Here is a 90,173-nt window from a genome sequence, read left to right as displayed (position 1 = left end):
TTGGTGAGTGGTGTTGTGACGTGTGCTGTTCCGATCTGGGCGGAGAGCCTGTCGGCTCTTCAGTTGGCCTGACGGCCAACCGGGCCTGACGGCCCGTAAGGTGACGCGTCGTCATGCCTGGCGGCATGACTGTGTGTTGGCTGGGTTGGCCCTGACGGGCCAACAGGAAAGGAGCGGGGCCTGGCGGCCCCGCTGTCCGCATGCCTCGGGTGTCATGCCTGGCGGCATGACCGTGGGGTGCCGGGTTGGGCCCGGGTTCCCTGCCCTACCGGGCAGGGTTCAAAGGCTGTACGGCTCGACGCCTACGGCGCCGTGATGTCGTAAGGGTTTTTTAGACAGTTATCCGGTTGCTCTCCCCCTCCGGTGGACCAAGGGCAGATGCGTTTGGCCCTGGCGGGCCAACTGAGCGAGGCCCGCGGTACATGCCTGCCGGCATGTCCGGTTCCTGTAGTCCCCCGCTGTCGCGGGGGCACGTCTTCGCCGGTTTTGGAGTGCGTTGTCAGACCCGGCCTGTATGTTCCGGAAGTTGTTGGCCCGTCTGGAATGAGCCCCGAATACCACTGGTGGGGCGTGGAGGGGTGGTGAGCTGTGCCTGTCAATCAACATGTTGCTGCCCGGAGGATCATTACTGCTGCTCTGCGTGCCGGTGCGGCGTGGATCAATCGGGTTGAGGAGCCTCGTGCGTGGCGGGAGCTGTCGCGTATGCACGGGGTGCTCTTGTCGAGTCTGCCTGTGGGGGCGGGGCCTTCGACTCCTGCCGAGATGATCGACTTGCTGCCTGTGCGCTTGCGGGAGTGGGTGCCTTTGGCGTGGGACGAACTGCCGTCTGTCATGGGTGATTTGATTGTCCTGACGGACAATGGTGAGCTGACCGAGGAGGCCTTCGAGGCCGGGATGAACTATCTGGAGGCCCTTTACGGGGACGACGGATATTTCGATCTCGGTGGGGCGTGGCTTCCTGCCTGGGTTCGCCAGACGGCTGAGCAGACGGAGCGGGCGGCCTTTCGGCATATCCGTTCCGAGGGGCAGGCCGGCTATGTGTCGGCGCGGACCATGCTGACGGAGGTGCCGTACGGCACGGAGCGGGCGTTGGTCGAGGAGTACGCGCGGCGTGGCGCGGCACGGATGGACGTGTACCGGCCTGTTCCCTCAGACCGAATGTGGGTGGGGGCATCGTCGTGGTTATGGCCGTGTCCGCAGTGCCGGTATCCGATGGTGCTGCGGGGTGGGCAGTTGCGGTGTGAGTATCCGCCGCATCAGAGCCGGTTCGGTCTTGTACCGGGCAGTGGCAAGCGGGGTGGGGCGCCCGTACTGACCGGTGGGCGAGGCCGGTTGACGGCTGCGGAGCCGGCGGAGGGCGTGTTGTGCCTGGACTGGGGGGTGTGGCGGTACATCACCTGTCCCGGGCTGAGTGAGGTGGGGCTGATGCAGTGGTTGGAGAAGCAGGAGGGGGTGCGAGTCGAGCGGTGGGAGAACCTGGACGAGTGGGATGTCGGCGTCTACCTGGCAGATGGGCATCGCTGGCGGGTGGACGTCAAGGACCACCAGGACGCGCAGACGATCATCGACCGGCCGCCTGCCGGGGAGACGGTGGTCGTGCCCAACTACCGGCGCAGCCAGATCAATCAGCTACAGGCTGGGCTCGATGCGCTGCGGACTACTGACGGGCAGCGCTACAGCGTGTTCACGGTCAGCCGTTTCAAGGCTGCCGTGACCCGGCGGTTGAAGGGGATGGGCGTATGACGTCTCCGAAGAACGCGAAGTATTCCGTCAGTGTGCCGCTGGCTCTGCGGGCGGCGATTCTGCTGGCCGCGCGGGTGTTCCCCAACCGCGTGGTGGAAGAGCGGGCTGCGTGGCGGCGTGTGGTGGATCTCGCTGATGCGCACTTCCTGGCCACGGGGCAGATGCATCTGTGGGATGGCTGGTCTGCTCTGGCTCTGGGCGATCAGGTGCGGATCACTCGGATGCTGCGGCAGCGGCCGGCTGTTCTTGCCCACCATTCGGTGTTTGTCGCGGAGACGGCAGCGGTTCTGGACAGCGGTGAGGCGGTCGAGTTCGCCCCGGCCGATGGGCAGGAGCAGGTGCTGATCCTGCCCATCGGCGATGAAGAAGCTCTCATCGATGCCTTGCTGGACGAGCTTGAGAACAACGCGGCCAAGGGACAGTTGCTGCCCAAGCCTGCGCCGCCCGGCTCCTACGTCAGCGACCTGCGGATCAAGGACCCGCTGAGTCCCTCCGGTCGGGTGGTGGACGTCTTCTACGACCTCGGCTACCAAGGGGCCCCTGCTCCCAGCGTGGTGCAGGAGCTGGGCGATGCCCCGGTCGTGGACGAGGTGGTGATCCCCTTCGCCGACCTCGACGAGATCGCGGGGCGGCTCGATGGGCTTCGCGGGCAGGATTACCGACGCAAGGCGGTCGCGGACATCAGACGGCACGCCCGCGACCGCGACGGCACGGATGTGGGTGAGCATTTGCGGGTCCAAGCCGGGCCTCTGCGGGTCTTTCACGCCCCCACCGGCATGGGTAAAAACGTGTTGAGCGAGCTCGTCGCGCTGTGGTGCGCCAAGCGGGGCCGGGTGATCTCGCTGGTCGTTCCACAGAGCGCTCAGGTCCTGGCCACGGTGTACCGGCTGCGGCGGGATCTGGCCGACTTGAAGGTCTCCGCGCAGGTGACGCCCGTCGTCTCCCCCGCCTCCATGCAGGAGCTGGCCGAGCAGACGGCCAGCAACCCGCAGGACGATGCGGACTTCAGGAGCTGGGTGTACCGGGAGATGTCCTACAGCTGCCCCCTGACCGGGCACGCCACCGCCTCCTCCGAAGCAGTGGACGCGTGGACACCGGGCCAGGAGCCGTGCGACCAGCTCAAGCCCAACGGGCCGAAAGCCGACAAGACCCTGGCTTGCCCGTGGCGCGGCGGCTGCGGGAAATTTCGCCACCACCGGGCTGCGGCGTCGGCGGACATCCTCGTCACCAACCATGCGAACTTCCTCACCGGGCACATCCACGCGCCGGTCGCGGGCCGTCCTGCACCGGGACGGCGGATGACCACCGAGCAGCTGCTTTTGCACCGCAGTCATCTGGTCATCATCGACGAAGCCGATGCGCTGCAGGCGCAGGCTTTCGATCAGGCGGCCCGCCAGGTGCTGCTGGCCCAGGACGGTGCGGAGCGCACCCCGGTACGCGAGCTCGACAGCCAGTTCCGGCGGCACTGCCACCGGCTGCCGATGAGCCTTGAGCAGTACCTGCGGCCGCTGATCAATCACTTGGTGTGGCTGGCCGAGTCCTACGTGTCGCACCTGGTCGGCGGGGTCATCCATCCCGACCGGGAGCGGCGCAGCATGGTGGTGCCGCGCCGCTGGGACGGGATGTTCGCCTCCCGGATCTTTGGGCTGGAGGCTGGAGAGCGGCCCACGGAGCAGCAGATGAAGGCGGTCGACCAGCTCTACAAGCGGGAGGGGCCGCTGGAGTTCGCCGATGAGGTCGAGGGGCTGGCCGAGCTGAGGGAGCTGTTGTCCTCGGTCACGGATTTGGCCGGCGGGTCGGACCAGCTCACCCACGCCACCTTGAAGCGCATCGGGGAAGCATTTTCGGCGATCACCGGAGATACGGACGACAAGCGGCTGTCGTCGCTGGCGCTGCTGGCGGCCCGGCGCGCGTACCTGGAGGAGATGCGCAGCATCTTGCACCGCATCGTCGGCGTCGCTGCACCGTTGCAGGGGGCGGGCATCTCCGCCGGCAATGGCCTAGTGGACGCGCTGGCCTCGCACGTGCCCTGGCGGGCTGCCCCCTACGGTCCTTTGGGGCGTGCTCTGTTCGCGTTCTCCGAGACGTTCGATCCCGCCGACCGGCATCTGACAGCGCTGCGGCTGAAGTCCTATGTCGGGGATCCGCACGCTCACCTGGCTTACCTGGGCGAGGTGACCGCGCTCGCCCATACCGGCACCCGGCGAGCGGTGATCGGGATGTCCGCCACGGCGTTCATGCCGTATGCGCCGCGTCATCACCTCCTGCCGGAGCCTGCCTGGTACGTGCCGGACGATGTTAATGGAAGCCTCACCGTCGAACTGCAGGCTGGCCAGGACAATGGTGCGGGCATTGTGGTGTCCGGCACCGACGGCGTGAACCGGGAGCGTGCTTATACGGCCATGGGGCGCAGCGTCGGCCAGGACCTTCCCGCGCAGCTCGACGCGGTGGCCGCCGTCCCTGCCACCGCGCATCGTGCGTATGCGCTGCTCGCGCCCACTGCTTACGACGCCGGTCCCGCGCTCGCCCGCGGCATGATCGAGGCGGGGGTCGCGGCATCGGAGATCTGTGTGGCGGTGCGGCCGCAGGAGATGGCTGCGCTGGAGCGGATGCCGCCCGGCTGGGTGCCGATCCCCAGCAACCGGCTCGAGCAGTTCCCTCACGCCATGGGGCACGGCCGGTGCCGGTACTTGATCGCTCCCATGGCACGGGTCGAGCGTGGTCTGAACATTGTTGACCGTGCCGGGCGGTCCCTGCTGCATGTGGCTTGCCTGGTCAATCGGCCTATTCCGGTGATGGAAGACCCTCCGGTGCTGCTGTCCCTGGTCAACTCTCTGGCCTATCGACGGCGGCGGCCCGGTCCGGAGCCCGCGGCCGAGCTGGAGCGGCTGCGGATCGCGGCGGGCCAGATTTTCGATGACATCCGCAGCGGGCAGGGTTACTTCAAGTCGCTGGGCAGGGACGTCAAACTCGCCGTGGTCGCGGAGATCCTGACCCGGCTGATCCAGTTGGGCGGGCGCACCCGGCGCGGCGGGGATCACGGGCGGCTGCGGCTGCTGGATGCCGCCTTCACCCATACCGCCGCTGACTCCACGCTGCCCGCCCTGCTTGATCAGTTGCGCGGGAAATGGCAGGCCGAGGACCACATGCCGCTGGTCGACGCCGTTTACCGCACCACCATGGCCGATGCCCTGCTGGGGCTGAGGGAGCACTCCCCCACCGGATTTGAGGAAGAGGAGATGGGCGAATGGTGAGTGACGAGCGTGGCCGCCTGTTCACCCTGTCCTTCGCACTGGACGAGCGGCTTCTGGGCACAGTGCACGTCTATCCGCAGGACGCGGCGTTCGCGCCGGCCTGGCGGCGGTTGCCGAGGCCGCGGGGCAAGGACGCCGTGCAGCCGATCGCATCCCTGCAGACGGCGGCGCGTGCCGTGACCGGTGAGCGGCTGGTGTTCACCAACCCCGACCGGCCCGCCAGGACCGGCCGGTGGGCCGGGCGGAGCGTGATCGTCACGCCCGGGGCGCTGGACGGGGCCGTGGTGCGCACGTTGATGCGGGAGTGGGAGACGCGGCTGGAGGGGCATGAGGGCCGTGACACTCTCTCTGCTCTGCTGCAGTTGTCCGACGAGGGGCCCCAGCCGCTCAGTTCGCTGCTTCACCGCGATGCCGCGGGGCGGATCATCGGTCCCCGCTGGGCGTTTAGGGTGGCCGGGTGGCGGCTGGCGAGCATGCTGGCCGCCCAGCCGCTCCTGCTCGAGGAGCACCTGCCCGCGCTGCGGTTCCATCTCGACAGTGAGGGCGACCTGCTGGCGTGGCAGGCCCCGCTGGTCCACGATCGGACGTGGATCGACGAGGAGAGCGGCAAACGCCGGCGCATCGCCGGGTACGCCATGGAGCGCATCCATATCGAGGTCGAACCCGCCCCCGGCGGAAAGACGCTCATCGCGCACCTGTCGGCGCGTATCTCGCGCGTCGCCACCCACTACAAGGGCATCCGCAACGTCCTGCTGCGCCATCCCGTCAATCCGGACATCATCCTCAAGGCCCCGATCACCACCCGGTGGGAGAAGGGCCCGGACGGATTCATGCAGCCCGCGGCCGTCCGCTACCGCGGGGCGACGGCACAGATCGTCGAGGCCTGCGGGGTCGGCCGCCTGCCCCAGCCGCCCCTGACGGGGTTGGACGAGCTGGCAGAGGTACGCGGTGTGCACCGCACGGGCAAGCACCCGATCGACAAGGGCGCCGGTGCGATGTTCCACGCCCGGCTCGAGGAACACGCCGGGCACGTCCTTGGCCAGGAGCCGATTGTCTATGCCGGAACATCCATCAAGATCAGCAAGCCGGGCGGCAGCCTGCCGCCCTACGTGCCGGCCAGCAAGATGGCCGAGGCCATAGCGTGCGCCCGCCTGGATACGGTGCGCACCGTGGTGCTGTTCGAGTCGGCGGACTGGCGTACGCGGGTGATGGGGCAGCTGGCCCGCGACTACGCGCGGCCCGAACTGGCCGATCTACCCGATGAACAGCCGGTGGTCTTGGCGCCCGGGTATGAGCTCGTGACGGTGCGGCTGCCCGAACTGGTCCGCCACGGCAGCCACGACCGAAGCCTGATCTTGAACACACTTCCCTGGTTCAAGCCTGGTGCCGGGAGGGGACTGGTCACGGCCCTGTGCGAGACGCGCTACCCGAGCGTGCAGGAGAAGGAAGGGGGGGTGACGGATGCCAAGCATGCGCTGAAAGGGCTTTTCGCCGAGCGCGGCATCCCTTCGCAGTTCATCACTATGGACTCGGACCCCGGCGACCCCCACCGGCTGAACACGCCCGAGAAGGTCGCACGGTCCAGGGCGCTCAAGGCGGGTCTGCCAGAGCCGGACGTCGCCTACAAGGACGACCATGCAGTACAGATCGCACTCGGTAGCCTGCACTCCGACTCCGGCATCATCGACAACCGCCTGGCCGCCACCGCCTTCCACCGCAACGCCAAGGACACAGCTCTGGACCGGGAGGCGGTGGCAGTGGGGCTTTGGACCCGCTACCACCGCTTCGACGAACGTCCCGGGCGTCCCCGGAAACCGGCCGTGCTGGCCATCACGCTGGTGGCCATGCGGATCCCGCTCGGTGGAGACGCGTACTGGCCCACTCTCATGTACAGCGATCAGGGTTGGCTCCCTTTGGCCCAGGCTCGGGCGCTGCACCATGCCGGTCCCCTTGGTAAGAAGGGTCATCACCTGCGGGAGGATCACGGGGGGCCGGACAATGTGCGGACTTATGTGGATCGGGCGCTGGCTGCGCTCAACAACCGGTTTCCAATCATCGTCTTCGCAGAGGAGCGTGAGCGGGTCTGGCCGGGGCTGTGCAATGACCGGCTCGGCAACGGCGCTGTTCCTGGGCAGAGCCTGATTGCCCGAGGGTGGGATGTGGCGGTCGTGAGGGTGGGAAATGGGCAGGGAACGCCCCAGCCGTCGCGGCGCACCGGTGGCGGGGGCAAGTTGCCGGGCAACCCGTTGCAGCCGGTCATGCCGGAGAAGATCCTCTACCGCCACGACCACGGGGACGTGGTGTCCTGGCTGTTTTCCGGGCAGTCCCGTCAGCACGCCGGTGGCCAGCGCACCGGCACTCAGTACACGCGTCGTACTCTGCCCGGTGGTCAACTGGCTCAGATGGGTGCCCCGTTCCATGCCATGACCCGCACCGAATACCTCATCGCCCACCTCGGCGGCTGGCGTGAGGAACAGCTGGCAGGTCTTGCCGCGCGGATCTCGGAGCAGGCCGCCATGTGGGACGGGCGCACCAACCTGCCCGCACCCTTGCACCTGGCCAAGAGCGCTGATGAAAAGCATCCCGGTTTTGTCGACCAGGAAGGGCTGAGCGAATAGGTAAGGTGCTGGTGGGCTGGGCGGATTCCAGGACCCGTGCCGGCGCAGCCGATGGCTGCTGCCGTGCCCCGCCCGGGCCCAGGGCGAGGCGGGGTCGGGTGCACTGTGCAGTCCCCTCACTTGTCACAAGCCGAACAGATGCAGGGCGCGGCTGGTTACTTGGAGTACGTCTGTTTCCAGCGTGCTCGGTGGCGGGCTTCTCCCTGTCCGCGTCCGTTGACGTCGGCCAGGGACAGCAACGGTGTCCCGTTGTTCCACAGACCAAAGAAGTCACGGTGCAGGGTGAGGATGTGGTGTTTGACCGCGAACGCCTCGGCTTGGGGGCTGAAGCGTGTGGTGGCGACGAAGATGGCCACATCCGCGGCAAAATGCACCTTTGATCCCAGCAGATCGCGCACTTCGCGACTGGCGATCGTCCGGTGGGGTGCGTACCGCTTACATTGGATCACCATGGTCCGGCCGTCGGGCAGCCAGCCGAGCACGTCGGCTCCGTTGTCCCCGGTACCGCCCACTCGGCGCACCTGCGTGCAGCCGTCGCGGCGGCATAACTCGGCAACCACTTCCTCGAACTCGGTGCCGGTCATCGCGTCGATGGCAGCCAGCGTCCGCTGTCCGGCTGCGATCTCCTCCTGTCGTCTCCAAGCGTCGTCCTTGCTTCGCAGCAGTCGGTCGGTATGCCAGAGCCACCACGCCATCCAGCCGATGCCCGCTGCGGCCAGTACGGCGCCGAAGTACAGCAGCACCACCGGGTGCAACAGGCCTAGCAGGGCCAGGGCGGCGAGCGCACCTGATGCCACTCTGATCCGGGCGGTGCGTCGTCTGCGCGTCTTCTTGCCCTTGCGCTTGGCCGCCATGTCTTCCCTCTCGTGCCCTGGCTGGGACGGACTTCTCCCTGCTGTGCAGTGTGGGTATCCCAAGCGGCCCCGCCAGGGCGCAGTCAGGCCATTGGCTTGAACCTCCCGCCGCTCGGTCTGCCCGGCGTCCAGCCGCTCGCCTCGAGGAGGGGCGTTCGCCTACTCACAGGCCTAGTTCGGCCAGGGCTGCTTGCCTGTGTGGGCTGAGGCCGGAGCCGCGGCGACGCATGTTGCTCAGCCACTGCCCCAGCCGCACGGGGTCGCCTTCGATCTCCTCGATGTGACGCTGGGGGACATTGAGATGGCCTTCGCGTGCGCGGAAGGCACGCGCGGCGGCCAGCCCACGCTGGAAGGCGCGCTCACGTGCCGGCAGGCGGCTCTCCGGCGCCTGGGGGGCGGGTGTGGCAGGCAAGTCGACCAGGCCCAACTCCTGGAGCAGGGATTTCTGTTCAGGGTGGAGGCGATGGGAACGGGCGCGTTGTGACGCAAGCCAGCTCTCCGCCTCGGAGGCAGCCTTGTTGGCTTCTCTGCTCTGACGGGCGGCATGGTAGGCCCGTTGCCAGGTGATCGGCCAGGGCGGGTTCCACCACCGGTCCAGGGCGGTGAGAGCGGCTGCGCGTTCTGCAGTGAGCTGGTGGGCGCGGGTGCGCTGAGTGGCCAGCCAGCGGCCGAGGGGAAAGCCGTCGTGGATCTCGTTGACCGGGGCGGCGAGGTGGCCCCGGTCGGCGGAGTAGGCGGTGGCGTGGGCGAGCGCGCGGTCGAAGGCCTGCTGGCGGGGGTCCCAGATCATGCCGAGGCGCTCGAGGGCGTGGACGCGTACGGCGTCGAGCGTGCCGTGGGTGTGCAGGTGGCGTTGCCAGGTGAGCCAGCGTCCCAGGGGGTGGCCGGTGGGGTCTTCGTAGTTCTGGGGGACGTCGAGGTGGTGGTGGGTGCGGTGGTAGCGGCGGGCGGCGGTCAGGCCGCGGCGCCATTCGGCGCTCTTGGGGGCCAGGACCCGCAGGGAGAGGGCGAGGGCGACTTCTTCCGCCTGGGTGGGGCGGTCGAAGCGGAGCCAGGCCTCGGGGTCCTCGGGGGGTGTGGTGGGGCGGTGGGTGCGGGGGTCGGCGAGGCGGGCTTCGAGGCGGTCGTCGTGGGCGCGCAGGGCCTGGATGGTGTGCCACAGGGGGGCGTAGGCGTCGGCGCCGAGGAGGTCGTCGGGGTCTTCGTCGGGGGTGAGGTAGACGGGGACGACGAGGGTGGCTTTCTTGCTGGCGCCGGGTTGTTGGCGCAGGGCGCGGCCGACGGCCTGGACGGTGTCGACGGGGCTGTTCTTGGGGTCGGCGAAGACGACGGCGTCGATGGCGGGGACGTCGATGCCCTCCCCGAGGACGCGGGCGTTGGACAGGACAGCGGGGGTGTCGGCGGTGTGGGAGGCGAATTCGAGGAGGAGGCGGCGTCGGACCTGGGGCGGGTGGGTGCCGCTGATCCAGTCGGCCCACAGGTGGGTGGGACGCAGGGTGGTGGGGAGCGTGGTAGCGGTGGTGGTCAGGGTGGTGGCAAACGCGCGGGCGTCGGCGACGCGGTGGTGGAAGGTCAGGACGCGGCGCAGGTGGTGGTCGTGGATGGCGCGCAGGGCGGCGACTTGGCGGCCGGCCAGGCGCAGTCCGTCGATGCCGGCGCCGGGGGCGGTGGCGAGCCAGTCACGCAGGTCGGTGTCGGTGATGACGGGGACGAGGATCTGGTAGTCGGCCAGCAGGCCGAGGTCGATGGCGTCGGAGAGGGTGAGGCGGTAGGCGACGGGCCCGAAGAGGGTTTCGTCGTCCATGGAGGCGGCCCCCTCTCCCCCGCCGCCGTCGGTGTCGTCGCTGTTGTCGGTGGTGTCGTCCCAGATGCGGGGCGTGGCGGTGAGGTAGAGGCGGCGGGTGGCGGGGAGTTGATCGTCGTGGTGGACGGCGGCCCAGGCTTTGCCGAGGCGTCCGGCGGTGCGGTGGGCTTCGTCGACAACCGTGAGGTCCCAGGCGGGCTGGTGGTGGTCGCGGTGGGCGGCGACGACGGCTGGCAGGGAGGCGTAGGTGGCGTAGACGGTGAGCGGTCCGGTTCCCGACTGGTCGGTGAGGGCGGTCAGTTCGGCGGGGTTGGTGGTGAGGGGGACGTCGGCGCCGAGGGGGTGGTGGTCGAGGGCCTGGCGGGCGGAGCAGACGGCGATGGCGGGGCCTTTGCGGCCGGCCTGGCGCCAGGAGCGGATGGTCTGGGAGAGCAGGTCCAGGGTGGGCAGGAGGACCAGGACGCGGCCGCGGGACGCAATGCGGGCGGCGGTGCGCGCGGCGATGAGCGTTTTGCCGGTGCCGCAGGCGGCGATGACGCTGGCCCGCGGGTGCGTCTGCAGGGTGCGGGTGGCGGCCGCGACGGCGTCCTTCTGGTGCGGGCGCAGCTGGAGCTCGGCGGGGGCCATGGGTGTGGTCGCGTCCTCTTTGGTGTGGCGGTGCTGCCGACGAGTGCGGTGGTCGTGCGCGTGGGGAGTGTAGGCGCTGTTACGGGTGTCTGATGGGGTTGCTTGTGGCTTGCTAGGCGTCCGTGACTGGCACTGGTCGGGAGTGCGCGGGTGGGCGGTGGTCTTTCATAGGTCGTCGCGCCATGAGTGGTCCTGTTGCAGGAGTGTCGTGCCGGTGGCTTCTTGGGCTAGCCGGTCCCCGGCGGTGAGGATGTTGGCCGCTCGGTGGCGCAGCGGTTCGGGCAGCCATGCGGCGCGTCGTTCGGCGGCCAGGGGGTCGGCTTGCTTCGGGGCCGGACCTCGGATGTCTTGTTCGAACAGGAGCCGGTAGAGGCCCAGGGCGGGGCGGATGGGTGGGAGTCCGGCTGCTGTTCCTGATGCGTTGGCTCGCTGCGGAATGGTGAGTCCGTCGTCGTCGAGGTCGCCGTAGTAGGCGATGTCTGTGACGCCGTTGAGTTTTGCGATGCGGGTGACGGACGCTTCGAAGGCGTGGCCTCCGCCGAATACCACATGGCCGACGTGTCCCGGGTTCTCGGCGAGGAGTGTGCTGATGGTTGCGAAGCTGTCGCTGTTCTCGATTACGAGGGCGATTCCGCCGTCACCGGTGCGTTCGTAGGCCAGGGGTGGTGGGACTCTCTCGGCGAACAGGGTGGTCAGGGTGAGGCGTTGCGGGGCGAAGAGCGTGGTGGTGATCAGTGCGTCGAGGCGCTTTTCGTCGCCGAAGATTTCCAGGGAGCGTTCGCGCATGGGGATGGTGGCCCGCCGGGTGTTCTCGTCGGTGTCGCGGAGCCAGCGGTTGATCGTCTTGAGGGTTTCGATCTGGGCGGTGGTGAGTTTGGCGGTCTTTGCCCAGGCCAGTTCCCGGCGCCACATGAGGGGTGCCGCGCGGGCGGGCCGGGGTTCTGTGGTTTTGGGGCGTGTGGGCAGGCGGAGCCAGCGTGGCAGGGGTGGCTGGGCGTGGTCCCATCCGTCGCGGGTGCGTGGGAGTTCGATCAGGTGGTGGTCTGCGAGTTCGTCGAGCAGGGCGGACAGGGCGGGCCGGCCTTGGGTCGTGCCGGCTGTTTCGGGGCAGGCCTGGGTGAAGGCCTCGAGGATCGTGGTCTGCTCGATGCGGTGTTCCGTTCTCGAGGTGAGGGTTGTTGCCAAGCAGGCTGCTGACGGGGACAGCGAATGTCCGTTGGTGTCCGTGTCCGTCTGGTGGTCGCTCACTGGTCGCCGGCCATCTGGTCGTGATGGTTTTCCTGCTGCGTCGTGCGGCTGTCTTTGGGCGGGGTGTGCGGGGTGCGGGGTTTCACCAGCAGGCGGGCGGCGAGGATCTGGCCGGTGGCACTGTTGTCGTCGGGCGGTGGTGTGTCGCGGGCGATGTGGTCGGTCACGTGCAGGTGGCGTGTTCCGGTGCGTTGGTCGGTGTCGTTGCGCAGCCGGATGCACAGGGGGAAGGTGGCCAGGACGCGGTCTTCCATGTTGCCGGTGGTGTAGATCAGTTGGACGCCGAGGGCGGCGGCCATGTTCATTTGCAGGCTCAGCAGGTAGCTGGCGTTCGCCTTGCCGATCGGGTTGTCGAGGACCAGCATTCCGCCCAGGCGGCTGGCGCTGCGGGCTCCGGTCCGGGTGCTGCCGCGCAGTGCGGCGAGCGTGCAGTACAGCATGATTGCGCCGGTGAGTTCCTGGCCGCCGGAGAATACTTTGCTCATGTCGCTGATGGAGGCGTAGTCGGCGCGGCCGGTGGCGTCGGGCTTGAGGATCTCTACCTTGAAGTCGCGTGGGACCGCCGCTGTCACGCATCGCAGGACCAGGTCGCGGCCGGGTAGGTGGGGCTGGGTGCGGGCGTTCTCGTCGAGGCTCTCAGCGATCCGTACGGCCAGGACTTGTGGCTCGGGTGTGCTGAAGCCGATCTTCAGAATTCTCTGTTTGGCCCATGCTCCCGCGCCTTCGGGCAGGCGCGAGAGCCGCTCGGCCTTTTCCAGCAGGGCCAGCGCCTGGCCGGTGTGGTGTTTGAGCTGGTCGATCAGCAGGTTGCGGTGGCGTTCGGAGTCTTCCAGGTCGGTGGTCAAGCTGGCGGCCCGGCCGTCGAGTTCGGCCGTCCACCGGTCGGCGCGTTCGATCAGCGATGTGGTGTCGATCTCCGTGAGCTGCTGGTAGATCGGCGCCTTGAGCTTGCTAAATCGGCTCTGATTGGCCATTTCGCGGAATTCCACGACGGCCTCGTTGACGCCCTGATTCGCTTCCTGCAGGAGGTCGGTTGCGGTGTTGTGGGCGTGGATCGCGTCGTCGGCGGCCTGCTGTGCTGCGTCGGCGGTTCCGGTGAACGGGCTGGCGGAGGCGGGCAGTTTCAGCCTGCGGGCCGCGGTGGCAAGGCTACGGTTGACGACGCCCATCTCGCGTGCGGCGGCTTCGCCGGCACGGACGTTGCGCTCGGTGGACCGCTGTATCCCCATCGCTGTGGTTAGCAGGGCCTCTGCTTCTCCCAGCGTGGAGGCGGCCCGTTCAGTCAGACGCGTGCCTTCGGCCGGTGTTGGAGGCGTCCAGTCCTCGCTGAGGCTGGTCCACGGTTTCCCGCTGGGCTGGCCGGCAGCTGTAGCTTCCGCTTCCAGCTGGCCGCTGCGCTTGTCCAGGCGGCGGAACTGGGTCTCCAGGTCTTTTACGGTGCGGCCGAGGCGCCGCTTGGTGGCCTCGATGGTTTCGGTGCTGCCCGCCTGTGCGGAGGCGGCCAGTGCTTCGGCTCGGGTCACGGTCTGGGCCGAAGCGTCGCGCAGTTCGGCGTCGCAGTCCGTGGCTTCCTTCTGTGCCCCCTCGACGCGGCGGCGCAGGTCCTCGCCGACTTCCACGGCGCGAAAGCCCTCGGCGGCTTCCTGGTAGGAGATCTCCAGCGTGGCCAGGTCGTACTCGCCGGGACTGAAGATGAGGGGTTGGTCTCCATGGACGACCGTGGCCAGCCGGGCTTCATAGACTGCGGCATCGCGGCGCAGCGACTCTGCCTGCACGGCGTATTCCGTGGCGTGGTCGCGGAGTCGGTCGGCTTGCTCGCGCAGTTCCGCAGCTGCCGTGCGGTGTTGTTCGGCCTCGGCATTCAGGGTGTGGATCTGTGCGCGGTGTGTGTCGGCCTCGGCGGCGTCGCCGGCGAGCTGATGGATGGATTCGGCGTCGCGGGCGGTGTCCCGGGCGGTCTGTTCGGCGTCCGCGAGTGTGGGGGCGAGATCCGCCAGGGTGTTGGCGGCCTGTCGGTAGGTTTCGCGGGCGGTGTCGAGTGCGGACGTGGCATTGGCGGCCTCGGCCTGCCAGGCGTTCGCGACGGAGCGCAGTTGCCCGATGTGCCCTGCCGGGTGGTCACGCAGCCAGTCGGTGAGGCGGCGTTCCAGTTGGAAGGCGACGGTTTGCCGTTCGGTGTAGGTGTGCTGGGCGCGGCGGCGGTCGTGGATGCGGGCTTCGGCTTGTTCGCGCAGCTCGGCGGCAGCGTGGACGTCATGGAGGGCGGGGGTCGGTTCGACGACGAAGCCGCTGCCGGACGGGGGAAGTTCCGTCTCCAGTGGCTCGGGGGTGGAGACGAGGACGGCCGCGTCCGGTAGCTGCGGCATCTGCGCGAGAAGGGTCCGTGCCTTGTCGAGTGCCTCGTGGTCGGGCACCACGATGCCGTCGACAACTGCAGGGTGGGCTTGGATCGTTGCCGCGTGCCGGTGCGGATTCACCAGCTGCTGCAGTGCGTTCCAGCCCGAGGTCGCGGTGATCTGGTGCTCGTCCAGCAGCTTGAGGAGGTCTTCGACCTGTGGGCGCGGCGGCATCAGCGCCTCGCCCTCGACGCTGAGCGCGGCGAGGAGTCGCTGGTCTGCCTGTTCTTCGGCCCGCAGCACATCCAGGTGATGTGTGGCCGATGCTTGTGCTGCGGCGGCCAGGTTGCGCAGGGTGGGAGCGTTTTCTTCCAGCCACTGTGCGGGGTCGCCGCCGGGTACGTCCTCGTCACCGTCGAGTTCGGCGAGTTCACGCGGCAGGGGGTGGGCGGCGAGTTCCGCTGCGCCCTTGTGGGTGTCTTCGACCGCTTGTTGCGCGGTCTGCGCTGCTTGGCGGGCCTGGACTTCGGGCTCGATCAGCTTGTTCGCGGCCGCGTCGAGCTGACGGGTCTCCTGCTCGAGCTGCTCGTAGTGCTCGCGTTGCCGCGTTGCCTCATTCTTGCTGTCGGTGGCCTTGGTCTGCAGGCGGGCATCGGCTTCGGCCACGGTTTCGTCCTCGGCCACAAGGCCGGCCTGACGGGCTTGTTCGAGGCGCGCGTCCACCTGCTCGATGTGTTGGCCGAGCAGGTCGGCTCGGACGGTGCACGCGGTGGCCTGCCCCTGCCGTTCGGTCGCATCATGTTGTGCCTGGGCTGCCTCGTTCTTGCTGATCGAGCCCTCGTTGTCCAGGTGGTCGGCCTGTGCCACGCACTGCTGCCTGCTGCTGTGCAGGGCTCCGGCGAACCGGGCGCCGGCCTGGTCGCGGTGGAGCCGGGCGGTTCCGGCCGCTTGTTCGGCATCGTCCAGGAGCTCGCTGGCGACCCGGTACTTCTCGCGTGCGGCGGCTGCTTTCAGGACCTTGGGAACGACCGCCCAGGCAGCCAGCTCGTCGCGTTCGGCGGCCAGCTGTTCCTCTGTGAGGGACAACTCGGAGCCGGCCGCGTCGAGGCGCAGCACCAGGGTCTGGCGGCGCACTTCCTTGTGGAGCAGGTCGGCCTGGTTGCGGGCCTGCTGCTGTTGCTCGGCGGCCGCCTTCGCCGCTGCGTGTTCCTTGCGGAGTGTGGCCAGTTCCGTATCCGCGTGCTGGACGCAGGCGCCCACTTGTGCTGCGAGCTGGCCCAGTGTCGTCGCGGCGTGTTGGGCGGCCGTCGCGTGTGTTTTCTGCTCAGTGCGCCGGCGGGCCAGGTGGCCGGCGGCCGTGGCCATGGCGGTGGAGAAGTCGCGGTCCAGCAGGAGTTGCTCGCGGCGGCCGATATTTTTGGCGTAGGCGCCGAAGGCGTCGCCCAGCTCGGTGAAGTTCTCGGCGTCCATCGCCTTGCTCAGCAGCCAGTGCACGAACTGCCGGCCGGTGGTGGTCTTGAAGGCCTCGGCCGCGTCCCCCTCGTCGACGTTCATGGCCTGCTGGACCGCGAACAGGTCCGGTTCCAGGCCGAGCCGCCGCAGGTGCTTCTCCCACTCCCCCTGCCGCTTTTCAACCTCCAGGCGGAGCGTCTTGTCATCGGCGTCCAGCCGCCTAAGCGCGTCCTGGTAGGCGTTCATCCGCAGCCGGCGCCCGGCGTCGGCGAACGGCAGCGTGGCCAGGGTCGTCTCGGCGTTGGGGGTCAGCGAGTAGAACGTCCGCTCCACCGTGCCGTCCGTGGCCGGGGTCAGTACCTGTCCGGTCACCAGCGTTTCGCCGGTGCGGACATGGACCCATTCCAGGGCCACATGCGAGGGGGCTGCCGCGGACACCACATAGGCGCGCAGCGCCTCACGGCCTTTGCGGGACTGCCGCTCGGGCAGCACCGTGGACAGCAGCATCCGGATCAGCACGGACTTCCCGCCGCCGTTCTCCAGCACGAGCAGGGTTGCCGGGGCGGGACGCTGGAGCAGCTGGCCGGCGGTGGGGATCAGGGTGGTGGCGGGGATCGGCGAGCCGCCCTCGGACAGGTCCAGCAGGACGTCGCCGTATCGGGCCGCGCTCGGGCCGATGTTGTACAGGCGGATGCGGTTCAGCTCGTACATGTCTGCTCACTCTCCTCGCTCGGCTGAGGGCGCCGGCGCTGCGGGGACAGCGGCGGTGGTTTCGGGGCTGCTGAAGGCGGGTGACCCGTCGGGGCCCACGGTGATGCCGAGTTCGGCGAGGTGGCCGAGCATCTGCTGTCCGGCCAGCTCCCGTACCTGGATCTGGTAGCGGGCCGTGGTGGTGTAGGTTCCGCCGTTCTCCTTGCCGGCGCGGCGCAGCATCCCGTTGTCCGCGAGGTATTCGGCGACCCGCTTGATGAGGGCGTGCCTGCTCTTGGAGTGGGCACGGTCGTCCCCGGTGGCGGAGACGGGGTTGCGCCGCTGGTAGTAGCGCCACAGCTGCATCAGGTCCGGGTGGTCGGCCGGGACTCCGTCGTCGGTGTCGGCTTCGGCGGCTTGACGTTCCAGTTCCGTGGTGGCCCGCTCGACCATCTCGTCGACGTGGCGGACCGTGATGCGGCCGACATGGGAGGGGTCGTCCAGGTCTTCGGGGCGGTAGTAGGCGAGCGCGGCGATGGCCAGGTGGGCCAGTGCCGCGATCGGCCGGTCGGCGGGCCTGGTGATGTGGTCGCTGACGCTGACCGCGAACTGGGTTTCGGCGGTCGCCCCGAGCACCAGTCCGGCCCGGGGGTCGACGGCGATCACCGTGAGGTCGAAGCCGCGTGCGGCGGCGTGCAGCAACCGCGCAAAGTCCTGGTCGGTGCGGCAGCGGTCGACGAGCGTGGCGTACTCGGCGTTGCGGCGGGGTGTCAGCCCCGGTTGGAAGCCGAAGGCAAGCAGCCGGTTGACGGCGGCGGTGTCGTCGGGGTTGTTCATGCCGCGCCCTCCTCGATGCTGTTGTCGTTGTCCCTGGGCGGGATGGCGGTGGCTGGGCCGTGGACGACGAGCAGGTCGTGGCCGGCGAACCGGGCGTCGTCCAGTTCTCGGTCGTCGGCGAGGGCTGCCAGGACGGTGCCGCGGTCGGGGTCGTGGCGCGGGGCGCCGAACAGGCCCAGTACGTGCAGGGCCAGCAGGTGGTCGAGGTTGTCCTGCCCGGCGGGAATGCCGTGCCGGCGGGCTGCGTCCAGGAGTTCGGACAGGCGGGTGCCGTCGGTGTCGGTGTGCTTGAGCAGTTCTGTGACGGCCGTGTACTGCTCGTTGGAGAAGGCGGAGTCGTCTGTGGTGTCGCCGAATTCGGGCTCGGTGATCAGGCCGTCGTCGCCGTCGGGTTCGCTCGGCGGTGTCATCAGGCCGGTGATCAGGTCCGGGAGGTAGATGATCGCCGGGCGGTGCGGTGGGGTCGCGGCGGTGGCGAACGTGTCGAGGAGCGGGTTCGCCTGCCGTACCGGCAACTGCAGGGCCGGTTCGAGGAGTTGGCGTTCGAGGGCGACATGGGCGCGGCTGGGGGGCGGCACGAAGCTCTGGCGTTCTTGTTCGGCACGGAACCGTTCGCCGACCTCCTGCAGATTCGCCTGGAGTGAGGCGTGTCTGCGCAGGCATTCCTCGAGGATCGCGATCAGTTCGGCGGCCTGGGCCGGGGTGGTGTCCTCCGTGCTGTTCTCCATGATCCGGACCAGGTTGTCCTTGATGGTGTTTTCGGCGTTGATGCGGTCCTCGATGTGCTCGAGTGCTTCGGTCTGCATGCTCTGCACGTCCCGGACCCAGTCCACCGAGCGGATGTCGCGGCGCATGCCTTCCAGGCGGGAGCGGATGTGTTCGGTGTATTGCACGGTGCGGCGCAGTGCCATTTCCGCGGCGCGGTGCGCGTCGGACAGCCGCCCTCGGCGCACCAGGGCCTCCAGTTTGGCGTCGGCGGCGACCTGTTCGGAGGCGATGTCGAGGTCGACGGCCCCGACGAGGACGGCGATCGCTTCGTTGGAGGCGCGCAGCCGCGGCCGCCCGTCGGGTCCGGGCACTTCGCGCAGCAGTTTGAAGGGAAAGGTCTGCGTGGTGTAGGCGCCGTGGAGGACGATGCCGTAGTCGTGGCTGAAGTCGCGGTCGACGGTGCCGACGTTCAGCAGGCTGTCGAGGACCCAGCGGGCCACGGCGGTGTGTTCGTCGCGGTCGCGCTGCGGCATTTGCAGCCCTGCGACGCGTGCCATGGCGGCCACGATGTCCTCGTGGCGTGCACCGTCGTCGAAGTCCATCTTCAGGGTGACGGTGTCGATGGCGGTGAGTGCCAGTTCCTCCATCTGGTAGCCGGTCCACTCGCGCGAGGCGAGGAGGGGCTTGCGGCGTTCCAGGTCGAGGACCGGGTCGGCGACCGCGAGTGCCTTCACCCTGGTTGCCAGTCCCAGTGTGTCGCGGCCGTGAGGTCCCGCTTCAGACATTCAGTTTCCTCTCCCCCATCAACTGCCGTCGCGGTGATCACCATGAGAGTGGCCCCTTGGGGCGCCTGCGGGCCAGAGGGCCCTTGTAGTGCGCAGGTGCATCCGGGCCCGTCGGCGCCGCTATTGCGTCAAGGCCTGCAGGCCGCTGGCCAGGTCGGCCTGTACGAGGTCGTCGCGCTCGGCCGGGGTCAGCCAACGCGTGCTGGAGCCGGTGGCGGTCCGCTCCACCCACAGCACCTCGTCGACGGCTTCGGCGACGGCGTGCAGATGGCTGATCACCATGACGAGGCGGTCGCTGCCGGCCCGGTCGCGCAGTACCTCCAGGGCCGCGTCCAGGGCAGCTGTATCGAGTGCTGCGAAGCCTTCGTCGAGGAACAGGGAGCCCAGGCTCGATCCGCTGCGGGAGTGCAGTTCGGCCAGGGCCAGTGCCAGGGCAAGGGAAGCCTGGAACTTCTCACCTCCGGACAGCCGCGTGGGCGGGTGGTTGACCCCGGAGGTGCGGCTGACGATGTCGAAGTTGTCGGCGAAGCCGAATCGGTCGTCGGACATCTGGCCGAGCAGGTCGCTGGCAACGTCGCGCAGTGCGCGGGTACGGAGCGTCGTGAGATGGCTCAGGAACCTGGCGTCGACCAGTTCCCGGCGCAGTGTGTCCAGGGCCTGGGCGCGGGCGGTACCTGCAGTGATGGCGAAGTCCAGGCCGGCGGCCGGTTTGATCATGTCGTGTGCGTCGCGTTGCTTCTGCCGCAGTTCTGTGGCCTCCATGTTCGCCCGTGTGGCAGCTGTGACGAGGGGGTGCAGGGCTTCCGCCGCCGTCAGATCGGCGTTGGGGTCGAATCCGTCGACGTCCGCGAGTGCGGCCCTCTGTTCTCGCAGGCGTGCCGTCGCGTCCGCCGCACGCTGGGCGGCGGCGTCGGCGTACTCAGTGAGCTTGCCGGTCAACGTCGCGGTGAGCGTGGCCAATTGGGTGGCGAACTGGCGGGCGGCGGGGATGCCCGGATCGGTGGGCGCCTGTGGTGCGGGGCATGTCTCGGCTGCGTCGAGGAACGTGAGCGCGTCGGTGACGGCTTGAGCCCAGGCGTCCAGCCTGCCGCGCAGCTGGCTCAGCGGGCGGTCCACCTGCGTGCGAGTCTCCTCGTCCAGGGCACGCTGTCGACTGAGCACGGCGTTCTTCTGCTGGCTCGCTGATTCCCGCTGGTCGAACAGCTCGTGGAGGGCGGACTGGCGGGCGGTGACGGCGTCGCGGGCAGCGGTCACGGCATCAGCGGTCGCCTCGATCGCGTCGGCGGGCAGCGTCGCCCGGATCGCCCCGGGCAGCGCTGTCAGAGCGCGAGTGGTCTTGGCCACGGCGCGATTGTGTGCCGTCAGAGCGTTCTGGTGGCCCACGAGGTCGCGTTGGTGTGCCCTTTTGCGCTCGTCGAGCGTCGCACGGTCCGTGGCGACTCCGGCGGTGTGGCGTTGCACGTCGGTCTGCAGCTTCTCGGCAGCAGCTTCGGCTGCGTGTGCGCAGGCGATGATCGCCTCAGTGATCGGTGCGGCGTCCCGCTCGAGGAGTTCCTCGTGGTGTGCGGAACCGTCGTCGACGGGAGCAGCCTGGGCGGCGGTGATGGCGGCCAGTGTCGATGTCGCGGCCGCCGCGTCGAAGTGGCCGACCGGCATGGCTGCGAGAGCGGTGAAGGCGTCTCCTGCCGCGGTCTCAGCCTTGTGCGCAGCCTGCTGCGCCGTGTCGTGGTCCGTGGCCCGGTCACCGATGGCTGTTTCGGCCGCCGTCACGTCGGTGCGGGCCTGGGCGAGCTGGACGCTGGCGTCCCTCTGCGTCCGGTTCACGCGGGTGAGTTGGGCTTTTGCTGCGGCCAGTTCGGCTGCGTCGCTTCCGGGCGCCGGTTCGAAGCCGTCGGGGAGTTGCTGGTGGCAGACGGGGCAGTCGTCGCCGCCGTGCAGGTCGGCGCTGATCGCGGCGGCCTGGTCACGCTGTTGCAGCAATTCCACCCGCGCCTGGGCGGTGTCCCAGTCCTTTTCGGCTGCCGCGTATGACTTTTGGAGTTCGTCGCGTTGTTCGCAGGCGGCGTGATGTCGCCTCGCCGCGGCCCGTTGGGCGCGAACGGCGTCGGCGAGGCGGCTGGTTGCTGTGAGGGCTGCGGTCAGGCGGGTGCGGGCCGCGTCGGCCTTCTGGTGCACCTGCTTGGCCGTTTCGGCGGCGGCTTGTGCCTGGTGCGCGGACGGTTCTATCTGTGCGGTGCGTTGGGCGATTTCTGTTTCGGTGCGGGTGATGGCCTCGGCGTCGCTGGCGAGTTGTTCGTCCTGCTGGGCGAGCCGGTCGCGTTCCCTTCTGTGCTCTTCGGCGTCCGCTGCGAGGGACTCGAGGACCACTGTGGCTCTGCTGAGGGCGTCTTGGCCTTCGCCTTTCGCGTCCGCGGCGGCGATGGCCTTCTCGAGGGCGTCTTCCTGCTCTGCGATGCGGGAGACCTGCAGGTTCAGGGCCTCGCCCTGCGCAGCGATGTCGGCGGCGACCGGTTCGAGGGCCTGCAGGGTGGTGTCGGCGTCGGCCACGGCGCGGGCGGTCAGGGCGTGTGCGGCGTCGGTGGCCCCGGTGGCGGTCGCTTGGGCCGTGGAGGCTTCCTTTTGCAGATGGGTGATGCGGCCGAGGGCCGTGTTGAGGCGTTCGACGCGGGTTTCGGCCCGCTCGGCAGCGGCCCCGGCCTCCTCGGCGGCCTGTTCGGGGTTGTCCGGCATGGCCTCACGTTTGGTCTTGGCGGTCGCCAGGAGGCCGTTGAGCGTCTCGCGCTGGCGGGATGCGGCCCGCTGGATGGATTCCAGGGATTCGGCGCCGAACAGTTCCCGCAGCAGCTTGCCGCGTTCTTTGGGGGCCGCGACGAGGAGCTGGTCGAACTTTCCTTGCGGGAGCAGCCCTACGCGCAGGAACGTCTCGTAGCTCATCTGCAGGACCGCTTCGATGCGTTCATCGACCGGGCCGGCGTTGTCCCTTTCCTCGCCGGTGTCGAGGTTCTTCAGGTGGTGCCGGCCGGCGTTGGGGTTGCTGGCATGCATGGTGCGGTGGACGTGCCAGCGTTGTCCCTCGTGCAGGAAGGTGAGGTCCACGCTCATGGCCTGGGCGCCGTCGGCGATGAGCTGCCCGGGCTTGGTGGCACTCCAGGAGCTCTTGCGGAACAGGGCGTAGGTGATGCCGTCGAGGAGGCTGCTCTTGCCGGCTCCGGTGTCGCCGAGAACGCCGACCAGGCCCGTGCCGGTGAAGTCGACGGTGACCTGGCTGGGGTAGCTACGGAACCCGGTGAGGGCGAGTGTCAGGGGTTTCATCGCGTGGTCTCCGCTGCGGTGGTGTCGGTGCCGGGCAGCAGGCCCGAGCGGTCGAGGTCATCGAGGGGCCGGCCGTCGATGGCTGCGGTCAGCAGGGCCTCCTCGCAGCACGATGCCGGGTCGTCGAGATCGGGTTCGGCTTGCAGATGTGCGAGGGCGCCCATGGCGCGGTCCAGCGCCAGGCCCGTTGTTCCGTGGTCGGCCAGGTAGTCGCGCAGCAGCTCTTCGATGCCGGGCAGTTCGCCAGGGGCCTCCCGCTGCCCTGCCTCGCTTTCAGTGGCACCGGCGCGGCGTTCGTCGACAGCGACGAGGGTTGCCCGCGGCAGCATCTTGGCCAGGGTGCCGGGAAGCAGCGGGTCGGGGGTTTCGACGTCCACGATCGCCTTCACCCAGGCGTCGTTGACCCTCTCGGCGCGTTGCGCGATCTCTTCCAGGGTGCCCTCGAGGCGGACCAGGCGGCGGCCGGAGGTCAGGGGCACGAGTTCGATGCGGGGCGTGGTGCCGGGGCCGACCTCGGCCAGCACCACGCTCTTGGTGTCTCCGCTCTCGCCGAAGTCCATCTGCAGCGGGCTTCCGGCGTAATGGGCCGGGTATCCGGCGCGCTGGACACGCTGGGGCTTGTGGATGTGCCCGAGGGCGCCGTAGGCGACGTCGGGCAGGTCGGCGGCGGCCGTCGCGTACTCGCCGGCGAGGGAGATTTTCCGCTCCGAGTAGGAGGGATGGGCCCCTTCGACGAACAGATGGGCGGCGAAGACCAGGACGTCGTGGGCGCCGCGCCCTGCGGCGAGGCGGCGGTAGACATCGGCCTGGACGGTGCGCAGCCGCTCGGCGTAAGTCGCGGTCGTCAGGGCGGGGTCGGTGAAGTCGTAGGCGAACCGGTTGGGGTGCAGGTAGGGCAGTGCACCGATGCGCAGCGTCACCTCCCCCTCCCGGGTGGGGTAGTCGGCCACCAGCAGTCCGTCGGGGCGTGCATCGGTGGCGAAGCGGACCCGCGGTTGTTCTCCCTCGCGGGCTCCCATGCCCAGCATGGCCTGCACGAATGTCAGGACGTTGCGGGTGTCGTGGTTGCCTGCGACGACCACGACGGGGGCGATCACCCCGAGGCGGCGCAGTGCCTCGATCGCCCGGCCCAGGTCGTCCAGGCCGGGGCGGGAGCTGTCGAACAGGTCGCCACTGTGCACGATCAGGTCGGGGGCGAAGTCGTCAGCGATGTCGATGATTTCGTCCAGGACGGCGTCCACTTCCGTGTCGCGTCGATGGCGGCCGAGCTGGCGGCCCAGGTGCCAGTCGGAGGTGTGGAAGATGCGTCCCGTCACGGGGGCCTCCAAGAGGGGCGGGGTTCGATGGCACCGACTGTACACACAACCTCAGGAAGAAATCTGGAAACCCTGGAAGTCTGGTACCGTCTACGTCATGAGTGATCCTCTGGACGCCCTGGAGCACAGCATCAGCACCCTGCGCCGCGCGATCCGCGACGCCTCCGCCGCAGGCGACAGCGAGCGGGCCGGCGAGCTGCGGGCGCAGCTGCGCCGCGCCGAGCGCGCCTGGGACGCCCTGATCGACACCGGCGAGCCGGCCCCCGTTCTACCGCCCCGCACCGTGCCGGACACGCCGCCGGCCGCCTTCGGCTCGCAGCTTCCCGCACGCGAGCACGTTCACCGTGCGCTGATGCTGCTCGGCACTCCGGCCGCTCCCAAGCTGATCGTGGGGGTACACGAGGCGTTCTTCCCCGGCGAGCTGTCCGCGTCCAAGCTGTCCAGCCTGCGCCGGGACGAGGCGCGGTCCTATCAGTCCAGCCCTGGGGCCCGGCCCTACTATCTCTGCTCGGCGCTGGCCCACGACCTGCTGACTCCGGTGCGGGCGCTGCTCGCCATCAGTACCTGGCCGCTGGAACAACGCATCATCGGCCCGTTGTCCCCTCGCGTCGACTTCCTCACCGGAGCCATCCGCATCGCGGAGGCCGCCCACGCCTCCGAGGCGTCAGCCGGGGGCGAGCCCAGCACTACGGCCCTGCGACTGCTGTGGCGTTTTGCCGCGAACATCCCCGAGGCGATGCCCTCGAGCACCCCGGGGCGGGAGAGTGTGCTGGATGCGCAGCAGGTGATCGACGCCGCCCGGGCCGAGCTGGCCGTGCACCTCGATGCCGACCGCGCGGTCCGCTCCGAAGCCTCACGACGGGCCCGCACCTTGGACGAAGCCCAGCAACTGTTCGGTGCACCCCCGCAGAACGTCACGCCTCTGCGGGCCCGGGCCTGACCCCCGTCCCCTCCCCCGCAAGGATCTCCACCACCGTGAAACCACCCGTCGACGGCCGCCTGGACGCACTGCGTGGATCTTCGCCGCGGCTGTCCTACAACGCCCGGTCGCTGGCCGCTCTGGAGAACAACCCGCGCTGCACTCTGCGGGCCCTGCTGGACGCCTCCGGATCCGACAAGGCCGCGATCGCCGCGCACATCGGCTACCCGTCTCCCTTCGGCCAGTCCTCCTTCGCCTTCGCCCGCGGCAACGCCTTCGAGGCCATGGTGAAGGACAACGGATGTGCCGAACTCCTGCGCGTTCTGCGCGAGACCCTCAAGCTGACGCTGCCCGAGGTGGCCTACCTGGACCTGAACGAGGTCGGCGGCGCCGGTGACAACGACGCCCGCCACCGTCGCACCACCGAAGTCCTGCTGGAGGCGGCCCGGGGAAACGGCGAGGGCACCCTGTTCGACCACCCGCTGCTCCACCTACAGGTCGGCGGCGAGGGCGCATTCCTGGAACCGGACCTGGTCGCCTTCCGCATCGACGGCCGCTTCTACATTGTTGAGATCAAGAGCTTTCCGATCATCGACGGGCAGGCCGACCCGGCCCAGGTGCGGGCAGCCACGACCCAGGCATCTGCCTACATCATCGCGTTGCGCGCCCTCCTCGCACATCACGGGTTGGACAGCGGGGCCGTGTCCGACACCATCGTGCTGGTCGCGCCGAAGGACTTCACCAACCGGCCGACCGCGGCGTTCGTGGACGCTCCCAAACAGGTTGCCGCCCTGACCCGCCAGTTGTCCCGTATCGAGCGCATCAGCGACCTCGTGAACCTGCTGCCCGAAGACCTGACCTTCGACCTCGACCTCGACCTCACCCTCCCCAAGAAGGAACAACGGCCCCGCCGCCCGGCCGAAGAACTGGCCGCGGCCGTGGCACAGGTACCCGCGACGTACCGCCCGGACTGCCTGAACCACTGCGAGATGGCCTTTCACTGCCGCGCCCATGCCCGGGCGGAGGCCTCGCTGGACGTGCTCGGCCCCGCGGTGCGCGAGCAGCTCGGCGGCATCGATACCGCCACCATGGCCCTGGGGCTGGCCCGTGGCCAGCTGACACCCACAGGGGATCAGAGCGACATGGCCGCCGCACTGCGGCACGCTGCCCGGCTACGCGACGAGTTGACCGAAGCCTACGGAGGTGCTGCATGAGCGTGCTGTCCGCGCTGGCACATGTGGAGGCGATGCAGAACATGAAAGCGGTCCCCCTGACCGCGTTCCGCCACCACCGCCTGTCGGACCGTCCCCTGGTCATCATTCCGCTGACGATGGCCGGAGAAGCCGGAGCTCCACTGGCGGTCATGGCCGGCACCGCCAGGAGGGACATGACCCTGCTGGTCGTGCCCCAGCCCCGCAACCGGGACCAGCGATTCGCGTTCGCGGCAGATCTGGGCCGGGTCGTAATGGACTACATCAACTCCTACCGGCAGGACCGCCGCGGCGAAGGCGAACGCTCGCAGTACACCGACGTGCCGCAGATCATTGTCCCCAACCAGGGAGGCGTCAACGCGCTGGCCGACCTCGGGCGCATGTGCCGCTTCCGCTCGACGACCGGACCCTATGCCGTTCCGGAGGTCGTTCCCGAGTTCGGCATGTGGTTGACCTTCCTGGTCGACAAGGCCGAGATGGCCGGCACCTCCATGCTGCTGCCCCTCACCGCGCTGCTTACCGAGCACTGGGCCACCGGCCAAAGCACGCTGGAGGACCAGAACTTGGCCTCGCTCATGGCCTGGATCGCTCCCCCGCGGGGTGTGAGCATCGCTCAGGCGCTGGAAGAGGCGGAGAACCCGGACGTGTGCCCGCCGGCCGGGCCGTCGACATCCCCGGAGTTCGACAATCGTGACCTGGCGCCAGCAATCAAACGGTTCGACACCGCCCATGCGCTCGGTGACCCGCACACACTGGCAGCGGCCCAGACCGAGCTGACGGAACTGATCGCCGGGCAAGTCAAGCCCACCTGGCGCCTGATGTGGTCGGCCATCTCGATACTGCGTTCTGTCCCCGAAGCACCGCAGACCGCACGGCGCCTCGACCGAGACTGCCGGCTCTTCACCAACCACTCCGACTACCGGGACGCCGGAGGCCTCCCCCAGCGCAAGCGTGACACCGCTATCAGTGCCGCACGGCGCCTGAGTCAACTCGAGCGGGCACTGGCCGACTTCGAGGCCGCCATGGCCTTTGACGACCCGTTCGTCCTGGCCGACCGGCGCAGCGGCGGAGAGGCGTTCACCGGAACGGTCGTGGAGAGCCAGCCCAACCGGACGGCGATCACGGCCAAGAACACGACAGTGCCACGTCCGCGGGTCACCGTCCGCACCAGCGATCCCCTGCGCCTGGCCGCCGGCACCAAATTGATCAGCCCGACCATGCAAAAAGGCCACAAGGCCGTCATCGTCTCCGTCCTGCACGACGGCAATACGACCCTCGTCACGGTGGAGGTCACCGCCGGCATGGGACGCGGGCGCACCCCCAAGGCAGGCTCCGTACCGGACCTGGACCAGGACATCGCCTACCTTCCCGATCCGGGGTGGCGTCCGAACCCGACCTTCCCGGACTCCGACCACACCCCGTGGACACACAGTGCCGACCCCGACGGGCCGGACGACAACGCCGTGCCCGAGAACGCCGCCGCCGAGGAGTGGGGCCATGACAACTGACACCGACACCCCCGGCGCCGCCGCGAACGCCGCCACCGCATCGATCCTGTCCGACCTGGCCGACACCCGCCACAGAGCCGTCGTCGTCGACTCCCCTCCCGGCGCCGGCAAGAGCACCCTCGTGGTCCGCGCCGCCCAGGAACTCACCGCAGGCGGCGAACGCCCGATCATCGTCGCCCAGACCAACAACCAGGTCGACGACCTCATCAAGCGACTCGCCAGGAACCACCCCGCCATCCCCCTCGGCCGCCTGAGCGCCGGTGACTACAGCCCGCCACCGGCCCTGACCACACTGGCGAACACCACCATCGGGCGCACCCTGGCCGACCTGACCGGCTGCCAGATCATCGTCGGCACCGCCGCCAAGTGGGCCACCGTCCGCGACAGCACGTTCGGCTGGGCAATCCTGGACGAGGCCTACCAGATGCGCTCGGACATGCTGCTGCAGATCGTCGAGCACTTCGACCGCGGCCTGTTCGTCGGCGACCCCGGCCAGCTGGACCCGTTCACGATCGTCGGCACCGAACGCTGGATCGGACTGCCGCACGACCCGACACAAAACGGCGTCAGCGTCATGCTGGAACACAACCCCCACATCCCCGTGCACCGGCTGCCGGTGTCCTGGCGCCTGCCGGCCTCCGCCGCCCCCACCATCTCGCAGGCCTTCTACCCCTTCACCGACTTCACCGCCGGAACCGGTGCCGGCGCCCGCTCACTGGATTTCAGCACCACAAGATTTGGCAGCACCCGCCTCGACGAAACTCTCGCGACGGCCTTCAGTACCGGCTGGGCCCTGCACGAACTGCCCCGCCGCCACGTCCCGCGCACCGACACCGAAACCATCCAGACCGCCGCGGACCTCGCCGCCCGACTGCTGACCCGCGGCGCGATCGCCACCTGCGAACACAACCCCGACGGCCACGCCCTGTCCGCCACAGACATCGCCATCGGCGTCGCCCACCGCGACCAGGCCGACCTGGTCCGCGCCGCCCTCACCCGCACCGGCCACCCCAGCGCGCCGGGCGTGGCGGTCGACACCGCGAACCGACTGCAGGGCCGCGAGTTCGAAGTCGTCATCGTCGTCCACCCGTTGTCCGGCCGCCGCGACGCCACCGCATTCCACCTCGAGGCCGGAAGACTGTGCGTGCTGGCCTCCCGCCACCGGCAGGCCTGCATCGTCGTCGCCCGTGAAGGCATCGCCGACCTCCTCGACACCCATCCCTCGACCGACCCCGTACACCTGTCCGTGCCGGCCAAATTCCCCGACGGATGGGAAGCCAACCACGTCATGCTGGCAAAACTCGCCCAACACCGCGTCCCCGCCTAGCTTCTGAGTTATCCGATGGGTTGTCGGGTGTGACGGTCAGGCAGTGTGAGGCTGAGTGTTGTCCCTTGCAGACATCCGTCGATGAGGTCGGGCCTGCGCTGGATTCTGTGCCAGCCCCTTCTGACTGCCCGTTCCAGCTGGTCGCGGTCGGTGAAGAGTACGTTCGCGGTAACGCTGGCGCCGCAGCAGAGACCAGATGCCTTCGACGGGGTTGAGCTGGGGGCAGTAGCTGGGCAGTTGAACGACGGTAAGCCAGTCATGATCAGCCGCGTACTGGCGCATCCCCGCAGACCGGTGGACATTGAGATTGTCCCAGATCAACACCACGGGACCGCCCAGCTGGATGTGTGCCCGCACGAGCAGGTCACGGTAATCCTTCCAGGTGAAGCCCCGTCCTGCGCCCCGGACGCGGGGCCGGTAGATCAACTTGCTGGACCGCCCGGACCCGTAACAGGCCAGCGCTGCAAGGGAGATCCGACCGCGCGAACCTCCATGAACCGCAACGACTGGTGTGCGGCCCCGGGGCGCCCAGGTGCGTGAGCGGTGCGGCTTCATCGAGACGGCGGCTTCGTCTTCAAAGAAGATCCATGCCCGAGCGCCGCCGCGGTGGCTTTGCCGCCGGCCACGTGTCCTTCACCCAACCGGCCACGCCCACCGGGTCCTGCTCGGCCGCCCGCCGGGCCGGCTGCTGACACGACCAGCCATAACGCCGCAACAACTCCCACACCCCGCGCACCGACAAGGTCTTCCCCAGCCGGTCCTCGATCAGCAGCTCCACTCTGGACAGCGTCCACCGTTCATCCGGCCAGCCATAGCTCACCGTGCCTTTCAGCAACTCCACCTCGAGCAGAGCGAATTCCTGCGCCGAAATCTTGGGACGCTTGGCCGGACCGGAAGATCGCAACGCATCCGAGCCCTGCTCACGCCAGGCCCGGCGCCAGCGCTCCACCGAACGGAGACTGACGCGCAACTCTTTGGCGATCACCGTGTTCTTCTCGCCCCGGTCAAACCCTTCTCCCGCGAGCATCCTTATCCGCTCCCGGGCAACCTGCTGGCCGGGCCCGAGCCCACCACCCTGCGCATACCGCATCCCTACGACATACCGCAGGGATCAAGCACCGTCACCCCTGACGACAACCCTCCGGAAAGGTCAGTAGCAGTGGGAGTGCGCCTCTTCCCAAAGCGGTCTCAGTCCACTGGGGTCCTCTCCACAGGCCTCGAGAAATTTGCGTACCAGGTCCCAAGAGGGGAACTTCTCCCCGCACATGACTCTGGACAGGTAGGACGGCGACACGCCGCTCAGCCGCCCCAGCTGTCTTACGGAACGGCCGGAGGCACGCTGGCTGAGAGACAGTGCTGAAGCCAGTTGCCCTCGCTTGTCTTTGCCGTCCTCGACCGACGCTTGGTTCCCCGGGCTCGGGGCGTGAGTATCCAAGGTGAGGTGTGGTGTTCCGCGGCGTGCCACAGCGGCCAGCACCTTCCGTTCGGCTCTGCGCGAGGAATACTTCTTCTGTGCGCTCTCTGCGCTCATGTGCAGGGCTCTACCGATGGCAGCCCACGGTTCCCTGCGCTGACGCGCCTGCTGGACGGTGCCCGCCACCAGAACCTCGATCTCCTGCTGGATGCGCACCGCGCAGTGAAGAGCCTCGAGGCTCGTTTCTCCAGGGGCGGCGAGCATGCGCACGAAAAGACGTACCTCTTCCTGCATGTCGAGCGCGAGTTGGACCACTTGGCCGCTGTCCTGCTCGACTCGCTCATGCCCATACTTTCGACGCCTGTACGCGCCCTGTCTGCAGGAGTCTGAGCAGTAGCGCCTGGGCCGTCCCGATGCATGGTGCTGCTCGGGGAGTTGGTGCTGGCAGTACGGGCAACGGGGATAGGTCTCTTCGTCCGTGTACATGAGGACCTCTCTCAGACAGGCATAGCTCCGCCTCAGCGCGCCCCTGTTGACGAAACGGGTTACGTCTACAGGGAATCGTCACTCATTCTGTTCTCCTGAGCGGCTTTATGTCGATGAAAATGAGGAAGCCGAGGCCCTCGAGTTGAGGACCTCGGCTCTGGGCTCTATGTCAGACGAGACCGTGTGCCTTCGCCAGATGCCAGCTCAGTTTCCCGGCCTCGATGGCAACTGCGCAGGTCATCGCGATCACCCAGTCCTTGACGGTCAGCACCGGACGTGTCGGGTGCCCCTGCTGGATCATCACGACCAGACGGTGAGGGTCAGACACGAAGTGCTGGCTCGTCTTTGTGAACCGGTCATGCCTAACCTTGCGCTGTTGGTCGTGATCGCTTGCGTTTGTCCCGCCACCCTTACGGTGGAGGACGCGGGGCACGGCGCCGGTGTGGTGCCATGTCCTGAGACGGACGTCGAGTTGCATCAGCAGCTCCTGTTCGTTGTGTGATTGGCGTGGGCCCCCGCCCGGTGTCGTTACCACCGGGGATGCCGGGGGCTTGCGTTCACATTCAACTCGCTTGTCACTGCCGCCAGTCATCAATCTGCGCCGTTCCGGGGTTTTGCTGCCTTTCCCCCCAACCTCTGGAATACTTCCCTGCCGCATACCGGAAAGTCCGCGTCCGGTGGACAGATGACGAACAGGTCGGCTCCCCACGCCGAGGGTGAATCCGCCTGCTCCCATCACCGGCAGGCGGGCTGCGCGAGCGGACCGGTCCTGGTGGTCGGTCGCCGGGTCTATTCGTCGACCGTCGCAACCGATACAGGCGGCGGGCCTGCGTGTCGCCGTACAGGCGCATGCACGCCCCTTCCTGGCGCGGTACCCGGAAGGGGGCCGAGGCACCGGTGAGGTTGTGACAGGTGATCAGACGATGGGCCACGGCGAGCGCGGTTTCCTCGTTCGCGGCCTCGACGGTGATGCGGGTCAGCCCGGGCTGGGGCAGGTGTGCAGGGCGGTAGGTCATGTCCTTGCTGACGCCCGCCCTGGCGTGGCCAGTTCGCCTCCGCCGGACGGTTCACCCGTCCGAGAGCTCGCCGGCTGCACCCCTGTCGATCTGCGGGTCTTGCAGGGCCGCGGCAGCGGGGGCGTGTCGACGTCTCGTCAGCGGGGGCGCCAGGTGCGCACCTCAAGGTGGGTGATGTGGGCGTCGGGGTGGATGCGTCCGCTGTCCACGAGCCATTGGTGGACGGCGGCGGTGATGTCCCCGCCCGTTGCGTCGACGCGTTGGGCGAAGTCGGTGGCGTCGAAGCCGCCGGTGGTGGCCGAGCCGTAGGAGCGTTCCTCGCTGTGGTCGGGGCGTTGGATGACGTCGCGGCGGATGCCGGGTGAGTCGGTTCTGCTGCCGGAGGGGTGCACGTAGCCGGTCTTGGCGAGGCGGACGGTGAAGGCCAGGCGCAGCTGTTGGCGGGCGGCTTCGGCGATCAGGGGGCGCAGGCGGGTGGATCCGGAGGCGATGGCCTGGGCTGCGACGCGGCCGGTGCCGGTGCCGGTGGGGGTGATGAGGACGGCTTTGGTGCGGACGCGTGCGCGGGTGCCGGAGGTGGTGGTGCGGCGGGTGATGTGGGGGGAGGCGATGTCGGCGAGTTCGGCCGGGTCGGTGATGCCCCCGCTCTGCACGGCGGCCAGGATCTGGGTGAGGGCGGGGACGAAGGCGGCGCCTTTGTGTTTTGTGTAGAACTGGGAGACCAGGGAGGCATCGCGGTTGATGATGCGGGCGATGTCGCGTTTGGTGTAGCCGGCGGCCTGGAGCTGGTCGGCGAGCTGGGCGGCCTCGTTCAGTTGTGGCGTTGCGGGGGCGGGGCGGCGGTTGCTCGGTGGCATCAGGTCCCCGTGGTGGTTTGGGTGAGGGCGGCGCGTCCGGCGTCGCGCAGGGCCAGGAGGTCTTCTTCGCTGGTGGGTGCGGGCAGGGGGCCGGTGAGGTGGCCCTTCAGGAGGTAGTCGCCGGGCTGGTGCTGGTAGGGCCAGTGGTGGGCGGAGGTGAGGTAGAGGGCGTCGGTGCGGAAGGCGATGACGCTGCCGGGCGGTGTGTGCAGGGCGCCGGCGTAGGTGTCCTGTTCGCGGTGGCGCTGGCTGAGCAGGGCGGCGCGGGCGCCGGACCAGATGGCAGCAGCCCATTCGGGGTGGGCGTTGGGGTCGCGGGAGAATCCGGTGGGCTTCTGCCAGGTGATCAGTTCGTCGTCGAAGCCGATGATTTCGGCGTCCGGGGGGACCTCGCGCTCCAGGGCGCGGGGGGTGGTGCCGGTGACCATGCGGGGGCGCTGGGCGAAGGAGCCGATCCCGTACAGGAGGATGGCGCGCACGGCGCGGGAGGCGAGGTGGGCGGCGCGGGCCTGCGCGGGGTCCTGCTGGAAGTGGGACTGGGTGGCCAGGTTGGTCCAGGCGTCCTTGAGTTTCTTGGCCCAGTCGTCCAGGGGTTTGCCGTCCTCCCAGAGGATGCCGTCGAGGATTTCGATCTTCCAGGGCTGGAGGGGGTTGGACAGGGCGGTGTGGATTTCGGGGCCGCCCGCCCAGGTCGTGAAGGTGGTCCCCGGTGTACTCGGGTAGTGCCAGGCGCGGTCGCCGGGGGCGGCGGCGGGCAGGGTCCCGACGTGGTTCCAGGAGTCGGGGACGGTGACGCGCACCTGCCAGTGTCCGCAGCCGTACAGAGCCTTGGTCTGTTCTTTCTGGGACCAGGAGGCGAAGGTGGCGGCGGTGATCCGGCGGGGGGTGCCGACCGGGGACTTCCAGGTGTGCTTGGCGTAGGCGAACGTGCGGTCGTACTCCACGAGTTGGGGCAGTTGTTCGGGCACGCGGGGCGGGGTGATCAGTTCGGTGCGGCCCTGCCCTGCGGTGGCGTGCAGCAGGCCGCGCAGTTCCTCGGAGAGGACGGGGTAGCCCTCGGCGTGCTGGCCGCGGGCGGGAATGGTGCGCGTCCACAGGTCGCGGCCCGTCTGCGAGGGCGAGCCCATGACGACGGCGTCGTCCCAGTGGCGGCGCAGCGCCTGCCACAGCAGGACGAACGCGTCGCGCGCCACGGTGGGTTCGTCGCCGTCCAGATCGAACCACTCCCCCATGGAGCGGATCTCGACGTGGGCTGATTCGTCGTCGCGCTGGTAGCGGGCCACAGGGGTGCGGGGATGGACGAAGTGTCCGGCCATGCGGTCCTTGCCACGGCCGGTGTCGGTACGCCAGCCCGGGGTGGGGGCGTTCAGCCAGGCCGCAACCGCATCGCGCAGGTAGGCATGGTGCTGCGCATCGCGGTGCCAGGGGGCGCCGCCGGTGATGTAGATGCGCTCCACCCCGGCGGGCGCCGCGTGAAAGACGGCGTTCAGGATTTCCGAGGCCGAGCGTGAGCCCAGCTCAAGGCGGTAGGTCTGCTCACGGTGGACCAGCACCTCGGTATCCGTGTCGAGGAAGACCGTGGAGCGGGCCTGCTGGGTGAAATTGGGGCGGGTGGAGGCCAGATTCTTGGTATGCGTGAACCATCCGTCGCCCGCCTCGCCGTCGGGGATCGAGGGCAGCTCACGCGGCACGGGCAGCCCAGCGGCCGCCGGCGGCGGGGCAAAAGACTGCGGGGGCACCGCGGGGGGCGTGGCAGACGACTGAGAGGCGGGGCGCAGGGCGGGCGCAGGGGCGCCCTGGACCGCAAGCGCGGGCTGCGGCGCGCCGTCCAGGTTCTTCGCGCCCTGCACCTCGGCTCCGGTGGCAGCGGACCTCGGGGCTGTGGCCGCCTGTTCGGCGCACCGTGCCACGGTCTGCGGCGCAGCCGGTGGCGGATCGGCAGGGGCGGCAAGACTGCCGGGCGCCAGCGCCGGCGCCAACGCGACGACTTCAGCCAGGCTCAACCCCGCTGCCGGGGCGATCCGCTGTGCCTTCGCCTTCTCATAGCCGGCCAGCATGGAGATCTGCTTGTCCCGCGCCGCCTGCAACTTGGCCAGAGCGGTCTGCGCCTTCTTGATCTCGTCCCGCACGGTGCGCAGCTCGGCCAGCGCGGCGGTGTAGCTCTGTGCATCCATCAGGGTCCTTGGCTTCGGGGCGGCCGGTCAGCCGGCGGGACGGGTGGCAACGTAGGCGATGGGCCCGCTGGAATGGGAGGGCAGGCGCGTGCCGAGCAGCAGTTCGGCAAGCCGCCGCTCCCCCGGGGTGGTCGCGGTCAACGCGGTGGCCGGGGCAGTCAAGTCAGTGACGTATCCGGCCAGCCGCGCGTTGGGGAATGCGCGCCTCCCCCGGGTGTTGCTCTCCCAGTGCTCCAGTCCGGTCAGCACGGCGACCACGTATCCCGCGACGGTGACGGGCAGGACTCCGGCGGCGGCGACGCTCGCGGCGTCGCAACGCCACCAGCCGTGCAGCGCCTTGAGCAAGGTCTCGGGAGACAGGGTCGTGGCGAAGCCGGTCCAGTCGCGGTCATGCTCGGCAACCTGTCGGGCGGTGTTCACCCGCAGGACGGCGACCTCGTCCGCCTGAAGATGATGCAGGGGCGCGGGACTGCGGGCAGCCAGGCGCTGCACGGTGTCAAGGGGGATCATCACCCTTACCCCGTGCCGGGTGAGACCCGGAAGCAGTCCTGCGTGGATGAGGCGGCGCAGGGTGGTGATGGCGCAGCCCAGTTCCCGGGCCGCCTGTCCCGTGGTCAGCAGCACCGCCGCGCTCCCCCTCCGCACCGCATTGTCCAGTCGAATCAGATATTTGATGTTACTCGAGAATAGGAGTGAGGTGACAGGGCGTCAAAGAGGAGAGGCATCTTGCCCTGTCCCAAGGTCGATCTGCACTCGCACCACAGGGCGCCCCCTCGTGCGGCCAGCGGGGAAGCGGCCGGCGGCGTGTGTGCTAGGAGAGCTTCGCCGCGCCACGCTGCCGGGTGAGGCTGGTGCTGTCCTTGGCAACAACGCGCAGCCGGGGCGGGTGGCCCGCTTCGTTGTCAGTGGGCGGCGTTAGCGTGAGCCGCATGACCTACGCCCCTCGCCGCCAGGCCGACGAACTACCTTTCGATGCCTGGCAGATGACCCTGCGGTACCGGATGGAGGCCCCGGCGGTGCCGAGCGATTTCGACGACACCCTGGAGGAGTGGTGCGTCGACATCGTCCGCCTTCACGACGACGAGGAGTGCCCCCACTGCACGCCCGAACAGGAGTGTGCGGCGGCCGGCAGCGGTGTGCGGCTGGGGTACATGACCTTCGTGCGGATCCGCGACTGCACCAGCGCTCCGGCCTGGGAAGCCGCCGACGCGCACTCCGGCGACCTCGAGAAGATCCTCGCGCTCTGCACGGACCCCGCCTACGCGATGACGCCCGGGCTGCACTGGTCCGAGGCGTTCGAGAAGGCCATCGAACTACCGGCCGGCGACCTGCTGATCATGGACCGTGTGCGCCTCGAGCCCCAGTGGCGCGGCTTCGGGCTGGGCGCGCTGGCCGCAGCACAAGCCATCCGACGGCTGTCGAGCGGCTGCTGCGCGGTGGCTTGCGAGCCCGCGCCCACGGACCGGGACTTCGCCGACGGTGATGACCAGGCCTTCGACCACGCACGGGCCAAGATCGCCACGGTGTGGGAGTCGGTGGGCTTTCGCCCGTTCAACAACGGCATCTACCTCCTGGACCCGACGCTGCGCACCCCGGGCGAGGCCCGCGCCCGCTGGCAGCAGCACTTCGACCGCTGACCTCCCCAGGCCTACACGCCACTCCACTGCTGTTCCGCGGGAGCCGACGGCGTCAAAACCCGCGCGCGGTGAACCGCGGCTCGACGGGCTGACAGAAGCGGCCGACGGTACCGAAAGCGACGGGCTGCGGACGATGCGCCGGGCGGCCGTAGGGCCCACCCAATACAGCGACCGCGTCGGCTGCCTCACCGGCCCCCGTCCCCGCAGCATCCGGAAAGAGGCCAGCGCAGTCTTCCTGACCGGTGGCTGGGAAGCGGTGCCCTGGTCACGGCTCGCGGCGCCCTGCCCGTGACTTTTCGCCCCAGCAAGGCAGTGCCGCCCCGTCGGCCTGCTTGGTGACTCGCCCGTTGTCTCCTGCCAGCGATCTTCAAGGAGCTGTGCCTCATGTGGCTTTCACTCCAGACAGCACACCACAGGCTTGCCGACCTAACCCACCACACGACAGTCCCCGCGTATCTGGATCATGTGAACCGCTACACGTTCGCCGCTGCCAGCCACGTGCTCATCGGTGATATGGCCGTGCCCGGCTACAAGCACCGGCAGCAATGGCGCTTCCTCGACCGGGACATCCAAAGTCCGGCAAGCGGCTCGCCGGACTGGGGATCGACCCCGGCGACCTGGTCGACGCCGGCCTGGAGGACAGTGGGCCACACACCTGGCGCTCTCGCGTCTGGCAGTGGATCTCTCAGGCCATCTATGAGTCCGAGCTTCCTCAGATGCAGGACCTCGGTGTCTTATCCAGGGGTTTCACCGGGCAGCAGCTGCCCGAAGCGTTCACTCGGCGGACCATCGCGAGCACCAGGCCACTGACGCTGATGGTCTGGTCGGGGAAGGAGTGGCTGGTTCCTCGCGGTTATGCCGCTGTGCTTGACCCGGCCGAAGAGGTCGAAGCCGGCCTCGCAGCGCAGGACGACGTGTGCAGCGGCTGCGGAACGCCGGCCGGCCACAAGCGGATGCGCAGGCCGGCGAAAGCCGCGCAGCCACAAGGCCGCGCGTTCACCAACCCAGCGGCAAATGCCCAGTGCGATACTGCGCGGTCGGCCCCGCTCCGCGATCACAGGGCGGAGGCGGGGACCCGCCACAGCAGGCAGCGGTACCTGTCGAGGTCATCGCCACGGTCGGTAAGAGGGCGTGAGCGGCGCCCTTGTGGGACGCCTCGGCCGACCGCAGGGTCGCCTCGACGCCCCAGAGCACCACGCCATCGTCGCGGCGGTCCAGCAGACGCCGGCCAAAACCCGTGAAAGCGCCCGACGGGAAACGCGTGCGAACTACGTTTCCTCCTGTGGTGTTGCCCAGAAAAGGAGTGCTGCCCGTGTCTGATCCCGATCTGCGTAAGGTCGTTGATTCCCTGCCTGCCCTAGCCTCCCTGCACGGTCTGCACCTGATTCCGGCCAGCGTGGGCAGCACCGGACCCCACGCCGTACTCAGTGAGGCCATCTACGACTGTCCGGCCTTCGCACGCCTGGCCGCCGACTGCGGCGCACGCATCCTGTACTGGGACGTCGAGCATTTCGACGCCGGCGAGTTCACCGACTCCCCCGCCCTGCAGGCAAGCAGCTCCCACCCCTTGGCAGGCACCCCGGCGCCGCCGCCGGGCCGGCAGAGCAGCGGCCTGCTGGCCGCCGCTAAACGCCATGACGGTGATGTGGAGAAGGTGCAGGTCGCGTTTGTGATTGACGGTGTCATCCACACCTGGACGGCCACGGCGCCCTGGGCCGAGCAGCTGCACGAGCAGTGGGAAGCCCACCTCGACACCCACCGCGCACCCGTGCAGCCCCTGTACCAGGAGCGGGCAGAGCCCGATCCCGTTGAGGCCGCCCGTATCGCCGCACAGCTGCGCACCATGCCCGCCGTCATCCGCGGATCCTTCAGCCAGCGTCACGACCTGGCCGCCGCGACCTTCCCGCCGGCCGACGGCCAAAACGAGTGGGACCACCGCCGCCTGCTGCGCAGTGCCCTGTCCCTGGCCCACCAGGCCATCCAGGACGACGCCGACCACGCCTACCAGGAAATCGAGCAGCACCTGGACGACACCGCAGCCCAGCTCCTGAGGCAAAACATCCTCAACGACGCCTACGACGCGCCCGCACGGCGCATCGTCACCACCGACTTCCTCACCGAACTCACCGGAGGTCACAAGCCCAAGACCCGTACCGTGACGCTCTTGCTGGGCCGCCCCGCCATCAAAGAGTTCATCACCGCGCAAAAGTCGGCCGTCCCTGCGCCGGCCCAGAGCGCCTTGCCCCTGTGAGGCAACCGGCCATCCCCCAGCCGTCGTCCCCACCCACGGGCCTCTGTCCTTCTTGAGGGAATCTCGCCACAGACCCCGGGGCCCGGCACAGACAGCGCCCGCGGCCAAGGCCCGGGCAGGGAGGGCCGCTCAGGAGCGCGGGCCCGCATGGCCTGCCGGGAACCGGCCCGCTTGCCCCGGTCTTGTGCAGAGGCCTGGCGACGGCCTTTCGGGTTGCGGCCGATTCCCGGTGCCAGTTCCTCCAGCGCGGCACCCTCAGCCGTACGCAGCGCAAGTCTCCATCGTGCTGCGGCAGCCGGCGCCCACAGGCGTTGCCCTGCCCCCGCAGCTGGTCCTGAACCGCCTGCGCCCTGGGCGCATCTGCCATGCGGCCCCCGCACGGTGCCGCCAGCCCGGGGCGCGGATGCCGCGGCCCACAACGTCATCCGCTCACGCACGGGCGAGAGCAACCACCACCATGCCGCATCCTGCCCCGGCCGGCCGGGGCGCCGCTTCCCTGCTCCCAGCGCGTTGAACGCGCAGCCCGGGGCGCCCCACCGCACGATGCGCACCACTGCGGCGCGCGAAGACACCGCCGGCGCGCACCACCCACACGCAGCACCCCGATCCCCGCGGCGCCACACCGACCACGCCCGTCCACCACCCTCACACCAACGGGCGCGGGAGCAGGGGCAGCAATGGGGATGTCAGAGGCTCTCCACCGTCCGGTACGCCCACTGACCTGCCAGCCTGCAAAGCCCGGGCCGAAGGCGGGGCAACAGATGAGGGAACAGCTGCCGCACGAGCAGTCACCACTCAAGGCCGCAACAGATGCAGGGAAAGCCCCACGGGACCACCGCCCGTGACAAACCCGCCAAACCCTTGGGCAGCCCGGTGCAGCGCGCCGAGCCGGGGCGAACAACCCGGGGGTCGTGCACCCCGACCTTTGGGCCCATGGCACAGCGCCTGGGGCTCACCTCCGCCACATGATCTTCTGATCGCCCGCGCCTGTGCGCGCAGCACCGGTATCGTGTCGCCCAGGCCCCTTTCTCAAGCTTTATCTGCCTTACCCGATCTGCGGGTTCGGCCGCCCGGCGGAGTCGCCGGGAGGCACTCCCCGTACCGGTTGGGGCGGGCCATTGCTGAGAGAGGAAACCTCTTGGACACGGAGAAGAGCACCAAGCGGCGGACCGTTTTTCGGCACGTCGGGCAGGCCCTGTCCAGGGTGAGCGTCTATGTACTGGGACAGCTCATCTGTTCCTGGCTCGGCCTGTAGGGACGAGGAGGGGCCCAGCGCCGGCCGGCGGGTACACGCCGGCCGGCGCAACCTCAACTCCCCGGCCCCAGAGCCTTTTAGGCCGTCCGACGGCGTGGGCGGATCTGGGCGGATTGCCGGCGACGAGACCGGCCCAAGGGGGCTTTTGGACAGGGCTTGTTGACGATCCGGGTCCTTCATACTGCGGGTGGGCGGGCGCGCCGGTGGCGCGTGGTCGCCGGCGCGGTGACGGTGTTGCGGGAGCGGCGGCGCGGAAGTGAGTCGGTGAGCTTGGCGCTCGGTCACCTGTCCGGCGCCGCCGCAGCGCTGACCGTAGCAGGCCGCTGCTCGGCCGGTTATCGCCCATCTCACTCTGGGCGACTGAGATAATCATCCACTTCTTGGACACCGGTATCGCTGCTGTAAAGGGCGTGTGGGGCCGGGGCGGGCATCGAAAGCGGGTAGGCATCATGGCTGGCGGGGGTATGTGGTCACAGCTGGAGGCGTTTTGGCCTGCCGAGGAGATGGTGCGGGACCGTGAGCGCCTCAAGGACAAGATCTCCGATTGCTACAAGGCGGCGCACCCCACGGGGCAGGAGCCTTCGGCTGGGGATGCCGAGTCGTGGCGAGAGAGCGTCTACGAGATGGCCACGGCGCTGAAGGATCTCGGCCTGGGCCAGGTGTGGGTGTTCATCGAGTATCGCGTGGATCCCAAGATGAACCCCATCGACGTGGTCCTGGCCGGCCATCACCCCGAGGGCGGGCTGAGTTTCGCGGCCGTCGAGCTGAAGCAGTGGGGCACCGTCGAGCGGCCCACTGTGGCCAAGCATGCCAAGGGTCTGTGCGCCGCGTGCCGGAAGCCGGACGCTCAGGCCTTGTGCAAAGGGTGCGCGATCGACCGCGTCTACGCCCCCTTCTACGCGGCGCACAAGAAGCATCCGGCCGTGCAGGTGCGGGCCAACATCGAGTCCCTCAAACAGCACCACAGCATGTTCGACGACCGCTATGTCCACCTCACCGGCGCCGCGTATCTGCACAATCTCAAAGACCCGCAGTCTCAGTGGATCAGCCAGGTCATGCCCTGCCCCGGCATCCGCACGTTCACGGCCCGCCACCCCGCGAAGCTGCGGGAGTTCCTCAAGGCCACCTTTGGCCCGGCCGACGGAGCCGACGCCGCCGAGGCTCTGCTGCAGCGGCGCCGGCCGACCGCACTGCTGACGTCCGAGATCGGCAACATCGTCCATGGCCATACGCAGTTCAGCCTGGTGGACAACCAGCTCAGCGCCGTGAACGACGTCATGGCATCGGTGCGCGAGCCGGCCGGAGGCCTCAAGAAGGTCTATGTGATCCGCGGCCGGGCCGGCACCGGCAAGTCCCTGGCCGCGCTCACCCTGCTGGGCGACGCCGTCAGGGACGGCTACCAGGCACGTTTCGTATCAGGTGGCGTGGCCTCGCGTGAAAACTTCCGGCGTGGTGTCCCACGGGGCTACGGCAAGACGTTCATGACCCTCAACCGGGTTGCGGACAAGCTCGGGCCCGATGAGGTGGACCTGATTTTGTGCGACGAGGCGCACCGGCTCACCGAGCGGCCGATGAAAGGCTCGTTCTACATGCGCGACGGTGATTCCTCCGTCGAGATCATCGTGTCCCGGGCGAGGGTTCCCGTCTTCTTCATCGACGGCGACCAGCGCCTGTTCGACAACGAGGTCTGGTCCCAGGACCTGCTCATCGACGAGATTTTGAAGCTGCAGGTTGAAGTCGTCCCGATCGACTTCGACCGTGCGCTGCGTGCGGTGGGCAGTTCCACCTACGACACGTGGGTCAAACGGCTGTTGCTCGGCGATCCGCTGCCCTGGCGGGCCGGTGACGGAACGGACGAGGAACCCTTCGAGCTGTATTACACCGACAGCGCTGCACGGATGGAAAAGTTCCTGCAGGCGAAGCTGGATGCCGGCGCCAGCGCCCGGATGACCGCGGGCATGTGCTGGGAGTGGACCGACACCTCGGGCACCGTCCCGGACGTCGCCCCGGAACCCGGATGGGCCCGCCCGTGGAACGCGGACGACACGCATGACACACCGGGTGTTCCCAAGCGCTACTACTGGGCCACGGACGACGGCGGCTTCGGGCAGATCGGCTGCGTGCACACCGTCCAGGGCCTGGAATACGAGTGGGGCGGCGTCATCATGGGCCCCGACCTCACCTGGACAGGGGCCGCGTGGGCCCTGGACCGCAACCACGTGAAGAGCAAGGCCATCCGGATCGACTCCGACACCATCCTCACCCAGCGCCTGGCCAACGCCTACGGCGTCCTGATGACCCGTTCCATCCGCGGCACCGTCCTGTACTCCACCCATCCCGCCACCCGCCACCTCTACGCCGACCTGGGCGTCCCCAAACTCTGAATCCTGCACGCTGCGCCGAGGGGGGCAAACCGCACGCGGTGGCCGCTGTGACACGGGCAGACCAGGGCAGCGGGGTGTGCGGTTCACTCGCCCTGCAGCTTGGCGGCGAGTTCTGCGAACTCTTGGAGGGCCACGGTCAGCCCGTCCACGATGTCCTGGGCAATTGCCTGGGGTGTGGCCAGGCTGTCGGTGTGTGGCGGCTTTTGCGGCCACGTAAGGTCCAGGCGCGTGCCGTTGACGTTCAATACGTCCTTGACATCGAAGCAGCGGAAGTCTTGTGTCTGTACTCTGCGCGTGCGCGGCCGGCCCGGCCGGTACACCGAGACGAAGTCGTCCAGGTCGCTGCGGGTCGGCGGGGTTATAACGGGCGCGGAGGGACGGCGCGAGCGCAGATCGTAGACCCAGATCTGGGTTGTCTGGGGGCCGGGGGCGGGGTGTGCAGGCCGGTCGAAGAAGATCACACTGGCCTGGACGCTGCTGTGGAACATCCCGGCGGGCAACCTGAGCACCGTATGGACGTCGAACCGGTCGAGCAGATGCTCCCGCACCCTGGCTGCGGCGCCTGCCGCATAGAAGATGCTGTCGGGCACGATGACAGCGGCCCGTCCCGGTGCCGCCGTCAGCGACATGACGTGCTGCAGGAAGTCGATGTGTTTTTCGCTCGCCCCGGTCACGAAGTCGCTGCGTGCGTCCGTGCTTTCGCGGTGGGCGGCGCCGGGGGCCTGGCCGGGCACGCCCGCGCGTCTGCCGAAGGGCGGGTGGGCAAGGACCAGTGAGGCGCGCCGGTGGGGCGGGTGGGCAAGGGTGTCGCCCACCGTGATCTGCGGCGGCCGCCCCAGGGCCCCCATGCTGTGCAGCAGCAGGTTGGCCGTCGCCAGCCGGGCGGTGCCCGGCACCAGCTCCTGCCCCCAGATCTGCTCCCTGTTCCAGCGCTCGCGTTCCTCCTGGGTGGCCTCCAGCAGCTGATGGCGTGCCAGATAGTGGTGCACGCCGATCAGGAATCCGCCCGTGCCGCACGCCGGATCGGTGACGGTGTCGCTCAGCTCGGGCCGCAGCGCTGCCACCACGGCGTCAATGAGGGGGCGAGGCGTGAAGTACTGGCCTGCGCCGGTCCTTATATCGTTCACCGCCTTTGCCAGCAGGGCGTCGTAGGCCTCACACAGCAGACCTGCCTCCTGGAACGTCCATCGGCGTGCCTCGAAGAGATCGAAGACCAGCCGGTGCAGCAGGGCACCGTCAGGGATCTGGTTTTGCGCACCGGCGAAGACGGCATCCAACGCCGTGCCGGACTCCCGCCGCGACCGGCGGTCAAGGATCTGGCTGTAGCGGGTCACCAGTTCGGATCCGCGGAGCGCAAGCAGCGCACCCCACCCGCAGGGCTCGGGCTCGGACAGCGCGCCCCTGCCGGCCGCGACGGCCCCGCGGCCAGGCACCTGTTCGTCCTCGATCTTGAGCATGAGGAGGTAGGTGAGCTGCTCGGCGGCTTCCACGGTGGTCAGTCCACGGTCACCGAGCACGTCGCAGTAGTCCAGGAGCACACCGGCCAGGCGCGAAGGCCTGCCGTGCGGCGCCATGACGGTGGAGGGCAGGGGAAGAAAGTCCGTCATATCTCGAGCTCCAGCTGTACAGCTGCGGGTGGGTTGCCGGCGCTCCGGCCGGCCCGCCGGCGTCCGGCAGGCAGGTCAAGCGGCCTCTTGGGGTTCGCTTCCCCCCAGGACGAGGGAGCCGGCCGCACGGCCGTGGCACGGTCGTCCTGCGGTGTGCCGGCGCCTGCCGGGGGCACGAGGCGTCCGGTTACGGCCGCATCGACAAGGGCCCGGCGCAGCAGGCCCGATGACTGCGATGCGGCCTTGACCCGGACCTGCAGGTGGCGTGCCGCCTGCTGCCACGCAGCAGCTTCGCGGCCCAGCCGTTGCTGTTCCCGGGCCGGGGCAACGGGGATGAGGATGTCTCTCAAGCGGGCCTGCGAGATGTTGCGCATCGAGGTGAGCGTGCCGCTGCTGCGCTGCTCGATCTGATCGCGTACATAGGAGGTGGCGAGCAGCTGCGCCAGCCAGTTAGCGTCCACATTCGGCGCGGGCAGCAGGCGAAGGCTCTTGTCGCTCAGGAGCAGGCCCGGGCGGCATGCGGCGACCCGGACGGCCGCCCCGACGTGATCGGGGCTGTTGGCGCGGCACAGCAGGATGTCACCGGCCCTGATCTCGTGCCGCTCATCGACCCGTGCTCCTGCACCTACTTGCTTGTTCTCCGTCTCGAGGAAGGACCCGCGGGTCATGGCGCTGGTTTTGATCACACCCCACGCGTCGTCGTGCGCAGGCCGCGGCTCGCACGGCAGCGCCCGCCCCGCCTCGATCCGCCCGATGACCTCACCCAGGCGTCGCCATGCCCAGCCGTGGGGGAGGCTGCTTGCAAAAGCTTCCTCGGTTATTGGTGTCAGGGCCCCGGGGGCTGCCTCGTGCAGTGCCCAGGCTCCTGCAGCGGCCCGGTGAAGGCCCTGGCTCCCACGCTCCAGGCGCTGGAGACGCTCGTGCAGCACGTCAAGGATGCGACGCTGTTGCGCCGGCGGCGGCAGGACAAACCTGATGTCGTGCAGTGCGCGCACGGCCAGCGAGCGCATCCGGTTGCCGCCCGCAGCCGCCTCGAGCTGTTCCCGCACGCCGGAGGACTCCCACACACAGCCCAGATACTGGGGATCCAACACCTCGGGCCGCACCCGGATACGCACCATGCTGCCCGCCAGCGCCACCGGCCCGGCTGAAGCACCCATCAGCGCACCACGCCCCAGCCGCTCCAGCGCCGCCGCACGGCGACAGAGCAGAAAATCGCCTTCCCGGGCAACCACTGGCGCCCCGCGCCCCCCTCCCCCGGCTCCCTGGCTGCCCCGAACGACATCCCCGCAGTCCACCACCGCCCCCGACAGAGCCGTCGCACGCAACACCGGCCAGCCGCCGTGACCCCCGCCCGTCGTCGCCGAACGGCCCACGGCCAACGGACCTTGCAACACATCGGCCAGCCGCACCACCCTCCAGCTCGCCGGCACTTCCAGCCCCCTCACAGCAAACCCCCTCATACCGCCCATGCCACGCCCCCCTCACCCGCCCCCACCGGACGCCTCAGCTCATGCCCGCCCGGCCAGCGCGGTTCCCCGCCAAGGCCACACTCCCCCGGCAGACCCGAAAGGCCGCCCTGCACGATCCACGACCAACCCAACACGCCCCCCAGCAAACCTAGTTCACCCCACCCCCACCCACCACACCTGCCCGCACACCAGCCACCCTCCACGCGCAGACAAAGACATCCAAACGAGCCACCCGCCCCCTGCCGCAAGCACAACGGTCCTCCATCCGCCTCGCACGGCACCCCCCTTGACCGCCGAGCGGCCTCTGCGCTCATGGCCGGCCCGCACCCTCACACGGGGCGGGCCGGCCTCATTCAGGTCCACAGGACGCGCGGCCCGCACCCCTACCGGCGCCCGTCACGGCCCCCACGGGTTCGCGCCAGGCACGGTTTCACCCATCCGGGCTGAGCCCGGCCAAGCCGCCACCGGACCGCACCCACAGGGGGCCACGGCCGCCAAGGAGCGAGACGAAGAGGCAATAGGGCGTCAACGCCCCTGGGATCTCGGGATCGGCACGCGCTGCGGCCGGCGACTTCCTGCGCCAACCTGTGGGCAGCAGGCAGGATGTCGGCCATGGACGGTGTCATGGCTGGGTTGATCGGTGCGGCAATCGGTGCGGGCGGAGGACTGGGAGCCGCGTGGGTGGCCGGCCACAAGCAGTCCGCCGCGCCCTTGCGCAATGGCGGCGCCAGGCGCGAAGAGAAGCCTATGCGGCCTTCATCTCCGCCGTGGAGCGAACCCAGGCAGAACTGCAGCGCTGCTCGGCGCACCTGGAAGATGCCACGACCACAAAATGGTCGCAAGACGATGCGGCCAAATCCCAGATGCTGCAGGAGGAGGCATCGCTGTGCCTGGCAAGGGCGGGCGAGCATCTGGAGCGCGCCAGGCAGGCCACCATCACCCTGACGCTGGAAGGGCCACCCAGCGTGGTGGCCGCCGGCGGACACGTGGACAAAACGCTGGAGGACTGGATGGCGCTCATCAAGCGATCCGGGCTCGACCCAGGCCGCCCGCCCGCTCCCGCCGTGACCGTGCGGCCGGCCGGCCCCACCGGCGCGACACCGATCTCGGCCACAGACGCCAGCGCCCGACTGGTCGCCGCCCTGGACACCTTCCTCGGCGCTGGAAGAACAGCGCTCTACCCGAACGTGTACCTCGATCGGCTGGACATCTCGACCGTGTACGCAACGGTCGGCGTGGCGTATCAGGCCGGATCCTGTGGGTGCTTCCCCTGGCCTGAAAGGGTGGGGGGCTGCTCGTCCAGGGCGTTTGGCAGCGTAGTCCAACACACTGCTGCTCCACGGTGCAGCCCTACGCACTAACCATTCGGGCAGGCAGTGCAAACCAGCCACGGCGCCCAATAGGCACAGCCGACTGCTCAAGGATGAAACAACAAGGGTTCCGAACAAGGTCGCCGAAATCCACGGTTACGTAACGGCGACGTGGCATGTTCGTGTCTGGGTCCGTTTGTGCCAGGAATCGGGCGCTGGAATCCCGTTACTGTGTGCCAGACTCGCGACGAAGGTTCAAGGTCACGACGCGAGCAGACCGTCTTCGTTGGCTCTCTGCCCGAGTTGGAATCGGCTGTTCACGTCCAGGCGGGTGGAAATTTCAGTGATCATGCGACGCTCAGTGCGAAGAGATACACCGAGTTTGCGCGCTGCTGCTTCATCGGTCAGCCCCTGGGATAGGAGGCGGAGCAATTCCTTTTCCTGTGGTGACACTTGGCCGTCCCGGCGGGGCTTTGCCTCAGCGATGGGAACAGCAGATTCCCAGACGATTTCGAAGAAGGCACACAGGGCGGTGACGACACCGGGTTCTTCGACCAGGGTCGCGCCCTGTGAGCTGTCTTCTGGATTGATCGGCACCAGCGCGTAGCGGCGGTCCAAAATCTGGAGTCTTATCGGAAGGAATGGAGTAGTGCGCGTTTCGCCACCCTTTTCAGCGAGCCACAGAGCATGCTCGATACTGCCTGGATCGTTGCGCACGCTATCGAGATAGATCGTCTTCATGGCGACGGAGCGCGCAAGCAACGATTCGGCGAGCGGCCGGCTGGCCGCCCGGTTCTCCGCGGTCTGGGGGCCTCCGGGAGCGAAGGCCAATGTCTCGCGCTTGGTGGCAGCGACGAGCTCGTCCATCCGCATGCGCACGGCATCGACGCTGGGCAACCGTTCAAACATCTGCCCGCGTCCGTACGAGTACTCCGCCACGTAGTCGCTGGCCAGCCGGGCTGCTGCGGCGCGAAGCTCCTCCACCTCTTGCTGTTTGCGAGCGATCTCCGCCTGCCGTTCTGCCAGGATCGCCTGCAGCGCGGCCTCGGGGTTTGCTGGGAGCAGCGTGTCGGGGTCCTGCCAGGATCGGCGGATCAGGGTCAGGTCGGCGAGGACATCGAGCGCCTTGTGCACTTCGGCTTCATCGATGTCGAGGGTCCTGGCGACTTCCTCGACCGTGCCGCCTGACTGCCGCAGCAGCAGCCGATAGACCAGCTCCACCGTTCCGCTCAAGCCCAATGAACCAAGCATGCGCCCCCCAGAGCGTCCCCACCAGAAAACATGCATTGTGCAGTGATTGTCGAGGCATGTGGGGCCCACCGCAAGGTCACTATGCCCGTTTAAGCCCTATTAGGCACCAGAGGTTCCCTATGCACATGGTTCATATTGTGGCAACTTACATCGGTCCGCAGTCACTTTTAGATCATGATGCACTGGTTGCTTCCTTGCAGCAGGCCGACCGGCAGCGCGGCGGCCTGGAACACGCCCGTGTGCACGCATCCGGCGCAGGTATGCGTGGCGTGCTTTTTATCAGCGGGATGGACTCCGATGCCGCCCGAATTTACTGCCGTGATCTGTTTGAACAGGCCGTGCTTGGTGCTCCAGAATTGACTGGCTGGTCCCTGGCCCACTGTGATGTTCTGCCGATCGCTTGAACGTCGGCTACGGAGGCGCGGGATGGGAGCGGGGCGGGTCGGGCACGGATGTGTCATGGGCATTTTGTGCCACATGGATTGTCTGGCTCCCGTCTGAGTGCCTGGGAAGAATCAGCTCCATAACAACGGAGCAGCCCAGGAAAGGTGCTTGCCTTGCGCATCCAGAATGCTTTGCGAATCCTCGCGGCAGCAGTGCTTGGCTCAGTCATGTTGCTCGGCGCCGGGCAGCAGACCAGTCCGGCGGAGTACAAGGCGGGCGGAGCGAACGTGGCGGAGCCCGCGAATGATGTCGGTTGGCAGTAAGACGCAAGCACGCAAGCGGACTTGGTCTTGAGCGCGGACCCGCAAGTCTCTCGTGACCGTACAATGAATACCGCTCAGCCGTCCGGGGCTCGCTTGGCCGCCTGTCCTGGACGGCTGAGCGCGTTTGGCACGTCCTGCCGCGGCACTGCCGTCGGCTTCGCACGCACGGAATGGAGCATCTGCGGATGGCTCGGCACCTGGTCACCAGCGCACTTCCCTACATCAACGGGATCAAGCACTTGGGCAACATGGTGGGTTCCATGCTTCCGGCGGACGTGTACTCCCGGTACCTCCGCCAGCGCGGTCACGATGTGGTCTACATCTGCGCCACCGACGAGCACGGCACCCCGGCCGAGCTGGCCGCCAAGGCACAGGGGCTGCCAGTCGCCGAGTTCTGCGCGCAGGCGCACAAGGCGCAAAAGGCCGTGTACGACGGCTTCGAGCTGTCCTTCGACTACTTCGGCCGCAGCTCCAGCACACAGAACCTGGAGATCACCCAGCACTTCGCGCGGAAGCTGAACGAGAACGGCTTCATCGAGGAGCGGGCGATCCGCCAGGTGTACTCGCCTGCCGACGGCCGTTTCCTGCCGGACAGGTACGTGGAGGGCACCTGCCCGCACTGCGGCTACGACAAGGCCCGCGGCGATCAGTGCGAGAACTGCACCCGTGTCCTCGATCCCACCGACTTGATCGCTCCACGTTCGGCGATCAGCGGCAGCACGGAGCTTGAAGTACGCGAGACCAAGCACTTGTTCCTGCTGCAGTCCAAGCTGCAGGGCGAGGTGGAGGCATGGATTGACGAGGTGGGTGAGGAATGGCCGCAGTTGTCCTCCTCCATCGCACGCAAGTGGCTGACCGAGGGCCTGCACGATCGCGCGATCACCCGCGACCTGGACTGGGGCGTGCCGGTGCCGGCCGACACCTGGCCGGACCTGTCGGCCGAGGGCAAGGTTTTCTACGTCTGGTTCGACGCCCCGATCGAGTACATCGCCGGCACCAAGGAGTGGGCCGATGCTGCCCCGGACGGTGAGCACCGCGACTGGAAGTCGTGGTGGTACGAGGCCGACGCCGGCGAAGACCCGGTCCGCTACACCCAGTTCATGGCCAAGGACAACGTCCCCTTCCACACCGTGATGTTCCCGGCGACCGAACTCGGCGTACGCGAGCCGTGGAAGAAGGTCGACTACGTCAAGGGCTTCAACTGGCTGACGTACTACGGCGGGAAATTCTCCACCTCCCAAAAGCGCGGCATCTTCACCGACCAGGCGCTCGACCTATTGCCCGCCGACTACTGGCGCTATTTCCTCATCGCCAATGCCCCCGAGTCCGATGACTCCTCCTTCACCTGGGAGCACTTCGCCACCACGGTCAACAAGGACCTGGCCGACACACTCGGCAACTTCGTCAATCGGGTCCTGTCTTTCTCCCGCAAGCGGTTTGGCGACGAGGTCCCCTCCGGAGGCACCGCCGGTGCGGCCGAAGCGAAGCTGGGCGAGGAGATCGCCCGGCTGCTCTGCGAGTACGAACAGGAGATGGAGGCCCTCCAGTACCGGAAGGCGGCCGCGGCGCTACGCGCGCTGTGGTCGGCGGGCAACTCCTACCTGGAGGGGAAGGCTCCCTGGTTGGAGATCAAGACGGACAAGGACGGGGCTGCCCTGACTCTGCGCACGGCGATGAATCTCATCCACCTGTACGCGGTCGTATCCGAACCTCTCATCCCGGCCTCCGCACAGGCCATGCGTGGTGTCTTCGCCCTGGATGGCACCGCGAGCTGGGTGAGCGCCGGGCAGGCCAGCGCCCTGGACACGGTGCCGGCCGGTGCTGCGTTCACCGTTCCGCCAGTGCTCTTCGCGAAGATCGCCGACGAAGATCTGGAGTCCTACCGCACGCGCTTTGGCGGCGGGAGCTGAGCCGCCCGAACTCATACACCGCAAGGGCCAGGAACCGATACGGTTCCTGGCCCTTACGCGTTTGCGATGCCTCCTACGAATTCTCGATGGCACGACTGTGCCATCGAGAATTCGTGCCACAGTCAAAGCATTTCCAGCCCTCTTGAGGCGTGCCAGAATCAATCTCAGAAAGGGCAGCAAAGAGCTCCTTTCTGAGAATCCGAGAATCATCAAGTGGAGGAATCATGCCCGAGATCGACGAGCTCGACATCCAGATCAACCGCGGCGCCGTCGGTTCCGCGATGATGCAGATGAAGTCTGCCGTCAGCACGGAGCTCGACGACGACGCCGCCACCTCGTTCGACGGCGACCGCTAGATATCGCCGTGGCCGGGCGTGCGGCGAGGTCCGTGGACCTCGCCGCACGCCCGCCCCGTCCCGGAAGCAGACCTGACAGACGCAAGGAGGACACATTGCTGGCACACCCTCATGGCTCCACAGCGAGCGCACTGCGCCGCGAGCTCGGGCAGGCCATTACGGCAGACTGGCACAAGGTCCTCGGCGCCGCCGAGTCCGCCCAGCTCGTGACGGCGGACAACGTGGCTCTGCTGAGGACGGCGCTGGACGCCACCGCGGACACCACGCGCCGAAGCGAGTTCTACACCGCATACTTCGGCGCCCTCGACGCATTCGCCGCCAAGGACCGTGACGCGGCCACGCGGGCCGTCCTGGGCCTGGGCAACGTCCTTGTCGAGGACGCTGCCAGGGGCCGCAGCGACACTGCGCTGCCGGTTGCACGGTCTGCCCGCCATGGCTCCGTGCGACTGCCCGCCGCGGCAGCAGATTCCGTATGGCTGCCGGCTACCCACGCGGACGTCCTTGACCCGGGGCTCCTGCGCGACGAGAAGCACACGGTCCTTGAAGCCGTGTCCGGCACGTGGATCAGCGACAGCCCTGGCGGGATCCGACTGCGTGCCGAGACCGACGCGATCCGCACGGAGGTGGCCAAGTACAGCTACCAGACCAAGGAGATATCGCATCTGGACCCGGCGCTCGGTGTTGCGGCCGACACCGAAGACGATTACACCCAGGCGCTGCTGCGCAACTACGACACCGGCCTGGGCCTGATCGAGCAGGTTCTCCCGGAGCAGGCCGAGGAGATCAAGGCGCTGACCGAGTACGTGGTGGCCCTGAGGGGCAGGCACTTCGTCGGCGGCTCCGACATCGTCCTCTTCGGTGCCTCCTTCTTGCGCCTGGAGCCCACCTGGAGCCCGCTGTGCTTCGCCGACCACCTGACCCATGAGGCGACGCATCAGCTCCTGCACGCCAAGCAGGAGGTGCAGCCGCTGCTGCTCAACCGGGAGGCGACCGGGGTGAGTTCACCCATTCGAACCGACCCCCGGCCCCTCTACGGGACGTACCACGCCACCTTCGTCTTCCTGCGGCTCGCCTGCCTGATGGCAGCCGTGCTGCGCTCCAGCGCGGCGCGGTGGCACGCGGAGGCGGAGATCCGCTTCCACCGCCATCTGCTCGGACTGCTGCAAGGCCTCGCGATCATCGCGGAACACGGCGTGTACTCGCCGCAGGGCCGCGAGGAGCTGGAGGGCTGGATCGAGACCGCACGGGAGCTCGTGGGGATCGCGGGCCTCCCCGACCCGCGGGTATACAACCAACTCGACTGGGACTACGACCGGCCCGACAGCAGCCTTCCGCTGATCAAGGTATGAGCCTCAACGACGCCCAAGTAGCCGCTGCGACGTCCGTCTTCCCCTTCTGCGGAAAGCGCGGCATCTATTTCGCGGACGCGGAAGTCGTCGTCACACGCGGGCGGCGCAGGGTTTCACTGCGGGGCACGAGTCTTGGATTCGGCAGAGAGCTGAGTGAGCTCAGATGCCGGTCGGAATTGATGGAACGCTGGGCACACTTGGAATGGGAGCTCGATGGCGCCCCTAAACTCTGCGGAAACGGCATGGAGACGGGGCGCACGTACTCGGATCTCGTCCAGTCCGGAATCGGGGAGGCCCCGGGGCAACTGGACGGCAGTGGATACTGCGCGGGGCCCACAGCAAGCACCGATCGGATTTGGGCGCACGGCCTGCTTGAGGTCATCGAACGGGACAGCGTGGTGCGCGTGCTGGACCGTCACCTGCTCCCCCTCCACGACGCGACCTCCCGCATCCCGCAGTCGCTGCGCTGTCTGCTGCGAGGCCAGCAGGCCCATGCGGAGGCATGGATCGTGCGCCGCCCCGGGCTGCCACCCACCGCTATGGCGCTGATCGGTTCTTTTGACGGCGCTGCGGCAGCACTGGGCACCTCCTGCAAGTACACCGAGCCAGATGCCCTGACCAGGGCGGTGCTTGAAGGCGTGATGATGCTGACCACCGTCAGGCACACGCAGCGCATGAAGGTCCGCCCGCCGCACATGGACGGGATCCTGTGGGCCTCGGAGCACAGCTCGTTGCTGGGGGACGAGCTGAGAGCGATGACGGCCGATCGGCAAACGGAAGGCGGGCGAGCACCGCGTGACCTGTCCTCACTTGTGGCAGGCACCTGTGCCTCCTTCGGCGAGGAGCCGGTTGCGGTGCGGTTTTCTACGAGACGTTCTCGGGTCTGCGACATCGAGGTGTGGCGGGTGCAGGTACCGGGCGCCCTGAACCCGGCCATGGTCGAACGCCGGCCCTGGCCGGTCGGCTGAGAGTGGTGAACATGACCAACAAGCACATGGGGGCCCGCAAGGTCCGGTACACGGCGGCGACCTTCGCGTCACTGCACCGCAGTCGCGACTTCCGCACCTTCTTCTTCGCACAGGTCGGCTCCAACATCGGCACCTGGATGCAGATCACCGGACTGTCCTGGGTGGTACTGGACCTGACCGGGTCGGCATCAAAGCTCGGTGTCGTCCTGGCCGTGGAGACGCTTCCCATCATGCTGCTCGGTCCGTTCGCCGGCTCGGTCGTCGACCGGTACGACATCCGACGGCTCATTGTGACGACGCAAACCGCACTCGCCGTGATCGTCGTCGCGCTCGCCGCTCTGCAATCCACCGGACAGCTCAACTACCTCACGACCCTGGTGCTGTCGTTCCTCTTCGGAATGGCCTTGGCGATCGACAGCCCCGCCAGGCAGGCGCTGCTTCCTGAACTGGTGGACGCCCGGGACCTGAGCAATGCGATCGCGATGAACGCTGTCTCACTGAACGGCAGTTCACTGCTGGGGCCTGCCCTGGGCGGACTCGTCGTCGCCTGGGCGGGGGCGGCATGGTGCTTCGTGCTCAACGGCGTCTCCTTCGCCGCCGTGGCGCTCACCCTTTGGGCCGTACGTACCGACACGCGCCGGGCTCGTGAAGACGCTGCCGCAGCCAGGCCCGCAACCAAAATCGCCGACGCGCTGCGTGTGGTGGCGCGCACGCCGATCATGCGTGACGCCTTGCTGATGATGGCTCTGGTCGGCATCTTCACCTACGAATTCCCCGTGACGCTACCGCTGCTCGCCCGGGAGAACTTCGAAGCGGGACCGACGTTCTATGGCCTGCTCTTTGCTGCGGCCGGAGCCGGGGCGACGCTCTGGGGGCTCAGGCTGGCCGGACAGCACGTACACGACCGCGGGGCTCTGGCCAACGCAAGCATCGTCCTCGGCGCCTTTGTCCTGGTGGCCGCCTGGATTCCGCATCCCGTCGTGGAAATCGCGGTGTTCGTACTCGTGGGCGCCGCTTCGGTGCGGTTCATGGCGCTGGCGAACGCGGCGGTCCTGCAGAACGCCCCCGCGCCCTTCCGCGGACGAATCATGTCCCTTTGGCACATCTGTTTTCAGGGCACCACGCTGATCGGCGCACCCGCGGTCGGCTCCGTGGCCGCAGCGCTGGGAGCACGTTGGGCGCTGGCCGTAGGGGCCCTGGCCGCACTCGGCGCCGGCGTTTGGGGGCGTTGGAGCCACCAGCGGGAGCGCACCAGCCCCCCAACCCTGCCGGTCCAGTAGAACTGCGAGGCTGCACATGGAAGAACTGACCGACTCCACTCCCCTGCTCGGGGACCAAGATCAGCTGATGGAGCGCATGGCACGGGAGGGCTACCTCCTGCTGCGATCTGTCCTGCCCGCCGCGGAGATCCGTGCCGCGCATGACACCGTCGAGAGCGCCTTTTTGGAAGGCGGCTGGATCGACGAGAAGGGCAATGCCCAGCAGGAGCGGGCCGCGACGCAGTACCAGGAGCGCGAACCGGCCTACCGCAAAGCGGCGCAAGCGGCATCCTTCAACCGGATCCCGTATCTCGAGGCACTGCACACACTCATGCAGGGACTGCTCGGCCAAGACGTCTTCTGTCATCCCTCGAAAGTCCTGCGGGCTACCCCACCCGCCGCATGGACGACGGAATCAGGCCGCTACGTCCACCAGGACTTCTCGTACTGGGGCGTCAACGACATGCTCACGACGTGGATTCCGCTGATGGACATTCCCGTTGAGTTGGGAGGCCTCGCCCTCCTGCCCGGAAGCCAGGTAGGCCCGCCTCGCCCGCTGCGCGTGCTCACTGAGGACGAGCCGGGCTGGGCCACGACCGACTACCGCCTGGGCGACGTCGTGATTTTCCACTGCTTCACGGCGCACGCCGCCACGCCCAACAAGACGAACGGGCTGCGGCGTTCAGCGGACTTCAGGTGGCAGCGCACCGACGAGCCTGTGCGCCGGGAGTTCGTTCTCGGCCAGGGCGACCGCACCCAGGAACTCTTCTCGGGCAGATTCCAAAACGAGGCGTGGTGGCGTCCAGTGCCCACCACAGTTCCTCTGGTGGAAGGCATGTGGGACCAGATCATCCGTCCCGGCGCTTCTCGGTTCTTCCCCGTGCACGACTCGTGGAACAGCTGGGACGGAGCCAGGGAGGAGCAGGCGTGAAGACGCTTTGGTACATATCCCGGGCCGACGGGCGCATGCCGTGGAACCCCCAAGGACAAGAGCCCCTCGACCGCTCGCGGCTCGAAGGGCTGGCGCGCGAGGTGGAACAGGCCGGCTTCTACGGCGCCCTCATCGCCACCTGGTCGAGCGACGCTCTGATCACCTCCGCCTTCGTCGCCGCCGCCACCACCCGACTGCGGGTTCTGACCGCCCTGTATGCCAGCCTCGTTCCGCCGAAGTTGCTGGCCGAGCAGGCCCGGGCGTACAACGCCCTCACTGACGGCCGGCTGCTGTTCAACCTCGTCAACGGCCGGGACGATGTCCTGCGCAGCTACGGGCTGGAGCTGTCCCACGACGACCGGTATACGGCCGCCGAGCGTTACTGGGCGGACTTTCGCCGGCACTACCGCTCGAATGATTTCTTCGGGCGGGCACCCGGTGCAGAGGGTGCGGATTGCGACGAGGACGTCCCCCTGTGGGGTGCCGGTGACTCCGCCGCCGGCAGCACCCACGCCGGTGCCGTCCTCGACGGATTTTTGACCATGCTCCGCGATGCCGAGCGCACACGGGACAACCTCGCCCGCGCCCACGCGGCGGCCTCTGAGCACGGCCGGACCTTTGCCGAGTCGGGAGTCATGGCCGGCGTCACCGTCCGCCGGCGGCGCGAGGAAGCGCTGGCGCACTTCTATGGAATGTTTGAGGACCTCGGACCGGAAATCCTCGCCGAGCAGTCGCAAAAGGCGATCGCCCGCAGGACTCAGGGCAAAACGTCCTTGCGGAACTTCGTGGCTCCTGACGCCAAGCGGCAGTCGTGGGTGGACGCCCTCAACGCCGGTCGCCTGCCCACACCGCAGGAGCTGCACCTGTATGGCTCCCAGTACGCCGGATTCGCCGCATGGGCCCCCCTGGACATCTTCGGGGACGGAGCCGCAGCCGTGTACTTCGTGGGCGACCCGGACGACATCGCCGACGACATCAAGGGCATGGCATCCGAACTCGGCATCTCTGCTCTCGTACTCACCGGCTGGCCCCTGCGCGAAGAAGCAGCCCACACAGGGGACCTGCTGCTGCCCAGGCTAAAAGCCATGGCCAAGGAGATTGACGCATGAGCCAGACCACGGGGCCGCGCCCGGCCCCCGCATACGCACCGGCACGTCGCCAGCAGCTCGGCGCTTCCTTCGACGGCCTCGCGGACCACTACACTGCAGGACGCCCCACCTACCCGGCCGACTTCGTCCACGCCTTGCTTGGACCGCTACTCGAGCGCACCGACGCTTCGCGGACGGTTTTGGAGGTGGGCTCGGGCACCGGACAGGCAACCGGCATCCTGCCGCGGTTCTTCTCACGGGTCACCTCCATGGAGCCAGGACTCCGGCTCAGCCAGGAGGCCAGTCGTCGGTACTGCGATGGCGACCGTGTGCGGGTCCACCGCTCGACGTTCGAGGCGTGGCCCGCCACCGAGACCTACGACTGCATCTTTTCGGCCTCGGCCTTCCACTGGGCCGACCCTTACGTGTCCTACGAAAAGGCCGCCGCCCTGCTAAAGCCGTCCGGAGCCCTCGCCGTGGTGTCATACGGCGATATCGTGGGCGAGGACGCATGGGAGCAACCGGCCGAGCGCATCCGCGAGATCTACCGGCGCCATGCCCCCCACCTCACGCCGCCGTTTGGAACCCGCACGTTCAACGGACTGAGCTCAGGGCTGAAGCATTACAGCGGCTCCCTCGCACAGGCGCTTGAGTACTTCGAGTTCGGAACGGCCGGGGCGGTGGCCGAACTCCCGGTGCCTCACTGGTTCGAGCCGGCCACCGTCCTGGTCGAGCACCATGAACGCCCGTACACCGGCGAGGGCATCGTCACGGCCCTCACCTCCTACGGCGGCTTCCGTAATCTCGACGAAGACACCGCGCGACGCCTGGCTGCGGAGATCTGCACCTATGTCGAGGACGAGTGCAACAACCGCCTCCTGCGGCCCTTCGCCCTCGTCGGACTCGCGGCGGATCGCCGCAACACCCAGCCCTAGAAGGGCGGAACAGCTCATGCCTGTCACCATCCGAACGCTGGCTGAACCTGACGAGCTGATCTTGTTCGACCATGCGCGGGCACTCGCCTTCGGTCACCCCCTGCGCCGCTCGGTAAAACCCGGGGCGACCATGGAACTTGACCGGATGCATGTCGCCTACGAGGGGGGCCAGGCCGTCGGCACAGCCGCTGCGGCCAGCTTCGACCTCAGCCTGCCCGGCGGTTCGCAGACCCCTTGCGGCGGGATCCGCTGGGTCAGCACACTGCCCACCCACCGGCGACGCGGCGTGCTATCGACGATGGTCAGCCACCAGCTCGAGGAGTTCCACGAACGCGGCGAAACCGTGGCCGTCCTCTGGGCATCTCAGGCAGCCGTGTACAGCCGTTACGGATTCGGCCTCGCCACCACGAGCGTCGACTCCACACTGATCCCGCGGGCGCCCTTCCTCCCAGGGATCGTGCACGACTCGGTGCACTACGTGCACGCGATGGCAGACGATGGCCTGGCCACGAAGACTCTGGCACCGCTCTACGCACAGATGCGCACGCGGCGCCCGGGACTGGTCAGCCGTAATACGGGCTGGTGGCACCACCTCACGTCCGACCCAGCCACCCAATGGGTCGTCCACGAGGGACCAGAGGGGATCGACGGATACCTCGGTTATCAGACCGAGGCCGAAGGCTGGAGCGACAGCGGCCCTTCGCACCGGCTGCACGTGGTGGAACTCCTCGCCACCACAGCCCGCGCGGAGGCAAGCCTGTGGCGCTTCGCTCTCGACTTCGACCTCACCTCCACAGTGATCGCCAAGCGCCGCCCCACCGACGACGCCCTGCCGTGGATGCTCGCCGACATACGCCAGGCCCAGCGGACCGTGCGCGACGGGCTATGGCTGCGCATCGTCGACCTGGCCGCGGCCCTGACCGCCCGGTCCCGGCAGTTCCCCCCAGACACCGAGCTCAGGATCCGGGTCACCGACGAGCTGTGCCCCTGGAACGCGGGGACCTGGTCCCTGGGCCCGGGCTCCTGCGCCCGAGCAACGGGCAGGCCCGACCTCACTGTGGACACCGCCGACCTGGCGGCGTGTTACCTCGGCGCCGACCGGTGGTCAGCCCTGGCCCAGGCGGGCCGTGTCACCGAACACACCGCAGGTGCCCTCGGCCGGCTCGCCGCCGCTCTCGGCTCGAGCCGTGCCCCCTGGGCCATCACCTGGTTTTGACCTCACGCCTTAACAGAACGGACATCCGCCCATGTTCCAGCTCGCCGACCTGATCTCACCTCTCCCACCCGCCAAATTCCTGGCCGGGCCATGGCCCGATCAAGCCTGGTGGAGGACAGAATCACCGGCACAGGCCTTCGCGTTTGAAAAGATTCCAGAACTCGCGAACGCCCATGCCGTGCTGGCTTCCGCAGGATCCGTCGGCGTCTTCATCGGCAACGGCGACGTGCAGATGGTGCCTGGCGGCCAGATCGCCATCGACAACTATGAAGCCGGCCGGACCTGTTTCGTGCGCAGCGACCACATACCGACGCTCGCCGAGCACACCGAGCGGCTCACCGTCGAACTCGGCCTGCCCCAGGGCTCCATGCACTCCGAGATCTTCTGCTCCAAGGGAGACAGCGGGGCCACGATGCACAGTGACTACGACATCAACTTCGCCCTGCTGGTCCGGGGCAGCAAACGCTGGCGGCTGGCCCCCAATCAGCACATCCGCAACCAGGTCGGGCAATGCTTCCCCCAAGGACACGAGAAGCCCGGGAGCATCGGCATGCGGCTGGCGGACCGGCAACCGTTTCCCGCCGCCATGCCACAAAACGCCCACGTGGCCGACATCGCCGCCGGCGGCCTTGTCTTCGTACCACGCGGCTGGTGGCACCAGACCGAGTCCCGCGGGGAATGCCTCCAGGTCAACTTCGTCGTCAAACGGTCAATGTGGCTGACTGTGCTGAGCCGGGCAATCCGCAACGTCCTACTCGAACAGGCCGACTGGCGTGCCTACGCCCTCGACGTGTTCGCCACAGACGGCAGGCAGGACAAAGCCTTGGACAGCCTCGCCGGTCTCCTTCCCAGCCTCCAAGCAGAACTGGACAAGATGCTCAGCGGTGATCAGCGCCAGGCGGCCCGCCGCATCATCGAACTGTCGGGCCTCAAACCGGCCCCGCAAGCGATGCCGGCCAATCTCACAACAACCCAGCCCACCTCCTGACAGTCGAAGCTTGTACTCGGCTTCGGTCTCGTCGTAGCCCCGGCACCGTGCATGAATCGCGATGGTGTCCCACCGAGTGGTGTAGGCGGGCCGGGCGTTGGAACGCGCGGTTATCTGCTCGGGGCGTGCGCCTGCTGACGGCGTCTGCTCCCTGAACAGAGGCGGGCCATCGCGCAAGTCTCCCTGGTGAACGGCCAGTTCAACCGAGGAGGACGCGATGGCCCTGTCCCAGTCTGACCTGATGCGGCTGCTGGAGTCACTACGTACGGCCGACGGAGTCGAGTCGATCAGGGTGCTGTGTGAGCGCATTTTGCAGGAGCTCATCGAGGCCGAGGCAACCGAAGCCATCGGGGCCGCCCCGCGCGAGCACACGAGCGAACGCACCACCTGGCGCAACGGGCACCGCGACCGGCTACTGACATCGCAGGCCGGCGACCTGAATCACTCGATGTGCCCCTCATCCCCCACCCCCAGGGGCGGCATCCCGGGGCCACACGGCCGCCACCGACAGCACCACACAGCGATATGGGCCACACAGCAGACGGGCGGGCAGCCACCACTCCCCCGCTAGCAGACGCCAGAAAGCCTCTCAATCAGCAGTGTCGGGCCTACCCGAGCAGGGCGTACACCGTTGAGGCGCGGGCCGCCGGGTCATCCGCGCCCTGTGCTGTCATGGCGATCTCGGCGAACGCCATGCGTCTGCCGAGCTTGGTGATCCTCGCGTCCACCAGCACATCGGCGCCGAGGACCGCGCGCTGGAAGGTGGTCGACTGCTGGACGGTGGTCATCGGCACGAAGCCGCCGCGTGCCGCTGAAACCGCGAGCACGGTGGCGGTGTCGGCGGCGGCCATGAGTGCCTGCCCGCAGAGCGCGCCGCCCTCTCGGGCCAGCCGGTCGGACCACGGCAGGCGGAGCACGGCGCGCAGTTCGGCCGTCTCCTCCACGGTCAGGCCCAGGTCGAGGACCCAGGGGGCGAAGTTGTCGGTGAGGATCTTTGCGGCTTCGGCCGGCGCAAGCGTCATGCGCCGATGATGGGGGCCCGCACTGGCCACGACAACTATGCCCGCCTACGGCCGTGCCCGCCCACGACCGTGCCTGCCCCACCGCGACCACGGACCCCTGCTCCAGCACGATCCCGGCCCCCGTGCCTGAAGCCGGGCGGGTCGAGCAAGGAAGGATCGCCGCCGCGCGGATCGGCACCGGCCATCCGGACGCTGTGCAGCATCGCGCCAAAGACCTGAGTGAGTAGCTGAACAAAGGATGTGCACTTGTGAGAACCGCAGATCAGAGCCTTTTGGGTCGCGGCACAGACCAGAGGGCGCACAGCACGGCGGGCGGGGGCGATCGTGGGCGGCCCCGCGGTGTGATCCTCGATCAGATACGCCGACGCCGAAAACGGCACGGCCTGCAGCCGTGGAACATCCGCCTCGCCCTGGCCCTGCCCCTCGTCACCACACTCGCCATCGCCGCAGTTCACGGGCGGTTGCCGCCGGAGGATTTGGACGGCACGTCCGCTCCTCCGGTGCCTGCGCAAAGGTCGATGACTGCCCGTACTGCCGACCTGGCACCGCGCTCGGTGTGCTGGACTGAGGTGCGCCGGACGGAGAACTGCTGTCTTTCTGTGTGGACTTGCTCGAAACGTTTCTCCGGTGAATTGCTTCCTCCACTCGGCTGACGCGCCTGCCGTATGCCCACGGCAGCAGGCCGCAGGTCGCTAGACCTGCCGGAGTGATCAAGAACTTTGCTCGCGGCCTCGCCGCGCTCAGCCTGTCCCTTGCCCCCCTCCTGGCGCCGGCACCCGCTCAGGCGCAGGCCGCTCCCACCCAGACCACGCCCCTGGCCGATGCGGTGCACCGTCTCCCGGCCGTCGGCGAGCGGCGCGAGGGCTACGTGCGCACCGCCTTTCGGCACTGGAACGCCGGCGCGGTGCGGGACGACGGCTGCAACACCCGCGCCGAGGTACTGATCGCCGAGGCCAGTGAGGCGCCGTCCGTCGGCGCGGGCTGCAAGATCAGTGGCGGCGAATGGCTCTCCTACTACGACGCCCAGGAAGTCGACGACGCCGGCACGATCGACATCGACCACATGGTGCCGCTGGCCGAAGCCTGGGACTCGGGCGCCTTCACCTGGAGCGCGGCCCGCCGCGAGGCCTACGCCAACGACCTGGGAGCCGAGGCCTCCCTGGTCGCGGTCACCGCCCGCAGTAACCGCGCCAAGGCCGACAAGGACCCCTCCCAGTGGCTGCCCCCGCTGCCCGGCGCGCACTGCCGCTACCTCGCGGAGTGGGTGGCCACCAAGCTGCGCTGGGACCTGTCCGCCGACCCGGCCGAACTCGACGCCATCGCGGTCTACGCCTCCGGCCAGTGCAAGGACACCCCGGTCACCTACACCGCCGCCCCCTAACCAGCCCCTCAACCGCGGCGCCCACACAGACGCGCTCAAGTATCGCGCCCTGCCCGGCTGCGGGGCGCGAAAAAGGGGCCGCCTGCTGATCCCCCGTGGGCGACGCGACGCATCAGGCGGTCGCATCACCAGGAGGCGCAGGGCTGCAAGGCCCTGGAGCGAATACAGATCCACCTCGATGCGGTTCACGTCCTGGACACCGCACTCAAGCGTCGTGACGCCGCAGGATCCCCTCTTGCCCAGCCATTGGGGATCACCCAACGGCAGGCAGCCGCCTTGTGCAGACGGCTCTTCGCTGACCTTTCCGCCGGCCGACGTACCGCCAGCGACGTGATCCAACAGGATGACCGTCTGGGACAGCAGCAGGCTGTGCTGGACTCGACCCACGCCTTCGACCTCGTCACGGCGCAGTACGGACACCGGACAGCCGGCTTGGCTTTGCGCCGGAGCGGGGTGCCGACCAGCTTGTCCTGGCAGACCGCAGCCTGGCACCTGCCTACGCTCCTCCCGGCCGCGGCGAGAGTCACACTTCCGCGCGGCGAGAGGCACGAGTGCCTCAGTGAGGTCACCACGATGGACATCGACTGCGGAAGCTGACCGACGTCGTGCCTTGTGGCTAGGGCCAGCTGGCGCTTTCGGCGCATCAGAACTCCTCACTCGGGCTTGTTGCCGACGGGGCCGCCGATCTCGTACGGCGTGGTGACGTTGTCGTACGCGAGGTGCATGACCATGCCGAGCTTGCTGTGGAAGAAGTTGTGGCAGTGGTCCATCCAGATGCCGGGGTTGTCGGCCTTGAAGGCGACCTGGACCTCCTCGCCGGGCCGGACGAGGACGGTGTCCTGCCACATCGGGCTACCGGAGGCGCGCTTGCCGTTCTTGCTCAGCACCAGCATGTGGTGGCCGTGCAGGTGCATCGGATGGTCCTCGCTCCCGCGGTTGATGAAGGTGGCGCGGGCCAGGTCGCCTTCCTTGATCATCAGCATCGGGGTGTCAGGGAAGACGCGGCCGTTGATGGTCTGCTTCAGCCCGAAGCTGCCGTCGTACAAGCCCAGCCACTCGTCGAAGACCAGCCGGTAGGTGCGGTCGAAGTCGCTGTCCGGGCCGAGTTCCGTCCGCTTTGGGCTGCCGTAGCCGTACGGATCGAATTCAGGGCCGCTCAGATTTGCCTTCACCTTCCCCGTGCCGTTGGGCGAGTAGACGATGCCCGCGTCCGGTGCGCTGCCGTCGGTCACCCGCACCGGCCCGTCGGGCATGGTGAATTCGACGTCCATCCGGTTGCCGCCGCCGAGCAGCAGCTTCTTTCCCTTGAGCGCGGTCGGCTTGTGCACGTCCGTGCCGTCCAAGGCGGTGACCTTGTACGGGACACCGTCGACGGCGAACTCGCGGGTGGCACCGCTGGTGTTGGTGAGCCGCATGCGCACCTTCTCGCCCGGTTCGGCGCGGCGCTGCTCCAGCTCGTCGCAGGCGCCGATCGCAGGCACCGTGCCCTTGTCGGTCTGCCAGTCGTGGGCGATGACGCTGACGTCCTTGTCCACCGGCCGGCGCTGCTTCTTCGGCTCGATGATCAGGGCGCCGAACAGGCCGCGGTCGACCTGCTCGGAGGCGGCTTGGTGGGAGTGGTACCAGCGGGTGCCGGACTCCTTGACGCGGAAGCGGTAGGTGAAGGACTGGCCGGGCAGCACCGCGTCCTGGGTGGCGCCGGCCACGCCGTCCTCGCGGTTGGGGACGTCGACGCCGTGCCAGTGGAGGGTGACGGGGGTCTTGCCGGGCAGCCCGTTGCGCAGCTTGATCTCGACCAGGTCGCCTTCGGTGACCCGCAGCTGGGGCCCGGGGATCTGGCCGTTGTACGTCCACGCGTCGACCGTCGTGCCGGAGGCCAGTTTCACCTTCTTGGCCTGCGCGGTGAGGGAGAAGCGCCGGTCGGGTGTGCCACGCGTGGGGCCGCGCAGCTGGTCGACGGAGACCTCGCCGGCGCCACCGGTGCCGGTGGCCATGGGGTGGCCGCCGGCCATGCTGTGGTGCTGCCCGGCGGCACCGCCGCCCCAGTCGGCTTCCCCCTTCATCATCGAGAAGGTGTGCGGCAGCCGGCTGCCGGCGATCGCGTGATTGACCAGCCCCATCACGGCGGCGAGCACGGCCACGGCCCAACCCAGCCGGACCGCAAGCGCCCGTTGCCAGGGGATCTCACGGCCAGTGGACATGCGCTGCAGCCGGGCGTTGGCCCGCCATACCAGCAAAGCGGCGGCCGCGGCGGTGAGCAGCCCGTACGTGCAGAGGCTGATCCAGAACGACCGGTCCGGTGGCAGGAAGAGCTGCGCGAAGCAGCCGAAGCCGCCGAAGGCGGCGAGCCGGGGCGGCACGACGTGGCGCGGGGACCTGGCGCGTGACTGCTCTTGCAGCGGCACCGGCGCATCCCGGTCGGGCAGCCGTACCCGGGCGGCGGATGCCAGCCACGGCACCGTCCAGACGGCGGTGGCGAGCACGCCCGGGAGCAGCATGAGAAAGGTGGTGAACAGCCGCCGGTCGCCGGCGAACACCCACCCCTGGCGGGCAAGGAGCCCGTACACGAGGAGCCTGGCCGCGGTGAGCAGCAGGGCCAGGGACACCAGCACCAGCGCGATACGGGACATCCGCCGCATGCGGCCGGCGGTGCGGCGGCCCGGCTGCAGGCCCGTGGTGACCGCGGCGAGCAGCCAGGCGGGGAGCAGGAAGATGCCCAGTGCGAGGTCGAGTCCGGACAGGGCCACGTACATGGCCGTCACCTCCCACCTTGCGGCTGCGGGGCCGTGGTCGTCCGCGGCTGTGACGGGCTTGCCTCGGCGGCGCCGGTGATCAATGAGCGAGTCACTGTTCCGCCTTGGGAGCGGTATCGGGGGCCCAGAGGAAGGAGAAGCGCTCCATGACGTTGCTGCGCTCGGTGTTGTGGAACGCGGCGATCCGCCAGGTGTCGTCGGTGTCACGTACCAGGGTGAAGGTCGTCACCTTCGTGAGGTCGTCCGCGCCGGGCTTGTCGCCGGTGTAGTCGGCGCCGCGGCTGGTGAGGACGGCGACGTCCTTGGTCAAAAAGCGCATGTCGAGATACCTGGAAGCGAGTTTGCTGTCCTTGAGGAAGCCCTTGAAGAGCGCGCGGTGGCTCGCGGTGATGTCGGCGCGGCCCTCGTAATGGCTGCCGAGGTAGGTGGTGTAGGTGCCGTCCTCGGTGAACTGGCGTCCGTACGCCTTTGCGTCACCGCGCTCCCAGGCGTCGGCGAGAGTATCGAGGGTGGCGCAGACCGCCCTGCCGTCGTGGCGGTCTGCGCCGTGCGGGATCACCTCGCCGCAGGTTTCGGCACCGACGCGCTGCACGTCGGAGGTGGCGTCGAGAAAGAAGTAGCCGCCGCTCGCGCCGAGGGCGAGGACGAGCGCGGTGACGCCGAGCACCCGCTTGAGGGTGTGGCGCCGCTTCCGCGGTCGGGGCTCGGTGGCCGTGCCGCCGGTGGACGTGTTGCGCTCGGCACTGTCGTTTGGATTCGGGATGCTGGTCATGGGCCTGCTGTATGCGCTGATCTCTGGCATGCCTCCAGCGTGGCGATTACCGCACCGGCCGGGCATCCGCCGATCCTCGCTACCTTCCTCGGCGGAAAGGTGCAGGCTGGGCGGCGCCGTGTACAACTTTCGATCGACGCCTGCCCTCTTGCACCCCCGCTAGCCTGCAGCCATGACATGGCACCGCCGCCTCACGGCCCACCGGGACCGCCTGCGTCCCCTCGCGGGCGCCCTGGTCGCGCCGGCCCTCGCCGTGACCACGGCCACCAGCGACGGGATATCCGCGAGGTTCGACTACCTGTCCGCGGACCCGCCGCTCTTGGTGGCGGTCCCGCTCGGGCTGCTCGTCGGCCTCGCGGCATGGGTCCGCCGGCGCCGCCCGGTGCTGCTTGTGCTGGCCGCGCTGGGCGCCTATGTGGTGCTGTCGGCCTGGATCGCCGTGGTGTTCGCGCAGTACGTCCTGGCCGACCGCGCCGCCTCCTGGCGCCGGGTCGCCGCCGCCACCACGCTCGCCGTCGCCGTGGTCGCCCCGCCGATCTGGCGGGGCGGCGGCTATGACGCAGCGATCATGAGCGTGGGCATCTGCGTCTTCCCGGCCCTGCTCGGCCTGTACACCGGTGCCCGGCGCCGCCTGATGGCCGAGCTCCGCGAGCGCGCCGAGCGGGCCGAACGTGAACAGCAGCAGCGGGTACTGCAGGCCCGCAGCGACGAACGAGCCCAGATCGCCCGGGACATGCACGACGTCGTCACCCACCGCGTATCCCTGATGGTGCTGCACGCGACCGCGCTGGAGGCGACCCAGGGCGCGTCCGCCGTCAGCATCGGCAAACAGATCGGCGCCATCGGCCGCGAAGCGCTGAGCGAGCTCCGCTCGCTGGTGGAGGTCCTGCACACCCAAGCCGAGGCCCCCCTCGCCCCCCAGCCCGGCCTGGCCGAGCTGGAGACCCTGATCGCCGACTCCCGCAGCCTCGGGATGCCGGTCACCTGGGAGCTGACCGGCGACTACACCACCACCGGCCCACCCCAACTGCCGGCCCTGATCGAACACGCCGTCTACCGGGTGGTGCAAGAAGCCCTGACCAACGTCCACAAGCACGCCGCCGACGCCCAAACCCGCGTCCGAGTCCACCGCACACGCCGACTGCTGTATCTCACGGTGCTCAACCAGCAGGGTGCCGGCGCCCACCCCTCCGCTCTTCCCAGCGGCGGCCACGGCCTGCTCGGCATCGCCGAACGGATCCGGCTCGTCGGCGGCGAACTCACCGCGGGCCCCACCCCGGACGGCGGCTTCGAGATCGCCGCCGAGATCCCGCTGGACGACGAACCCCACAAGGAGCCCACCCCCATGGAAGCCACCCGATGAGCCAGACGATAACCCGGGTCCTGATCGTGGACGACGAATGGATGGTGCGCTCCATGCTCAGCACCATCATGGCCTCCGCCCCCGACATCGACGTGGTCGGCGAGGCCGCCGATGGCAACACCGCCCTGTCCATGGCCGCCACCCTTCAGCCGGACGTCGTCCTGATGGACATCCGGATGCCCCGCTCCGACGGCCTGACCGCCACCGAGCGCCTCACCCGCTCACCCCGCCCGCCGCGCGTCGTCGTGCTGACCACCTTCGACCTGGACGAATACGTCCAGACAGCACTACGTCACGGAGCGGTCGGCTTCCTGCTGAAAGACGCCACCGCGGACGACATGATCGCTGCAGTACGCAGCGCAGCCCGCGGCGACGCCATGCTCTCCCCGCAGATCACCCGCCGCCTCATCCGCCGCTTCACCCAAGACGACGACGGCCCCTCCGCCGAACAGCAGCGCCGCCGCTCCGCGGCCCGCAGCAGCCTTCAGGCCCTGACGGAAAAGGAACGCCAGGTCCTGACCGCCCTGAGCGGCGGCCTCTCCAACACCGACATCGCCGCCGCCCTGCACATGAGCGAAGCCACCGCAAAAACCCACATCAGCCGGATCCTGTCGAAACTCTCCCTCACCAACCGCGTCCAGGCAGCGATCCTGGCACACCATGCAGGGCTGGCGGACTGACCAAACACTCCGATACGTCTATGCCCACGCCACCTGACGGATCGTGCCGCCAGATACCGCGGCGGCACCCCGCCCCTGTCGGGAAACCGGGGCCTCCCACGCGAGTTCGACCCCTCCGGGACTGCACACGAAACCCAGCCCGGCACAAGAGGCCCACACAAAGACATGGGACGTGCCGGTGGATGATCAGGCAGGTGGCGAGGCCGAAAAAGACGTCGCGGATACCACCCCGACCACTCCCCCGCCAGGCCCGGGCACTGCCGTCACAGCACTGCGCAGCCGACACCCCCCACGAGGGCCGCCCTGCCCATGGTTCGCAGAGCCCGGTTCGGGCTCGTGGCATCCAGGCCGGCGGCGGCTGCGCGCGCAACCGATCAGCCGACATCCCGCAGCTGCTCACCACCGGGCAGCGCGGGCTCGTCCTTACACCGCGCAGCCTTCTGCGCATTCACCTCCCGCATCTTTGGCCTTATCGAGCAGTAGCGACGTCGCTTGTCGATGGGTTTGGGAGGCGCCCCTTTTCACGGATGGGTGATGTCGACGAGTTCGGGAGGCACTGGGGTTCTTGCCAGGGCAGCATCGAGGTGCTCCTGGTGAAAGGTGCTGGTCATGCCGCGGATGTCGAAGGTCGAGCTGTACGCGGCGATCCGGCGTGACCACCGTGGCGGCATGTCGATGCGGGAGCTTGAACGCAAGCACGGTGTGACGTGGCGGACGGTGCGGAAGGCGTTGGACTCGTCCTGGCCGGAGCCAACGGGCCGCTGCCCATCATCGAGGGCACCGTCATCCGCCTGGCCGTGGAGAAGCTGCCCAGCGGCGGAGTCAACAAGCCGGTCTGGCTGTGGTGGTCGCGAATCGGCGCCACCGAAGCGGACGTCGACCGCTGCTGGCAGTCCTTCCTCCGCCGCTTCGACACCGAGCACACATTCCGCCTGTTCAAGCAGACCCTCGGGTGGACCAAGCCCCGGCTCCGCAGCTCGGAAGCGGCCGACCGGTGGACCTGGCTCGTCATCGCCGCCTATGCCCAGCTCCGGCTCGCCCGTCCGCTGGCCACCGACCTTCGCAGGCCCTGGGAAAAGCCGACCGAGCCGAACAAACTGACACCCGCCCGTGTCCGCAGAGGGTTCAGAAACCTGCACGCGAAGACCGGCTCACCCGCTGGCGCACCGAAACCCTCCCGTCCCGGCACAGGCCGACCGCCCGGCTCGAAGAACCGCTATCCGGCTATCCGTCATGATGTGGGACGCGTCCTCGCCACCGGCGAGACATACAGCCGTCCCACCCACCACAAGGTCGGCACCAAACCCCGCAGAACAGGCTGACGAACAACACGGAGGACCAGCACACTGAGCGCATGCGCTATGAGGAGAGAGCCAAGATCACGGCCGTGAAAACCCTGATCCCGCTGGTCATCCTTGTCGCCTCTCCAGTACTGCTGATAGCAGGAGCACCGATCCGCCGCCGTTATCTCCGCTACGTCTACCGCGATGAGGCCCCGCAGATCCTGGACAAGAAGCGAGGTTGGGTCAGCGCCCACTACTTCGTGGTCACCGACCCACTCCTGCAGTGGCTCTGCTGGCCCACAGAATCACTCGCCCGTCTCATCGAGCGCCGTGGTTAAACGGCAGGCTAAGAATCCGTCTCGGAACCCTCGAAGCAGGTTCCGGGACGGCTTTTGATGCGGGGCCAGAGCCCGTCCACGAAGCCAGCGCCGCAGAAAATCTTCTCTTCCTTGCTCACACTTGTGCTTCCTCGCCGCTGAAAGATCCGTGCACGACGAGCACCGATGACCCCCGGACGAGAGAGAGGCCAGGATGGGCGCGGAAGCGAGCAGGAGGAAGGTGCCACGACCTCGTGGCAGGGGCCCTGGAGAACCGTGCCCGAACGGCTCCCTGTGTCCCGAGGCCCTTCGCCAGTGGGACATCGCGATGACCAAGGTCCCCTCGATGCGCAGGATCGTCTACGCGTTGACGAGCGCGCAGCGCACCCACATCGACGACGTCATGTCGAAGGTGCTGCTCGCGCTCTTCACCCGGCTGACGTCAGGGCCGCTGGAGGGAAGCGTCCCGGCCTACCTCAAGACCATCACCGTGCGCATGGCACGTCAGCACCTCGAGGAACTGCGCCGGCGCGCCGAGGACTTCGTCGGTGATGACACCTACAAGCTGGAGGACCCCTCCGCGGGCGTCAGCGTCAACCCCGCGAGCCATGTCGAGCTGCAGCAGGCGATGCCGGTGCTGAGGGAAGAACTCAGCCCGCTGCAGCTGAAGGCCTTCGTCCTCAACGAGGCATACGGGCTGCAGGCACCGGTGATCGCCGGACTTCTCGGCGGGAGCGTCACGAAGGGATCTGTCCGCGACGCGCTTCGTCACGCCCGGCACAAGCTCCGCTGCGAGAGGGTCGGGCTCCGGCTCGGCGTGCTGGCCCAGGAGTAGCCGCTTCCAGGACGACAGGCCGTCCCGCAACGACGATGGCCCGGCCTGTGATCCAAGTGGCAGCTGCTCATCCCTACCCAGTGCCTTGGCAAGGCCGGGAGCGGGGCCAGCGCCAGTCGGTTCCGGGAGCACGGAGCCAAGACCACAAAATGGAGGAACCACCATGCCGAACCCGCTGTACGAGGGGGAGTCGCGCGCTGCGGCGCTCCCGCTTTGGATCTTGTCCGTGGTTGCAGCCCTGGTGGCTGGGGTGAGCCGCGTCTTCGAGGCCCTTCTGCTTCTGCTGCCCGGCAAGCCCAAGGGCAGCGCCGAGCGGCGGCGTACCGCCGGTCTGTCACGCAGGGAACTGCACGCGACAGGCGAGTGATCAGAGTGCTGAACGCGATCGCTGCGCATGGGGGCGCCGCGAACGCTCAGGGGGAATGACGGGGGGAAATGGGCCGGGCTCTCACATCGGGAGCCCGGCCCATCTGTGTGTCCATACCGATGCACACGATGCTCGGTGTCCGCCGCCTACGGGGCCAGTCCCCGGTGGCGGGGCAGGCACGACGAAGGAACGCTCATGACCACCACCCCTCCCGGCGGGAACGGCAGCCAGGACGTCCTGCCCGGGATCCTGGACCGTACGTTCGACGACTTTCTCGCGCAGGCCGAACACGAACTGCTCTGCCGCCGCCGCGAGATGCGGGCTCTGCGTCGTCGTGCCCGGCACCAGCGCCGCCGCGAGCTCAACTGGTGGACGCGCGCCGCCCGCCTGGCCGGCCGTGCGCTCCCGCCGGGGACGGCCCTGGCCGGGACAGTGGCTTTCGTGGCCGGAGTGGCCCTCCTCCTGCTGGGCCATGCCGCCGCGGCCAAGGACGCCTTCGGGCTGTCGGCCGCCGCCTGGGCGGTGGCCAGCACCGCAGCCCCAAGCGCGGCTCGCGGCAGCCGTTGACCCACGCACCGTCCCCGCTTCGAAGCCCCAGCAGCCGGTCGTGCCGATCCGTCGCGAGTTTCGACCACGATGCCCTGCTCCCGCATCCGTCGCAGGTGGTAGGCGATCGAGGAACTGGAGGAAAGACCCGCCGCCGTCGCCAGGTCGCGCACCGACGGGGCCTCTCCGTACTCGGCAACCCAGTCGCGCGCACTGCGCTGGATGCGCAGCTGACGGCCCGTGGGCGTCATGACTGCGCCCCGGCCCGGGCGAGCTCCTTGAGCGCCATCCGTGCCGCAGGCGTACCTGCAGGGGATTGCCAGTACGGATGTCCGGCGACGAGCCGGGACAACCTCAGGAGGCGCTGCCTGCGGGCGGCAGTGCCGAGGGCTGAAGGGTTGGCGGCGAGCTCCCAGTAGGTGACGTACCAAGCCGTCTGGTCCTCCAGAAGGTCGCGGGGGAAGGTGTGCTCATCCATCCCTAGATTAGATCGCATGTTCGATTTATAGAGCAAAGGGGGCGGCCCCGGTTCCTGCCGAGGCGTAGAACCAGCACCCCCGCCATCCACGCCAACGGACGCCCGGACCACTACCAGCAGCAAACAGAACCCGCCCCGACAGAGCCGACCTGCCTGCCCGTCACCCCCTCGGGCAAAGAGCGACCCACCGCCCTCGCCGGTCGCCGGCCCAGGCCAACTGATCGGCCAGAAAACCCCAGTTGGTCCGGACCACCCGGCGGTCAGCATCGGGCTTCTCCACGGAGTCCTCCCCCGGGGGTCTGACGCTGAGCGGTCTGTGCCAGGACCGCATCCTCAATGAGGCGGCCGAATGCGCCGACCCGCCCCGGCGGATGCGCTCGTCCATGCGCTACGTCAGCACCGCCTGCCCGGAGCCCACCTCGAAGTTGCCCAGGTAGCGAACCCGCACCGAGCCCAATGCCGCTGCTGAAAGCCCGTGGCGACGAAGCAGCGGGCCCGGCATCATCGCCATGTGATCGTGATGCAGCCCGTTCTGGAGATCTCCGCTGCCGACGGCTTCGCGCTCTGGCCTGTGAGCGAGGCCGAGTCATGCGGCTACCTCGTACTGAACGGGGAGCTGACTCCGGCGGAGGTCGGCACGGCCGTGATGCGGGTCGCAGCCTGCAATGACTTCGAGCCGGAGGAGGAGCACGGGCCGTGCCCGACCGACCCGCTCGGCATCTTCCTGCACGGTCTGCTCACCATGCCTGACCTGTTCGCCGCCGGCGGCTTCCGGGTGACCGACAACGTCACCAACACTGTCTTCGTCGAGCCTGGCTGCTGCAACGGGCTGGAGACCTGGCGAGACTGGCTAGAGATGCTCGACGGTACCGGCTGCGCCTACTTCGGCCACGATCCGTCCTCGGTGGCCGAACGCGTCAACGACGTTGTCCGGCTCACGCTCGATGCTCACGGGGCGGACGGCAGCCCGGTGATCGAGCTGTCGGCCGACCAGGTACGCAGGCTCATCACCGGCGCCCAGCAGGACTTGCAGGACTTCATCAGCCTTGCCGGGACCTGGGCGGAACAGCACCTGCCGGCACATGCTGCTGCCGTCACCACCGCCCTGGCACGGGCCCTGGACCTGGACCTGGACCTGGACCTGGACCTGGCACCCACATCATGACCAGCTTCCTGACCCACCCAGCGCACGTGCACGACGCCGGGCTCCCCCTCCACCGGCGGCACAGCGCGTTGCGCACCTGCCTCACCGTCTTTGCTCCTTATGGTCTGCGGGCGACGTATCACCACCTCACGCTCACCGCCGCGATCCCCCGCCGCCTTAAGGCGGACCCAGACGCGCTGGTGCGGGCGGGCCGTAGAGGAACTACAGGAAGCCCGGGTGCTGTGGCTCGCGCGGGCAGACCAGTACGCTGCGCAGTGCCGGGCGGAGAAGCAGGCCGGGCGGCGGGCTGTAGCGGACCCTCGGCCGTGGTGGCTACGCAACGGGTGGGAAAGCCCCGCCCGTGCCTGGTCCGAAGACCCCTTTCGCCACCCGCCGATGCGACTGCCCGAGTACGTCCTGCGGCAGAACGCGATGCTGGACGGTGCCGAGCCGCCTGGCTGCCCGGCCTGTGGGCACGAGGGACCGCGGTTGCTGAGCTCGACCGGGCACGGCTTTGTCGAGCTATGCCGTGGCTGCGCATGGGCGCGGACGCCGTGCCCGTGCGGGCAGCGCCACCGGATTGTGCCGCAGACCCCGTTCAACTGGAACGAGATCTGGCAACGGGCACACATGGGCGACGACGGAAAGCCGACCCCCCCTGGGCCTGCGAGCCAGCCAGTTGGATCAGCGCGGCGAACGCCCGAAAAGCAGACACCGCCGGCCGGAACCTGCGCGCGGGACCACCTCAGCCAGCAACAGGTCAGGACTTGCCCCGTTCAGGAACTTCGAAATCCGCGCGCTCTTGAGCGCGTGGCGCAGAGCCGCCGCCAGAAGCGGTCGCCAGGACGCCGGAGGCGGGCTCATCACGCTCGGAGCACCGGAGCCGCAGGCCGGCCACGAACCGGCCGCCCGGCTACAAGAGGCCCTGGCCTGGGCAGGCGCCCGCAAGGTACGGCACCGCGCAGGGCGCCGCTACGGGGCCGCTCGGCAAACCGGCGCGAGCGAGAGCAGATCACGGCCGGCCTCCTCGCTCACCGGCCCTACCCAAACAATCCCGCACCGATCGGGGCCCGAGTGCTCGACCGCTTGCCCCTCCCACCGCCCACCATCAGCTGGGGCAATCGCGGCGCGCCCCCATCAGCAGCGGATGCTTTAAGGCCACACCGTGACGGCGACGGCGGTGGGAATGAGAAGGCCGGTGAGGGACAGGAGCCAGTAGCCAGGCGCGGTGAGTTGGGTTCGGCGGGCGAGAAGACGGTTGACGATCCACCACAGGACACCGCCCGCAGCGATCATGGGGCCGAAGAAGAGAAGCGCCGCATGCGGACCGTCGCCATGCTCGCTGCTCGGGATTCTCGCCGTCAGCCCCATGCCGGCGAGCGGCCAGTTCGACAGCAGAAACCAGAGCATCAGCATGGGCACGATGGCTGGGATGCCCAGCAGCAGATTGACGCCGAGCGGTGTGTACCAACGTCTGCTCACGGCCCCCTCGATCCTGGACTGCGACGAACTCGCGGCCCCCTCATCACCCCAAGCCCACCCATGCTGCCACTGCAAGCCCGCACCGCCACCCAGATCTCAGCGACAGATCCACGACGGGGTCGGATGCCGACCTTGTGGCGGGCGGGGCGACTGTATCCCTCGCCGCGAGGCCAGGGCATCCCGCTCGCAGTCTCGCTCACCGGCGCAAACCGCCACGACGTCACGCAGCTGCTGCCCCTGGTGGACACGATCCCGGCCGTCGCAGGACGCGACGGCCGGCCCCGGCGAAGGCCGGACGCCCTGCCGGCTGACCGCGCCTACGACTTCGACCTGTACCGCCCTCTGCTCCGGCACCGCGGAATCCGCCCCGTCATCGCCGAACGAGGCCAGCCACACGGCACAGGCCCGGGCATCTTCCGCTACATCATCGAGCGCACCATCGCCTGCCTGCACGACTTCCGCCCTCTTCGCATCCCCTGGGAACGGCGCGACGACATCCACGAAACCTTCCTAGCCTCGCCACCACAGGACAGCTGTGCCAGACAAGACTCCTGCCGCTGTGGGTTGGCAGGCCGGCATCTGCCCCGCGAACGCGAAGCGAGGCGAACCGCACCGGCCGAGAACGGTTGAGCGCGCTGTCTGGCAAGTGACGCCGGACCGTGCTCTTGCTGCTAGATCCGCGAAGCTCTGTGCGGATCCAGCCGTGCAGCTCAGCCGCGAACACGCCGTGCCCGAGCATGGCACTGCAGGACCGCTGAGCATGACGGGACATCAAGATTCGGCCGTTCACCGGTGCTCTCCTGAGGTGACGCGCGACCGGACCCGCAAGGCGCACCGCTTTTCCTTCCATGCAACCACCATGCACATATAGGTGGTTGATGCAGGCGGTTGCTTTCTACCCTGCCTTAACTACTTCTGTAGGACGTTCAGGTCAGGCCGATTCCAGCCAGAACCTGTGAAGAATCTTTGCCGTCCCTGTGAGCCATGTGATCAAGTTTCGGCGGCTGGGCGCGGGATGTGAGCGCTCGGCTACCAGGCGTGCGCCGAGACCTGTACGCCTGCGCCAACAGTTGCTCCAGGGAGAGAACTTGAGACTCAGACGAGTCGCTTCGGTGACCACAATGCTGACCATCGTCGCTAGCGCGATCAATGGCACGACGGCCGCAGCAGACGAGACCAAGTCGTGGGAAGTGGTCACTCACACCGAGATATCGCGTCCAAGCACGAAGGCCGGTGTATCTCAGCTCCCGGCACAAGATTCGACGAGCGCTCCGCGCGCAAGGCAGGACCAGATACCGCAGGAGTCTCCCACCGAGATCCTCGAGCGTGCCAAGGCGGCCAAGAAGTTTCGCGAGATGAGCGCACAGGCAGACAACAAGCAGAGGTCAGCCAGGGCCTACCCACCTGTCAGCGCCGACGAGTGCCAAGAAGTCGAAGGCGCAGACCGCCCGGAGGGCGTCGTGCTCGACCACAACTATTGGTGTCACACCGGCGACTACAAATTGGCCACCATGGTGTGCACCGCCACAGGCTGCAAGGAGAAGAGCCACTTCCGCTATCGCCTGAATACCCTGGGCACGGTCAAATCAGGGGCTCGCAGTGTCGCCTTCGTCTCCTCCATCAAGACCATATCGATCAGGGAGGGCGAGCCTGGTTTCAAGAACCGGGTCGTGACTCTCGACATGAAGTGCACCAAGTCGACCGGCTCAACCTGTAAGGGCGACCCCCTCAACAAGCAGGGCCAGTCGATCAGCAAGTGGTTGGCGTCGCCGTCCGCGTACTTCACGTTGTCCTCACCCGAGACCGGGAGTATCAACACGGACAAGGTCAGCTGGCACGAATTTGCGGCAACCTCCACCCTCGACGGAGGAGATACCAAGCCAGTCCCCACCGGCGCGAACAGCTTCCGCTGTGACTCGGCCACCTACGCCGGCACACACTCCGGCTGCGTGTACGACAAGACCACCGAGCTCTTCTACGACATGGACGTAGCTGACCCCGAGGTGAACGAGACCGCCCAGCACATCATTGACGCACAGACCGGCCGGGTCCCCACCTTCCCCGATTGGGCCGGGAAGACAGTGCCCGGGTCAGCATTGAGCGGAAAGCCGCTGACCCGCGTCTTCCACGACAAAGCACAGCGCGATGCCAACCACCGCCAGGCCGTGAAGACGTGCAAGGAACACTTCGGCGCTGACTACGCAAGCCGCGGCCTGGAATGTGACGAGTATCCGTTCCAGTCCACCACCCAGGGCGCGGCTTCCGGTGACAACAAATACTCTGCGCGCGCACTGGACGGTGGCGACAACGGGCGCGGTGGGACGAAGCTCGGCCAGTTCTACACCCGCCAACGTGTGCTCGACGGCGATGCCTTCTACGTCTTGGTGGTCCAGTAGCCACTGGCAGACCCGTCAACTAGGCTCCGCCGAAGTGTCGAGAACTCTCCGATGAAGGATGCTCAACGTGCCCTCACCTCACCTGCTCACCACCTTCGATGAGGCCAAGCCGCGTATCGAGTACCGGCAGTTCGCGCTCGTCGACGAGGGCGCCCTCCTCGACGTACCCAGCGGATGGCCACACGTCGAAGAAGTCGCGACGGGCGCCGGCCACGGTGTACTCCTGCAGACCGGCGGAAACGACTTTTACCCTCTCGTTCGCCTCGAAGCCTGGTCAGCGGAGCCCGCTCATGAGGCCGACGGGCCGTGGGACGTGCGCTCCGATGCTGATTTCGTCAGCACCGCAGGCACCCTCTACCTGCGTGAGTGGGATGGCGGTCTCGTCGTCGGCCCCCTCGCCACCGGGACCCCCGGACCTCACCACCTGAGGGCCTACTGCAAGGGCCGCGCCGCAGCACAGGCACTCATTGGTGAGGACATGTACTACGAAGGCATCGAGGAGTGGCTCCTGCAGGTGTGGCCCACTGGGTCTTGACCACGCAGCGCGCAGGATTCCTGACCACGGGATGAGGACGGTTACAGGCACGGCAGCACCACCCCGGCACTTCATCTGCCGGGGTGGTGCTGCCGTGAGTAGCCTCAGGCCCCGGCGGGAGCATCAATCCAGGCGGCAGCTTGCTCCTCCACCCCAGCGTGCCTGACATTCGACGGCCCTGTCGCCAGCGACGTCACCGAGGGCTTGAAGGGAAGCGATGGCCGCCACAGCGACCGACCCGACGGTGAACTGAGCACAGTGGTGGGAGTTACCACTGGTGGAAACGACAGCGAGCAGACGTCCAAGCGCACAGTTGACCAACACTCAGCCGCAGTAGCTCTGCCGTGCGGGTGGGATCGCGAGTAGCTCCACACTGTTCGTGGCGCTGACACGCGCCACAGCAACGCCCCTCACCCGCACGGGGCTTGTTACCGCGCGCGTGTTGCGGGCCGCTCAGTGGCGGCGGGTTCGAGGAACCTCAAAAACGCCCTCGGCGATCTCGCGGGCGCGGGCGTGTGGCTGCGGGAGGCTGATGGCCGCGTGCACGGTACTGCCCCCCCCCACGATCTGTCTTTGCTCCCACTGAGTGGCCGGCGCTTCGACGAGCAGCAGACCGCGGCCGTGCTCATCATCGAGGGCTGTGTGATGGACGAGCAGCGGGCGTTGGGGGCCGCTGTCGCCGGACGCTGACCGTCGCCTCATCGTCGGTGAGCGTGACCTCAATACTGATCTGGGGGCTGTGGGTGTGCGTGACCGCGTTGGTGGCGAGCTCGCTGACGATCTGCTGCAGGTCCGTGCGGACCCTCTGGGGCACACCCCAATCCGCGAGCATGCGGCCCACATAGGCGCGCGCTGCTGACGGGGTGCGCTCGCACTGCCCGGGCAAGCGCCAGCAGCAGCTGTGTGGACGATCGTGTAATTCCCCGGGGCTGCGGTCACGTAATTCCCCAGCTGCTGCCGTCTTCTATCTGTCGACCGACCACGTTGTGTCGCCCGGTGGGGCTCCTGCCGTGAGGATGTGTTCGACGATCCGCAGTGCGTCGGCCAACGGCACTGTGTCCTCGTCGAGGTACTCGTCGTGCTGGCCGTTAGCCAGGATGAAGCCCTTGCTCCGGCCGCCGGCTTCGGGTGTGACAGCGTGCTCGCCGGGATCGCCTTCGTCATCAAGCAGCATCACCATCGCGCGCTTGGCGTTCGTGATGACGGCCAGGGAACGGCCATGCGAACTGGTCAGCCATGTTTCCAGCTGCCCGGCATCGATTCGCTCTCGAAGCACCGCCAGCGCCGCCGCGGGCGACGTAGGGACGGTGCCATCGCTGAAGATCCAGGACTCGGCCATGCGGATGACCTTCTCATATGCCGCGAGCGGCCTGGCCTAGCTGGTCGACGGTTTGGCAGCAGGAGTCCTGGGTCGCTTGTTGGGGCGGTAGCTGGGGCCGTTCATGATGACCTGGTGGCTAGTGTTGATGAGCCGGTCCAGGAGGGACTCGGCGACGACGGGGTTGGGGAAGAGGGGATACCAGTCGCTGGGCGCCCGGTTGCTCGTGATGATCAGCGAGCGTCCCTGCCGCTCGGAGACGAGCTCGTAGAGATCATCCGCCTGGGCCGCGGACAGCTGGCGCATGGCGAAGTCGTCGAGGATGAGGACGTCGGGCCGGATGAGTTCACGGATCCGTTTGTCCCAGGTGCGGTCCGCATGACCGCCCGCGAGGTCGGCGAGGATGCAGCTCGTCTTGGCGAAGCGGACGTGGGCGCCCTGGCGGACGGCGAGGTGGCCGAGGGCCTGGGCGATGTGGGTCTTGCCGACGCCGACGGGTCCGAAGAGGATGACCGACTCACCGGCATGGAGCCAGCGCAGGGCGCCGAGGTCGCGGATCTGGGCGGCGGGGAGTTTCGAAGAGGCGGTGAAGTCGAACTCCTCCAGCGTGACTTGCTGCTCGAACTTCGCCCGCTGCAGGCGCCGTTGGAATGCGACGGTCTCGCGGCGGGTGATCTCGTCCTGGCAGAGGACCTGGAGGAAGTCGAGGTGACCGAGCTCGCCGCCATGGGCCTGAGCCAGGCGGGCGTCGAGGGTCTCCAGCATGCCGGACAGTCGCAGGGCCTTGAGTGACTCCCGCAGGGCAGCGTCCATCACGGTCATCGGGCTTCCACCTCTGCTTCGTCGTGCACCTGGTCGTCGTGGATGTCATCCGTCGTGTCGGGGGTCGCGACGGTGGCAAAGAGCCGGGCAGGGCCGTGGAGGAAGGCCGCGGCCCCGGCGTCTCCGCTGGTCTCGGGCTCGGGATCGCTCTCGGTGCCGGCGATGAGGATGCCCTTGATGGTGCGGTAGGACGGATCGCCGACCGCGATGGCCCTGGCGCAAGCGGCTTCCAGCCGTGTCTCGCCGTACTTCTTCCGCAGCCCGAGAACCCCCTGGGCAGCGCGGAGCCGATAGAGCACGTTGACCTCCAGCAGCTGGTCGACTACCTCGCGGCAGGCATCGCCGACCTCGGACGCCTGGGTGCGGCACCAGACCGGCGTGCGCATCTGGAAGGCGATCTTCTCCGGCGGGTAGTCGCTCTGGTCGGTGCGTTTTCCCTGGTCAAGGAACGTGTGGGTCTTGACGAGCTGGCCGTCATGGAACACCTGGACCATGGTCGCGGTGGAGCGAACGTCAACCTTGCGGCCGATCAACTTCCACGGCACCGAGTAGAGGGTGCGGCCGACCTTGATGTGGATGTCCGGACCGACGGTGGCCGTCGACCAGCGGGCCAGGATGAAAGGAGTCGGCGGCAGAGGCAGCAGTTCGGCCGCCTCCAACGCGTCGAAGACGGCCATCGGGGCGGCCCCGCCCAGCGGCCGGCACTTCCGCCGCCCGGCGACCTGCTGGCTCCAGGTCACGGCCTTGCTCGATCGAGGTGAACTCCCGCCCCCGCCAGAACGAGTCGCGGACATAGGGCATCGGCCGCTCGACCCGCGGCTTGTCCTTCGGTTTCGCCGCCCGTGCCGGATCGACCAACGCGCCGTAGTGAGTGGCGAGTTCGGCGTAGGCTTTGTTGATCTTCGGGTCGTAGAGGTCGGGCTTGTCGACGCCGGTCTTGAGGTTGTCCGGGACGAGCCGGCGCGGGACGCCGCCGAAGTAGCGGAAGGCCGCGACGTGCGCTTCCGTCCACGCGTGCTGATCCAGGTGCAGCACCGGCCGGACGAACATGTGCCGCGAGCACGGCAGGACCATCACGAACGCCCAGACCCGGTGGCGTTTCCCGGTCCGCGGATCGGTCCACTGCCCGAGGAAGCCGTAGTCGATCTGGGCCTCCGATCCGGGCTCGATGTCGTCGCGCAACACGGTGACCTGGGACTTCGCCACCTCGTCCGGCAGCGTCGCGTGCACCCAGCGGCGGAACGAGGAGATCGATACCTGCAGCTTGTGCTCGTCACGCAGCCGCTGGTGGATCGTCGAGACGGTCACCGTCCCGAGCAGGCTCTTGATGTAGTCGCGGTGCTGGTCGATGTCGGGCCAGGTCACCTGCCTGAGCCTTCTGTCGATGAGTCCGGGGAACCACTCCTTGATCAGCTTCGACCAGTCGGCCTCGCTCATCGGCGGCCCGCCCGGGCTGATCCCGGCCGCTTCCGCCGGGGCCAGGTACTTCCTGACCGTCTTGCGGTCCACCCCCAGCGACGCGGCCAGCTCGCTCTTCGAGCGACCCGCGTACCAGTGGACGTAGATCTCGGTGATGTCGACCACGACGAACATTCTCCTCGCCATCCGGGCTGCCCATCGGCCATCCGAACCACGGGACGAGGAACATGAGCAGCTCCGCGACGACCAGGTCCCTCGATCCCGACCTCCGCGCTACCCATGGCCAATTAGGAGAATTCCGGGTGGGGAATTACATGACGCTCAAACCGCCCAACCTGGGGAAAAACTTGAACGTCGACACGTTCCGGCACCTCCCGGTGCGCGAGACCGCGAACTGCTGCGAGACCCGCTCGACGAGCGAATCGTCGTGTTTTGTTTCAGTCGTCGTTGCTGCGGCTGATGCGTTCGCGAAAGCTCAGCAGGCCCGTGCGTTCGGTGGAATAGCCGATGGCCTTCAGCGCCTTGGTGCCTCGTTGCTCAAGGCTGCTCCACTTCTTGCCGCTTGCTTGGACGGCCTCGCGTACGGCCTTGCCCATCCCCTTGGGGACGGACTGCATCAGCTGAGGCAGGTAGTGGAGAGCGACCTCGGCAGCTCCTTGATTGACCTCCAGCATGGGGATCAGGATTTGCTGGATCAGTTCACGGCGTACGGCTGGTGATGTGACATGCGCGGTCTTCCACAGGTCAAGTACGGCTCGGCGGTCGGGGTTCCTGGATGCGCGGGCATACCTGTCAATCAGCAGCTCGGCCGCAAATGCCTCAGGTAGCGTCGGCCATCCCGCTGTCGTCAGCGTCTGCTCCGGCAGGTGGGTGCCCGGGCCTCCCAGCAGATCCCGCCAGAAGCTGGATTGGTCCTGCGCGGGCAGACCAGCGAGGCGCGAGGCGACGGCCTGAAGCAGCGTCGAGTCGGCCTGCTGCTGCCTCAGGCTTCCCGACACGGCCGTGAGCAGCTCCGATGCTGAAGGTTCTTCGAGAGCGATCCAGTCAGCCAGGGTTTTGCCGACTCGGCTGGGGCGAGTACGAGCGTGGGAGGCCATTTGCGTCGCGGACGGCAATGGCTGAAGACTGTCTCTGCCGACGCCACCGGTCAGCAGCAGATGGTGCGCGCGGATCCGTAGGCGGGTGTGGTCGAGGCCCGGGAGCCAGCCGCTGACGTCCAGGGCGTCCACCAGAGTCCGGGCCTTCTCGGGACTCAGCGGCGCTGATCCGGGAGAGTCCAGGTCGCGTAGGCAGTCGTCCAGGAGCGACTCAAGGTAGGCCAGGATCGCGCCGTCGCCCGTAACGACCAGATCGTCTCCGTCGGTGAGCAATTCGGTGAGAATTGCCGCCTGGTGAGGCACGAAGTCCTCGCGCTTCAACAGGCCACTGCTCTCCAGCGGCTGGAGCACGTCGAGCAGCCGCAGTTGCTCGGCGACCTCCTCGTCGGTGGAGGGTCGGGTGAGCGATGGCAAAACGAAGGGCGTGATGTGCCGACAGCGGTCCGGGGGCTGGTAGTCGAAGAGTCGGGTGAAGCTATCCACGACGAGGGCGAGCACCTCGGGCTCCAGAGCGTCGTCACGCTCGCTGGCTCTCTTCCACAGGAGTTCCAGCAGTTTGTCGAACTCCGCGCTCATCTCGTCGATGGACGAGTGCGGGTCCAGCAATCGCAGCCAGTCGGGCCACCGGTCGGTCTGGCGTCGCCGGGCGCTCGACAGTACCGCCCGTGCCAGAGCCGTTTCCCTGATCGTGGGAATCGCATCTGCATTCAGCTCCACGATGTTCCGGCATTGTTGGCTGTCGGAAGCCAGCAGCAGTCCCACGACGGCGTGGGTCGCCTCGGGAGCATGCTGCTCGCACCAGTGCTGGAGAAGACTCTCCAGTCTCTGCAGCGCCTCTTCGGGAGATCTCGGTTCCAGTGAGGGGTCCGCGACGACTCCCACTTGGGCCTTGTCCTTCTTCCAGGCTTCGTGCTGCTCGATTAGCGCACGCAGCTCCTTCGAGACAACGGGAGTGACCTGCGTCATGAGCGTCGTGGCTTGCGGGGCGGGGAGGTCGGCGAGCATGTCGGCCATGTCCTCCTCCTCACCGAGAAGATGGCGGGACACCAACTGCTGTACGAGGTCGGGGGCTGCTTCCAATGCCGGCTCGACATGGCGCATCACCATGGCGGCCATCAGAGCACTTTCTCTGACCGCCGAGTGCTCTAGCACGATCGTGCGCATCCTGAGAGCCGCTGGGCGGTCACTCGCCAGTGCCAGCCGCCAGCAACCGGCGAGTACTTCATCGGGAAGTGCGTGCAGGGAATTGGCGAGGATCGGTGCGAGTGTCTCCACCACGGTGTCCGCCGTGCCGTTCAGCGAAATGGAGGACTCACCGCAAACCGCCAGGACGGCATAGGCGACGTTCTCTTCCTCCAAACCGATCGCGTCCCGGGCCTGCTGTGTCAGAAGAGCAAGTGCGGCAGCCCGCTCATCGGCGGAGAGACCGCTGATCGACGCCAGTACCTCGTCCACCTCGGCGTTCTGAGCCTGCTGCTCCAGCGTCTCGGCTACAGTCGCGGGAAGGCCGAACACGCTGCCGCTGGTCTCCATAAAGATCAGATCTTTGGCCGGGCCCGGCACATTTCGTGTCTTCTTGAGGTAAGCCACGAGCTGCTGGGCATGGTGCATTCGGACAGTGGGCGAGGTCCCTTCCTCATCCTCCTCGTCTTCGTCGGGGTTTTCAGGATCGCTGAGGCGCTGGTCGACGTCGGCGTCGAGACTCGCGTACCTGCGTGCTGCCAGCCTGACCTGTTCTGACACGTGGGGTCCCAGGTCCGCTGGAGGATTAGCGCCCAGAGCAAGTACGTACTCGCACAGCCGGTGGTCGAGCAGCAGGTCCCTGGCGAAGAGCGGGAACTCCACCCGGAGGCAGACAAGTTTGGCGATCTCGGCGACCCGCATGGTCGGGTCCATCTCCAGCAGCCCATCCGCTGCCCGCCGCTGCGCCAGCCGGTAGGTCAGAGCGAACGTGTTCAACAGCGCCTTGACTCTGCGAGGACTGCGCACATGCGAAGGCACAAGGACGCTCACCACCAGATTGACGTCCATGGCCGCCCACAAACCGCCCCGCCCGCGGACCAGATCGGCAGCGAAGTTGGTCACCTTCGGCACCAGCAGGGGCGGGAGACTGAGTTGGTACTGGAAGACCTTGTCCAGGTAGCCGCTTCCGCTGCTGTAGTAGGGGTTGATGGCGTCAGCGGGGGTGGCCTGCTCCAGAGCGCGTGTGAGCGCCTCTTCCAGGACCTGCTGGTCGGCGGCGACGACGAAGACGCAGCCATCCACCCCCAGGAACGTGCGCAGGGCATCCAGCGTGGCCACGACATCGGACGGCTTGCACCTGTCCAGCTCGTCGACGAACACGATGAGCCTCTCCACGCCGGCTTGCGCAACGAGGTCGGCGAATATTCCTTCGAACTGCTCGTCGCTGTCGGCCGCTTCGGTCTTGTGCTCGCGAGTGAGGGTGCGCGAGACCAACACCATGAGGGAGGTCATCAACGCCGCCGGCGCGATGCCTGCCTTCAATGCTCCAGCCGCCATTTCAGCGAACGTGGGTCGGAACGCCCCTCCATGCAGCCAGGCGAAAAGCGCCATAGCGGCGCCGAAGAAGACGACCACGGCCCCGAAGGTCAAGCCGAACATCTTCAGAAGACGCCCCACGTCGTTCCGTCCGTACTGGAGCTGTACGGCAACCCGCCCGCCGTACAGCTCCTCGTGGAACTTCGCATCCTTGATTCCCAGGGATGCGGCAGCCGCGATGATGAAGTTCCTACGCAGGGGGTTCTCCGCGTACTTGAAGGCGTCGAACCGTACGAACCGCACGCCCTCCCGCTCGTCGAGCAGCCCTCTCAGGAGGTTGCCCACGCCCGATTTACCGGATCCCCAAGGGCCCCATACTGCGATGTTGGTCGGCGTGGGTACCGACAGCACGACATCGTAGAGCTGGTCAGCGATGTGGCTATGAGCCAGCCGGTCATTCCGGGCGCTGTCGACCTCGCGGTCCTGGATGAGGTCATCCGGCTCCGTACCACTGCTGTTGCCTTGTGCCACTGCTGTACCCCGCTTCGGCTTCCGCGCCCCCGCACCTGAAGTCCACGGCCTTCACCGTTACTTCACTTGGGTAACACGATAAGCGGCACCACTGACAACGTGACTTGCCTGCGTTCACGGCAATCTGCTGGGTCCCAGCGCGGAGAAGGAAGCGAGCCTGCGGTCGCGCTTTCCGGCCATCGGATCGAACAGGACGCGCAACGTCGCGTGGCTGGAGGCACTAGGCGCCGATGCGCAGGTATCCGATCAGGACCTGGGCCAGGAACCAACGTGCAGCCACGAAGGCCACGGACGGCATCGAGGCGCGGCGTGAGGCCGACAAGCCGGTCGGATCAGTGGCCGGTGCGCCGCCCTAGGAGCAGCGCGAGGCACTCGACAAGGTCACCCCCGGGTGGAGCCCGGCCCGGAGCACAGGCTGGCAACGCGCCTTCCGTTTCCTCCACGAGTACCTATCCGAAGGCAGCGCCGTCCCCGGCAGGGCGGGTGAACTCGTCACCCAAGGTGAGGACCTCAGCGCCGCACGACTCGGCTGACAGACGCTCCTGACCACGTACCAGGGGCTCCTGGAGGACGCGCTCGGTCTGCAACTTGCAGGCGAGGACGAACGGCCGGTGAAGCGGACGGACGCTGGCTGCTAGGTCTTCCCCCGACTGGTGTCGGCCGGAGGACACAAGAAGCAGGGGGTGGACGCCGCCGAAATTGGATGCACGACCTGGTCGCGCGGGACGTACTGCGTCACAAGCTCACGCTTCTGACTACTGTTCATCGCACGAACAGGAAAACGGCGATCACCGCTATGCCAACCGCGTACATGCATCGGGTCTTCCAGTCCTGAAGCTCCTGCTCCAGCTTCTTCAGCCTCGCGGTGTACTGCCGTTTGCCCTGCTCCTCCTGGCGGTGGTATCTCTCCGCGAGGGCCACCACGTCCAGCTTGACGAGGGAATTCTTTGCTTCCGCGAGCTCTCGGTTCGCTTCGGCAATAAGGGACAGCGTTTCCCCTTTGGCCCCCACCAGCTTCTGCATGTCCTCCAAGACCTGGCCAAGATCCGAGACCACGGGATCGCTCTCCAAGTAGTTCACGGCCCGTGAGAAGTCGTCCAGCCGCCTTGAATCCACCAGATGCGCGGTGCTGACGAAACCTTCGAGGACATCCATGCTCAGACCGTTGGCCGCCTGGCTGAACATCTCGGCCATCGACCAGTTCATTTTGCTCGACAGCGCGTTGGAGAAGTCCTTGAGGACCTTCGCGTCCAGGCGGTTGAGAGCTGAGGCGACCTCGGGAAACTCCTTCGCCACTTCGTTGATCACGACGTGGGTGTCCCTGCCGGAGTGGAAGGAGAGGTGCTTGTCGCCCATCAGAGGTTGATGGTGCCGCTGAAGTCTCTGCCCACGTTGTAGTTCGTCTGAGCATGCACTTCGCCGAACGTCACGGTGGAGATCGAATTGTCGACCGTCAGGTTGTGCTGGATGAGCCTGACCCTCCAGTAGGCGGCAATGTCCTCTAGCAAGAGAGCGTCCTCCCTTAGCAGGACCGCGTGGTCGGCGGCTTCCTCCGCGTACCGGTCCTGGACTTCCCCGGGCGCACCGGAGACGAGCGCCCTGACGCGTTCGCGTACGTGGTCGAGGAGCCCTGTGGCTGCGCCTGCGGCGACAGCTTCGGTGACTGCGACGGCGGCTTCAGCGGCGTTGACCATGAGAGGAAAATATCGAAGCGCGAAGCCCGTTGCATGGAAATGTGATTTTTGACAGGTATGGAACTGGAGCGGCTACTGGACGCACTAGAGATGCCGTGCCCCCGGCGGCAGGCAAAAACGGGAGGTCCGCCTGCGCCTTCGGGAAGCTGGTGACCGTTCTGCGACGTGAAGGATCGGCAAGATGCTGGCGAAGTGCGCCTCGCTGCTCCTCCACCGATGGGCAGAGGGCCGCGTTAACGATCACCGCTTCACCCGTCCCCTCAAGCGACACCCATGCCCGTCTTTGGGTGTGGATGCTCCACCAGCGAAAGATGGGGTCACCGTGCAACGCCGCTGCGTGGAAGCCGGGGCGCGAGTGACCGGCAAAGGGGCTGGGGCAGTTGTGGTGGGTGGCTGCCTGCTGCGGCAGGTGTCGCCGTTTCTGGCGTGGTCTTTCTGCCAAGGGCGCGCGCACCACCGCCCCGCGTGCAGTCTCTGCCTCAGCCGGGGGCGTCTGCGGTGCTGCGTCATCGCGAGGGGGGAGGTTGCAGAGAAAGTGCCGTTCCCGGGTTCACGATCATGGGCCGTGCAGCCCCTTGGTTCATGAGCGGCCTCGCAGTCGCGCCGGCATGAGGAAGGGCAGTGCCCCTGTGGATGAAGTCTGGATCGTCTCTCTCTGGCTCGTCAGCGCCAAGTGCTTGGCGCTGCTGGGGCTCTGGCTGCGCCTGTGCTGGTGCGCGCGCCAAGATCGGCAGCGTCAGCGATACCTCCTCCAGATCACCGAAGCGGTAGCTGCCGAGGGGCAGGTGGAGTTGGATGACTGGGGCAGCAGCGGCCACCGCCTGCGCGTGAAGATCATTCGCGTGCCGGATCGTGGGGAGGTGCAGGACAGGTGAGCGCACACGAGCCAGCAGAGGGCACCGACCGGCCCCTGGCGGCGACTTCGGACCCGGACGGCGACCACGCTGTTGCCCGTCAGCAGGTGGACGCGGAGTTCTCCGCCTTCTACCGAGCCACCGTTGGTTCCCTGACAGGGTTTTTGATCAACCAGGGTGCCGGCGTGTATGCCGCTGCGGACATCGCCCAGGAAGCCATGATCGACGCCTACCGGCACTGGGCCAACATCCGCCACGCCAAGGCATGGGTCCACAAGGCCGCTTCACGTGCGCTGGTCCGCAAAGTCGCCTCCGTTGAGGAACCCGTCCCGGACGTCCCCGAGCCCACATCCCTTCTGCCGCACCCCGATCGCATCGCGGACTGGGAGGTGCGCCACGACGCGCTACTGCTGGTGCGCGCTCTGCCGCCCAGGCAGCGTCAGGTCCTGGCCTGGGCCCTGGCCGGGTTCACCCCCTGCGACATTGCCGATCATCTCGGGCTGCCGGCCGATACCGTACGCGCCAATCTGAAACGGGCCCGTCGCAACGCCGCAGCCGCCTACCGTGCAGCACAAGGTGAGGAGGAGCGATGACCGACCACCGCAAAGCCGACGGGCAGCAGGCCGACCACCGTGTGCAGCAGACCCTTGAGCAGGCCCTTGAGCAGGCACTGGCGGGACTTCTCGACGTCGAAGCGGGCCTGAGCGAGATCCTTCTGCCCTCCCGGCAGGAGAGGGCCGTCGAGGCACTGCACGCCGCTCTCGACGCTGAGAGCGGGCTTGCAGCCATCCTTCCTCCCACACAAGCGGCTTCGATGCCCCCTGCCGACCCGGCAGACGCCGAGGAAGCCCTTGGCGACCTCACCCCGGCACAGCTCCTGGACCTGCGCAGCCATCGCGACGTCCAGGCCGCCAGCCAGGCCCTGGACCACGCCCTCAGCCTGGAGGCCAGCCCCGAGGTCGACCGCGCCGTCTTCTTCGACCTTGCTCTCGACCTCGCCCGCGCCATCGTCCGCGACCTCAGCGTCGGCCGCGGCACCGACAACGCCGTGCTCGTCCGTGCCCGCGCCATCGTCCACGACCTCGACCGCGTCCGCGTCCTCGACCGCGAACGCGGCTTCGACCGTGATCGCGCCATCGACCGTGCCCGCGCCCGCGCCCGCATTCTCGACCGCGCCCGCACCCGCGCCGTCGCCATCAGCCACGCCCCCGATCTCGACCTCGCCACGGTCCGCGCCCGCGCGCGAGCCGGTGACCTCGCCCGCGTCCTGGCCCTCGTCCTCGCCCGCAGTCACGGCCTCGCCCACATCGTGATCGATATCCGTATGGCCGAGGTGCGTCGGGCCGTCGGCCTGGCGCTCCACCGCCAGGCGCCCGCCCTGACGGGCGCTGCCATTGCTTCCCTGAACGACTTCACCGCCGCGGACCTGAGCAACACCGACCTGACCGGCATCGACCTCAGCGGCATCCGCTGGTCAGAACGCGGCACACAGTGGCCGCCCTCCACCGACATCGACGCGTTGAAGGCCCGCTCCGACCAGACCCAGCCCGGCAACGGAGTCTGGATCATCCGCTCCGGCACCACCACCATCCATGGCCTCGCCGAGATCTGACGCCGCAGGCGACGCCCTGCCGCACACCCACCAGCGGCTACCGGCACCGACACTGCGGTGCGTGAGCTCTATGAGGAGACCGGCCTCACCGTGCAGCCGGAGTCCCTCAGGGTCGCCCACATCAGCCACGGCGCCTGGGGTGTCGAAGCACCGGGCGGGATTTTGACCGTCGTGTTCGCAGCCCACAACTGGACCGGCAAGCCCGAAAACCGTGAGCCGCGTAAACACGCCCAGGTCCGCTGGGTCGACACCGACGCCATCCCCGCCCCCTTCGTCGACACCACCGCCAGCGCACTTGACCGCTACCTCGGCGGAGGACCGGACATCTCCCTCAACGGCTGGAAGCGGTAGCGCCCTGCAGACAGCTGCGCAGAGACCGGCCGGTCATGGCGCGGGAGCGAGGATCTGCGATCCCCTCCCCCCTCACCCATCGACATTCATCCGCCCCCCAGCCCCCCGCACCACAACGGGGCGGGGGCACAGACGTGGCTAGGCACGTGCGTCCTGGTCGCCGCCAGCATCGATGGCCTGGCCGCTGCCATCGTCGACTCGGGCTCGGTCGTCGATGACGATGCGCACGGGTGTGCCCTCGCCGCGGTTTGTGGGCGTGGCGATGACGGCCTGCACGGCGTTGGTGATCTTGCCGTGAAGGTGATGGGCGATCGCCTGCGTCACCTCACTGTCCGCAGCCCGGGCGACACGGGCGAGGCTGGTGACAGCGGCGACCAGGCTGGGGCCCGAGAGACGGACGCTGACGAACCCCTCGTCGTCCTTGACCCGGCCGGGGATGTGGAAGTGCTGTTCGTTGCCCGCGACTTGGACGAGGAAGGCCCAGGTGTCGCGGTGGGCTTCGATGGTGGCGTGGGCGATGCCGGCAGCCGCCCGCAGGATGTCCGGGTCGGGTGCGGGCGCCGTCTGCTCGATGGCAGGTTCGGGCTGCGGCTCGGGGGCGGGCTCGGGTTGTGGGTCCACTTCCGCTTCGGGCTCTGATGCGGGCTCCGGCGCCGGGTCGGGCCGCGGCACCGGCGCCTGTTGGGGCACGCTGTCGGTCATGGAGGCGGGAGGCTGTGCGGGCGGCTGGGCCTTGAGCCGGCCCTCGAGCTGGCTGATACCGGCCCGCACGGCGACGAGCTCGGTACTGATCCGGGCCAGCGGGTCGCCGATCGTGTCACGGGCACGCTCCAGCCCGTCACGGACCACCGCCCGGTTCTCGGCAAGACCGGCGGTGATCGCAGCGTTGGCGTCCTTGCGTATCTGATCGATAGCCAGCTGCTGGTCGCAGACCTGCTGCTTCAGCGCGCCAAGATCCTCGCCGACCCTGCCCAGCTGCCCGATGATCTGCCTCAACAGCTCACTGTTACCGCTGCCCCGAAAAGCCACGAACCCCCCAATGGTCGTCAGTTGATCTGGCCAGAGTGAAGCCCGGCAGAAAAGCCGACAAGTACACCAACCAGCCGACACGAGGCACATACCCGGCGCACTTGCCAGACCGCACTCCCCTCCCCCAGCCCTCCCCACACCCACGTCATCCAAAGGTGCCGACGGCAAAGCCTGTTCGAGCCAGGCCTTTCCGAAAGATGCTGTCGGCTTTGTACCAGTAATC

At 68.1% G+C, this 90,173-nt stretch carries 65 protein-coding genes and 7 pseudogenes; 39 read left to right on the top strand and 33 right to left on the bottom strand.

What is annotated here, in order from left to right:
- The first annotated feature begins 588 nt into the window (after positions 1 to 588).
- From AB0M70_RS38145 to AB0M70_RS38135, 3 genes are read left to right on the top strand one after another with little or no spacing between them, the layout of a single operon-like run.
- The gene (locus AB0M70_RS38145) at positions 589 to 1,743 is read left to right on the top strand and encodes a hypothetical protein (RefSeq protein ID WP_365827737.1); all 1,155 of its coding nucleotides are present in this window, start codon (positions 589 to 591) and stop codon (positions 1,741 to 1,743) included.
- Positions 1,740 to 4,997 (top strand): hypothetical protein, encoded by a 3,258-nt coding sequence (locus AB0M70_RS38140; RefSeq protein WP_365827735.1) that lies wholly within the window; start codon positions 1,740 to 1,742, stop codon positions 4,995 to 4,997. Before AB0M70_RS38145 ends, AB0M70_RS38140 begins: the two co-directional genes overlap by 4 nt.
- Entirely contained in the window at positions 4,991 to 7,615 is a 2,625-nt protein-coding gene (locus AB0M70_RS38135; protein WP_365827733.1) for an RNaseH domain-containing protein, read from the top strand. Before AB0M70_RS38140 ends, AB0M70_RS38135 begins: the two co-directional genes overlap by 7 nt.
- Positions 7,616 to 7,770: 155 nt before the next feature.
- On the opposite strand, the gene AB0M70_RS38130 is transcribed toward AB0M70_RS38135, so the two are convergent.
- From AB0M70_RS38130 to AB0M70_RS38095, 8 genes are all read right to left on the bottom strand, one after another.
- A complete protein-coding gene (locus AB0M70_RS38130) occupies positions 7,771 to 8,469 on the bottom strand; it encodes a restriction endonuclease (RefSeq protein WP_365827731.1) in 699 nt (232 codons plus the stop codon).
- Positions 8,470 to 8,632: 163 nt separating this feature from the next.
- A complete protein-coding gene (locus tag AB0M70_RS38125; RefSeq protein ID WP_365827729.1) occupies positions 8,633 to 10,900 on the bottom strand; it encodes a Helicase associated domain protein in 2,268 nt (755 codons plus the stop codon).
- Positions 10,901 to 11,065: 165 nt separating this feature from the next.
- Positions 11,066 to 12,085, bottom strand: coding sequence for a Wadjet anti-phage system protein JetD domain-containing protein (locus AB0M70_RS38120; protein WP_365827727.1), 1,020 nt, complete (start codon positions 12,083 to 12,085; stop codon positions 11,066 to 11,068).
- Positions 12,086 to 12,144: 59 nt separating this feature from the next.
- Complete coding sequence (locus AB0M70_RS38115; protein ID WP_365827725.1) at positions 12,145 to 16,482, bottom strand: hypothetical protein; 4,338 nt, start codon at positions 16,480 to 16,482, stop codon at positions 12,145 to 12,147.
- 171 nt (positions 16,483 to 16,653) lie between these two features.
- Positions 16,654 to 17,463, bottom strand: coding sequence for a hypothetical protein (locus AB0M70_RS38110; protein ID WP_365827723.1), 810 nt, complete (start codon positions 17,461 to 17,463; stop codon positions 16,654 to 16,656).
- A complete protein-coding gene (locus tag AB0M70_RS38105; RefSeq protein ID WP_365827721.1) occupies positions 17,460 to 18,956 on the bottom strand; it encodes a hypothetical protein in 1,497 nt (498 codons plus the stop codon). Before AB0M70_RS38105 ends, AB0M70_RS38110 begins: the two co-directional genes overlap by 4 nt.
- 120 nt (positions 18,957 to 19,076) lie before the next feature.
- Entirely contained in the window at positions 19,077 to 22,268 is a 3,192-nt protein-coding gene (locus AB0M70_RS38100; protein WP_365827719.1) for an AAA family ATPase, read from the bottom strand.
- Positions 22,265 to 23,584, bottom strand: coding sequence for an exonuclease SbcCD subunit D (locus tag AB0M70_RS38095; protein ID WP_365827717.1), 1,320 nt, complete (start codon positions 23,582 to 23,584; stop codon positions 22,265 to 22,267). The genes AB0M70_RS38100 and AB0M70_RS38095 overlap by 4 nt, the downstream gene beginning before the upstream one ends.
- A 97-nt stretch (positions 23,585 to 23,681) precedes the next feature.
- Here AB0M70_RS38095 and AB0M70_RS38090 point away from each other — a divergent pair, with 97 nt between their 5' ends.
- The 4 genes from AB0M70_RS38090 to AB0M70_RS38075 are packed head-to-tail and all read left to right on the top strand — an operon-like array spanning position 23,682 to position 28,549.
- Positions 23,682 to 24,524 carry a hypothetical protein gene (locus AB0M70_RS38090; protein WP_365827715.1) on the top strand — a complete coding sequence of 281 codons (843 nt, stop codon included), beginning with the start codon at positions 23,682 to 23,684 and terminating at the stop codon, positions 24,522 to 24,524.
- Positions 24,525 to 24,559: 35 nt separating this feature from the next.
- Positions 24,560 to 25,717: a hypothetical protein gene (locus AB0M70_RS38085; RefSeq protein ID WP_365827713.1), complete on the top strand. Its 1,158-nt coding sequence runs from the start codon at positions 24,560 to 24,562 to the stop codon at positions 25,715 to 25,717.
- Positions 25,714 to 27,222, top strand: coding sequence for a hypothetical protein (locus AB0M70_RS38080; protein WP_365827711.1), 1,509 nt, complete (start codon positions 25,714 to 25,716; stop codon positions 27,220 to 27,222). The genes AB0M70_RS38085 and AB0M70_RS38080 overlap by 4 nt, the downstream gene beginning before the upstream one ends.
- Positions 27,212 to 28,549, top strand: a complete 1,338-nt coding sequence (locus AB0M70_RS38075; protein WP_365827709.1) for an AAA domain-containing protein — start codon at positions 27,212 to 27,214, stop codon at positions 28,547 to 28,549. Before AB0M70_RS38080 ends, AB0M70_RS38075 begins: the two co-directional genes overlap by 11 nt.
- Positions 28,550 to 28,557: 8 nt before the next feature.
- Here AB0M70_RS38075 and AB0M70_RS38070 read toward each other — a convergent pair.
- The 8 genes and pseudogenes from AB0M70_RS38070 to AB0M70_RS38035 form a co-directional block, all read right to left on the bottom strand.
- A pseudogene (locus AB0M70_RS38070) lies at positions 28,558 to 29,104 on the bottom strand (transposase).
- 19 nt (positions 29,105 to 29,123) lie between these two features.
- Positions 29,124 to 29,576, bottom strand: coding sequence for a winged helix-turn-helix domain-containing protein (locus AB0M70_RS38065; RefSeq protein WP_365827707.1), 453 nt, complete (start codon positions 29,574 to 29,576; stop codon positions 29,124 to 29,126).
- Between the two features lie 123 nt (positions 29,577 to 29,699).
- Positions 29,700 to 30,278, bottom strand: coding sequence for a helix-turn-helix transcriptional regulator (locus tag AB0M70_RS38060; RefSeq protein ID WP_365827705.1), 579 nt, complete (start codon positions 30,276 to 30,278; stop codon positions 29,700 to 29,702).
- Positions 30,279 to 30,618: 340 nt separating this feature from the next.
- Complete coding sequence (locus AB0M70_RS38055; RefSeq protein ID WP_365827703.1) at positions 30,619 to 30,777, bottom strand: hypothetical protein; 159 nt, start codon at positions 30,775 to 30,777, stop codon at positions 30,619 to 30,621.
- Positions 30,778 to 31,024: 247 nt separating this feature from the next.
- Positions 31,025 to 31,465 carry a DUF6207 family protein gene (locus AB0M70_RS38050; protein ID WP_365827701.1) on the bottom strand — a complete coding sequence of 147 codons (441 nt, stop codon included), beginning with the start codon at positions 31,463 to 31,465 and terminating at the stop codon, positions 31,025 to 31,027.
- Positions 31,466 to 31,602: 137 nt separating this feature from the next.
- Positions 31,603 to 32,322 carry a helix-turn-helix domain containing protein gene (locus tag AB0M70_RS38045; RefSeq protein ID WP_365827699.1) on the bottom strand — a complete coding sequence of 240 codons (720 nt, stop codon included), beginning with the start codon at positions 32,320 to 32,322 and terminating at the stop codon, positions 31,603 to 31,605.
- A complete protein-coding gene (locus tag AB0M70_RS38040; protein WP_365827697.1) occupies positions 32,322 to 34,496 on the bottom strand; it encodes a hypothetical protein in 2,175 nt (724 codons plus the stop codon). Before AB0M70_RS38040 ends, AB0M70_RS38045 begins: the two co-directional genes overlap by 1 nt.
- 27 nt (positions 34,497 to 34,523) lie before the next feature.
- On the bottom strand, positions 34,524 to 35,120 hold the full coding sequence (locus AB0M70_RS38035; protein WP_365827695.1) for a helix-turn-helix domain-containing protein: 597 nt from the start codon (positions 35,118 to 35,120) through the stop codon (positions 34,524 to 34,526).
- Between the two features lie 305 nt (positions 35,121 to 35,425).
- Here AB0M70_RS38035 and AB0M70_RS38030 point away from each other — a divergent pair, with 305 nt between their 5' ends.
- The 3 genes from AB0M70_RS38030 (at position 35,426) to AB0M70_RS38020 (ending at position 42,023) form a co-directional block, all read left to right on the top strand.
- Positions 35,426 to 36,133 carry a hypothetical protein gene (locus AB0M70_RS38030; protein WP_365827693.1) on the top strand — a complete coding sequence of 236 codons (708 nt, stop codon included), beginning with the start codon at positions 35,426 to 35,428 and terminating at the stop codon, positions 36,131 to 36,133.
- A 1,312-nt stretch (positions 36,134 to 37,445) separates the two neighbouring features.
- Complete coding sequence (locus AB0M70_RS38025) at positions 37,446 to 38,384, top strand: hypothetical protein (RefSeq protein ID WP_365827691.1); 939 nt, start codon at positions 37,446 to 37,448, stop codon at positions 38,382 to 38,384.
- Between the two features lie 1,719 nt (positions 38,385 to 40,103).
- Positions 40,104 to 42,023, top strand: coding sequence for a DNA/RNA helicase domain-containing protein (locus AB0M70_RS38020; protein ID WP_365827689.1), 1,920 nt, complete (start codon positions 40,104 to 40,106; stop codon positions 42,021 to 42,023).
- 83 nt (positions 42,024 to 42,106) lie between these two features.
- Here the strand turns inward: AB0M70_RS38020 and AB0M70_RS38015 are convergent, their stop codons facing one another.
- A complete protein-coding gene (locus AB0M70_RS38015) occupies positions 42,107 to 43,513 on the bottom strand; it encodes an N-6 DNA methylase (RefSeq protein ID WP_365827687.1) in 1,407 nt (468 codons plus the stop codon).
- Positions 43,514 to 43,626: 113 nt separating this feature from the next.
- Positions 43,627 to 44,865, bottom strand: a complete 1,239-nt coding sequence (locus AB0M70_RS38010) for a hypothetical protein (protein WP_365827685.1) — start codon at positions 44,863 to 44,865, stop codon at positions 43,627 to 43,629.
- Positions 44,866 to 45,869: 1,004 nt separating this feature from the next.
- On the opposite strand from AB0M70_RS38010, the gene AB0M70_RS38005 reads away from it, so the two are divergent.
- Positions 45,870 to 46,463, top strand: a complete 594-nt coding sequence (locus AB0M70_RS38005; RefSeq protein WP_365827683.1) for a hypothetical protein — start codon at positions 45,870 to 45,872, stop codon at positions 46,461 to 46,463.
- 210 nt (positions 46,464 to 46,673) lie between these two features.
- Here the strand turns inward: AB0M70_RS38005 and AB0M70_RS38000 are convergent, their stop codons facing one another.
- Positions 46,674 to 47,633 carry a helix-turn-helix transcriptional regulator gene (locus AB0M70_RS38000; protein WP_365827681.1) on the bottom strand — a complete coding sequence of 320 codons (960 nt, stop codon included), beginning with the start codon at positions 47,631 to 47,633 and terminating at the stop codon, positions 46,674 to 46,676.
- Positions 47,634 to 47,800: 167 nt separating this feature from the next.
- Here AB0M70_RS38000 and AB0M70_RS37995 point away from each other — a divergent pair, with 167 nt between their 5' ends.
- From AB0M70_RS37995 to AB0M70_RS37940, 12 genes are all read left to right on the top strand, one after another.
- A complete protein-coding gene (locus tag AB0M70_RS37995; RefSeq protein WP_365827679.1) occupies positions 47,801 to 48,067 on the top strand; it encodes a hypothetical protein in 267 nt (88 codons plus the stop codon).
- Positions 48,068 to 48,555: 488 nt separating this feature from the next.
- A complete protein-coding gene (metG, locus tag AB0M70_RS37990; RefSeq protein ID WP_365827677.1) occupies positions 48,556 to 50,280 on the top strand; it encodes a methionine--tRNA ligase in 1,725 nt (574 codons plus the stop codon).
- 224 nt (positions 50,281 to 50,504) lie between these two features.
- Complete coding sequence (locus tag AB0M70_RS37985; RefSeq protein ID WP_365827675.1) at positions 50,505 to 50,636, top strand: hypothetical protein; 132 nt, start codon at positions 50,505 to 50,507, stop codon at positions 50,634 to 50,636.
- Between the two features lie 95 nt (positions 50,637 to 50,731).
- On the top strand, positions 50,732 to 51,985 hold the full coding sequence (locus tag AB0M70_RS37980) for an HEXXH motif-containing putative peptide modification protein (protein WP_365827673.1): 1,254 nt from the start codon (positions 50,732 to 50,734) through the stop codon (positions 51,983 to 51,985).
- Positions 51,982 to 52,953, top strand: coding sequence for a YcaO-like family protein (locus AB0M70_RS37975; RefSeq protein WP_365827671.1), 972 nt, complete (start codon positions 51,982 to 51,984; stop codon positions 52,951 to 52,953). Before AB0M70_RS37980 ends, AB0M70_RS37975 begins: the two co-directional genes overlap by 4 nt.
- An 11-nt stretch (positions 52,954 to 52,964) precedes the next feature.
- Entirely contained in the window at positions 52,965 to 54,233 is a 1,269-nt protein-coding gene (locus tag AB0M70_RS37970) for an MFS transporter (RefSeq protein ID WP_365827669.1), read from the top strand.
- Positions 54,234 to 54,249: 16 nt separating this feature from the next.
- Positions 54,250 to 55,143 carry a phytanoyl-CoA dioxygenase family protein gene (locus AB0M70_RS37965; RefSeq protein WP_365827667.1) on the top strand — a complete coding sequence of 298 codons (894 nt, stop codon included), beginning with the start codon at positions 54,250 to 54,252 and terminating at the stop codon, positions 55,141 to 55,143.
- Positions 55,140 to 56,252 (top strand): LLM class flavin-dependent oxidoreductase, encoded by a 1,113-nt coding sequence (locus AB0M70_RS37960; RefSeq protein ID WP_365827665.1) that lies wholly within the window; start codon positions 55,140 to 55,142, stop codon positions 56,250 to 56,252. The genes AB0M70_RS37965 and AB0M70_RS37960 overlap by 4 nt, the downstream gene beginning before the upstream one ends.
- Positions 56,249 to 57,166, top strand: a complete 918-nt coding sequence (locus tag AB0M70_RS37955; RefSeq protein WP_365827663.1) for a methyltransferase domain-containing protein — start codon at positions 56,249 to 56,251, stop codon at positions 57,164 to 57,166. Before AB0M70_RS37960 ends, AB0M70_RS37955 begins: the two co-directional genes overlap by 4 nt.
- Positions 57,167 to 57,182: 16 nt before the next feature.
- Complete coding sequence (locus AB0M70_RS37950) at positions 57,183 to 58,382, top strand: GNAT family N-acetyltransferase (protein ID WP_365827661.1); 1,200 nt, start codon at positions 57,183 to 57,185, stop codon at positions 58,380 to 58,382.
- A gap of 31 nt (positions 58,383 to 58,413) precedes the next feature.
- Positions 58,414 to 59,370 carry a cupin-like domain-containing protein gene (locus AB0M70_RS37945; protein ID WP_365827659.1) on the top strand — a complete coding sequence of 319 codons (957 nt, stop codon included), beginning with the start codon at positions 58,414 to 58,416 and terminating at the stop codon, positions 59,368 to 59,370.
- A gap of 217 nt (positions 59,371 to 59,587) precedes the next feature.
- Positions 59,588 to 59,941 (top strand): transposase, encoded by a 354-nt coding sequence (locus AB0M70_RS37940; RefSeq protein ID WP_365827657.1) that lies wholly within the window; start codon positions 59,588 to 59,590, stop codon positions 59,939 to 59,941.
- A 37-nt stretch (positions 59,942 to 59,978) separates the two neighbouring features.
- Here AB0M70_RS37940 and AB0M70_RS37935 read toward each other — a convergent pair whose 3' ends face one another.
- Positions 59,979 to 60,392 (bottom strand): PaaI family thioesterase, encoded by a 414-nt coding sequence (locus AB0M70_RS37935; protein ID WP_365827655.1) that lies wholly within the window; start codon positions 60,390 to 60,392, stop codon positions 59,979 to 59,981.
- 706 nt (positions 60,393 to 61,098) lie between these two features.
- Here AB0M70_RS37935 and AB0M70_RS37930 point away from each other — a divergent pair.
- Complete coding sequence (locus tag AB0M70_RS37930; protein WP_365827653.1) at positions 61,099 to 61,773, top strand: HNH endonuclease family protein; 675 nt, start codon at positions 61,099 to 61,101, stop codon at positions 61,771 to 61,773.
- A gap of 653 nt (positions 61,774 to 62,426) precedes the next feature.
- On the opposite strand, the gene AB0M70_RS37925 is transcribed toward AB0M70_RS37930, so the two are convergent.
- Together AB0M70_RS37925 and AB0M70_RS37920 are read right to left on the bottom strand one after the other, a co-directional pair.
- On the bottom strand, positions 62,427 to 64,526 hold the full coding sequence (locus AB0M70_RS37925) for a multicopper oxidase family protein (RefSeq protein WP_365827651.1): 2,100 nt from the start codon (positions 64,524 to 64,526) through the stop codon (positions 62,427 to 62,429).
- 91 nt (positions 64,527 to 64,617) lie between these two features.
- Positions 64,618 to 65,298: an SgcJ/EcaC family oxidoreductase gene (locus tag AB0M70_RS37920; protein WP_365827649.1), complete on the bottom strand. Its 681-nt coding sequence runs from the start codon at positions 65,296 to 65,298 to the stop codon at positions 64,618 to 64,620.
- Between the two features lie 172 nt (positions 65,299 to 65,470).
- Between AB0M70_RS37920 and AB0M70_RS37915 the strand changes: the two genes are divergently transcribed.
- From AB0M70_RS37915 to AB0M70_RS37885, 7 genes and pseudogenes are all read left to right on the top strand, one after another.
- On the top strand, positions 65,471 to 66,661 hold the full coding sequence (locus tag AB0M70_RS37915) for a histidine kinase (RefSeq protein ID WP_365827647.1): 1,191 nt from the start codon (positions 65,471 to 65,473) through the stop codon (positions 66,659 to 66,661).
- Positions 66,658 to 67,341 carry a response regulator transcription factor gene (locus tag AB0M70_RS37910; protein WP_365827645.1) on the top strand — a complete coding sequence of 228 codons (684 nt, stop codon included), beginning with the start codon at positions 66,658 to 66,660 and terminating at the stop codon, positions 67,339 to 67,341. Before AB0M70_RS37915 ends, AB0M70_RS37910 begins: the two co-directional genes overlap by 4 nt.
- Positions 67,342 to 68,087: 746 nt before the next feature.
- Positions 68,088 to 68,663, top strand: a pseudogene (locus AB0M70_RS37905) (transposase); the annotation flags it as partial.
- Between the two features lie 32 nt (positions 68,664 to 68,695).
- The gene (locus AB0M70_RS37900) at positions 68,696 to 68,962 is read left to right on the top strand and encodes a hypothetical protein (RefSeq protein WP_365827643.1); all 267 of its coding nucleotides are present in this window, start codon (positions 68,696 to 68,698) and stop codon (positions 68,960 to 68,962) included.
- Positions 68,963 to 69,269: 307 nt separating this feature from the next.
- A complete protein-coding gene (locus AB0M70_RS37895) occupies positions 69,270 to 69,776 on the top strand; it encodes a sigma-70 family RNA polymerase sigma factor (protein ID WP_365827641.1) in 507 nt (168 codons plus the stop codon).
- A gap of 163 nt (positions 69,777 to 69,939) precedes the next feature.
- Positions 69,940 to 70,143: a hypothetical protein gene (locus tag AB0M70_RS37890; protein WP_365827639.1), complete on the top strand. Its 204-nt coding sequence runs from the start codon at positions 69,940 to 69,942 to the stop codon at positions 70,141 to 70,143.
- Positions 70,144 to 70,338: 195 nt separating this feature from the next.
- Entirely contained in the window at positions 70,339 to 70,710 is a 372-nt protein-coding gene (locus tag AB0M70_RS37885; protein WP_365827745.1) for a hypothetical protein, read from the top strand.
- 50 nt (positions 70,711 to 70,760) lie between these two features.
- Here AB0M70_RS37885 and AB0M70_RS37880 read toward each other — a convergent pair.
- Together AB0M70_RS37880 and AB0M70_RS37875 are read right to left on the bottom strand one after the other, a co-directional pair.
- Positions 70,761 to 70,940 (bottom strand): annotated as a pseudogene (locus AB0M70_RS37880) (hypothetical protein); the annotation flags it as partial.
- A complete protein-coding gene (locus AB0M70_RS37875) occupies positions 70,937 to 71,167 on the bottom strand; it encodes a hypothetical protein (RefSeq protein WP_365827637.1) in 231 nt (76 codons plus the stop codon). The gene AB0M70_RS37875 and the pseudogene AB0M70_RS37880, both read right to left, overlap by 4 nt.
- 475 nt (positions 71,168 to 71,642) lie before the next feature.
- On the opposite strand from AB0M70_RS37875, the gene AB0M70_RS37870 reads away from it, so the two are divergent.
- A complete protein-coding gene (locus tag AB0M70_RS37870; RefSeq protein WP_365827635.1) occupies positions 71,643 to 72,332 on the top strand; it encodes a hypothetical protein in 690 nt (229 codons plus the stop codon).
- 1,131 nt (positions 72,333 to 73,463) lie between these two features.
- Here AB0M70_RS37870 and AB0M70_RS37865 read toward each other — a convergent pair.
- A complete protein-coding gene (locus AB0M70_RS37865) occupies positions 73,464 to 73,793 on the bottom strand; it encodes a hypothetical protein (RefSeq protein ID WP_365827633.1) in 330 nt (109 codons plus the stop codon).
- A 174-nt stretch (positions 73,794 to 73,967) separates the two neighbouring features.
- Between AB0M70_RS37865 and AB0M70_RS37860 the strand changes: the two are divergent.
- The 3 genes and pseudogenes from AB0M70_RS37860 to AB0M70_RS37850 all read left to right on the top strand — a co-directional run.
- A pseudogene (locus tag AB0M70_RS37860) lies at positions 73,968 to 74,294 on the top strand (transposase); the annotation flags it as partial.
- A gap of 620 nt (positions 74,295 to 74,914) precedes the next feature.
- Entirely contained in the window at positions 74,915 to 76,189 is a 1,275-nt protein-coding gene (locus AB0M70_RS37855; RefSeq protein WP_365827631.1) for a NucA/NucB deoxyribonuclease domain-containing protein, read from the top strand.
- A gap of 67 nt (positions 76,190 to 76,256) precedes the next feature.
- Positions 76,257 to 76,724, top strand: a complete 468-nt coding sequence (locus AB0M70_RS37850) for a hypothetical protein (RefSeq protein WP_365827629.1) — start codon at positions 76,257 to 76,259, stop codon at positions 76,722 to 76,724.
- Between the two features lie 724 nt (positions 76,725 to 77,448).
- Here the strand turns inward: AB0M70_RS37850 and AB0M70_RS37845 are convergent.
- The 7 genes and pseudogenes from AB0M70_RS37845 to AB0M70_RS37815 form a co-directional block, all read right to left on the bottom strand.
- Positions 77,449 to 77,556: pseudogene (locus AB0M70_RS37845) on the bottom strand (ATP-binding protein); the annotation flags it as partial.
- A 132-nt stretch (positions 77,557 to 77,688) separates the two neighbouring features.
- Positions 77,689 to 78,063, bottom strand: a complete 375-nt coding sequence (locus AB0M70_RS37840; RefSeq protein ID WP_365827627.1) for a hypothetical protein — start codon at positions 78,061 to 78,063, stop codon at positions 77,689 to 77,691.
- Positions 78,064 to 78,099: 36 nt separating this feature from the next.
- Positions 78,100 to 78,864 (bottom strand): IS21-like element helper ATPase IstB, encoded by a 765-nt coding sequence (istB, locus tag AB0M70_RS37835; RefSeq protein WP_365827625.1) that lies wholly within the window; start codon positions 78,862 to 78,864, stop codon positions 78,100 to 78,102.
- Positions 78,861 to 80,448: pseudogene (gene istA / locus AB0M70_RS37830) on the bottom strand (IS21 family transposase). The gene istB and the pseudogene istA overlap by 4 nt, the downstream one beginning before the upstream one ends.
- 272 nt (positions 80,449 to 80,720) lie before the next feature.
- Complete coding sequence (locus AB0M70_RS37825) at positions 80,721 to 84,410, bottom strand: P-loop NTPase fold protein (RefSeq protein ID WP_365827623.1); 3,690 nt, start codon at positions 84,408 to 84,410, stop codon at positions 80,721 to 80,723.
- Between the two features lie 762 nt (positions 84,411 to 85,172).
- Positions 85,173 to 85,766, bottom strand: coding sequence for a hypothetical protein (locus AB0M70_RS37820; RefSeq protein WP_365827621.1), 594 nt, complete (start codon positions 85,764 to 85,766; stop codon positions 85,173 to 85,175).
- Positions 85,766 to 86,104, bottom strand: a complete 339-nt coding sequence (locus tag AB0M70_RS37815; protein WP_365827619.1) for a hypothetical protein — start codon at positions 86,102 to 86,104, stop codon at positions 85,766 to 85,768. The genes AB0M70_RS37820 and AB0M70_RS37815 overlap by 1 nt, the downstream gene beginning before the upstream one ends.
- 629 nt (positions 86,105 to 86,733) lie before the next feature.
- Between AB0M70_RS37815 and AB0M70_RS37810 the strand changes: the two genes are divergently transcribed.
- The 4 genes and pseudogenes from AB0M70_RS37810 to AB0M70_RS37795 form a co-directional block, all read left to right on the top strand.
- The gene (locus AB0M70_RS37810) at positions 86,734 to 86,979 is read left to right on the top strand and encodes a hypothetical protein (protein WP_365827617.1); all 246 of its coding nucleotides are present in this window, start codon (positions 86,734 to 86,736) and stop codon (positions 86,977 to 86,979) included.
- Complete coding sequence (locus AB0M70_RS37805) at positions 86,976 to 87,551, top strand: sigma-70 family RNA polymerase sigma factor (RefSeq protein WP_365827615.1); 576 nt, start codon at positions 86,976 to 86,978, stop codon at positions 87,549 to 87,551. The genes AB0M70_RS37810 and AB0M70_RS37805 overlap by 4 nt, the downstream gene beginning before the upstream one ends.
- The gene (locus AB0M70_RS37800) at positions 87,548 to 88,570 is read left to right on the top strand and encodes a hypothetical protein (protein ID WP_365827613.1); all 1,023 of its coding nucleotides are present in this window, start codon (positions 87,548 to 87,550) and stop codon (positions 88,568 to 88,570) included. The genes AB0M70_RS37805 and AB0M70_RS37800 overlap by 4 nt, the downstream gene beginning before the upstream one ends.
- Positions 88,571 to 88,615: 45 nt before the next feature.
- Positions 88,616 to 88,921 (top strand): annotated as a pseudogene (locus AB0M70_RS37795) (NUDIX domain-containing protein); the annotation flags it as partial.
- 138 nt (positions 88,922 to 89,059) lie between these two features.
- Here AB0M70_RS37795 and AB0M70_RS37790 read toward each other — a convergent pair.
- Positions 89,060 to 89,917, bottom strand: coding sequence for a hypothetical protein (locus tag AB0M70_RS37790; RefSeq protein WP_365827611.1), 858 nt, complete (start codon positions 89,915 to 89,917; stop codon positions 89,060 to 89,062).
- Between the last annotated feature and the right edge of the window lie 256 nt (positions 89,918 to 90,173).

This window comes from Streptomyces sp. NPDC051214 (genome assembly GCF_040682375.1).
In the GTDB taxonomy this organism is placed as follows: Bacteria; Actinomycetota; Actinomycetes; order Streptomycetales; family Streptomycetaceae; genus Streptomyces.
This window is presented reverse-complemented; position numbering and strand designations above follow the sequence as displayed.

Coding starts and splice junctions, on each gene's coding strand:
- AB0M70_RS37910 (WP_365827645.1), top strand. CDS start 66,658: ATGAGCCAGACGATAACCCGGGTCCTGATCGTGGACGACGAATGGATG.
- AB0M70_RS37925 (WP_365827651.1), bottom strand. CDS start 64,526: ATGTACGTGGCCCTGTCCGGACTCGACCTCGCACTGGGCATCTTCCTG.
- AB0M70_RS38135 (WP_365827733.1), top strand. CDS start 4,991: ATGGTGAGTGACGAGCGTGGCCGCCTGTTCACCCTGTCCTTCGCACTG.
- AB0M70_RS37890 (WP_365827639.1), top strand. CDS start 69,940: ATGCCGAACCCGCTGTACGAGGGGGAGTCGCGCGCTGCGGCGCTCCCG.
- AB0M70_RS37940 (WP_365827657.1), top strand. CDS start 59,588: ATGGCCCTGTCCCAGTCTGACCTGATGCGGCTGCTGGAGTCACTACGT.
- AB0M70_RS37985 (WP_365827675.1), top strand. CDS start 50,505: ATGCCCGAGATCGACGAGCTCGACATCCAGATCAACCGCGGCGCCGTC.
- AB0M70_RS37945 (WP_365827659.1), top strand. CDS start 58,414: ATGTTCCAGCTCGCCGACCTGATCTCACCTCTCCCACCCGCCAAATTC.
- AB0M70_RS37950 (WP_365827661.1), top strand. CDS start 57,183: ATGCCTGTCACCATCCGAACGCTGGCTGAACCTGACGAGCTGATCTTG.
- AB0M70_RS37840 (WP_365827627.1), bottom strand. CDS start 78,063: ATGGCCGAGTCCTGGATCTTCAGCGATGGCACCGTCCCTACGTCGCCC.
- AB0M70_RS37855 (WP_365827631.1), top strand. CDS start 74,915: ATGCTGACCATCGTCGCTAGCGCGATCAATGGCACGACGGCCGCAGCA.
- AB0M70_RS37965 (WP_365827667.1), top strand. CDS start 54,250: ATGGAAGAACTGACCGACTCCACTCCCCTGCTCGGGGACCAAGATCAG.
- AB0M70_RS38105 (WP_365827721.1), bottom strand. CDS start 18,956: ATGTCTGAAGCGGGACCTCACGGCCGCGACACACTGGGACTGGCAACC.
- AB0M70_RS38020 (WP_365827689.1), top strand. CDS start 40,104: ATGTGGTCACAGCTGGAGGCGTTTTGGCCTGCCGAGGAGATGGTGCGG.
- AB0M70_RS37820 (WP_365827621.1), bottom strand. CDS start 85,766: ATGGGCGACAAGCACCTCTCCTTCCACTCCGGCAGGGACACCCACGTC.
- AB0M70_RS37900 (WP_365827643.1), top strand. CDS start 68,696: ATGCGCTATGAGGAGAGAGCCAAGATCACGGCCGTGAAAACCCTGATC.
- AB0M70_RS37955 (WP_365827663.1), top strand. CDS start 56,249: ATGAGCCAGACCACGGGGCCGCGCCCGGCCCCCGCATACGCACCGGCA.
- AB0M70_RS38125 (WP_365827729.1), bottom strand. CDS start 10,900: ATGGCCCCCGCCGAGCTCCAGCTGCGCCCGCACCAGAAGGACGCCGTC.
- AB0M70_RS37920 (WP_365827649.1), bottom strand. CDS start 65,298: ATGACCAGCATCCCGAATCCAAACGACAGTGCCGAGCGCAACACGTCC.
- AB0M70_RS38045 (WP_365827699.1), bottom strand. CDS start 32,322: ATGCCACCGAGCAACCGCCGCCCCGCCCCCGCAACGCCACAACTGAAC.
- AB0M70_RS37800 (WP_365827613.1), top strand. CDS start 87,548: ATGACCGACCACCGCAAAGCCGACGGGCAGCAGGCCGACCACCGTGTG.
- metG (WP_365827677.1), top strand. CDS start 48,556: ATGGCTCGGCACCTGGTCACCAGCGCACTTCCCTACATCAACGGGATC.
- AB0M70_RS37970 (WP_365827669.1), top strand. CDS start 52,965: ATGACCAACAAGCACATGGGGGCCCGCAAGGTCCGGTACACGGCGGCG.
- AB0M70_RS38040 (WP_365827697.1), bottom strand. CDS start 34,496: ATGGATGCACAGAGCTACACCGCCGCGCTGGCCGAGCTGCGCACCGTG.
- AB0M70_RS37975 (WP_365827671.1), top strand. CDS start 51,982: ATGAGCCTCAACGACGCCCAAGTAGCCGCTGCGACGTCCGTCTTCCCC.
- AB0M70_RS38110 (WP_365827723.1), bottom strand. CDS start 17,463: ATGAACAACCCCGACGACACCGCCGCCGTCAACCGGCTGCTTGCCTTC.
- AB0M70_RS38140 (WP_365827735.1), top strand. CDS start 1,740: ATGACGTCTCCGAAGAACGCGAAGTATTCCGTCAGTGTGCCGCTGGCT.
- AB0M70_RS38100 (WP_365827719.1), bottom strand. CDS start 22,268: ATGAAACCCCTGACACTCGCCCTCACCGGGTTCCGTAGCTACCCCAGC.
- AB0M70_RS37885 (WP_365827745.1), top strand. CDS start 70,339: ATGACCACCACCCCTCCCGGCGGGAACGGCAGCCAGGACGTCCTGCCC.
- AB0M70_RS38130 (WP_365827731.1), bottom strand. CDS start 8,469: ATGGCGGCCAAGCGCAAGGGCAAGAAGACGCGCAGACGACGCACCGCC.
- AB0M70_RS37815 (WP_365827619.1), bottom strand. CDS start 86,104: ATGGTCAACGCCGCTGAAGCCGCCGTCGCAGTCACCGAAGCTGTCGCC.
- AB0M70_RS38030 (WP_365827693.1), top strand. CDS start 35,426: ATGACCTACGCCCCTCGCCGCCAGGCCGACGAACTACCTTTCGATGCC.
- AB0M70_RS38050 (WP_365827701.1), bottom strand. CDS start 31,465: ATGACCTACCGCCCTGCACACCTGCCCCAGCCCGGGCTGACCCGCATC.
- AB0M70_RS38090 (WP_365827715.1), top strand. CDS start 23,682: ATGAGTGATCCTCTGGACGCCCTGGAGCACAGCATCAGCACCCTGCGC.
- AB0M70_RS37935 (WP_365827655.1), bottom strand. CDS start 60,392: ATGACGCTTGCGCCGGCCGAAGCCGCAAAGATCCTCACCGACAACTTC.
- AB0M70_RS37895 (WP_365827641.1), top strand. CDS start 69,270: ATGACCAAGGTCCCCTCGATGCGCAGGATCGTCTACGCGTTGACGAGC.
- AB0M70_RS38075 (WP_365827709.1), top strand. CDS start 27,212: ATGACAACTGACACCGACACCCCCGGCGCCGCCGCGAACGCCGCCACC.
- AB0M70_RS37875 (WP_365827637.1), bottom strand. CDS start 71,167: ATGGATGAGCACACCTTCCCCCGCGACCTTCTGGAGGACCAGACGGCT.
- AB0M70_RS37915 (WP_365827647.1), top strand. CDS start 65,471: ATGACATGGCACCGCCGCCTCACGGCCCACCGGGACCGCCTGCGTCCC.
- AB0M70_RS38080 (WP_365827711.1), top strand. CDS start 25,714: ATGAGCGTGCTGTCCGCGCTGGCACATGTGGAGGCGATGCAGAACATG.
- istB (WP_365827625.1), bottom strand. CDS start 78,864: ATGACCGTGATGGACGCTGCCCTGCGGGAGTCACTCAAGGCCCTGCGA.
- AB0M70_RS38065 (WP_365827707.1), bottom strand. CDS start 29,576: ATGCTCGCGGGAGAAGGGTTTGACCGGGGCGAGAAGAACACGGTGATC.